The sequence below is a fragment of the Empedobacter falsenii genome, assembly GCF_013488205.1.
In the GTDB taxonomy this organism is placed as follows: Bacteria; Bacteroidota; Bacteroidia; order Flavobacteriales; family Weeksellaceae; genus Empedobacter; species Empedobacter falsenii_C.
Genome location: NZ_CP040908.1, coordinates 1,450,247 through 1,565,589, shown reverse-complemented (window position 1 = coordinate 1,565,589; position 115,343 = coordinate 1,450,247). Strand labels below are relative to the sequence as shown.

101 protein-coding genes, 1 tRNA gene, 1 pseudogene and 1 CRISPR repeat array (1 of these 104 cut by a window edge) are annotated in these 115,343 nt (G+C 29.2%); of the genes and pseudogenes, 43 read left to right on the top strand and 60 right to left on the bottom strand.

The features are described 5' to 3' along the window. A protein-coding gene (locus FH779_RS07295) for a DUF6520 family protein (protein ID WP_180906584.1) crosses the window boundary here: on the top strand, nucleotides 1-50 show its final stretch. Its footprint begins 217 nt before the window's first position; 50 of the gene's 267 nt are visible here — the last part of the coding sequence; the start codon falls outside the window, past its left edge; it ends in the stop codon at nucleotides 48-50. 33 nt (nucleotides 51-83) lie between these two features. On the opposite strand, the gene FH779_RS07290 is transcribed toward FH779_RS07295, so the two are convergent. Further along, nucleotides 84-2,594 (bottom strand): alpha/beta hydrolase family protein, encoded by a 2,511-nt coding sequence (locus FH779_RS07290; RefSeq protein ID WP_180906583.1) that lies wholly within the window; start codon nucleotides 2,592-2,594, stop codon nucleotides 84-86. Beyond that, complete coding sequence (locus FH779_RS07285; protein ID WP_180906582.1) at nucleotides 2,581-3,534, bottom strand: RagB/SusD family nutrient uptake outer membrane protein; 954 nt, start codon at nucleotides 3,532-3,534, stop codon at nucleotides 2,581-2,583. The genes FH779_RS07290 and FH779_RS07285 overlap by 14 nt, the downstream gene beginning before the upstream one ends. A 124-nt stretch (nucleotides 3,535-3,658) precedes the next feature. On the opposite strand from FH779_RS07285, the pseudogene FH779_RS07280 reads away from it, so the two are divergent. The 11 genes and pseudogenes from FH779_RS07280 (at nucleotide 3,659) to FH779_RS07230 (ending at nucleotide 11,618) form a co-directional block, all read left to right on the top strand. Further along, nucleotides 3,659-5,016: pseudogene (locus tag FH779_RS07280) on the top strand (IS3 family transposase). 227 nt (nucleotides 5,017-5,243) lie between these two features. Next, entirely contained in the window at nucleotides 5,244-5,780 is a 537-nt protein-coding gene (locus FH779_RS07275; RefSeq protein ID WP_180906581.1) for a sigma-70 family RNA polymerase sigma factor, read from the top strand. A gap of 10 nt (nucleotides 5,781-5,790) precedes the next feature. Further along, complete coding sequence (locus FH779_RS07270) at nucleotides 5,791-6,063, top strand: hypothetical protein (protein WP_180906580.1); 273 nt, start codon at nucleotides 5,791-5,793, stop codon at nucleotides 6,061-6,063. Nucleotides 6,064-6,417: 354 nt separating this feature from the next. Further along, nucleotides 6,418-6,906, top strand: a complete 489-nt coding sequence (locus FH779_RS07265; protein ID WP_115000182.1) for a DUF417 family protein — start codon at nucleotides 6,418-6,420, stop codon at nucleotides 6,904-6,906. Beyond that, nucleotides 6,903-7,982 (top strand): peptide-methionine (R)-S-oxide reductase MsrB, encoded by a 1,080-nt coding sequence (msrB, locus tag FH779_RS07260; RefSeq protein ID WP_038330688.1) that lies wholly within the window; start codon nucleotides 6,903-6,905, stop codon nucleotides 7,980-7,982. Before FH779_RS07265 ends, msrB begins: the two co-directional genes overlap by 4 nt. 155 nt (nucleotides 7,983-8,137) lie before the next feature. Further along, complete coding sequence (locus FH779_RS07255; protein WP_180906579.1) at nucleotides 8,138-8,563, top strand: MarR family winged helix-turn-helix transcriptional regulator; 426 nt, start codon at nucleotides 8,138-8,140, stop codon at nucleotides 8,561-8,563. Then, a complete protein-coding gene (locus FH779_RS07250; protein ID WP_180906578.1) occupies nucleotides 8,560-8,982 on the top strand; it encodes an organic hydroperoxide resistance protein in 423 nt (140 codons plus the stop codon). The genes FH779_RS07255 and FH779_RS07250 overlap by 4 nt, the downstream gene beginning before the upstream one ends. A gap of 10 nt (nucleotides 8,983-8,992) precedes the next feature. Then, complete coding sequence (locus FH779_RS07245) at nucleotides 8,993-9,358, top strand: DUF1304 domain-containing protein (RefSeq protein WP_180906577.1); 366 nt, start codon at nucleotides 8,993-8,995, stop codon at nucleotides 9,356-9,358. A gap of 8 nt (nucleotides 9,359-9,366) precedes the next feature. Next, nucleotides 9,367-10,002 (top strand): nitroreductase family protein, encoded by a 636-nt coding sequence (locus FH779_RS07240; protein WP_180906576.1) that lies wholly within the window; start codon nucleotides 9,367-9,369, stop codon nucleotides 10,000-10,002. Between the two features lie 8 nt (nucleotides 10,003-10,010). Further along, nucleotides 10,011-10,697, top strand: coding sequence for a type 1 glutamine amidotransferase domain-containing protein (locus FH779_RS07235; protein ID WP_180906575.1), 687 nt, complete (start codon nucleotides 10,011-10,013; stop codon nucleotides 10,695-10,697). Nucleotides 10,698-11,318: 621 nt separating this feature from the next. Next, a complete protein-coding gene (locus FH779_RS07230) occupies nucleotides 11,319-11,618 on the top strand; it encodes a hypothetical protein (RefSeq protein WP_180906574.1) in 300 nt (99 codons plus the stop codon). Between the two features lie 278 nt (nucleotides 11,619-11,896). Here the strand turns inward: FH779_RS07230 and FH779_RS07225 are convergent, their stop codons facing one another. Further along, nucleotides 11,897-12,994, bottom strand: coding sequence for a calcium:proton antiporter (locus tag FH779_RS07225; RefSeq protein ID WP_135837048.1), 1,098 nt, complete (start codon nucleotides 12,992-12,994; stop codon nucleotides 11,897-11,899). A 1,130-nt stretch (nucleotides 12,995-14,124) separates the two neighbouring features. On the opposite strand from FH779_RS07225, the gene FH779_RS07220 reads away from it, so the two are divergent. Then, the gene (locus tag FH779_RS07220; protein ID WP_135837047.1) at nucleotides 14,125-14,316 is read left to right on the top strand and encodes a cold-shock protein; all 192 of its coding nucleotides are present in this window, start codon (nucleotides 14,125-14,127) and stop codon (nucleotides 14,314-14,316) included. A gap of 350 nt (nucleotides 14,317-14,666) precedes the next feature. Here the strand turns inward: FH779_RS07220 and FH779_RS07215 are convergent, their stop codons facing one another. Further along, nucleotides 14,667-15,722 carry a hypothetical protein gene (locus FH779_RS07215; protein ID WP_180906573.1) on the bottom strand — a complete coding sequence of 352 codons (1,056 nt, stop codon included), beginning with the start codon at nucleotides 15,720-15,722 and terminating at the stop codon, nucleotides 14,667-14,669. A gap of 211 nt (nucleotides 15,723-15,933) precedes the next feature. Here FH779_RS07215 and FH779_RS07210 point away from each other — a divergent pair, with 211 nt between their 5' ends. Together FH779_RS07210 and FH779_RS07205 are read left to right on the top strand one after the other, a co-directional pair. Beyond that, nucleotides 15,934-16,152: a hypothetical protein gene (locus FH779_RS07210; RefSeq protein ID WP_180906572.1), complete on the top strand. Its 219-nt coding sequence runs from the start codon at nucleotides 15,934-15,936 to the stop codon at nucleotides 16,150-16,152. A 476-nt stretch (nucleotides 16,153-16,628) separates the two neighbouring features. Continuing rightward, complete coding sequence (locus FH779_RS07205; RefSeq protein ID WP_180906571.1) at nucleotides 16,629-16,751, top strand: DUF2196 domain-containing protein; 123 nt, start codon at nucleotides 16,629-16,631, stop codon at nucleotides 16,749-16,751. 51 nt (nucleotides 16,752-16,802) lie between these two features. On the opposite strand, the gene arsB is transcribed toward FH779_RS07205, so the two are convergent. The 4 genes from arsB to FH779_RS07185 form a co-directional block, all read right to left on the bottom strand. Continuing rightward, a complete protein-coding gene (gene arsB / locus FH779_RS07200) occupies nucleotides 16,803-17,828 on the bottom strand; it encodes an ACR3 family arsenite efflux transporter (protein WP_180906570.1) in 1,026 nt (341 codons plus the stop codon). A gap of 2 nt (nucleotides 17,829-17,830) precedes the next feature. Continuing rightward, a complete protein-coding gene (locus FH779_RS07195) occupies nucleotides 17,831-18,445 on the bottom strand; it encodes a low molecular weight phosphatase family protein (RefSeq protein WP_180906569.1) in 615 nt (204 codons plus the stop codon). 13 nt (nucleotides 18,446-18,458) lie between these two features. Next, nucleotides 18,459-18,923 carry a DUF6428 family protein gene (locus tag FH779_RS07190; RefSeq protein ID WP_180906568.1) on the bottom strand — a complete coding sequence of 155 codons (465 nt, stop codon included), beginning with the start codon at nucleotides 18,921-18,923 and terminating at the stop codon, nucleotides 18,459-18,461. Between the two features lie 79 nt (nucleotides 18,924-19,002). Further along, the gene (locus FH779_RS07185) at nucleotides 19,003-19,332 is read right to left on the bottom strand and encodes an ArsR/SmtB family transcription factor (protein ID WP_180906567.1); all 330 of its coding nucleotides are present in this window, start codon (nucleotides 19,330-19,332) and stop codon (nucleotides 19,003-19,005) included. 671 nt (nucleotides 19,333-20,003) lie between these two features. Here FH779_RS07185 and FH779_RS07180 point away from each other — a divergent pair. Next, nucleotides 20,004-20,645 (top strand): DUF6266 family protein, encoded by a 642-nt coding sequence (locus FH779_RS07180; protein ID WP_180906566.1) that lies wholly within the window; start codon nucleotides 20,004-20,006, stop codon nucleotides 20,643-20,645. A gap of 1,111 nt (nucleotides 20,646-21,756) precedes the next feature. Then, nucleotides 21,757-22,014, top strand: a complete 258-nt coding sequence (locus FH779_RS07175; protein WP_135836782.1) for a helix-turn-helix domain-containing protein — start codon at nucleotides 21,757-21,759, stop codon at nucleotides 22,012-22,014. 66 nt (nucleotides 22,015-22,080) lie between these two features. Beyond that, a CRISPR array of direct repeats spans nucleotides 22,081-24,736; the repeat unit is 49 nt; unit sequence GTTGTGAATTGATTTCAAATCTTGGTATATTTATCAAAGTATTTACAAC. A gap of 105 nt (nucleotides 24,737-24,841) precedes the next feature. Here FH779_RS07175 and cas2 read toward each other — a convergent pair. The 11 genes from cas2 to FH779_RS07120 form a co-directional block, all read right to left on the bottom strand. Then, the gene (gene cas2 / locus FH779_RS07170) at nucleotides 24,842-25,180 is read right to left on the bottom strand and encodes a CRISPR-associated endonuclease Cas2 (protein ID WP_019976220.1); all 339 of its coding nucleotides are present in this window, start codon (nucleotides 25,178-25,180) and stop codon (nucleotides 24,842-24,844) included. Beyond that, nucleotides 25,177-26,067: a type II CRISPR-associated endonuclease Cas1 gene (gene cas1 / locus FH779_RS07165; protein ID WP_180906565.1), complete on the bottom strand. Its 891-nt coding sequence runs from the start codon at nucleotides 26,065-26,067 to the stop codon at nucleotides 25,177-25,179. Before cas1 ends, cas2 begins: the two co-directional genes overlap by 4 nt. A gap of 1 nt (nucleotide 26,068) precedes the next feature. Further along, complete coding sequence (cas9, locus tag FH779_RS07160; RefSeq protein WP_180906564.1) at nucleotides 26,069-30,178, bottom strand: type II CRISPR RNA-guided endonuclease Cas9; 4,110 nt, start codon at nucleotides 30,176-30,178, stop codon at nucleotides 26,069-26,071. A gap of 438 nt (nucleotides 30,179-30,616) precedes the next feature. After that, nucleotides 30,617-31,645 (bottom strand): hypothetical protein, encoded by a 1,029-nt coding sequence (locus FH779_RS07155; protein WP_180906563.1) that lies wholly within the window; start codon nucleotides 31,643-31,645, stop codon nucleotides 30,617-30,619. Nucleotides 31,646-31,936: 291 nt separating this feature from the next. Continuing rightward, nucleotides 31,937-34,228, bottom strand: coding sequence for an nSTAND3 domain-containing NTPase (locus tag FH779_RS07150; RefSeq protein WP_180906562.1), 2,292 nt, complete (start codon nucleotides 34,226-34,228; stop codon nucleotides 31,937-31,939). 436 nt (nucleotides 34,229-34,664) lie between these two features. Further along, nucleotides 34,665-35,096 carry a nuclear transport factor 2-like protein gene (locus FH779_RS07145; protein WP_180906561.1) on the bottom strand — a complete coding sequence of 144 codons (432 nt, stop codon included), beginning with the start codon at nucleotides 35,094-35,096 and terminating at the stop codon, nucleotides 34,665-34,667. 1 nt (nucleotide 35,097) lies between these two features. Next, on the bottom strand, nucleotides 35,098-35,448 hold the full coding sequence (locus FH779_RS07140; protein ID WP_180906560.1) for a DoxX family protein: 351 nt from the start codon (nucleotides 35,446-35,448) through the stop codon (nucleotides 35,098-35,100). Between the two features lie 7 nt (nucleotides 35,449-35,455). Next, nucleotides 35,456-36,211, bottom strand: a complete 756-nt coding sequence (locus FH779_RS07135) for a type 1 glutamine amidotransferase domain-containing protein (protein WP_180906559.1) — start codon at nucleotides 36,209-36,211, stop codon at nucleotides 35,456-35,458. A gap of 68 nt (nucleotides 36,212-36,279) precedes the next feature. After that, nucleotides 36,280-37,035 (bottom strand): SDR family oxidoreductase, encoded by a 756-nt coding sequence (locus FH779_RS07130; protein ID WP_180906558.1) that lies wholly within the window; start codon nucleotides 37,033-37,035, stop codon nucleotides 36,280-36,282. 84 nt (nucleotides 37,036-37,119) lie between these two features. Next, nucleotides 37,120-37,497, bottom strand: a complete 378-nt coding sequence (locus tag FH779_RS07125; protein ID WP_180906557.1) for a helix-turn-helix domain-containing protein — start codon at nucleotides 37,495-37,497, stop codon at nucleotides 37,120-37,122. A 222-nt stretch (nucleotides 37,498-37,719) separates the two neighbouring features. Beyond that, on the bottom strand, nucleotides 37,720-37,941 hold the full coding sequence (locus tag FH779_RS07120; RefSeq protein WP_180906556.1) for a helix-turn-helix domain-containing protein: 222 nt from the start codon (nucleotides 37,939-37,941) through the stop codon (nucleotides 37,720-37,722). A 1,692-nt stretch (nucleotides 37,942-39,633) separates the two neighbouring features. On the opposite strand from FH779_RS07120, the gene FH779_RS07115 reads away from it, so the two are divergent. The 4 genes from FH779_RS07115 to FH779_RS07100 all read left to right on the top strand — a co-directional run bounded on the left by FH779_RS07115 (nucleotide 39,634) and on the right by FH779_RS07100 (nucleotide 47,004). Next, nucleotides 39,634-39,909, top strand: a complete 276-nt coding sequence (locus FH779_RS07115; protein ID WP_180906555.1) for a hypothetical protein — start codon at nucleotides 39,634-39,636, stop codon at nucleotides 39,907-39,909. A 116-nt stretch (nucleotides 39,910-40,025) separates the two neighbouring features. Continuing rightward, nucleotides 40,026-43,016: a SusC/RagA family TonB-linked outer membrane protein gene (locus tag FH779_RS07110; protein ID WP_244958041.1), complete on the top strand. Its 2,991-nt coding sequence runs from the start codon at nucleotides 40,026-40,028 to the stop codon at nucleotides 43,014-43,016. A gap of 10 nt (nucleotides 43,017-43,026) precedes the next feature. Next, nucleotides 43,027-44,415 carry a RagB/SusD family nutrient uptake outer membrane protein gene (locus FH779_RS07105; RefSeq protein ID WP_180906554.1) on the top strand — a complete coding sequence of 463 codons (1,389 nt, stop codon included), beginning with the start codon at nucleotides 43,027-43,029 and terminating at the stop codon, nucleotides 44,413-44,415. A 63-nt stretch (nucleotides 44,416-44,478) separates the two neighbouring features. Then, nucleotides 44,479-47,004 carry a S9 family peptidase gene (locus tag FH779_RS07100; RefSeq protein WP_180906553.1) on the top strand — a complete coding sequence of 842 codons (2,526 nt, stop codon included), beginning with the start codon at nucleotides 44,479-44,481 and terminating at the stop codon, nucleotides 47,002-47,004. 48 nt (nucleotides 47,005-47,052) lie between these two features. On the opposite strand, the gene FH779_RS07095 is transcribed toward FH779_RS07100, so the two are convergent. The 3 genes from FH779_RS07095 to FH779_RS07085 form a co-directional block, all read right to left on the bottom strand. Further along, entirely contained in the window at nucleotides 47,053-47,337 is a 285-nt protein-coding gene (locus FH779_RS07095) for a DUF6520 family protein (protein ID WP_180906552.1), read from the bottom strand. 72 nt (nucleotides 47,338-47,409) lie between these two features. Then, nucleotides 47,410-48,855, bottom strand: coding sequence for a MauE/DoxX family redox-associated membrane protein (locus tag FH779_RS07090; RefSeq protein ID WP_180906551.1), 1,446 nt, complete (start codon nucleotides 48,853-48,855; stop codon nucleotides 47,410-47,412). A 28-nt stretch (nucleotides 48,856-48,883) separates the two neighbouring features. After that, nucleotides 48,884-49,117: a hypothetical protein gene (locus FH779_RS07085; protein ID WP_180906550.1), complete on the bottom strand. Its 234-nt coding sequence runs from the start codon at nucleotides 49,115-49,117 to the stop codon at nucleotides 48,884-48,886. Nucleotides 49,118-49,473: 356 nt separating this feature from the next. Between FH779_RS07085 and FH779_RS07080 the strand changes: the two genes are divergently transcribed. Further along, entirely contained in the window at nucleotides 49,474-51,111 is a 1,638-nt protein-coding gene (locus tag FH779_RS07080) for a helix-turn-helix domain-containing protein (protein WP_180906549.1), read from the top strand. Between the two features lie 26 nt (nucleotides 51,112-51,137). Here the strand turns inward: FH779_RS07080 and FH779_RS07075 are convergent, their stop codons facing one another. From FH779_RS07075 to FH779_RS07045, 7 genes are all read right to left on the bottom strand, one after another. Further along, the gene (locus FH779_RS07075) at nucleotides 51,138-52,514 is read right to left on the bottom strand and encodes a DNA topoisomerase (protein WP_180906548.1); all 1,377 of its coding nucleotides are present in this window, start codon (nucleotides 52,512-52,514) and stop codon (nucleotides 51,138-51,140) included. 16 nt (nucleotides 52,515-52,530) lie between these two features. Further along, nucleotides 52,531-53,964: a DUF3945 domain-containing protein gene (locus tag FH779_RS07070; RefSeq protein WP_180906547.1), complete on the bottom strand. Its 1,434-nt coding sequence runs from the start codon at nucleotides 53,962-53,964 to the stop codon at nucleotides 52,531-52,533. 82 nt (nucleotides 53,965-54,046) lie between these two features. Beyond that, nucleotides 54,047-54,355 (bottom strand): helix-turn-helix domain-containing protein, encoded by a 309-nt coding sequence (locus tag FH779_RS07065; RefSeq protein ID WP_180906546.1) that lies wholly within the window; start codon nucleotides 54,353-54,355, stop codon nucleotides 54,047-54,049. A gap of 204 nt (nucleotides 54,356-54,559) precedes the next feature. Beyond that, entirely contained in the window at nucleotides 54,560-55,384 is an 825-nt protein-coding gene (locus tag FH779_RS07060) for an RteC domain-containing protein (protein ID WP_260442852.1), read from the bottom strand. Between the two features lie 292 nt (nucleotides 55,385-55,676). After that, a complete protein-coding gene (locus FH779_RS07055; protein ID WP_180906545.1) occupies nucleotides 55,677-56,429 on the bottom strand; it encodes a hypothetical protein in 753 nt (250 codons plus the stop codon). 13 nt (nucleotides 56,430-56,442) lie between these two features. Continuing rightward, nucleotides 56,443-57,279 carry a hypothetical protein gene (locus tag FH779_RS07050; protein ID WP_180906544.1) on the bottom strand — a complete coding sequence of 279 codons (837 nt, stop codon included), beginning with the start codon at nucleotides 57,277-57,279 and terminating at the stop codon, nucleotides 56,443-56,445. Between the two features lie 6 nt (nucleotides 57,280-57,285). Beyond that, nucleotides 57,286-58,065, bottom strand: coding sequence for a hypothetical protein (locus FH779_RS07045; protein ID WP_180906543.1), 780 nt, complete (start codon nucleotides 58,063-58,065; stop codon nucleotides 57,286-57,288). A gap of 634 nt (nucleotides 58,066-58,699) precedes the next feature. Between FH779_RS07045 and FH779_RS07040 the strand changes: the two genes are divergently transcribed. The 3 genes from FH779_RS07040 to FH779_RS07030 all read left to right on the top strand — a co-directional run bounded on the left by FH779_RS07040 (nucleotide 58,700) and on the right by FH779_RS07030 (nucleotide 60,956). After that, nucleotides 58,700-59,845, top strand: a complete 1,146-nt coding sequence (locus FH779_RS07040; protein ID WP_180906542.1) for an NAD(P)/FAD-dependent oxidoreductase — start codon at nucleotides 58,700-58,702, stop codon at nucleotides 59,843-59,845. Nucleotides 59,846-60,012: 167 nt separating this feature from the next. Continuing rightward, nucleotides 60,013-60,399, top strand: coding sequence for a DoxX family protein (locus FH779_RS07035; RefSeq protein WP_180906541.1), 387 nt, complete (start codon nucleotides 60,013-60,015; stop codon nucleotides 60,397-60,399). A 116-nt stretch (nucleotides 60,400-60,515) separates the two neighbouring features. Further along, the gene (locus FH779_RS07030; RefSeq protein ID WP_180906540.1) at nucleotides 60,516-60,956 is read left to right on the top strand and encodes a ferritin; all 441 of its coding nucleotides are present in this window, start codon (nucleotides 60,516-60,518) and stop codon (nucleotides 60,954-60,956) included. An 82-nt stretch (nucleotides 60,957-61,038) separates the two neighbouring features. On the opposite strand, the gene FH779_RS07025 is transcribed toward FH779_RS07030, so the two are convergent. The 5 genes from FH779_RS07025 to FH779_RS07005 all read right to left on the bottom strand — a co-directional run bounded on the left by FH779_RS07025 (nucleotide 61,039) and on the right by FH779_RS07005 (nucleotide 65,470). Beyond that, nucleotides 61,039-61,266, bottom strand: a complete 228-nt coding sequence (locus FH779_RS07025; RefSeq protein ID WP_180906539.1) for a hypothetical protein — start codon at nucleotides 61,264-61,266, stop codon at nucleotides 61,039-61,041. A 272-nt stretch (nucleotides 61,267-61,538) separates the two neighbouring features. Next, nucleotides 61,539-61,757: a hypothetical protein gene (locus tag FH779_RS07020; RefSeq protein WP_180906538.1), complete on the bottom strand. Its 219-nt coding sequence runs from the start codon at nucleotides 61,755-61,757 to the stop codon at nucleotides 61,539-61,541. A 129-nt stretch (nucleotides 61,758-61,886) separates the two neighbouring features. After that, nucleotides 61,887-62,390: a hypothetical protein gene (locus tag FH779_RS07015; RefSeq protein ID WP_115002034.1), complete on the bottom strand. Its 504-nt coding sequence runs from the start codon at nucleotides 62,388-62,390 to the stop codon at nucleotides 61,887-61,889. Between the two features lie 11 nt (nucleotides 62,391-62,401). Further along, nucleotides 62,402-64,777, bottom strand: a complete 2,376-nt coding sequence (locus FH779_RS07010; RefSeq protein WP_180906537.1) for a hypothetical protein — start codon at nucleotides 64,775-64,777, stop codon at nucleotides 62,402-62,404. A gap of 111 nt (nucleotides 64,778-64,888) precedes the next feature. Next, on the bottom strand, nucleotides 64,889-65,470 hold the full coding sequence (locus FH779_RS07005) for a hypothetical protein (RefSeq protein ID WP_180906536.1): 582 nt from the start codon (nucleotides 65,468-65,470) through the stop codon (nucleotides 64,889-64,891). 469 nt (nucleotides 65,471-65,939) lie between these two features. Between FH779_RS07005 and uraH the strand changes: the two genes are divergently transcribed. The 11 genes from uraH to FH779_RS06950 all read left to right on the top strand — a co-directional run bounded on the left by uraH (nucleotide 65,940) and on the right by FH779_RS06950 (nucleotide 73,602). Then, complete coding sequence (gene uraH / locus FH779_RS07000; protein WP_244958040.1) at nucleotides 65,940-66,269, top strand: hydroxyisourate hydrolase; 330 nt, start codon at nucleotides 65,940-65,942, stop codon at nucleotides 66,267-66,269. 9 nt (nucleotides 66,270-66,278) lie between these two features. Continuing rightward, nucleotides 66,279-67,751, top strand: coding sequence for a phytoene desaturase family protein (locus FH779_RS06995; RefSeq protein WP_180906534.1), 1,473 nt, complete (start codon nucleotides 66,279-66,281; stop codon nucleotides 67,749-67,751). Between the two features lie 6 nt (nucleotides 67,752-67,757). Then, nucleotides 67,758-68,594: a phytoene/squalene synthase family protein gene (locus tag FH779_RS06990; RefSeq protein WP_180906533.1), complete on the top strand. Its 837-nt coding sequence runs from the start codon at nucleotides 67,758-67,760 to the stop codon at nucleotides 68,592-68,594. After that, nucleotides 68,591-69,049: a hypothetical protein gene (locus tag FH779_RS06985; protein WP_180906532.1), complete on the top strand. Its 459-nt coding sequence runs from the start codon at nucleotides 68,591-68,593 to the stop codon at nucleotides 69,047-69,049. Before FH779_RS06990 ends, FH779_RS06985 begins: the two co-directional genes overlap by 4 nt. A gap of 3 nt (nucleotides 69,050-69,052) precedes the next feature. Then, nucleotides 69,053-69,511: an SRPBCC family protein gene (locus FH779_RS06980; RefSeq protein WP_180906531.1), complete on the top strand. Its 459-nt coding sequence runs from the start codon at nucleotides 69,053-69,055 to the stop codon at nucleotides 69,509-69,511. A gap of 4 nt (nucleotides 69,512-69,515) precedes the next feature. After that, the gene (locus FH779_RS06975) at nucleotides 69,516-69,974 is read left to right on the top strand and encodes a sterol desaturase family protein (RefSeq protein WP_180906530.1); all 459 of its coding nucleotides are present in this window, start codon (nucleotides 69,516-69,518) and stop codon (nucleotides 69,972-69,974) included. Then, nucleotides 69,971-70,672 (top strand): lycopene cyclase domain-containing protein, encoded by a 702-nt coding sequence (locus tag FH779_RS06970; protein ID WP_180906529.1) that lies wholly within the window; start codon nucleotides 69,971-69,973, stop codon nucleotides 70,670-70,672. Before FH779_RS06975 ends, FH779_RS06970 begins: the two co-directional genes overlap by 4 nt. Next, entirely contained in the window at nucleotides 70,662-71,219 is a 558-nt protein-coding gene (locus FH779_RS06965; RefSeq protein WP_180906528.1) for a lipocalin family protein, read from the top strand. Before FH779_RS06970 ends, FH779_RS06965 begins: the two co-directional genes overlap by 11 nt. After that, entirely contained in the window at nucleotides 71,209-72,513 is a 1,305-nt protein-coding gene (locus FH779_RS06960; RefSeq protein WP_180906527.1) for a cryptochrome/photolyase family protein, read from the top strand. Before FH779_RS06965 ends, FH779_RS06960 begins: the two co-directional genes overlap by 11 nt. Nucleotides 72,514-72,857: 344 nt before the next feature. Beyond that, nucleotides 72,858-73,277, top strand: coding sequence for a transposase (locus tag FH779_RS06955; protein ID WP_180906526.1), 420 nt, complete (start codon nucleotides 72,858-72,860; stop codon nucleotides 73,275-73,277). A gap of 7 nt (nucleotides 73,278-73,284) precedes the next feature. Continuing rightward, nucleotides 73,285-73,602, top strand: a complete 318-nt coding sequence (locus FH779_RS06950; RefSeq protein WP_180906525.1) for a helix-turn-helix domain-containing protein — start codon at nucleotides 73,285-73,287, stop codon at nucleotides 73,600-73,602. A gap of 590 nt (nucleotides 73,603-74,192) precedes the next feature. Here the strand turns inward: FH779_RS06950 and FH779_RS06945 are convergent. The 8 genes from FH779_RS06945 to FH779_RS06910 form a co-directional block, all read right to left on the bottom strand. Continuing rightward, complete coding sequence (locus FH779_RS06945) at nucleotides 74,193-74,858, bottom strand: MarR family winged helix-turn-helix transcriptional regulator (protein ID WP_180906524.1); 666 nt, start codon at nucleotides 74,856-74,858, stop codon at nucleotides 74,193-74,195. Nucleotides 74,859-75,502: 644 nt separating this feature from the next. Next, on the bottom strand, nucleotides 75,503-76,015 hold the full coding sequence (locus FH779_RS06940) for a hypothetical protein (RefSeq protein ID WP_180906523.1): 513 nt from the start codon (nucleotides 76,013-76,015) through the stop codon (nucleotides 75,503-75,505). 233 nt (nucleotides 76,016-76,248) lie between these two features. Continuing rightward, nucleotides 76,249-76,428 carry a hypothetical protein gene (locus FH779_RS06935; protein WP_135836459.1) on the bottom strand — a complete coding sequence of 60 codons (180 nt, stop codon included), beginning with the start codon at nucleotides 76,426-76,428 and terminating at the stop codon, nucleotides 76,249-76,251. 100 nt (nucleotides 76,429-76,528) lie between these two features. Next, a complete protein-coding gene (locus tag FH779_RS06930; protein WP_180906883.1) occupies nucleotides 76,529-76,735 on the bottom strand; it encodes a hypothetical protein in 207 nt (68 codons plus the stop codon). After that, the gene (locus FH779_RS06925) at nucleotides 76,704-76,892 is read right to left on the bottom strand and encodes a hypothetical protein (protein ID WP_244958039.1); all 189 of its coding nucleotides are present in this window, start codon (nucleotides 76,890-76,892) and stop codon (nucleotides 76,704-76,706) included. The genes FH779_RS06930 and FH779_RS06925 overlap by 32 nt, the downstream gene beginning before the upstream one ends. Nucleotides 76,893-76,917: 25 nt before the next feature. Continuing rightward, nucleotides 76,918-77,334 (bottom strand): DUF5675 family protein, encoded by a 417-nt coding sequence (locus FH779_RS06920; protein ID WP_180906521.1) that lies wholly within the window; start codon nucleotides 77,332-77,334, stop codon nucleotides 76,918-76,920. Further along, nucleotides 77,331-78,086 carry a hypothetical protein gene (locus tag FH779_RS06915; RefSeq protein ID WP_180906520.1) on the bottom strand — a complete coding sequence of 252 codons (756 nt, stop codon included), beginning with the start codon at nucleotides 78,084-78,086 and terminating at the stop codon, nucleotides 77,331-77,333. The genes FH779_RS06920 and FH779_RS06915 overlap by 4 nt, the downstream gene beginning before the upstream one ends. 133 nt (nucleotides 78,087-78,219) lie before the next feature. After that, the gene (locus FH779_RS06910) at nucleotides 78,220-79,848 is read right to left on the bottom strand and encodes a helix-turn-helix domain-containing protein (RefSeq protein WP_180906519.1); all 1,629 of its coding nucleotides are present in this window, start codon (nucleotides 79,846-79,848) and stop codon (nucleotides 78,220-78,222) included. A 1,923-nt stretch (nucleotides 79,849-81,771) separates the two neighbouring features. Here FH779_RS06910 and FH779_RS06905 point away from each other — a divergent pair. Genes FH779_RS06905 through FH779_RS06895 form a run of 3 tightly spaced genes read left to right on the top strand, consistent with a single transcriptional unit; the run spans nucleotide 81,772 to nucleotide 83,857 of the window. Next, entirely contained in the window at nucleotides 81,772-81,993 is a 222-nt protein-coding gene (locus tag FH779_RS06905; protein WP_180906518.1) for a hypothetical protein, read from the top strand. A 48-nt stretch (nucleotides 81,994-82,041) separates the two neighbouring features. Continuing rightward, nucleotides 82,042-83,550 carry a DoxX family protein gene (locus FH779_RS06900; protein WP_180906517.1) on the top strand — a complete coding sequence of 503 codons (1,509 nt, stop codon included), beginning with the start codon at nucleotides 82,042-82,044 and terminating at the stop codon, nucleotides 83,548-83,550. A gap of 31 nt (nucleotides 83,551-83,581) precedes the next feature. Then, nucleotides 83,582-83,857, top strand: coding sequence for a DUF6520 family protein (locus tag FH779_RS06895; protein ID WP_180906516.1), 276 nt, complete (start codon nucleotides 83,582-83,584; stop codon nucleotides 83,855-83,857). Between the two features lie 47 nt (nucleotides 83,858-83,904). On the opposite strand, the gene FH779_RS06890 is transcribed toward FH779_RS06895, so the two are convergent. From FH779_RS06890 to FH779_RS06880, 3 genes are all read right to left on the bottom strand, one after another. After that, nucleotides 83,905-86,241, bottom strand: coding sequence for an alpha/beta hydrolase family protein (locus FH779_RS06890; RefSeq protein WP_180906515.1), 2,337 nt, complete (start codon nucleotides 86,239-86,241; stop codon nucleotides 83,905-83,907). 70 nt (nucleotides 86,242-86,311) lie between these two features. Beyond that, entirely contained in the window at nucleotides 86,312-87,691 is a 1,380-nt protein-coding gene (locus FH779_RS06885) for a RagB/SusD family nutrient uptake outer membrane protein (protein ID WP_180906514.1), read from the bottom strand. A gap of 4 nt (nucleotides 87,692-87,695) precedes the next feature. Next, nucleotides 87,696-90,689 carry a SusC/RagA family TonB-linked outer membrane protein gene (locus FH779_RS06880; RefSeq protein WP_244958038.1) on the bottom strand — a complete coding sequence of 998 codons (2,994 nt, stop codon included), beginning with the start codon at nucleotides 90,687-90,689 and terminating at the stop codon, nucleotides 87,696-87,698. 2,858 nt (nucleotides 90,690-93,547) lie between these two features. Here FH779_RS06880 and FH779_RS06875 point away from each other — a divergent pair. The 3 genes from FH779_RS06875 to FH779_RS17710 all read left to right on the top strand — a co-directional run bounded on the left by FH779_RS06875 (nucleotide 93,548) and on the right by FH779_RS17710 (nucleotide 95,485). Beyond that, nucleotides 93,548-94,132 (top strand): helix-turn-helix domain-containing protein, encoded by a 585-nt coding sequence (locus tag FH779_RS06875; RefSeq protein ID WP_180906513.1) that lies wholly within the window; start codon nucleotides 93,548-93,550, stop codon nucleotides 94,130-94,132. Nucleotides 94,133-94,232: 100 nt separating this feature from the next. Beyond that, the gene (locus tag FH779_RS06870; protein WP_180906512.1) at nucleotides 94,233-95,198 is read left to right on the top strand and encodes a hypothetical protein; all 966 of its coding nucleotides are present in this window, start codon (nucleotides 94,233-94,235) and stop codon (nucleotides 95,196-95,198) included. A gap of 140 nt (nucleotides 95,199-95,338) precedes the next feature. Continuing rightward, a complete protein-coding gene (locus tag FH779_RS17710; RefSeq protein WP_180906811.1) occupies nucleotides 95,339-95,485 on the top strand; it encodes a helix-turn-helix domain-containing protein in 147 nt (48 codons plus the stop codon). Between the two features lie 249 nt (nucleotides 95,486-95,734). Here the strand turns inward: FH779_RS17710 and FH779_RS06860 are convergent, their stop codons facing one another. The 9 genes from FH779_RS06860 to FH779_RS17550 all read right to left on the bottom strand — a co-directional run bounded on the left by FH779_RS06860 (nucleotide 95,735) and on the right by FH779_RS17550 (nucleotide 110,046). Next, the gene (locus tag FH779_RS06860; protein WP_180906511.1) at nucleotides 95,735-96,883 is read right to left on the bottom strand and encodes a hypothetical protein; all 1,149 of its coding nucleotides are present in this window, start codon (nucleotides 96,881-96,883) and stop codon (nucleotides 95,735-95,737) included. Beyond that, on the bottom strand, nucleotides 96,880-98,667 hold the full coding sequence (locus tag FH779_RS06855; protein ID WP_180906510.1) for a restriction system-associated AAA family ATPase: 1,788 nt from the start codon (nucleotides 98,665-98,667) through the stop codon (nucleotides 96,880-96,882). The genes FH779_RS06860 and FH779_RS06855 overlap by 4 nt, the downstream gene beginning before the upstream one ends. Further along, nucleotides 98,664-100,514: a restriction endonuclease subunit S gene (locus tag FH779_RS06850; protein ID WP_180906509.1), complete on the bottom strand. Its 1,851-nt coding sequence runs from the start codon at nucleotides 100,512-100,514 to the stop codon at nucleotides 98,664-98,666. The genes FH779_RS06855 and FH779_RS06850 overlap by 4 nt, the downstream gene beginning before the upstream one ends. Then, complete coding sequence (locus FH779_RS06845; protein ID WP_180906508.1) at nucleotides 100,515-102,149, bottom strand: class I SAM-dependent DNA methyltransferase; 1,635 nt, start codon at nucleotides 102,147-102,149, stop codon at nucleotides 100,515-100,517. A 1-nt stretch (nucleotide 102,150) separates the two neighbouring features. After that, nucleotides 102,151-104,946, bottom strand: coding sequence for a type I restriction endonuclease subunit R (locus tag FH779_RS06840; RefSeq protein WP_180906507.1), 2,796 nt, complete (start codon nucleotides 104,944-104,946; stop codon nucleotides 102,151-102,153). Between the two features lie 123 nt (nucleotides 104,947-105,069). Continuing rightward, a complete protein-coding gene (locus FH779_RS06835) occupies nucleotides 105,070-105,546 on the bottom strand; it encodes a hypothetical protein (RefSeq protein WP_180906506.1) in 477 nt (158 codons plus the stop codon). A 7-nt stretch (nucleotides 105,547-105,553) separates the two neighbouring features. Next, complete coding sequence (locus FH779_RS06830) at nucleotides 105,554-107,755, bottom strand: DUF262 domain-containing protein (protein ID WP_180906505.1); 2,202 nt, start codon at nucleotides 107,753-107,755, stop codon at nucleotides 105,554-105,556. Next, nucleotides 107,742-109,370, bottom strand: a complete 1,629-nt coding sequence (locus tag FH779_RS06825) for a DUF262 domain-containing protein (RefSeq protein WP_180906504.1) — start codon at nucleotides 109,368-109,370, stop codon at nucleotides 107,742-107,744. The genes FH779_RS06830 and FH779_RS06825 overlap by 14 nt, the downstream gene beginning before the upstream one ends. A gap of 325 nt (nucleotides 109,371-109,695) precedes the next feature. Continuing rightward, a complete protein-coding gene (locus FH779_RS17550; RefSeq protein WP_221414076.1) occupies nucleotides 109,696-110,046 on the bottom strand; it encodes a GIY-YIG nuclease family protein in 351 nt (116 codons plus the stop codon). A 371-nt stretch (nucleotides 110,047-110,417) separates the two neighbouring features. Here FH779_RS17550 and FH779_RS06815 point away from each other — a divergent pair, with 371 nt between their 5' ends. Continuing rightward, complete coding sequence (locus tag FH779_RS06815) at nucleotides 110,418-111,911, top strand: hypothetical protein (RefSeq protein ID WP_180906503.1); 1,494 nt, start codon at nucleotides 110,418-110,420, stop codon at nucleotides 111,909-111,911. 153 nt (nucleotides 111,912-112,064) lie between these two features. Here the strand turns inward: FH779_RS06815 and FH779_RS06810 are convergent, their stop codons facing one another. From FH779_RS06810 to FH779_RS06785, 6 genes are all read right to left on the bottom strand, one after another. Further along, nucleotides 112,065-112,238, bottom strand: coding sequence for a hypothetical protein (locus FH779_RS06810; protein ID WP_180906502.1), 174 nt, complete (start codon nucleotides 112,236-112,238; stop codon nucleotides 112,065-112,067). A 435-nt stretch (nucleotides 112,239-112,673) separates the two neighbouring features. Continuing rightward, nucleotides 112,674-113,408 (bottom strand): YggS family pyridoxal phosphate-dependent enzyme, encoded by a 735-nt coding sequence (locus tag FH779_RS06805; RefSeq protein ID WP_180906501.1) that lies wholly within the window; start codon nucleotides 113,406-113,408, stop codon nucleotides 112,674-112,676. A 22-nt stretch (nucleotides 113,409-113,430) separates the two neighbouring features. Beyond that, entirely contained in the window at nucleotides 113,431-113,913 is a 483-nt protein-coding gene (locus FH779_RS06800) for a GNAT family N-acetyltransferase (protein WP_180906500.1), read from the bottom strand. A 35-nt stretch (nucleotides 113,914-113,948) separates the two neighbouring features. Then, nucleotides 113,949-114,689: an AAA family ATPase gene (locus FH779_RS06795; RefSeq protein ID WP_180906499.1), complete on the bottom strand. Its 741-nt coding sequence runs from the start codon at nucleotides 114,687-114,689 to the stop codon at nucleotides 113,949-113,951. 20 nt (nucleotides 114,690-114,709) lie between these two features. After that, a tRNA-Cys gene (locus tag FH779_RS06790) sits at nucleotides 114,710-114,780 on the bottom strand. 42 nt (nucleotides 114,781-114,822) lie between these two features. Beyond that, nucleotides 114,823-115,269 carry a GNAT family N-acetyltransferase gene (locus FH779_RS06785; RefSeq protein ID WP_180906498.1) on the bottom strand — a complete coding sequence of 149 codons (447 nt, stop codon included), beginning with the start codon at nucleotides 115,267-115,269 and terminating at the stop codon, nucleotides 114,823-114,825. Nucleotides 115,270-115,343 lie beyond the last annotated feature (74 nt).

The following is a 115,343-nucleotide window of genomic DNA, read 5'->3' as shown; positions in this document are numbered from 1 at the left end:
TTAAAAATGGTACTCAATGTAGTCAAAACTTGATGCATTGGCAACCATAATTTAAAGGAAAGGAGCGTAAGAGCTCCTTTCTCTTATTTTAAATACGTATTAAACCAATTTAAGATTGAATCATATAACATTTCTTGGTTCTCTTTACGCGTTAAATAATGACCATCGTTATTAAATAAAATCAATTTACCTTCTTTATTTAATTTTTTCATAGCCATATACATATATATACTTTGATACCAATTTATATTATAATCAGATTTACCAGCCCACAACAATAAAGGCGTTTTCATGTTTTCCACCTGATAGAAAGGTGAGTTTCTTATATAGTTATTTTTATCTGTATAATAACTTTCTTTCATTCGAAACTGCTGACTTTCTAACCTCCATGCTTGCTCTCTAAACCAACCTTCCCATTGTACATCATGCGACCAAGAAACCAAATCCATCACGCCAGAACCCGCTACAATTGCCTTAAACAAATTGGAATGTGTTGCTATAAATGCCGCTTCATAACCACCAAACGAATGCCCAATTAATCCAAATCTATTCTTATCAATATATGATCGACTTGCTAGTTCTTCTACACTATTTTCTATATTCACGACAATTGATTCACCTAAATTTCCTATTTGATAATCTAAATTGGGTAAAAAAACAAAATACCCATCCAATATATAATTAAGAATGTTAAAACCGTCTTCGGTATATTTTGTTGGACTTGCAAACTGATTTACTTTATACGTCATATTCTCGTATACATAGTAAATAACAGGATATTGTTTGTTAGGATTAAAATTAGTTGGGTAAAGTAAAATCCCTTTCGATTTGTTTCCTTTTATGTTCTTGTATTCTATACTTTCACTTTTACCTAAATCTAATTTTGCCAAATCGGGATTACTTTGATATACTATCTTTCTTTTTTTGGTAGTCAAATCTATGCGCTCAATAATTGGAGATAAGTTATACCTAAACTTCTTAAAAAAACATGTTTGCTTATTAATACATACAGCATTTTCAATTGTATAGGATTCGAAGACAATTGGTACAACTTTTCCTTTTTCAAGAAAAGCAAAACCATTTTTCTCATCTTTATTCGATAGATCTAACATCAACTTTTGACTGATATCAATGTAAGAAGTATTTTTTAGTTCTTTTTTATTAAATCTATAACTTATATCCCCTTTACTAACTGTTATTTTTTTAGCCGTTGCATTTTTAATATTGTACATCCAAATATCAAACTCATCATACACAAACACTTCATTTTCATCCATAGACCACCCTTCTATTCCATACGGTGTTGGATGTTTATAATACATATCGTTTGTTTTATAAAAAGAATAATTTGATGGTATGGTAATTTTAATGTGCTTATCATTTTCTGTATCATATCCCCACCATTTTTTATCTTTAAAATACATGATATATTTTCCGCTCGGCGAAAACGAAAGATAGTCGTAAGAAAAATAATGTGCTGGAACAATTAACTTCTCTTCTCCTTTTTCATATTTTTTAAGGTATAAATCGGCAACAGTATATTGTTCTGTAGAAGGTTCATTTTCTAGAAAGTCATACGCTAATGCATAATTAAAGTTAGGTTTAATGATTACTGCATTCAATTTATTTGAAGTAATGATAGAAGATTCATTTGTTTTTGTATCCCATCTTATGCTCTGTTTATTCAAAACATATTCTTCAGCAACAGCTTTTCTTGGTGCTATTAAAGCATCTTGGGTATCCCAAATACTGTAATTATCATTTTTACTCTTTACGATATCTACATTAAAAAAGACTATTCCGTTACGATCACTTGTACTATCAAAACCATTTATTTTACGAGCTACCTCATCAGAAAATAATGCTTTACAAGCCAAAGATTTCACCTCCTTATTTTGGGTATTAATCGTGTAAAGTATCCCTCCGTCAACCGTATCTTCTAATAGAAGTATACTTTTTTGATCGCTTTGCCACCCTAATATCTTTACTTCATTTTTTGGGGTTATAAAGAGAGACTGTTGATTTTCTGAACCCGATTCCCATTTTTTCAATGTTTTAGTGTTAGAATCCGTATTTGATGTTAGAAAAACTAACTCATCTTTGGCGGGATGCCACTGGTAGTTTTCTACATCGTGTATCGTATATGACTTGTTACTTTTCAAATCAAGTAACTGTAAATCTTTTTTCTCTTTTTCTCCCTTTCTTAGGTATGAAATTATCGTTTGATCATGATTTGTAAAATATCTTTTATGTAGTACTTCAACTTGGAAAATTGTTTTTAGTGTTTTTAAATCAATTAGATGTAAATTTGATTTCTCATCAACAAAAGATAGTATATCATTATTTTTCAAAAATTTCAAAAGAATGATTGACTCCAATTCTTTTCTAACACCAGAATCTGTCTGTACAAGTATAACATTATTTTTATCTTGCATATCATTTACAACAACCCACTTTCCATCGCTACTTACGTCTGTAAATAAAGTATGTTTTGTCCAATTCGAAGTTTTTTGATTCTCTTGCGCTTTTGAAAAGCATCCCGAACAGACAAACAGCATAACTAGTATTGAATTGACATATTTAATAGCCATCATTTTGAGGATTTAGATTAGGATTAATCAATAATTCGGTTTCTGGAATTGGTAAAATTAAATCTCTTGGTTTCCAATTTGATTTTATAGGTTTTAGGGTTTCCTCTGCTATTTTCCAACGTTTCAAATCAAACCATCTGTTTCCATGTTCTGTAAACAATTCTAGTTTTCTTTGAAGTATAAGTTCTTTTTGAATTTCATTTGGATTAGATGAATTAAACGGATTTAACCCTGCTTTCTCTCGAATGATATTAATTTCTTTCACTGCCAATGCCAATTCGTTTGTATGCAAATAAGCTTCTGCTCTTATCAAGACTATTTCTGACAAACCAAATACAATAGAAAACTCTTTGCTTGAACCTGTATTTGCATTTTCTTTATATTTATAAGGTATATACCAAGATTGTGTATTTGTTGTATTGCTTACTTTCTTTGTCCAAAATTGTAACCTTTTATCCAATGGATCAAACTGGCTTATAAAATCTTGTCGTAAAGCTACCCGAGTTGGAGGTCCGCTATTAATAATAAAATATGATCCTTCTAACGTATTTTCACCATTTATGGTCGATGAAAATTGAAATATTGTAGACTTGCTTTCCTTTTTATATTGATTTTCTATTGGTTGTTGAAATGAAAAGTTCTGATTTTGAACAATTCCTTGCGTTTCACTCACTACTTTGTCCCATTTTTCTTGGTATAAGTACACCTTACTTAATAGGGCTGATACTGCATATATAGTTACTCTGTTATTCGCAGTAGACGCCACATTATTTACCAATAAGTCTTTTGCTTGAAGCAAATCTTTTTCGATATTATCGTAAACAATCTTTATTTCATCACGGTAAACATATCGATTGATTTGATAATTGGATGTAGTGATATAGGGTATTTTACCATATACATTCATCAAATTAAAGTGCGTAAATGCTCTTATAAACAACACTTCTGCTATCAATTTATTTTTTAACTCAAGGGATAAATTAGTTGAATTTGTAAATCGTCAGCAAAAAGTGGACATCTAAGACCTAAAATTTAAGATAGTGTTTTTAAAAGCATTAATTTTAATTATGGCAAATTCAAAAAAGAAAACTCCTGAAAAATTTGTAAAAGATATTCGTCAAAACACAAGACGAATATTTACAGCGGAACAAAAGATTTTAATTGTGATGGAAGCCTTACGTGCTGAGATTTCAGTAGCTGAACTTTGTCGCAAATATGCTATTTCACAATCTCAATTTTATAAGTGGAACAAAGAGTTTTTAGAAGCTGGTAAAAAGCGATTATCTGGTGATATTACACGTGAAGCAACAAGTGATGAAGTTTCTGATCTCCGCAAAGAAAATTTACAATTAAAAGAGATTGTAGCCGATTTAGTTGTGCGTTATGATATCGTAAAAAAAACCTTGGATTCGTTGGATTAATCAATAAATTTAAGAAATATATGCGATTATCAGCAAGTGAAAAATATGAAATAATTCAGACTGTAACTCGTTCAGAAATTGGAGTTAAACGTACTTTAGAGGAATTTGGAATAGCACGAAGTACATTTTACAAATGGTATTCAAATTATCTAGAAAATGGATTTGAGGGTTTAGAATCTAAACGTTATTCAATGCATCGAAAATGGAATAGTATTCCTGAATCTCAGAAAGATTTAATTGTAGAATTAGCTTTGGATTATCCTGAATTATCTGCTAGAGAACTGGCTTTTAAAATGACCGATGAATTAGGGATTTATATATCGGAATCGAGTGTTTATCGGATATTGAAGCAACGAGATTTAATTCCAGCGCCCAATCACATTCTGATTTCAGCAGCGAATGAATTTAAAGATAAAACGAATTTTGTTCATCAAATGTGGCAAACAGATTTTACTTATTTTAAAATTATTGGATGGGGATGGTATTATTTGAGCACGATTTTAGACGATTACAGCCGATATATTATTCATTGGGAATTATGCAGTTCAATGAAAGCTGAAGATGTGAAAAGAACTGTAAAAACAGCTATTGAAAAAGCGAAATTAAAAACGAAACAGAAACCAAAATTATTATCTGATAATGGACCTTGTTATGTATCAAGTGAGTTAAAAGATTACTTGAAAAATACTCAAAAAATGAAACATGTTAGAGGAAAGCCTCTGCATCCTCAAACGCAAGGGAAAATCGAAAGGTACCACAGAACGATGAAAAATGTAGTAAAACTGGATCATTATTACCATCCTGATGAGCTGATTGAAGCCTTAAATAAGTTTGTAGAAAACTATAACAATTGCAGGTATCATGAGGCTTTGAACAACCTTACACCTTCAGATGTATATTTTGGTAGAGCAGATAAAATTTTAGAACAAAGAGCAATTATTAAACGGCAAACGATTGCCAAAAGAAGGCAATTGTATTTTCAAGAAAAAATAATAAATTTATAAACCAAACCCTCTCTTAATTTTTAGAAAGAGGTGTCCCATTTATTTTGACAACGTACAGTTTTATTATCATTATAAGAAGGATTAATATCTGATGTAGCTTTAGAATTTTCTATATTTATTACAACTTTAGAAGAAAGTACTTGAAATTTTGCAATAAGAAAAAGTAATCATTTTTTATAGTTTTTTTTCTATGATATAAAATATTACTTTTCTATAAAAATATACCTATGATAAATAAAGATAAAAATATTAATATCCAAAAATGGATTGATGATTATACATTGGACCTATTAAAAAAAACTAACTATTTAATATCTAGCAAAGAAGATGCAGAAGATTTAGTACAAGATGTTTTTATTTCAGCTTTTGAAAATTATGAAAAATTTCAATGGAATAGCTCTGTAAAAACTTGGTTAATTAGTATTTTGAAAAATAAAATTTCTGATTTTTACAGAAAAAAATATAATAATAAAAATGAGATCACTTTAGATTATTTTTTTGATGAAAATGGTAATTGGATTGATAAAAATATATTAAATGATTGGACAGAAAATGAAAATAATATTAGAGAAAACTATTTAGAAAATTGTTTAGAAAAATTACCTAATAAATGGTTAATTCCTATAAAACTTTACTATTTAAAACAAAAAAAAACAGAAATTGTTTGTCAGGAAATAGGAATTACTTCGACTAATTTATGGAAGATTCTTCAAAGAGCTAGATTACAATTAAGAGAGTGCATTGAATCAAATTTATCTAATTAAAAATTAACTTATGTGGAATAAAATTATTCATTGGGTTATTATGCCTTGTAATGAAATAACATTTGAAATAGAGAAAAAAAATGCAAAAAAAATCTCATTAATTCAAAATTTGAGATTGAATTTACATATTTATTGTTGTAAATGGTGCGCTTCTTACTACAAGAAAGTAAAGCTAATAGATAATCTTTTGAAGAAACAAAATTCAAAAGAAAAATTAATTAATGTAGATGATTTGAAATCTAAAATAAAGTCCAAAATAGAAACTCATTATAAACATGAGTAAATACATTACGAATATTTACCATCAAAAATTAAAATATATAGATAATTAATATTTTATTTTTAAACTGCCATTTGTAAGACTAAAATATTAATTAAATAATTTCCAAATTATAGTCTTAAGTTAATTTTTATTTTAATTATAATACATCACGTATTTAATGAAATTTTAGATGAATTCATAAAACAATAAAAAAAACACAAACCATTGTAAACAATACATTTACAATGGTTTTTTTATAAAAATTTATAGAAAGATTTATACCTAACAAAAAAAATATATTTTTTTTGTCAGGTTTTAATTATTTATCCGACTACTATTATAAAAGATCTTATTTATAATTAAAATTAATAAAAAATGGAAACAAAAAATTTAGTTCATACTCATAAAGATAATTTGAATATTAATTCACCCTTTATAAATCTTTACAAAATAGGATATTACTTACCTCTATTTGGAACAGTATTACTTTTAGTGTGGATAGGCATTTTTAAGTTTACACCAACAGAGGCTCAAGCTATAAAGTCTCTTGTAGAAAATCACCCATTATCGTTTTGGATTTATAAAATATTTAGTGATCAAACTGTATCTAATATAGTTGGAGTACTTGAATTACTTGTAGCATTATTAGTTGTTTTAACTTTAAAATATCAATCATTAAAAAAATATGCGGGAATAGCTATTCTTATTATTTTCGGAACAACTCTTAGTTATCTTTTTACAACTCCCGGGATTTGGAAATTTGTTGATGGAGTTCCTGTAACAGATTTTTTCATTTTAAAAGATATAGCTTACTTCGGCTTTGGTTTCACTCTTTTAGCTCAATCTTTAAATAAAAAATCATGAAAAAATTATTCATCATAAGCTCATTAATTATTACAGGAATAATACTAACAAGTATAAGTTGTAAAACTCATAAAAATAATTTAGTTAAATCGAATAAACATCAGAAAATGAATAACACATCAGAAAATGAAATATATTTTGCAGGAGGATGTTTTTGGGGAACAGAACATTTTTTTCAACAGGTCAGAGGGGTTACAAATACAGTTGTAGGTTATGCTAATGGAACTATAGAAAAGCCTTCTTATAAAGAAGTGATCACAGGTAAAACTGGTTTTGCTGAAACTGTCAAGGTAACTTATAATCCTGATATAGTTGATCTAGGATTATTAATTGATTTGTATTTTAAGACAATAGATCCTACGAGTCTAGACAAACAAGGAAATGACTTAGGGACACAATATAGAACAGGAATTTATTATACAAACCCAACTGACTCTAAATTAATCGATCAGAAGTTAAAAGATTTAGAAAAAAATTATAATCAAAAAATTGTAGTAGAAAATATGCCTTTACATAATTTTTATGATGCAGAAAATTATCATCAAGATTATTTAAATAAAAATCCAAAAGGATATTGCCATATATCACCAAGTTTATTTGATGATGCTCGTAAGGCAAATCCTATTCAAGAAAAAGAATATATCAAAGAAAGCCAAAGTGAACTTAAAAAACATTTAACTTCTTTGCAATACGATGTTACACAAAATGGTGCAACAGAAAAACCTTTTTCAAATGAATATAATTCTGAATTTAGAGAAGGAATTTATGTAGACATAACAACTGGTGAACCTCTTTTTGTGTCAACGGATAAATTTGAATCAGGTTGTGGCTGGCCAAGTTTCTCAAAACCAATCAGTAAAAATCTTATTGAAGAAATAAATGATAATTCTTTTGGAATGAAAAGAACTGAAGTAAGAAGTAAAACTGGTAATGCTCATTTAGGTCATGTTTTTGATGATGGTCCAAAAGATAAAGGAGGATTGAGATATTGTATTAATAGTGCATCATTAAAGTTTATATCAAAAGAAGAAATGAAAGCTAAAGGATATGAAAAATATTTATCCTTAATAAAATAAAAACTAATAAAATTCTATTTCTAAATATTATAAAAGGTATTACTTAATGTTTACAGATTGTAATTTTTAATAAAACATTTGTTAATGTTTTACAAAATTATATTGTGTACAATATAATTTTGTAACTTTGTTATGTAATTTAATATTGATGAACTATGAAAGATACGCTAGAACTAGATAATCAATTTTGTTTTCCCATATATGCGCTTTCAAAAAAGATAATCAACATGTACCGTTTATATTTAGATCCACTTGATATTACCTATCCACAGTATTTAGTGCTTATGGTTTTATGGAAAGAACAACAGCAAACAGTAGGGCAATTAGGTGAAAAACTTTTCTTAGACAGCGGTACACTAACACCCTTACTAAAAAGAATGGAGCAAAAAGAAATGGTTGTTAGAAGTAGAAATATTGAAGATGAGCGCATTGTAGTAATTTCTTTGACCAAAAAAGGAAGTGCTTTGAAAGAGAAAGTCAAAGATATTCCAGAAAAATTGTTAGAATCAATGGCGATATCTGTAGATGAGCTTAAACAATTAAAAAAAATAGCAAATAAAATTTTAAACAAACAACAATGAAAAAATTATATGAAACTCAGGCTACAGCTACGGGAGGTAGAAGTGGACAAGTAAAAAGTGAAAACGGTGTTTTAGATATGCAAGTACGTACTCCAAAAGCATTAGGAGGTGCAAATGATGACTTTTTAAACCCTGAAATGCTATTTGCAGCAGGATATTCTGCCTGTTTTGATAGCGCTTTGAATTTGGTGATCAAACAGCAAAAAATAAAAACAGGAGAAACGAGCGTTACAGCAAAAGTAGCTATCGGACAATTAGAAAGCGGAGGTTATGGTCTTGCAGCTGAGATACATGCTAATATACCAGGTGTTTCAATGGAAGAAGCTCAAAAGCTTATTGAAACAGCACATAAAGTATGTCCTTATTCTAATGCAACTCGTGGAAATATTGAAGTTAAATTAAATGTTTCTGTAGGTTAATACAATAGATATGGAAATTATAGCAAGTACTTTAACCGTAGTTGTTGCAATTGAACATTGTTACATTCTTTGGATGGAAATGTTTGCTTGGGAAACAGCAGGTAAAAAAACATTTAAATCTTTACCAAAAGATTTGTTTACTCCTACGAAAGGACTAGCTGCTAATCAAGGATTATATAACGGTTTTTTGATTGCAGGACTTATTTGGTCTTTTTTTATAGAAAATCATGAATGGAGTTGTAATATTCGTCTATTCTTTTTAGGATGTATTACTGTTGCAGGTATTTTTGGAGGTATAACCTCTGGTAAAAAAATATTTTTTTTACAAGGTATTCCTGCTTTAATTGCTATGTTGTTTGTGTTTTTAACTAAATAATTAAAAAAATGTCATTAATAGAAGATTTAAATTGGAGACATGCAGTAAAAGCATACAATCCATCGCAAAAAGTTAGTCAAGATAAAATTGATAAAATTTTAGAAGCTGCTAGACTAGCACCTACTTCATCTGGATTACAACCTTTTAAAGTATTAGTTGTAGAGAACCAAGATTTAAAAAATCAATTGGTAGAAGGAGCTCTTAATCCTGAATGTATGAGAGATTGTTCACATGTAATTATTTTTGCTGCTTGGGACAACTATACAGCAGAAAGAATTGATAAAGTATATGATTTTACTACAGATGAAAGAGGATTGCCAAGAGGTCGTTTCGGAAGTTATACAGATAAAATAAAAGGTATTTACTTGAATACATCAGCAGAGGAAAATTTTGCACATACTGCTCGTCAAACTTATATTGCGTTAGGGCTTGCATTAGCACAAGCTGCTGAATTAAAAGTTGATGCTACTCCTGTAGAAGGTTTTGATAACGCTATTGTAGATAAAGTTTTAAAATTAGACCAGCTAGGTCTTAAAAGTGTATCTTTAATGTATGTTGGTGTTGCCGATCCTGAATTAGACTGGATTGGATCTATGAAAAAAGTTAGACTACCAAATGAAGAATTTATTGTTGAATTTAAATAATTAAAACTATGAAAATATTATTTGTTGTTACTTCTCATGATGAATTGGGAAATACAGGACATAAAACAGGATTTTGGGTAGAAGAATTTGCTGCTCCTTTCTACAAATTTGTAGATGCTGGACACGAAGTTACTATTGCTACACCTAAAGGAGGACAAGCTCCTATAGATCCTAATAGCGAAACTGAAGCTGCACAAACAGAAGCTACAGAGCGTTACAATAAAGACGAAAATGTTAAAGCTTTAATTGCAAAAACACATGTATTAGCTAAAGAAAAAGCTGAGGATTATGATGCTATTTTCTATCCAGGAGGTCATGGACCACTATGGGATTTAGCAAATGATGCGCATTCTCAACAATTGATTTTAGATTTCTATAATGCTGGTAAACCAGTTGGTGCTGTTTGTCATGCTCCAGGAGTTTTCAAGAATATTACTTTAAGTAATGGAGAACCTTTTGTAAAAGGAAAAAATGTAACTGGTTTTTCTAATTCTGAAGAAGATGCTGTACAATTAACAGATGTTGTTCCATTCTTAGTTCAGGTTGAATTAGAAAAATTAGGAGGTCATTACTCTAAAACTGAAGACTGGGGAGTGCATGTTGTAGAAGACGGTTTATTAATTACAGGTCAAAATCCTGCATCTTCGGAAGAAGTTGCTGAGAAAATGATTGCTTACTTACAAAGTAATTTATAAAAATTGTTTATTTAATATAAATATTGATTCGTATTTGCGTTAGGGATTGTAGAGGAAATCCTTTTCTGATTAGAAAAGATTGCAACGGAAATCCCGACCAAAGGGAACGCCCAAAATTTATATTTTATATAAAAAAATTCAATCAACTGTGAAAGTAATGATGATGATGAATTGATTGAATTTCAAGAGCCTATTTTAATACTTATCAAATAATTTATTTCAACTTATTTTATACTTAATTTTAATTAGGCTCTTATTTATAACAATAAACTGTAAAAATAACTTCCGTTTCAAATAAAAATCTATTTATTTTCCTTCATTAATTCCTTATTTTGTTAAACAAAATACTTCTATTGTTTTTAATATAAAACTTAAGCTAAATAAGATTTTTAATTGAAAACAAAGAATAGCTTTTTGAAAAGAGTCTAATTAAACTTTCTGAATAATAAAATCCTTCATTTATGATGAATATTTGAAGAGAAAAAGTATAGAATGAGATGAGTTTCTTTCATTACTTTTTTGAATTTATTAAATATGTTTCCATTTATGTTATTTCTATGTTATAATTACACATAAAGTAGAGAGTTTAATTATTATTGTGTACCTTTTAAAAAAATAATTATGACAACTGGAAGAATTAATGATGAATTGGATAATTTAATATATTATATTAATGAATATCAAAAATCTCAATTTGCTTTAAGTAAAGCTATAAATAAAACTCAAATAGAAGATGCTAATTATACTGTAGAACTTAACTTATTAGCAATAGAAGCGGTTTTTAATTTGAATCATGAATTAAAAGAAATTGTATTGCTTAATGAGATAAATAAAAAAGAATGTATACAAGGTTCTTTTTTATCTACAAATTTTATAAACGATGTGAGAAATTATATTCAAAATGTAAAAAATTACGCTTAAAAGCTATTCAGAATTTTATATTATGATATTTCAAATGGGTTTGACTGTATTACAGTTGAACCTTTTTTCAAATATAATTAAGAGTTGATTTAAAAATAACCCCAAATTATCAATTGGGGGTGTCCATATAATAATGAACTTAAGAAAAATTATCTTTTTATATAAAAAATCACTCATTAACATTTCCAATCTTCTTCTATATATTTAAGAAATTTTAACATAAAACATCTAGCTAATAATTGTTTACCATCAGAAAAAACTAATAAATAATATGATTTCTAAGGTATTATTATAGTGAATAAATAAATTAGAAAAATTGATATTAATACAAATCCCTGCATAATATTGGTTTTCCCTGTTGCTAAAGAAATAGTAATAATAAATAATGACAATCCTAGTAAAATAGTTGATTTAGTATCAATACCTAAACTCATTCTTATCCCTGTAACTACAGATGTTATTGCAATTACAGGAATGCTAAGCCCAATGCTTGCTAAGGCAGAACCAAAAGCCAAATTTAAAGATGTTTGAATTTGATTATTTCTTGCTGCTCGAAAAGCTGCTAAACATTCCGGAAGAAGTACAATTCCTGCTATTATTACTCCTACTAGAGATTTTGGAGCACCTGCCCATTTTACAATATGTTCTACATCTTTTGACAGTAACTTTGCCAATAACACAACAATACCAAGACACAATATCAAAAATAAAATACTTATGTACATTTCCTTGCGTGATGGTTTTATTGGAAGTTTATGTAACGCATTATTTTTAGATAATTTATTCTCTGGAGATATAAAATAACTACGATGACGAATAGTCTGCATCATTGTAAAACCAAAGTATAAGCCTAAACTAATAATAGATACAAAAACTAATTGCATAGATGTATATTCACCTCCATTATGACTAATCGTATAATTGGGTAGAATAAGAACAAAAATAATAATAGAAGTAAGAGTAATTAATGCTGTACTTACACCCTGAAGCGTAAAATTCTGTACTTTAAATTTTATAGAGCCTATAATGATACATCCTCCTATAATTCCAGTAATAATAATCATTACAGCTGCATAAACTGTATCTCTAGCAAGCGTAATAGTTTCTAATCCTTTTGCTCCTAACATAATTGAAATAATCAAAGCGACTTCAATTATAGTAATAGCAAATGCTAAGAGAAGTGTACCAAATGGCTCTCCTACCCTATAAGCAATGACTTCTGAATGGTGTACAGCTGCAAGTACACTTCCTATGAGCAAGAAAGATAAAATAAAAGAATAAAATGCTCCAGAAAAATAGTTGTGTCCAAAATAAGTTAACCATCCAAATATTGGAATAAGGATAGTCCATACTAAAAGATATATTTTTTTCTTCATAGAAGATAATAGTGTTTTTTGTAGTAATTAGGAATTAAAAATGAGTGTCCTGTTCTATATTATATACATAGAGTATAAGAAACTTTCATTTAAAAATGATGAATCTAACTAAACTTCAATAGTTTTAGACATCTAAATTTGGACATTAAAATCAAAGTGGTAATTGAATAGAAGTCTAGAAAGACTAGAAAAAATACTGAATAATCTTTGAAAAAAAATTGAAAAATAAGAGTTCTTGAATTTTCTTATATGTAAATAAAATATTCTCAAATATAGTGATAATCTATAAAGCCATCATTAGAAATGAAAGATTATTTTATATGATACAATTTAAAATCAGGATTATTATAAATTATTTTTTACAATTAACTATGATATATTTTATACAAATAATTAGTGGGTATATTAAAAGCACCGATTTAAAATAGGAACACATCTTCATATAATTTCTACAGCTTTTTTAGTTGTTATAATTATTTACATCATTATCTTCATAAATAATAAGAGTAATAATAAATTTTCAACATCGAATTGAATAATTTTTGATTTCATAAATTATAATCATATTAATTTATTATTCCTAAAAATCTATAAAATGAAATATGTTCTGAAGTATATCAAGTCAGTCAATCTATTATTCTCGGTAAAGTTTCAAGCCATTATCAACTAACATCCTTAGCTAATTCATATCATATAAATGTATTCGAATGGATTTTTCCTATAAAATTAGTCTAACAAAAAAATGTAAAGCAGTAACAGACTTTTATTTTAAAAAATGTTTTTTTTGTCAAATTGTTATTTATCCAACTATTTACTTTACATTTGTAGCGATATCAGAGATAAGATATTAATTAGTTACAAACTAAATTTTTTAGACATACCATTTTTAATTTTTTGGCAGCAAGCCTTTTACTTCTTAAAATATTGTATTTTTTTACTTTTACTTTATACTTTTCAATATATTCAATTTCAAATTGATTTTTAATCTCAAGTATTTCACGTTAATTATCACGCGTTAAGTTGATTAATTTATTGAGAATAATAAACGATTTCTTTTTTTAGAATAGAAATAGTTCCTTTATGTATAATTATAGAAATTTTTTATTATTCTCTTTTTTAAAAAAAATATTATGCAAGAAGGTACAGTTAAGTTTTTTAACGATACAAAAGGTTTTGGTTTCATTACAATTAAAGAAACAGGAAATGAAATTTTCGTTCATACATCAAATTTAATTGATGATATTAGAGAAAATGATAAAGTTTCGTTTAAAGTAGAACAAGGGCAAAAAGGTCTTATGGCTACTAACGTTAGACGCATGTAATTAAACTTTAATAATAATATAGTAACGTAAACATATAATTGTTTTTAAACTAAAATATTATTTAAAACATTATACAAGGCTGATTCTATAAAGGAATTCAGCCTTTTTTTATTCAAAATATCAACTGTTTTTACATGCTGTACTAGAATTATAAAATGTATTATAAACTTTTAATTGTTTTTTTTAAATAGTTCATGTGACCATTGGAGAAACCTTAGTGCAAATTAAATTGTTGTAAAAAGGATTATAAAAATGTCATATAATTTAGAAACAAGTATCAAAAAAATTAAAGTCAAACATAAACGTTATTTGTCATGATGTTGTATCAAACATTTTTTAAAAATTTGTTTCTATTTCATTTTTGTAAGCGCCTGCGAATTTCTCAATACAAACACATATTGAAAATAATCTGTTGTAAATCTACCATTTTGAGGAACTATATTTTCTCCAAAAATTCTAGATTTTACATTGATTAAATACTTCGAATTGTTGTAAGGCGAATTTTGTGAATTTAACTTAAAAAGTGTTATTGTATTTGGCTTGCTTAATTCTTTTAGATCATTTATTCCTTTTACTAATTGTAAAGGACCGTCTGCATTTATCCAATCTATTTTTTCATTTTCTGGAGTAGGAAACTGAGGATTTTTTGGCATATACATTTCACTATCTATAGTATAACTAACAAAACTTGTTGTTTTAATATTTGATTTTTTTAATTCAGAAGCGAATGTTCCTCTCCCATTTTCAGTTGCATTTTGCAAAACGTGATAATAACCAAAAAGACCATAAAATTTTTCATTTTCAAGTTTCAATTTTTTGATTGTATTCTTAAAATTATTTGCCATTGCTAAATCTCTGGACTCTTTTGAGTTATCGTCAAAATTTTTGTCAATCCCAATTACTTTTATTTTTAATGAATCTGCTATTTTTTGATTATAGTCATATATTTCATTCCATTTATCAAATAATTCTTGACTAGACTGTTGTGGTATTCTTTTCTTTATTGCTAATACTACTTCTTTTAATGTTTCCCTATCTTTCAAACTATCCTCCAAAAAAATATTTATTTTTTTTGCTGTTATGCTATCCATTTCTGCTATATAGTATCTCACACCTAACTTTCTATTTAAGAAAAAAAGTAGCTCTTTATCTAATTTTTGATTATCTGCATATCCATGAATTTCGCCTAGCAGAAAAACCTTTGATTTATAAAAATCATTATCAAATAGTTTTTCATCAATTGAATTTGTAACGTCAGTTTTATTTTGAGCTAAATATGACAAATTACTCTCATTTTTTGATTCTAAAAACAATTTATTACTTATAAAAAAGTAAATAAATACAAGTATAAAAATGCTTAAAATTGATATGAATATAAACTTAATGATATTTAAAAATTTTTTCATTGTGATTTGATTATATGTTAATTATTTTGATTCAAAAATATTAGCGATCTTTATAATGTTCAAAAATAAAATGATGAGTTGATGTTTTTTTATGATGAACTGTAAATCAAGTATTAAAATTTATAATATCTCACAATTTTTAAAATTATAATGGGATTAACTTAAAAGATAAAAAATAATAAATTAAATAATTTTATAAAAGCTCTCTACCATGGATAAAATTAACTACGAATTTATTAAAGATATTATTGAAGTAGAAAAATGTTCTGATCACAATGAAAGTCCAAAGTTTATTGAAACAAAAGATGGCTTTAGAATTATCGCTTGTTGTGATGATTTTAGAACTAGAACGATAGAAAAGTCAACCATTTTAATTACTGAACAATCTCTCAAAAATGTATTGAGTATTATGAAAAAATATTTAAAATAAGAGTACTTGAAAGATATTAATTGTTGAATTATCATTTTAATTCTGAAGAAAATATTAACAAAAGTATATCTAGTTTAACGGAGATAGCACTTCAAGTTAAATGTAACTCCAAATCGCCTGAATAGTTTACTTAAAATAGTTATTTGAAAAAATACTCAAGAAAATATTCATAATATGTTGATTGAAAAACAAAAGTAAGGTTAACAACTACAAAACTATCAGTAAGCGAAATTGCTTATGAGTAGGGATTGGAATATACTACAAGATTTAAAAAAATAATTCTATAAAAAGGTTAATTTTTCTTCTTTAGAATTTCGAAATACATTTAATTAAAATAATATTATTGTTTTGGATACCGTAATTAACATTAAGGTATCCAAGATTTTATTAATAAAGCATTGACCAAAAAGCAAAAAACCGCTCTCAAAAAATCTAAATTTTTAATTTTTATTGAAAAAGGATTAACGAACTGAAGATTGACAGAGGGTATCGTGAAAGATTTATTGACTTCTACGTCTTATCATCATCATAGTATAAAAGTTCGTTTGATGGATGGACAAATTGGACGAGTGCAGAAAATTATTGAAGACGATTTTTAGAACGAATCAAATTATAAATTAAAAGCTCATATTAGTATTAATAAGAGTTTTTTAATACTTTTTCTTTAACCACAAACTTGCCCTAACTAAAAGTATCAACACAGGAACTTCCACTAACGGACCTATAACACCTACAAATGCTTGTGGAGAATTGATCCCAAATACAGCGATAGCAACAGCAATTGCTAATTCGAAGTTGTTTCCTGTTGCTGTAAATGCAATTGATGCATTTTTATTGTAAGGAACTTTTAGCCATTTATTGATAAAGAAGCTAATAAAAAACATTAGTACAAAATAGATGATTAAAGGGATTGCTATTTTTATGACATCTAATGGTAATTGTACTATTTTATTTCCTTTCAAACTGAACATTAATATAATAGTAAACAATAAAGCATATAAAGTTATAGGCGATATTTTAGGAATAAATTTTCTGTTGTACCATTTCAAACCTTTTGATTTAATCAATGCGTAACGACTAAAAAATCCTGCTAAAAAAGGAATTCCTAAGTAAATTAGTACACTTTCTGTGACATCTTTCATCGATACATTTACATTGAAATTGGCTAACCCTAATTGATTAGGTAAGACATTGATGAATAACCAAACCAAAAAACTGTAAGAAAGTATTTGAAAGATACTATTCAAGGCTACTAACATTGCTGTATACTCTCGGTTTGCTTTGGCTAAATCGCTCCAAACAATTACCATTGCAATACATCTTGCTAAGCCTATTAATATCAAACCTGTCATATAATCAGGTTCGCTTCTTAGAAACAAAATTGCTAAGCCAAACATTAACAGTGAGCCAACAAACCAATTAAGAAATAATGATATACCGATTACTTTTTTATCCTTAAAAGCTTGAGGTAATAAAGAATAATCTACTTTTGCCAAAGGTGGGTACATCATTAGGATCAATCCTATTGCTAACGGAATATTTGTAGTACCGACACTCAATGAGTTTGTAAGGATTGAAATTGATGGAAATAAATAACTCAATCCTATACCGATTGCCATTGCGAGGAATATCCAAAGAGTGAGGTATCTGTCTAAAAATTTTAGTTTCGGTTGCATACTTATTTTGTTATTTGAGAAAAAACATAAAACATTTCTGTTGCTATTTCAGTACTTCTTTGTGTATAAATAAGATTTTGTTGTGGTATACCATCTGAAGTTTTGGGATCTTCGAAGCTTAGGGATATTCTTTTTTCTGCACCCGCAATAAATGGACATTCGCCATCAGCCTGCGAACAAGTCATGATTGCTACAAATTCAGAAATAGGATTGAAAAAATCATCATATTTTTTAGAAAAACCTATGATAGGCAGAGCATTTTCGCTATATTTAATAGCGTAAATTGGATTGTTATTTTCTGCAATTTTGAAAATATGAAAGCCTTGGTTACTTAATGTTTCTACTACTTTTGGAAATAGCGCCGTTTGTTCTGTTCCACCTGAATAACAAAAAACATTTTCAATATGGTAATAAGAAGCTGCCATTTGTGCCCAAACTTGTGAAAAATGGCTTCGGCGTGAATTGTGTCTGCAAATAAAGTTAAGATTTACAGTTTGTCCATTGTCTAATTTTTGTTGAATGTATTCTACTAAAGTCTGTAAAACAGCCTTTCTACCTGTAGTTATTGCCTCAAAATTTTGAAAATTAGTTATGTTTTCTTTTAATATTGAATACATTTTTTTTGATTTTTTAACAACATCCTGAGTTTGGTGTGCAACAAGATGACTGAATTTCTGATAATTTTAACTTAGGTTTTTGATTTGAAATACCACACGCATCTTCTGCTAAACAGGCTGTATGTTTATTCTTTAAGACAAAATGTTTTCCATTGAATTCTAAATCATACTTTCCAATTGTTTCGGCTTGATATTCTACTTCTATTTCGCTGTTCTCAATCCCTAATTTACTTTCTGAAAGCTGGATGATGTGAAGCAATTTATTTGGTTTTAAACGATGTTCAAAATCGTCAGCATTCCATAGTTGGAAATTCACGACTTTTTCAGTTCTTATTGTTCCACCACAATCAATAAAGTTTTTGGTGATTTGTCCTACTTCTGTTACGTGGAAATATTCTGGTACAAATGTCCCATCTTCTAATTGAAATTCAACATTGTCTAAATTTGGCAATATCTCTTTGATTTGTTCAAGTGTCATATGAATTGAGTTTTTAAATTTATTTTCTTTATTTATTAATCGTAATATTACGATGGATCTAGATTAAAAAAAAATGCCTTTAACAGCATTGATTAACTTTCACTTCTTGATTAAAGAAAGTAACAAGTTCATTTTGTATCTCTTTCCATACTTTTTCTTCAATACAATAACAAACAGATTTACCTTCTATAGAACCTTGTATAATTCCTATATTTTTTAATTCTTTTAAATGTTGAGAAATCGTTGCTTGCGCTAATCCCAATTCTTCTACCAAATCATTGCAAATACAAGCTTTTTGATTGATAATATGTTGCAAAATAGCAATACGAGCTGGATGTCCTAAAACCTTAAACATTACAGCTAATCTATTTTGTTCTTTTGTAAACATCTCTGTTTTAGTAATTCCCATTTTACATTTTATTACATCGCAATATTACGATATAAATTTTAAATTTAAAACTATTTTTTTATTCAAAAAGATTATTTAAACCCGTTGTGTATTTTGATAATTTTAGCAATTAAACCGTCAATTGGAGTAAAATTCTGTAAGAATTTTGTATCGAGAATAAGGTTTTAGAAGATAAAATTCTATTCTCGATACAATTTTTATTCATTTCATTTCTAAAAATCACTCGAATTGACGAATTTTTATTCAAAATGCACAACTGGTTATTTAAAAATTTTATAGTCAAACATTTATAGCAATAAATTGTAAAAACAACTTCCGTTTCAAATAAAAACCTATTTATTTTCCCTTCACTTCACCCCTATTTTGTTCGACAATCCTTCGACACTTGTTCGACCGTTGTTCGACAAAACACCCCTTTTTCCGAACCGTTGTCGAAGGACACTCGAACAACACTCGAACAAACCCTATTTCTAGTTTTATCATTTTTGCTTCAAACCCTTTCTAATAAAGGAAAGTTGTGTTTTCTGTCTTTTTTTATCTCTCCTCCATACCAGACAAAAATGGACAATAGCGGTCATTAATGGTCTATACTAGACATGGTGTCTTGCAAACTTCAAAACCAATGCATTATTCCACTAACTTGCTGCTACATAACATAAAAAATTAAGATTATGGCCGAAATTAAAAAAGGAATCCTTGGCGGATTCTCAGGAAAAGTAGGAACAGTGATTGGTGTCAACTGGCGTGGAAAGGATATTATCCGAAGTCTACCGAAAGCATCAAAAAAAGCACCTACAGAGGAGCAGTTAATCCAACGGGTAAAGTTTAGGAAAACTATTGATTTTTTACAACCATTGCGTTCTATCCAAAACAGGTATTTTGGAAATAAAGCAGGTAAACAATCACGTTTTAACAATGCTACTTCCTATACCCTAACCAATGCTGTAGAAATGGTGCTAGACTTACCTGTTATTATCGTAGCACGTGTTCTTATTACCAAAGGCGAGTTATTAGATTTTCAGCTTCCGGAGCTTGATGCTACAACTGCTGGTACATTTAGTTTTAGTTGGGAAGACAACTCAGGGCAAGGGAATGCAAAAGAAACGGATCTTGTAAACGTGGTTTGCTATTGCGAGGAACTGAATAGCTTCTACATCTCCGAAGAAATTGCGACACGTGACACGCTTTTAGCAAGTGTTAATTTACCTACGCCTTACCAAAACAAAGAAGTTGATGTGTGGATTTACCTCAACACAGAAAAAAGAACACAAGCTAGTACCAGTACCTATTTAGGGAAACACGAGGTGTTATAACAAGCGTATGATCTCAGTTCTATCTACTGTTTGTTTAGTTATTACCGAGAATAAGGTTTTAGAAATAGAATTTTATTCTTGGTATTTTTTGTTTTAATGGCATAGGAGATGTGAGATTTGAGATAATAGATGTGAGATGTAATTTATCAAACTGAATTTATCTCAGCTTCTTTTTATCGTCAGTCAGAGTGACGTTTGTAAAACGTTGTATCGAAGACTTAGACGATAAATAACAACTACTCGTTAATTACTTTATTTATTCATTGTTAAAAGTGAATTTGAATATTGAAAAAGAATTAAGAAAACGGCATTAAAACTCACGCGTTAAGAAAATGGTTGAATGCAACGTAAAAAAGATTTTAGCCCGTAGGGTTTTTAAAATCTTTAGTGGAATGAGAACATTTTTAGTCGTGAGGTTTACAGCCAAGAGTTTTTTGATTACTTTTTTGCTCTCAAAAAAGTGATAGAAAGATTATTCTCGTTTTTCAAAACTATATTTCATTCATTTTTTATTCATGAGTTATTATTGTTTCAAATGAATTCATATGCCCTACGGGGAACCTTGATGAAAAAACATTTGAAATTAAAAATTTGAGATTAAGAGGAGAAGCTCCACTGGAGCTTAGGTATAGTGCCTACAAATCGGTCAATAACGACTAATCGCTAAATGCTTTAAATCATTCACATATAAAATGTGAACAGTAAATCATTTTTAACGCTCATTACGTCGAATTGACACTCGACTTTTCAGCAATGACGGTTTTAAAATTCGTTATTATAAGTGAATTTGAATATTGAAAAAGAATTAAAAAACGGCATTAAAACTCACACGTTAAGAAAATGTTTGAATGAAACGTAAAAAAGGTTTTAGCCCGTAGGGTTTTTTAAATCTTTAGTGGAATGAGAACATTTTTAGTAGTGAGGTTTACAGCCTTGACTTTTTGGTTACTTTTTAGTCAAGTAAAAAGTGACATTAAAAAAAGAAATTCGAATATTTAAAACAGAAAATCAATAAAAAAAGTAACATTCCCTCCCTATCCCTACTTCCTCTTATGATTTGTTTTATTTAAATGAAATACGTATCTTACTGAAATTAAGTAAATTAAAACGTATGCAAAACACTTACTTTTTTACACAAAAAGAGAAGGATAGCAACGAGTTAAAACTTCTTTTAGTAGAATTAATTACGAATATACAACCCACGGACAAAGATCACGGATTCTACGACAGTGCAGATGTAAAAAGGCTGCTTAACGTTAGTGACAAAACGTTGTATCGCATGAGGAGAAACAAGACGATTCCTTGTTTTAAGCTCGGTAAAAAGTACTTTTACCCAAAACATTTCTTTAACAAAAAAGCTCTTGGATAAGAGCTTTTTTAGTAATTTTACGTAAGTATTTACAACAGAAGTACACCAATCACGCTCTGAAATTGGGTTGTGAATTGATTTCAAATCTTGGTATATTTATCAAAGTATTTACAACTAAAAACTATGCGATTTAAAACAAATTCAAGTTGTGAATTGATTTCAAATCTTGGTATATTTATCAAAGTATTTACAACCAAGGGGTTTCATTAGTTCGTTTTCTGTTAGTTGTGAATTGATTTCAAATCTTGGTATATTTATCAAAGTATTTACAACGATAACATCTCCTTTCAAAACCGCTTTAGAGTTGTGAATTGATTTCAAATCTTGGTATATTTATCAAAGTATTTACAACTTTCTCCTCCAACTTTTGAGTTATGACTTGGTTGTGAATTGATTTCAAATCTTGGTATATTTATCAAAGTATTTACAACCAAGGGGTTTCATTAGTTCGTTTTCTGTTAGTTGTGAATTGATTTCAAATCTTGGTATATTTATCAAAGTATTTACAACGATAACATCTCCTTTCAAAACCGCTTTAGAGTTGTGAATTGATTTCAAATCTTGGTATATTTATCAAAGTATTTACAACTTTCTCCTCCAACTTTTGAGTTATGACTTGGTTGTGAATTGATTTCAAATCTTGGTATATTTATCAAAGTATTTACAACTTCTTGTTCATTTAATATGTCATTGAAAGAGTTGTGAATTGATTTCAAATCTTGGTATATTTATCAAAGTATTTACAACTTCGACTGATTCCTGCCAACCAATTAAAGGGTTGTGAATTGATTTCAAATCTTGGTATATTTATCAAAGTATTTACAACTCGTTTCCAAAAGGTGTAGAACGCTCCCACGTTGTGAATTGATTTCAAATCTTGGTATATTTATCAAAGTATTTACAACCTGCTTCAACGTCAGTTGATGTAATACGAGGTTGTGAATTGATTTCAAATCTTGGTATATTTATCAAAGTATTTACAACAACCCAACTCCCATTACCAGAGTTAATAACGTTGTGAATTGATTTCAAATCTTGGTATATTTATCAAAGTATTTACAACCTCCTATTGGATTAATTTTAACTTCAACCAGTTGTGAATTGATTTCAAATCTTGGTATATTTATCAAAGTATTTACAACTACTTTTTTAAACGAATGCAAAGAAAATAAGTTGTGAATTGATTTCAAATCTTGGTATATTTATCAAAGTATTTACAACGATCTGCTTATTCGGGCATCTTCAAAAGGAGTTGTGAATTGATTTCAAATCTTGGTATATTTATCAAAGTATTTACAACTGAACTAATTCAATACTTTTAGTATCTTCTGTTGTGAATTGATTTCAAATCTTGGTATATTTATCAAAGTATTTACAACCATCTGCTTATTAAACCACTCCAACCAAAGGTTGTGAATTGATTTCAAATCTTGGTATATTTATCAAAGTATTTACAACTAAAAATCCACACGTAGAGATTGTTTCAGAGTTGTGAATTGATTTCAAATCTTGGTATATTTATCAAAGTATTTACAACAAAACGAATAACCATTACGTCAATAGGTTGGTTGTGAATTGATTTCAAATCTTGGTATATTTATCAAAGTATTTACAACAAATGATTTTTCGAAACGATTTAGTTTTTAGTTGTGAATTGATTTCAAATCTTGGTATATTTATCAAAGTATTTACAACTTACCATAAAGCAAAGGTGAGTAATATCTGGTTGTGAATTGATTTCAAATCTTGGTATATTTATCAAAGTATTTACAACTTTAGAATTTTTAAACGGAATAAAATAGCAGTTGTGAATTGATTTCAAATCTTGGTATATTTATCAAAGTATTTACAACAAAAAAACAAAAACGGATCGAGAATTTTTAGTTGTGAATTGATTTCAAATCTTGGTATATTTATCAAAGTATTTACAACAACGGAGACGGCGCAACGTTAACACCAGACGTTGTGAATTGATTTCAAATCTTGGTATATTTATCAAAGTATTTACAACAACTTAGTGTGTTCACTTAACGGTGTAACAGTTGTGAATTGATTTCAAATCTTGGTATATTTATCAAAGTATTTACAACTTCTGCTAATCTTTCATAAGCAGTTTGTTGGTTGTGAATTGATTTCAAATCTTGGTATATTTATCAAAGTATTTACAACCAAAGAAGCTGTAAAACGATTTATTGAAGAGTTGTGAATTGATTTCAAATCTTGGTATATTTATCAAAGTATTTACAACAATCTCCGTAAGTCCAAATGATCCATTAGTGTTGTGAATTGATTTCAAATCTTGGTATATTTATCAAAGTATTTACAACCTCTCGCTTTGATACAATCCCCTCCACTCAGTTGTGAATTGATTTCAAATCTTGGTATATTTATCAAAGTATTTACAACCGCTCTATTCGTGTTTCGCTTAATATGCCAGTTGTGAATTGATTTCAAATCTTGGTATATTTATCAAAGTATTTACAACTAAGTCAAATTCAGCCTCTGCTGTTAATTGGTTGTGAATTGATTTCAAATCTTGGTATATTTATCAAAGTATTTACAACAATTTCTTGTGATACGTTGAACTCTTTTTCGTTGTGAATTGATTTCAAATCTTGGTATATTTATCAAAGTATTTACAACGAGAGGTAGCGAATGGAGTTGGTGTGCGTGGTTGTGAATTGATTTCAAATCTTGGTATATTTATCAAAGTATTTACAACCTCATTTAACAAACCATTATCATAAAGGGTTTGAGAAGAAATTTAGAAATGAGAAAAAAAGTAAAATCCGATAGAAGTTGAGTTTTCTATCGGATTTTTTTATTCCTAAAATAATTCTAATTGTTGTGGACCTGTTGGTAAATCGGTTTCTTTTTTGGAGAAAAATATTTCCATTTGTCCAAATTGTTTATCTGTAATACAAATAATTCCTACTTTCCCAAATTCAGGTAATTTAGATTTGGTTCGTTTTATATGTACCTCAGCATTTTCTCTACTTGGACAATGTCTCAAATAAATAGAAAACTGAAACATAGTAAATCCATCGTCAATCAACTCTTTTCTAAAGCGAGTTGCCTGACTTCTTTGCTTTTTTGTTTCTGTTGGCAAATCAAACAAAACTAAAACCCACATAATACGATAAGCATTATAACGACTAAAACTCATGTCATTTCAGGAAAACGAATCACACGCTGCTCCCCTGTCATACACTTATACAAAGAACTTGTTGTAGAGCTTATCGCTACCAACAAAGGTCTTTTCAAACCATCTATTTTCACATCTTTTGTTGCTATTTGTAATAAATGTGCTTTAGCATCTTTACTCATTTCAGTCGGTCGAAAAGGCTTATTCATCCATTCTAATACCAATTCATCAACATAAGGTCGATATGGTTCCATTATATCATCAGCCAAGCAATACGGATTGTATTTATTACGATGAAAAATACCAATGGTAGGATTTAATCCAGAACTCACTAAAGCTCTTGCAACCATACTTCGAAGAATAGCATATCCAAAATTCAGAAAATTATTAGGAGCATCACCATCTCGTTCTCTCGTAAAATTGTCAAATAATTGTTTCCAATAATATTGCGCAGCAATTCCTTCCATATTCGTAGAGTCTCCCGATTTTACATTCGTTAAATAATTCTGCATTGGCTCCTCTACAAAACCAAACTTACTTAACAATGCTTTCTGTTGATAAATTTTAGCTTCAATCGTTTGTTTCCACAACTGTTTGCGCAATGGTTCCGAAACATTAATCTGATGTTTCAATCGCTCACTATGCTCTACATGTCCATTCATTGGCAACATCAATCCCAAAGGCATATGACTATCGTCGCAACTAATAATTGCCACATTATTTTGTTGTAATGTCACTATAAGTTGATGACTAATGGTTATTTGATAATGATCCAATACCAAAAAACCCAAATCTTCAATAGGTACAGAGCCTTTGATTTCTTTGGTTATCACATCTTCTATTTTTAATTGATTGTCTTTCAATTTCAAATAAGATGGATTGCCAATGTAAATGGTACGTTTTAGCATATTATTTAAATTTTAATGAGCCATCCATTTTCATTTCAAAATCAACTCCGTCAATTGCAAAATTCCATTCACCTTGTCTAATTCTTAAAAAGATACTTGGATTCTCAAAGTTAAAAGATGCCCCTTCCTTATTTTCTTTCTTTAAATCAGTGTCTATTCCTGCTGCCATATGATTTCTAAACTTCATACGACCATCACTTTCAAATTGATATACTTTATATAAACGTTTTGTTAAATCAGAATTATCTAATTCTTTTAGTTCTTCAATACTATCTTTATAAAACAATACTTTTTGCCCAGAACGTAAAACAGCATAAAGCGGTATTTCTTTTGATTTTTTTCCTTTTCCTATTGATTTTGTATTGTATTCTGGTTCTAAAAAATAAGAACGATCGTTCTTAAATTTTAATTGAGCAACATCAGAAATACTTAATATCTCCATTGCTTTTCCATCTTCGTTTTTATAAAATAAACAAAGTGCGTTTTCTCCACTTTTTGCTAATGTTGTTTTTTTATAATCGAATTTTGAAGTAAAAGCATGCGTATGCACTTTCAATGCTGTATTATATTTCATTAAACCTTTACAGCGTATTCTTCTTATTTTATTTACTTTGTTTCCTTGCTTATCAAACATCCAAACACCTTTTGTTAAAGCTTCTTTAAATCCGACAGCATCTTCCACTTGCATTTTTATCATTTCAAAAAGAGCTTTATCGACTATTACCTTTTCAACTTCTTCAAGCGTTTTAAATCCTGGAGAATCTGCATTTTGTTTATAAACTAAATCTTTTCGAATAACCAAAATTGGCTCTTCAGTAAGTTTCATTTTACCATTATCATCAAACAAAATTTTATTTTCTTCGTTTCTTAATGGTAATTTTATTGCTCCATACAAAGATTCATCATGTAATTGCCCCCTTATAGTATCTCCTTGAGCAATTCGTTTTTTATCAAGTGATTTATCTTCCCAAACGATTTTTCCTTTTTTGCGTACCACTTTATAAGTTGGAACAGTAGTTCTATTTTCAACTATATTGTTAATTAATATAACATTCTCGATTTCTTTAATATAACTTGGGGAGAAATCTTTCCAATCTTTAGGTTGTTCGTGATAAATTTTACCCGTATGATTGTCTTTTTCTTCGTTATAAAGTTTAAGAATTCTTTCGCGATCAAATGCTGATGGTATTAATGTCAAAATACTTGCATCACCAGCGTGATGACTATGAGTTGAACGATTTTTTTTATCACTTAATAATTTTACATTATATACTTCTTTAAAAACATTTACAACACTTGCTTTTTCTACTGACACTCTTTTAAATAAGGTTTTTAAATATGGCAGAGCATATTTTGTAATAATTTGAGTATCTCGCAACTGGCTATTTTTCCAACCTGACTTATATTCTTCCAAAATAAATGTATTGTATTTGTAACTCCAATAATCTAAATCCATTTTTATGAAATGATAACGCTGAATACAATTATCCTTTATTTCCTTAGTAGATGCATACGAAGCTTTATTTTTCCATTCTTTATATAAATCTTCCAAATGCTCTATCTTTTCTTTCATAAACTGGATATTATTCAAAATATCTACATGATTATAAAGTTGTGACGGATATTGTTTCTTTTTTATATTTCTATTAAATTCCGTATCAGTTAAAGTCAAATTTCGTAACTCATTATCAAAACTTATACTTGCAGGAATAGTATGCTCTAAATCGTATTTATTTCCATCTAAAACATCACAAAGTTTAATCAATTTACCTGTGTAAAGACAAGTTTTATTTTGTTCTTCCCATAATCTTATTTTACGAAGAAGCGTTTTATCACTTGGATTAAAAGTGGTGTTGCATTCTTTATTTATTTCAATAATAGTTTCACTGAACTTTAGATTTTCCTTTTCTCGCTCGTTATTCCATTTTTCAATAGCTTTTCTTCTATTGGCATCGTTAAGTTCTCTTGCTATCTCAATCACAATTCGAGTGTCCTCATCTATTTTACCTTCTTGCAAAAGGAAATTGATAAGCTGCTTCATTTTGTGCATTGTTTTTAGAGCCATTGGGTTTTTTAATCCTTTGGTAACAGGTTCTGGACTACCTAATAACTTTAAACTTCTTCCTTGAAATTCAGCATCTTTATTATTTTTAATAAAATTCTCTCTATCAATTTGTTTAATATAAACAGGTTTACCATTTAGCGTAAAATAATCATATTCTTCGGCTTGGGTATAATTTTCTTGTTCTGATGGATGCCATAAAAATTTCTTCTTATCCTCTGGTATGTCATATTTTTCAGCAATTACATTGAAAATTTGATCATGAATTCTCTCATTCTCCATGAATAAATTAGTCTTTGACAGGACTGATTTTCTCAAAAACTCTTTGTAATATTTGGCTACATAATCATAAGATGCTGTTTTTTCATCATCAGATAATAAAAGCCAAGTTTTCTCTCCAAATATTTCAATTAGTTTAGCATTAATATTTTTCTTTTCAGAATCGTCTAAATCTCTGTCATTTTCAATTGAATAACGATATTTACTGTTTAACTCATCTAAAACCAAACTATTGACAACTGTATTTAACAATCTTGTTTGTTCGTTACTTTTTTCAACTTCTCTAAATTCCTCAATGAAATAATCGATCATCTTATCAGAAATAGTTTCCATTCCCAAAACTTTATAAAGATTTGCCAAGAAAACGGCATAATGATAAGGAATACCTTTTCGCAAAAAAGGAAGTATTTTCTTAATTGCAGACAAACTCATTGTTGCATAACCTTGATTTAGTTTGATTTTAGAAAACTTCTCAGCTTTCTCATCATCAAGATTTAATTTGTTCAAAGCAAAATCTTTTAAATTTTCTTGGCTATCAAAAGTTTTAAGAACGTGCCAAATTTCATCATAATTAAAAGATGAATTCTGTTTTTTAGATGGCTGACTATCTCTTTCATTAATATTATCCCAATGCAAAAGCTCTTTCCAATTATCTCCAAAAATATCTTGAAACGACTTTAATAGCTTAGCAGAAATTACTTTTGTTTTTTCTTTAAACTTTGAATCTATTTTACCGCCGTCTTTTTTAAGTTGATTAAGAATAGTTTTTAGTTCAAAATCATTTGATGACTTAAAAAATAAACGATAAATTTTTTCTTGAATATAAGTCTGTTTATCAACTCCAATAGGAGGAATAATTTTTAAATTATTGATAAAAGCCCATGTTCTATACTCCTCGTACAATGGATGGCTTACCTGTACACGTTTTTTGTTTTTTTCATAAATACAATAACCAACTAAGCCTTTTTGCGTACGAAGAGGTCGTTGCCATATAATGGCTTTCCATAGTTTTTGATAATCCTCATCATTAATATCATATAGCTGACATAAAAGCTTTAATTCTGCTTCATAATCCTTTCTAAGATTGTATCGTTGTCTAATTCTTTCACCTGTTTCTTTTTGATAATAATATAAAGCAGCTCCTAACGTTTTATGATTTTCGATAAATTCGGCAATATCATCTCTTCCTTTAGTACCATTTTTATCACTACCTTGCAACATCGTCTTTGCTTCTTCTTCATCTCTTCCTTTAAAACCACGTCTTTGTACAAGTTGATAGAAAATTCTTCCAAGTAAATATGGATTAGTTTTATAAACAGAATGAAAATTAGGATCAACAGCTAAAGCTCTAAAAGCAAATAAACTATCATGTTTATTTTTTCCTATCAAATGAAAATCAGGTTTCCCATCGCCGTCAAAATCAAATCGTAACCAATTTAAAAATAAATCATTTTGTGGATATTTACGTTTTGTTCCCTTTTTATAATTTTTCCATTTATTAAGCTCTTCATGTGAAAGTGGGCACATATTATTTTCAATTAAAAAATATAATAAATCCCATTTCCTATACTTTTCAGCTCGATAATTATTTCTTTTTCCTCTACTCTCTGTTCTTTTTTTAACTTTAGGAAATTCATTTCCTTTTTCAGAAGCAACTCCTTTTTCAAAAGTAAGAACCCCAAAATCTATGATTTGATTATTTATAACTTCTGTATCTCTAATGGACCAGCCAAGGCTATTCGTACCAGCGTCAATTCCTAATATTCTCATAGTAATTTATATTTCTTGGTTTTTGATATCTCAAAATTTTTTATTTTATTCTTAATTATATTGTAATTTAATAAAAATCCTTATATTTGACTTTGAAATCAATTCACAATAAGGCTTTAAGCCGAAGTAAAAACTTATATCCTGCGTACTCCGTGGGATTTTTATTTAACTCCTAATTACATCAAATATAAATAGTAAAGTATAAGATTAATTACGGAAAACCGTAAATTGATTTAAATTTTTTATCTTAATTATTTATAATGAAAGATATTTTTAGAAAATTTTCGCCTCGACTATCTTCGGTTTTTTTTTATTCTTCTTAAGTAAAAACAAAAAACCTCCTTAAAATCGCTTTTAAAGAGGTTATTATTTATACTATTTTGTGTTTTTATCTAAAATTAAAGTTGTGCAAGATTTACCCATATTAGTGGCTGGACTTTAAAGTTCTCTGGCAATTTTTATAAACTCAGAAAGACTTTTTCCTATTATTGCCATTCCAGCATCATGTGGATTTTCTAACTTATACCTTCCTTTTGCAGAGCCATTTAATGAATAGTCATAACCATCAATTGTTATTATGCACCAATGTTTGTGTCGGCATTCTACGGTAACCTCATTACTATAAAATGGCCAATCTTCTTTGAAATCTTCTTTTTTGATAACTTTAGATTTGTAATTTGGATTTACACGTCTTTCTAAGTCGTCTAAAATAGTTCTTTTATGTACTCTTTTTGGCGTTTCAGAGTATTTGGTAGTTATTTTTCTATAATCTGTGTTGCCAAAATCTTTATCATATAATAAACCAAAATCAAAAATATTGCTTGTGGTCAATTGTTTTCCAATTTGACCTAATTTTCCAAAAATTATTTGTCTCGAAAGAGCGGAAACAAATCTTTCAAAGATTATAATAATGTGTCTTGAAATTTCATAATACACTTCGTTATTTACATTAATATCAAGACTTAGAATTTTTTCAGGAGAAATTTCTAGTTTTTTTATTAATTCATTTTCATAATTCTGCCATTCTTCAATCGTATTGATACTTGGCTTGTTACTATCTGTTATGACATCGAAATTGTAATAGCGTGCGTGTTTACCAAATTCAGAGATTATGTGCAATAAATGTAGAAAATCCTTATTATTTGTCAAAAACTCTTTATCACATTTATATTGTATTCTACTATAGTCATAATAGTAATTTTCAATTATTTCAGTCAAAAGTTTATCTAAATCGTGACCTAGTTTTATAATGTATTTAAAATCAGGTAAAGTGTCGTTTCTTTCATAGAAAGCAATACAAATATAAGCTTTCATTAATCTTTCAAATCCTTGTGATAATAGTTGAAATGGTAAAAAATAAAAGCTATTAGAAATATTAAGGTTTTGTAATTCGCCAAAACCAAGTCGTATTAACTTATTCGATGTTTCTAATTCTTCAAGAAGTGCAAAATGTTTTGAAATATCCATTTAGGTTACGATTATTTAAACAGTTTGTATATCTAATATAGTAATTTACGAAGTAAATAATATAAAAGTTTTGTAAAAAAAAAAACTATATCTGCATTTCGTAAAGTTAATTTTAAATATACAACAACCTTTTAATAATAAATTACGGTTTCACGTAAAACAAACCCTCACTAAAAACACTTACCGAGGCTGTATATTTATTCTTTTTGTCTTCAATCGTTTTGCAATATATCTCATGCCCTCCGGGCAAGACGAAAGCTTAGTTATTAGCGACAGTTTTTTTTTATCTTATTAACGTTCAAATATTGCGTCAATATCATCTTCTCCTGAACTTCCATAATAATAACCTCCGTGAGCATCTCTATCGTATTCAGGTTCATAACTTTCTAAAAATCTCGTAACTTTTGAGTCTACATCTATTTCTGAGACTATACTTGACGTAGAGAATGAAATTTTTTCTAGTACATTTTCATTAAATCCATCTAAAAAGGAATCAAGATTTTCCCTTATTTCATCTTCAACACCATTTATATCAATATCTATTTCAGGATAACTTTCATAATAGTTGTAAGATTGATTAATGTACTTTGCATAATCAATATCTAAATCATTATTATCAACAATGCTTCTTAGGTATCGATCAAGTAAAATATCAATTTGCATTAAAATATGTTCATCTTCAATATTGTTTAAATCTACAAAATCGAATAGTTTTTTTAATGAGTCTTCATCATATATATCACTTATGAAATTATATAGGAATCTAAAATTATTGAATTTAATTTGGGGTTCAAAATCTGATAAAATCATTAATAATTCCCATAATTTCTCACCTTTCGGGTTATTTGCATTTACTAATGTGTTCAAAAAGGTTTCTATTCTTTTATTAACTTTATCATTAAGAAAGTCAATGTAAGAAAGAGAAATTAAAAAATCCCAATCTTCATCTTTCAATTTACTTTCGAAGAAGAAATCAAACAAATTTTCTAAAATTTTAGACTTATATTTATTGGCAATTTTTTTTGATATTAATAAGGTATGTAAATAATCAATAGAAACCTGGTTATCTAAAGACTTAAGAATATTACAAATTAAATCAATTTCTTTTGCATACGCACTTAGAACGAAATCTGCTATAGAAGGATTAAATAGAACATACTCATAGTTCTCATCGTTTACTTGATTCCTATTCAATAATGATTTTGTTGCTAACTTTCTAACTGACTCAAAACTTTTATCAGAATTATCACCAAAATTTACTGGGTGAATATTTAGATATTTATTGTAAGAATCTCGCAAATTATCTTCATTTATTTTTCCATTATTAAAAACAGTTAAGAATGTAAGAGCTCTTACAAAGTCGTCAGTTTGATTTTGAAAATAGCCTTCCCAAATAATTTCAGGTTTATCTAGACTTTTAATAATATGTTCCCAATAATTATCGGGCATAATATTGCCAATAACTGAAGAGTCAGTAATAAATTCTATTATTCGTGGATTAAAATTTCTATGTTTTATTATATCCTTATATCTTTTGTTTTTATATATAACATCAATAAATTGTTCTGATAATTTTGAATGATAGATATGATTATAAAGAATTTTTGCTTTGTCAATATTATTCAAATTTTCAATAGTTAGTAAAAATTCATTATCACGAATTTTTAAATTTTGAAAAATATGACTTAAGCTATAAGCTTTATTCAAAATGTTCGTTCTAGATGTAAGAATAAATTTTTTGTTATTATCCTTTCTAATTCTATTAATAAATTTTACAATATGGGAATCTTTTTTATTGTTGACAGCATCATACATATTACTTCCTAAAAAATCATCGCAATAATAAAGTATTTTCTTTTCTTCATTTTCACGAAATAAACTTTCTGCTTCACTGATATTTTCTTCAATATCACAAAATTCATATCCCTTAGCAATGTAATTAATTACCAAATTGTTAGCGAGTGTTGTTTTTCCAATTCCTGGTTCACCAGTCAAAATGACAACATTATTTTCTTCTAATATTGTTAATCCTTTATTGTGATTTTCTGTTACTATATATCTATGTGATTTTTCTTCAATTTCTCGTATCGTACTTTGGCTTCTACCTTTTATAGCGCTGTTATAGAGGATTTCTAATACTGTCGTACTTGTAATCCATAGTTTGTAATTTCTTTCGACGATATCTTGATTTTCTCTTTTAGATAAAAAAGTATTTAAATCTTCTTTTCCCCAAATATCGCTTTCTGTTATAATGTAAGGTTGAAAAATGTTTTTGATTTCCTGTTTGTTAATTCTTGAAAGTTTTTGAGAAGTAACAAAAATATATTTACTTGGATTTAGCTTTTTTACTTTAGCTAATTCGTCAGTCTTTAATTTTAAAATTAATTGAGTGTAGGGAGTTTCTAAATAATGTTTACATTGTATAATTCCTTCTTTTCCATTTCCAATCCAAAATCTACCATCAACACCACCATCTCTTCCAGATTTAAAAATTTCCACTTTAGTAGTAAGTGTTTTCTCAATAACAGAAGCCGCTAAAATTTCAAATTCTCGATCATTTAATTTAGAGAAGTCATATTCCATTTCCTTAGTTAGTTTTGTTCAAATTTAAGGAAAATAAATTCGATATTTTAGAACGGCTTTTGGTATAAAATTGTGGCTAACGTTTTGTGGCTTAGTGCACATTTAGTAAATTAAACTCAAATATACAATAAATTACGGTTTCACGTAAAAACAAAAACCTCCCTAAAATCGCTTCTAAAGAGGTTATTATTTATACTTTTTTGCATTTTTTATACCTAAAAACTAAGGTTTTTCTAATTCGCATTCCAAGTAAACACAAAAAAAGCAGTAATCCTAAAATTACTGCTTGTATATCTTAAAGCCACATTTCGAAAACCCCATAATACATAAAGCTACTCCGGTTCCGTTCAACGGGCTTTCATCTCTAGCCCTCCGGGCAAGACGAAAGCTTAGTTATTATCAGCAGTCCATTTTAATCGACAATAAACTTTCGTACTTAATATCTCATTCTCCAACTTGTTATCAATCCGTTTTCAACAGTGAACAAAAAATCTGCTTTGTTTGTATAACCGATACTTGAATATTGTCCTGTAACAACAACCTGATTTTCACTAATCACAGTATATTGAGGATTCGCAACTTTACCTTGACGACTGATTATATCGCTTTCAAACCATTTTTTGGTTTCTTCGGCTGTTTTCATCACTCCATCCGCACCATAGGCTTGAGTGGCTGTTTCCGAAAATTGAGCTCTGATAAGTTCAGCATTTTCTGATTGCATTGCTTCAATCAATGTTTTTACGGGTTTTAATACGGTTTCGTCCTGCATTTTTTTTGTATTTTGATTTTCTGTTTGATTGGTATTTTGTGTTTGTCCACAAGAAGTAAGTACAAATGAACAAAACAAAATGATAAATAATTTTTTCATTTTAATTGTTTTTTAAAGGATGTTGCAAGTAGATGATAACCAAATTAAGCAATAAAAAGGGGATTTCTATAGCAACGCCTTTTAGGTCTTTGTTTAGTAATTGCAAACAGATTATCATCAGAATTCCAGCTGCCATCAGAAAATTTCCCCAAATAAAAGTTTTCGGAAACAAGATTAAAACCGAAGCTAACAAAGTTACTATTCCGTTTATCATCACAGCATTTTTACTGAAATTCCATTTACCGAACATTTCCAGCATTTCGGGTTTTGCAGTGAGCATATTCCAACCGTGCTTTATTCCCATAAACACAGCAAAAAGAATTAAAATTGAGTTTAGAATTTTTATAACCATTGGAGGACTATTCAGATAATGATTCGATAACCAATTGAGAAGCTAAAAAGCTACTGTGTTGTTGTTGAGCTGTAATCAGTCTTCCATCTCTTACTGCAAAAGGTTCTAATGCTCCTGCAACTTCAAAATTAGTGTTGGGATTTTTACGAGCTTCAGTTTCAATGGTATAATCATTGACAGTCATTCCGAACATTTGATTGACCATTTCTTCTTCACTATCTGCAAAACCTGTCCAGGTTTTTCCATCAGCAAGTAAAGTGCCATTGCTTAATTTTGTCCATAAAAGCAAACTTGTTCCGTGGCAAATCAGACAAACGATTTTTTCTGCTTCATAAAAATTTGCAATTAGTTGATGTAATTTATCATCATCTTTAAAAGTGATTAGTGGTGCTCCACCACCTGCCACGCAAATAGCGTCATATTCTGCAATATCAATTTCAGCAATTGATTTTGTGTTTTGCATCCATTTCCCAAATTCTTTATGATATACAAACCCAATACTAATTAAATCATTTTGATAACCACTTTCAGGGTTTTCAGGATTGCTGTGTGCATCAAATTGCACAGATCCTCCTCTTGGAGAACAAACATCTACGTCATATCCTGCTTGGATAAAATCAAAGAAAGGTCTTGTCATTTCTTCTGCAAAAAATCCAACTTTTATACCGTGCAAGTCTGCTGTGTTAGAAACCAAACAAAGTATTTTTTTCTTTGGATAAGTGTGTGTTGCTGTTCTTCTGATTACATTATTTGTATTACTCATTGGATAAAATTTTTTGATTTAAATAAAAATGGACGATTTAAAAAACTTAAATCGTCCGTTGTTCATAGTTATCTTGTGGTATAACCTCCGTTTGCAAAAATCGTCTGACCTGTAATCCACCAACCATCAGTTACCAAAAATTCAACTAAAGGTGCGATGTCTTTGATGTCTGTAAGTCCCCCCAAATCAGAAGCTTGTTTGTGATAAGCTACTGCATCATCGCTTTCTTGTCCATAGAAAAACGGAGTGTCCATTGGTCCGGGTGCAACTGCTGTTACCGAAATTCCTCTTGAACCAAATTCTTTGGAAGCAGCTCTGGTAAAATGTTCTACTGGTGCTTTAGCTCCTGCATAAGTTGAATAATATCCTGTAAATGCAGCCAATAACGAAGTTACAATTGTGTTAATTTTTCCGTTATCGTTCAGTTTTTTTCCTGCTTCCTGAATAAAGAAATAAGCAACTTTTGCATTAATATCACTCATACTGTCATATTCTGCTTCGGTTGTGTCTGCAAAAGGTTTTTTCAGTACTTTTCCAACTGTATTTATAGCAATATCAATTCCTCCGAATTTTTCGATTGTTGCATCAAAAAGTTTGGTGATGTTTTTTACATCCGTCAAATCAGCCTGAAATAAAAACGCTTCTCCACCTGTATTCTGAATATCAGCTAATGTTTTTTCTGCTTCTGCTTTTGTACTATCACTATTATAATGAATAGCAACTTTTGCTCCTTTAGCCGCAAAATCACGACTTAATAAACCTCCTAAATTTTTTGCACCTCCTGCAATTAGAACTACTTTTCCGTTTAAATCATTTCTTGCCATTTTGTTTGATTTTAAATGTTTTACGATTAAAAAACAAAGTTGACAATTTATAAAATCTAAATTATGGTGAACTTTTCGGAAGTTTTATTTTTTATTTTCCTTTCGGAATTGTCCTGGGGTTTTTCCGACAAATTTTTTAAAGAATTTTGAAAAATTAGACGGGTCATACGTCAAAATTCTCGCTATTTCAGATATGGATTTATCTGATTGAGAAAGCATTTTTTTGGCTTCATCAATAATTTTCAAATCATAAAAATGACAGGGATGATTTCCTGTTTCTTTTTGAACAGTATCTGTCAAATGCTTATGAGAAATGAATAATTCACTGGATATTTGGTTGATTTCCATAAATTTATCAATTTTTCCCGAAACCACATCTGCAATGTGTTTGTCCAAAAACTGAAAATAGTTTTCGGTAATTTCTTTGCTTCGGATTAATATGTTTTGTTCGGTATTTTTCATTCACTTTCATTCAAAAAATATTGTAAAGATGCGATATCCCAAAAAACTATTTATGGTGAACTTTTCGGTTTTTCTTTTAGGGACAAGTTTCGGTCGGATTGCTGATAACATAATTTTTTACGAAACTACTATAGCATTTGTTTCGTAAAAAATCAGCTATATCCGCATTTCGTATAAATAGAAAAGAGCTTTTTACCTTTTCTATTACTTTTTTAAGAAGTACTAATCTATTAATTCTTTAAGACTAATATCTAAAGCGTCACAGATTTTTAATAGAGTAGAAAATAAAAAATCTTCTTTACCATTTTCTATATCGCTGATTTTTGATCTATCAAATTTTGGAATTTTTTCAGCTACTTGTTTTTGAGTTAGTCCCTTTTCTTTTCTTTTTTTCTTTATTTTTTCACCGATTAGCTTGTAATAAGTTGTATAATTTTCTTTCATTGTAAAAAAATAATTGTGGTTTTATTGCCACATTAAAAAATATTGTTATATTTGTATAAGCGAATTGATAATTAGACTTTTAATAGTCATTATTAAACGATGTAATCTCGAACCGAAATGACCAATTTTACCTCGAGAGTATCGTGGAATCGCTCCATGTCTCAAAAGTTTTGTACTTTCGCATACGGCATGGGCGGTTTTCACATATGCTTTAGGGGTAACTTTTAAACTTTCGAGTTTTTAAGCTGGGTTTGGTCGCCCACGGTACTAAAGTGTGAAGCCGCCTTGCTTTTTTTGCAAGTATTTCTTCATACACGAGCAACATCGTTCCATAAAAACCAAAACACATGAGAACGAAACAATTTCCATTCATCCGTAAAAAACCGCCAGACAAAGTCTGTTAGTTTTTCCCATTCTTTTAAAGAACAATACTCCGTATTTATAACATTTTTAAAACACGGATCGTAAAGCAAAGGGGTACCCTTTCTTTACACGCTCTCTATCAGAGCCTCGGTAATGAGACTTTGACGGCATTCGTTTTATCTTTTTTAATCGCACACTAAATGTAAAACGTTTAATATCATTTTCCAAATTTATTGGGGTTCTGCTACCTTTTTGTTTGTTGTATTATGTAAAATGTACTATGTATTTGAAAAAGGATCATAAAAATGTCATATGATTTGTAGGCGAGTGTCAAAAAGTTGAAAGTCATGTTTAAAATGTTTTACTGTTTGCGTAGCAAATGATTTAAAATATTGAATGACTGAAACTAATTTTGACCGTCGAAAATCAAAGACAAGAGTTTTTTCGTTAGTTTTTTTGACGAAAAAAAGTGACATTAAATAAAGTGACATTTCGATACTATTTTCTTTTTCTATGAAACGAAAATCACTCAATGTGACAGCAAGAAAGAATAAAACGTTAAGCGTAGAACGCAAAACTTAATAAAAAACCCTTTCCCAAAACAAAGTTGGCGCGATGTACTGGAAAAAGAGTGGTTTTTAAAACTAATGTTGAATTAAAAAACTATTGTGAAATTATGAAAGAGTAAACAGATTCACACTCTATCCCCCGAAGACAACCTAAGAAGAAAGTAAATGATCTTCATAAAGTAATTAGTGTTAATTTTTATTTCATTTATTAATGTATTTTTTAAAACTTGTCTATATCGGGGGATTTATAAAGGATGCGATTCTGAGACAAGCTCAGAATGACAAAATCCATTTTTAAAAATGACAACGAATTTGAATTAGAAAAAAGGATTAGAAAAATGTCATATGATTTGGAGGCGAGTGTCAAAAAGTTGAAGTAAATGGTTAAAATGTTTTACTGTTTGCGTAGCAAATGATTTAAAACATTGAATGGCTGAAACTTATTTTGACCGTCGAAAATCAAAGACAAGTCTTTTTTCGTTAGTTTTTTTGACTGTTCCCCGAAGGGCATATGAATACCAATAATTAAAATAGATGTTCAATGAATAAAAAAAGTGACAAAAGATTTCTCGATACCTCGAAATGACATATGGGATGCGATTCTGAGACAAGCCCAGAATGACAAAATTTGTTATTAAAAAGTGAATTTGAATATTGAAAAAGGATGAAAAACCGGCATTAAAACTCTCAAGTTAAGAAAATGGTTGAGTGGAGCGTTAAAAAGGTTTTAGCCCGTAGGGTTTGTAAAACGTTTAGTGGAATGAGAACATTTTTAGTAAAGAGGTTTACGGCCTTGACTTTTTGGTTACTTTTTAGTCAAGTAAAAAGTAACATTAAAGAAATGGAATACCTAAGCCATACTATGGCTTCTCCTTTTAATTTCAAATGTTTTTTGCGCTCAAAAAATGAAAAAGAAGAGATTCTTCGACAGGCTCAGAATGACAAAATCCGTAAAACGTTAAGTGTAAAACTTAATAAAACCTATGTTTCTATTGTGGTTAAAGATAGAATTGATAAAAAACACGTAAAACGTTAAGCGTATCACGTAAAACGTAAAAAAACCCCTTTCCCAAAAACAAAGTTGGCGCGATGTACTGGAAAAGGAGTGGCTTTTAAAACTAATGTTGAATTTTAAAAAACTTATGTAAAATTATGAAAATATTTTACTTTAAACTCAATAGGCATACAATAAGTGTGCTATTGGGATTGGTTTGTGCTACACCCCTATTTGCACAAACAGGAAAAACCGTGACTGGAACGGTGAAAGATCATAACCATTTGCTCTCTGGCGTGGTAGTAACAGAAGAAGGTACACAGAATAGTGTGCAAACTGATGCGAATGGATACTATTCGCTAATCTTAGAGCATGATGATGCAAAGCTAATTTTCGAGCAATTGGACTTCCCTATTCGTGAAGAAGAGGTATTGAATAGAAGCGTGATAAATGTGAGTTTCATAAAAGAAGATGACGGGATTCAGCTAAAAGACGTGGTGATAAATGCGGGATACTATGCTGTAAAGGACAAAGAACGTACGGGGTCTATTGCTCGTGTAACGGCTAAGGAAATAGAGAATCAACCCGTGAATTCTGTTTTAGATGCTTTGCAAGGTCGTGTTCCTGGTTTAGAGATTACATCAACTTCTGGAACTCCTGGAGGCGGTTATACCATTCGGATAAGAGGCCAAAATAGTATTGCTGCGGGGAATAACCCTCTATTTATAGTAGATGGTGTTCCATTTGATACCAATTCGATGGGAGATACTTCAACCTCAGCACAAATCTTTTATGGGTCAACTATAAATCCTTTAAATTATATCGATCCACAATCTATAGAATCTATCGAAGTTTTGAAAGATGCAGATGCTACTGCTATTTATGGATCTCGGGGAGCCAATGGTGTACTATTGATTACCACTAAGAAAGGAAAAGCGACTAAAACAAGTATTTCTATAGATGCTTCTACCACAGTTATTAACCCTACTAAGTTTCCTAAACTACTTAATACAGAACAATATCTAGAAATAAGGAAAAAAGCCTTTGCAAACGATGGTATAACGACGTATCCTACTATAGCCTACGACATAAATGGAACATGGGATCAGACCAGATATACGGATTGGCAAAAACTACTTATTGGGAATACAGCTTTCAATCACAACATTCGTACGTCTATAAATGGTGGAAATGAGCAAACTAATTTTATGATAGGTGCCAATGTAATGAAAGAGTCTTCTGTTTTCTATGGGAATTATGCGTACAATAAATTCAGCTTTTTTTCGACACTAAACCATAAAACAGCGAATAACAAACTAAAATTGCAATGGACAACTAATTATGGACAGGATAAAAACTATTTACCTGTACAAGATTTGACAAGGATTGCAAGAACACTTGTTCCAAATGCTCCGCGGTTGTTTAATGAAGATGGTAGCTTAAATTGGGAAAACAATACTTGGACAAATCCACTTGCGGCACTCAATGCTAGTTACCGCAATAATACACGTAATCTAAATACAAATCTAAATACAAGTTATCTGTTGATGGATAATATTGTTTTACGATCTAATGTAGGGTACAATCGATCAGATTTAGATGATAGTCAACTTAATCCACATACCATTCGCAATCCTTCTTTTGGTGCTACAAGTCAACAATCTAACATGACTAAAAATTCTGGTCAACATGAAGGGTGGTTAATAGAACCCCAATTGGATGCTAATTTTAATTTAACTGCTTCGAGTAAACTAAGTGTATTAATTGGTGGGACTTTGAATAGCCAAACAACAACTAAGTTGGTGATTATGGCAAGTGGTTTTACAGACAACCAGTTAATGAATGTATTAAGCGCTGCTAAAAATGTGACAATATACAAGGATACTGAAGAGCAATATAAATATGCTGCTCTGTATGGAAGAGTAAATTATAATCTACACGAAAAATACTTTTTCAACCTAACAGGACGAAGAGATGGATCGAGCCGATTTGGTCCTAATCATCGGTTTGCAAATTTTGGTGCAGTTGGTGCCGCTTGGCTTTTTTCGAAAGAAAGTTTTCTACGTGAAGTATCATGGTTAAGTTTTGGGAAATTACGAGGAAGCTATGGGGTAACAGGCAATGATCAGATTGGAGATTATCAATACCTAAACACCTATAACATCAGTCAAAATGGATATGATGGGAATATACTATTGACAACAGCACGCTTGTATAATCCTGATTTTTCGTGGGAGAAAAATAAAAAGTTGGAATTTGCTTTAGAAACAGCTTTCCTAAAAAATAGAATTAACCTAACGCTAAATTATTATCAAAACCGATCAAATAACCAATTGGTTGGCTATAGTTTACCCGCTATAACAGGTTTTACCTCTATACAAGCAAATTTGAATGCTGTTGTAGAAAATAAAGGTTGGGAAATGGATTTGCAAGTTGTTCCTATAAAATCTGCTAAATTTAACTGGTCAACTTCTTTTAATCTTACTATTCCTAAAAATAGATTAGTGGCATTTGATGGTTTAGAAAACACCTCCTATGCAAATATGTATGTGATTGGAAAATCATTGAACAGCAAGAAAATGTATCATCTGCAAAGGATAAATCCAACAACTGGTTTGTATGAGTTTACAGATTATAATGGTGATGGAAAGATAACCGCAATAGAAGATAAACAACAAGTTGTTTCATTAGATCCTTCTTTTTATGGAGGGTTCTCCAATTCTGTTTCTTATGAAAACTTTAATATCGAGCTCTTTTTTCAATTTGTCAAGAAAAAAGGATTTAATGAATTCTATGGGACTACTATGCCGGGCACAATGAATAATCAGCCTGCTTCTGTATTAAATCAGTTTCCAAATGGGGTAATTCAGAATTATTCAAGTGGCTCTAATTCCGCAGCGACAGTTGCTTATTCTAACTTTAATAACAGTGATGCAATGGTAACCGATACGTCTTTTATTCGATTGAAAAACGTGTCATTGTCTTATAAACTTCCTCTAAGTAAAAATCAGTCCAATCAATATGTGATTTATGTGCAAGGTCAGAACGTATGGACATTGAGTAAGTATAAATACGGTGATCCAGAGCAAACAACTGGTTTTCTTCCTCCTTTGAGAAGAATTTCAATAGGATTTAAAGCTAATTTTTAATCACACAATTATGAAAAAATATCAAAACATAGTAAGCTATTCTTTATTCGTTTTCCTAATAGGAAATACGATAATAAGTTGTGAGAATTTTGTGGAATTGGATTCTCCAAAAGGACAATTGAACCAAAAAGATGTATTTGAAAATAACCAAACAGCACAAGCCGCCGTTAGCACTTTATATGCATTATTACGTGATAATAGCTTAATAGCTGGGAATTTCTCTAGTGCTGGTTTTTACATGGGAATTTATTCAGACGAATTAGACAACTATACTACTGCTAACAGCGTGACGGATTTATTTTACAAACATCAAATTATCCCTACAAATAGTGGTGTGAAAGAGGTTTGGACAAGTTCCTATAAAGTAATATACGAATGCAATGCGGTAATAGAAGGAGTTGAAAAATCAAAAGGATTGACTTATGAGCAAAAGAAACAATACAAAGCTGAGGCACTATTTATCCGCTCGTTAACTTATTTCTATTTAACCAATTTATTTGGAGATATTCCATTTATTACGACAACAGATTATACGATTAATCAGAAGAGTTCAAAAACAAATCATCAAAATATACTTCTTAAAATCGAAGAAGATCTTATTGAATCTAAACAACAATTAGGTGAGCTTACATCGGTTACAAGTAACCTTAGGGCGAACAAATATAATGTTACAGCATTATTAGCACGTCTATACATCTACCAAGAGAAATGGGAAAAAGCTGAAAGCGAATCAACTGAATTGATCAATTCTGGAAAATTCCAGTTAGAGAGTGATTTGAATAAAGAGTTTTTGAAAGAAAGTAGTTCTACACTATTTCAATTAAAAGCTAAAGTAGAAGGTGGAAATTCTAATGAAGGTGGTATTTACATTTTTGAAGCTGGTCCTCCTCCTAATGCATCTTTATCCCCTCACCTATTTGAATCTTTTGAGCCAACTGATTTGAGAAAACAACAATGGACAAAACAAATTACTACTAATGGGAAAAATTGGGTAATGCCCTTCAAATACAAAGAGAAGTATGCGACAACAACAAGTAAAGAATATACCATAGTTTTTAGACTTGCTGAACAGATTTTAATTCGAGCTGAAGCACGATTGAGATTAGGCAACTTGAATGGATCAAAAGAGGATATAAATAGTATTCGAAAAAGAGCTGGATTAACGCCTATCACAACTTCATCTTCTCAAGATATTTTTGAAGCTATTGTAACGGAACGTCAACATGAATTATTTACAGAACATGGCCATCGTTGGTTTGATTTGAAACGATGGAAATTGGCAGATCAAGTCTTAAGTCCGATAAAAGCAAATTGGAAAGCAACTGATGTATTATTACCAATTCCGGAAGCTGAACTCTTAATTAATCCAAATTTGTTACCACAAAACCAAGGCTATTAAGAAGTTGTAGTATACAATACAACATCATAAAAGCCATTCATACAAACATCGCAATTAGTACCAATGGAAAAAATAAGTAAAATAATATTCCTCATCCTGTTGGGATTTATTCTCTCGACCTACAACGTCTTTGGTCAAGAGATAAATAAGAAAAAATATACACATGATTTAGACAGTATATGGTCTACTAATACAACAATTCGTAATATAAGTGCTAACGGAAATTGGATTGAAACCTCTGAATCATTTTTAGGTAAGAATATCATTCGATTATTTCATCCTTCAACCTCAAATGTAATAGAAAGAGAAAATACAAAAAAGAGTTTATTTTCTAATAACGAACATTTTGCAATACTTTTAAGTGAAAACAAACTTGAAATAATCAATTTAAGAAATTCGAAAAGCGTTCTTGTGTTGAATAAACCAATTCGAAAAGTAGAATTTGACGCAACAAATCAACAGCTTGCCTATTTAACAACTGATGATGTTTTGATGTTATTCGATACCAAAACAGAAAATTACGTTACAAAGCATAATGTTTCCAGCTTTAGTTGGAGCCCTACTTCATCTACCTTGGCAATTCTTTCTAAGGATGGAAAAACAGTCAGTTTTTATACCTCAAAATTAGAGGCTATTGATCAGCTATCAAGTGACACAGGTACATACATTTTTAATGATCGATCTCCTCTAAATAATTGGAGTAAAAATGGACAGTATTTTTCATTTCTTGAAAAAGAAAATGAAAAGAGAAAAATAGTTCGTTATGCATTCCAAACAAAAAGGGTGAATTTGATCAATGTAGAAAATTGGTTGAAAATAAATCCTTCTTATCATTTTATGGATGAATCTATTCGTGTATTAGCGGATGGAAAGTATATTGAATTTCAACTAAATGAAAAAAGTACCGAAGATTCTTTAAAAGGAATTGAGAAGTGGTCTACCAACGATACGTGGGATTATCTTAAAGATAAAAGAATAAAAATACAGGATGCGTATAAACGATTAATTTGGTCTGTAGGTGAGCACAATACTGTTATGGAAATAAAAGGAAAACAATTTTCTCTTGATAATCATGTCCCTTTTGCTTTGACATTTGATAGAAAACAGTATGAACCACAATATAGATATTTTGAGATTGCAGATGTTTATTTAAATGATTATCAATCAAAAAAATCATATAAAATAATTGATAGTCTCTATACCAATCCTAATTTTATTTCTGTTTCACCAAATGGGGAGTACATTGCTTATTTTAAAATGAACCATTGGAATTTGTATGATGTAAAAAAGCAAACGTATAAGAAACTAACAACAGTTCTTTCTCAAGATTTTTATGATAGAACTAAAGCAGATACTGACAAACCACCTTTTGATCAGCCCTATTGGTCAGAGGATGGTAAATCTATTCTACTAACCTCAACCTATGATTTGTGGCAATTTAGTATAGATAAAAATGAAGTAAAGCAAATCACCTTTGGAGAACAAAAAGAAGAGTATAATCGTTTGGCATCTATTAATTTAACGAACTCATCAAATCGTAGTATTGACATGAATAAACCACTGATTATTAAACTCCATAAAGATGATCAGTCACATGGAATAGCGATTTTAAAAAAGGGAAAAGTGATACATTCTTTTAGTACGGATGCCGAAATCAATCAAATTTACAGTGATAGCAACAAAAATAAATTGTATTATAGAAAAGCAAAATACAATGAATCACCTTCAATTCATGAACTTTCCACTAATCATACAACGCGTCTTGTTTACCAAAGTAACTCTAAGATAAGTGAATACGACTTAGGTTTTTCTAAAAATATAAACTATACATCTATAAATGGAAACGTGATGAATGGGGCTCTTTTATACCCTTCTCAGTACGATTCAACCAAAACATATCCTATGGTTGTATACATCTACGAAAATATATCGAAAAAAGTAAATGATTTTGTTATTCCTACATTATACTCCAAAGATGGATTTAATATTCTTAATTACATTACAAAAGGGTACTTTGTTTTGTTACCTGATATAGAATATAAAATTGGTAACCCAGGTAGTTCTGCTTTGGTAAGTGTAGAAAATGCAGTAAAAAAAGCAGTTGAACTGTCGACAATTGATCAAAAAAGAATTGGTTTAATAGGACATTCATTTGGTGGATATGAAACAGCCTTTATTGCTACACAGTCAAAATTGTTTAGAACCGCTATTGCTGGGGCTGCTGTGACTGATTTAGTTAGTTTTTACCATGATATTAGTGTTTCATTTTCCACTAATCAATTGTGGAGATTAGAAAGTTTTCAGTTCCGTATGGGAGATAGTTTCTATAATTTAAAAGATCAATATTACAAAAACTCGCCTCTGTATCATGTCGAAAAACTAAAAATACCTTTATTACTTTGGACAGGAAAAAAAGACACCAATATTAATGCTAATCAAAGTACTTATTTATTTATGGCTATGAATCGATTAAGAAAAGAAGGAGAAATGTTATTGTTTGATGATGAAGAACATACTTTAACAAAAAAACAAAATCAAGTTTTTCTATCGAACTCAATTTTAAATTGGTTTGATACGTATTTAAAATAAAAGAACGGAGCATAATGCTCCGTTCCTATTTAAATTAAACTTAAATATTTATTGACGATATAAAGGAATCGTACAAGATGTTTCTGATGAATCTCTCAATTCAAAAACATCTTGTTCATTTCCAATTTCACCAATAGTACATGGTATGCTCCCCGTTAAATTACAATCTACCTTTACTTCATCACAATGATTCGTTGCAGAATTGTAAATATATCCTGTCATAGCTTCTTCTTCACTATTTTGAGAAGTTTTACTTTCAGTGGCAAATGCAAAAGCAACAGCCATCATTCCTACCCCAATAGGTAGCGCTTTTTTTAGAAAATTTGTTTTCATCTTGTATAATTTTAATGTGGTGACTTACTCTTTTGTACAGGTTTTCAGTCTTCCCCTGCGTTGCGCAACGATTTATTTTCTTTTGTTATAGATATAAAGTTCATGATCTACAATTGCAAATATTTTGTTTTTGTAAATGGTAAAATTTCTTAGTTGCTTTTTGGGTGAATGGTAGAGGTAAAAGCTATGGGTATAGGTTTTATTCACCAAATCATATTGATCTATGACACTTGTACCTTCTATTTTTTGTTCGAAATTGCCTAGTCGATCAGTCGATATATAGAGTTGGTTACCATAAATAGAGGCTAATTTGTTTACAAGTAAGGTTTGTGGACCTAGCTTATATTGCTTTGTTTTTTTATAATAGCCTACATCGATCTGAACTTTAGAAATAGTATCAATGGTATTTCCTGTTTTCATTTCAGATAATTCAGCATCAAATTCGAGGTACTGATTTTTGTAGTAATAGACGTAGATAAACTTTTTTAATTGGGAATTCCATAGTAATGTACCATCTGACTCAAATGTACCGTCAAGTTTTTTTTCTAGACTGTTATAGTTAAGTTGAAGTTGATGCTCTGATAACAATCCCAATACATTAGCTTTTACTTTTGTACTATAAGTTGCTATTCCAAACTTAGAAGAATCTGCTACCACAAATTGATTATAATATACATCTCCTTTAGAAATGGTCTTTGCTTTCCAATCATCAATTTTACCTCGAAATAAAATACCAACCGAACCGTCTCCTAAATAAAAATAAGATGTTTGTACTTCAGTAATCACTCTTTTATAAGGCAGGTTATATTGATCAATTTCTAGTTTTATATCCTTTATTTGATTAGCCAGATAATCATACCTTTTAAGAAATAAAGGTGTTTCTGTATTGGCTAAATAGAGATAACAACTATCAATACCTGCTATATAATATCCTGTGGATTCTAAATTGAGAGTAGTTTGTTTTTCTGCTAAATGCGGAATGTATTTACGCGTAAACGCATTGTTATACTGAGATTTCTTTTCTGATAAACCATATAAAATGGTTACACTAACAATTCCAATTAAAATAAGAAAGAATTGTTGAATGATATAGCGTTTCCATATTTGAGAATTGTTTGCTATTCTAATGCCAATTAAAGCTAATCCTACAAAGACACCATTAAAAAACAAATGTTCCGTCCATCCCATCTTTTCTAAAACTCCACCACAAGAACAAGGTGTAAATGCCGTGAAATGTAGAATAATCACAATATAGGTGGTAAACATCACCATCAATAAAAGCGAAAGTTGTAAGGCTAGTTTTCTAAATCGGTCAAACATCAAAAGAAGTGCAACCACCAGTTCTATTATTATAACTCCATACGAAATAGGAATCGCATAACTGGCTAATAAGGGCGATTGTCCTAATTGCGTTTGAAAAGTTTCAAAATCAATCAGTTTGCTTACTGCAGCATAGACAAATAAAACAATAAAAAGGTAGCAGATGAGTGATTGGATAAAAGGAAAATATCTTCTCATCTTGATGTGTTTTTGGGTTTAAAGAATACTACTCCCCTCCTTCTTCAGTACGTTTGATATATGGATCTTTTTCCTTTGGAGGATCAGCTTCATTTACTTCTGTTTCTGAATAAATTGATATACTATCATTTGTTGAAATCGTATCTCTTCTCTGTAAAAGCAAAGTATTTATAGATTCAATTTGTTGTTCCTCTTCTTCAATACAGTTATAGAATAAACAGCTAACAACTACTATAATTAAAAAATAGATTTTTGTTTTCATATGATAAGTTTTAATGTTTGGAGTTTTAAAATTATGTCTTGTAGAAGAGAATTAATGCAAACAAGTACTACAAATACATAAATGGAATAACGGATTTATAAATCCGTTGTTTTTGTAAAATAATTAACTGAATTACAGTATTTTGTAAAATGAATTTTTTTATTTATTTTAAAAAAATTGAATAAAAAATATACTTTTGATAATGACGAATTTATAAATACTTCATTTTGAGCATTTGTTTTACAAAATTTCTTTGTGTAAAAAAGCTATTTTCCGTTATACTCTATTTGTTTAATTTACTAATTTGAAGTATCTTACCAATTATTCTGCTACTGTTTTCATTAAATTTTAAGCTTATGAAAACATATCTACAACTAATAATAGGATTAATATTGTTCAGTTTAAGCATAGAAAATGTTTTCGCAACTGATATTTTGAGTGCTCAAACCAATGAATATCTTGTTCAAAAAATTGATTCCTTTCAATATGATAAAAATAATCCCCAGGTATGGAAGTATCTCAATGCGTATATCTTAAAAGCTAAAATTAGAAAGGATAACGAGACGTTATTTTATGGCTATAAAGAAGGTATTTTTTATTCAAATGATTATTCTAATAAGCTAAAATATGCAGATAGTACGATTGTTACTGCTCAGAAAACACAAAATAATGATTTTGTTATTCAAAGCTACCTTTCGAAGGGATTAATTCATTTTCAATTCAAAAAATTTCAACCAGCTTTAGAAAATTATTTAATTGCTGAAAGGAAATTAAATAACAAATCCTCCGAATATATCTCATATAAAGTAATTTTCAATCTTGCTTTAATAAAATTTCATTTAAAACAATTCAGTGAATCGGATGTATTGTTTCAAAAATGCACCTCCTATTTTGAGAAGAATAGTTCCGATGAAAATCATCATGCTTATTTTTTGAATTCAATTTATTACAGAACTCAAGTTCTTCAATTTCAACAAAAATATAAATTAGCAAGTCAACTTAATCGACAAGGCTTGAGATTGAGTCAACAAAAAGAAAATACATATTTCATTCATTACTTTTGGATTTCTACAGCAATTGATTACTATTTCAATAAAAATTATGAAAAAGCAATCTACATATTAACTAAAGAAATTCATTATGTAAATAAACAAGAGGATTTTTATACATTAAGCAAAGCATATTTCTATCTTGGAAAATCATATGAGAAATTAAATCAATTTGAAAAATCCATTGAATATTTTGAAAAAATAGATCAACTTTTTAATCAATATGAATTTTTGGACAGTGAAGTTCGCCCTGCATATAAGGGTTTAATAGATAATTCTGCAAATAAAAATGATTTTCAAAATGAGCTTTATTATATCAATCAATTGCTTAAATTAGATAGTCTTACTCAACGAAATATCGTAAAAATAACTCCAATAATTCAAAAAGAATATGATGAAAAAGAATTATTGAAATTAAAGAAAAATGTAGAATACAAACTTCTTTTATATCCAGTTTTAAATGGAGTAATGATTTTAGTAAGTTCAATTATGGCTTTTTGGATTTATAAACGCCTTATTAAGAAAACTTCTATAAAGAAAAAGATATCTGTTCCGCAACCAATAATAGATATTCCACCAGAAGTTGTACTGGATATTACAAGACAATTAGACGAATTTGAAGCCAATCAACTTTTTCTAGAACCTACTTTAACATTAGCACAATTATGCAGATCATTCAAAACTAATTCGGCTTATCTATCAAGGATTATTAATTCACAAAAAGGAACAAATTTTTCAAATTATATCAATCAACTTAAAGTGAATTATATTCTGAACCTTCTTAATAATTCAAAGAAATTTCATCAACATTCTCTTAGAGATTTGGCTGAATTAGGAGGATTTTCTTCTGCTAGGCATTTTTCTGATGCTTTTTTTCAAGTAACTTCGTTACGTCCTTATGAATACATTAAACAATTGAAAAATCAATTGAACAACAATAATTAGAATTATAGTAGGAATTAAAATAATTGTTATTTCTTCTGTTCTATTACAAAAGAACTTTCACCTTGTTTGTTGAGTTTGATTATTGCATTAAACTTTTTACCTGATTTGAGTTGAAATCCTTTTATTAAGGTTGTAGCTCCATTATTGATTAAGTTTTCGGTATCTTTTATTGAAAGTTGCACACCGCAAATATTTCTATATTGCATCCAATTACATACTGGTTCTGTACATTTAATCATATTATCATCGATTGCCAATTGAGCTTTTTTACATTTAGGACAGATCAATATTGATAATAAGTTAGATTGTTCAATTTGAATAGGTAAATTATGATGATAAACTGAACCAAATAATTTTAATCCTTTTTCTGTAGGTATTAAGAATCTATTCTCTAATCTAACATAATTATTGATCACTAATTCTTCAATAACTTTTTCGTTTTGCTCATCTTTTCCTAAAGCTTTCATCTCTAATAATAAACTTATGAAATCTAATAATTTTGGAGGTTTTGTTTTCTTTTCGTTTATCGAAAACTGTTTTATTTTTAGTTCATCTCCCAATTTTAATGAGGGTAATTCTGGTAAAATAATTAAATCTCTAGAAAAGTTTCCCTGTATTGATCGCCAGCCACTACCTACAATTCTACAATATTCGGCCTTGAATTCATAGTGTAATATTTCCAAGTTAACTATTACAATTTCTTTTATAGATTCTTGAGATACTGCTTCCAAAAATCGAAATACAATCATATTATAAATGATTTTTTCTTTTACAGATAATGCAGATGGTATTTTATCTGTAATTAATATTCCATGCTGATCTTTTGCCTTTTCATCATTTACAATCCTTTTATTTAGGCTACCTTTCCTAAGTTCATTTGTAATATTTTTATAGTTTTCTCTTTCATTTAAAGCATGGATGAGTTTTGGAACAATAGTCCAAAATTGATTGTTAATAAACGCACTCTCTGTTTGAGGATTTGTAATAAATTGGTTTTCGTAAAGTTTCTCGGTAATTCTTGACGTTTCCTCAAAAGATATATTATATTTTGAATATACTTCATATTGTAAATCAATACGATTAAATAATAAAGGTGGTTCTTCTATACAATTTCCTATCTTAATATCAATCACTTCAGCTTTTCCTATTCGATGGATTGTTTTTAATACAGGTTTTATTTGCTTTTCATCTTCAAGGTTTAATTGGCTTTTAAATTCAATAAAAGATTTGGTATGCAACAACTCTAACACATAAATATTTTTTTCTTTACAATTAACCTGTTCCAAGTATCGTTGACAAATAAGCGTCAAAGCTGAAATGAAAACTTCTCTCTCTACTCTAACGCTATTTACAGAGTTAATTTCATCTTTTACAATAGTTTGATTTTTCAACTCTTTTTTCATAATAAATTTCTTTATATTATACTTTTCGACTCTTCGATTTAGTAGTCTTTGGAAGGCTTTCTGTAAAATTTTTTGCCTGTTTCTCTTTAGGCGATTGTTGTTTAGATTCCAAAGGTTTATTAATTTGTTTTGTTGATTCATTCGTTTTTCCTTCAGAATTTACAGCAACTTGCGTTTTATGTTCTTCATTTGGTTGTGCAGCCTCTTTTAATTGATTTGGAAATATAAATTGAGTTTTTCCTAATTCTTTGTTGAAAGAAATGTAGCCTTGATAAGTCTGTCCTTTTTTATCTATTAAACCATCTATAAAGACTGTTTTTCCATCTTTAAGTTCATTATATTGTTGTTCTGAAAGTTCTTTATTTCTAAAAATTTTAGGCGCTTCAAAATTCTTAAATTCTTCTCGATTTGATTTTATATTTTGTACCTTATTAATCTTATTATCAAATTGAAACTCTACATAGCGCTTATCTGCATTAAATTGAACATTTGCTGAAAATTCTGTTCCTTTAATAGAAGTCATACCTTCTAAATACAACGATTTCCCTTCTTTTAAGGTTTGTTTTTGTTCTTCATTTAATAGAACTCCTTTTATTTCATCTGGAATTTTAATGAATTCAGTTTTTAAGGCAATCAATTCATTTGTTAATTGATCTACACTGATAATGGAAGGAATTTTCTCTCCTGTTTTGGTGTTCGTTAAATCGACAACTCTTCCCATATTTCCAGTACTCAAAAGGTTTTTCTTATCTTCATCTGTAAATTGATGTCCAAAAAATTCATAGTTTAAATTGGGTTCTTTTCGGATACCATGTAAAGCGGGTACAACTTTATCATCTACTTGTTGTAACGACAATCTAACATCTGTTCTGAGTATTGCTGAACCAAAATTGATGCTGATTGGGATAAGCTGATTGGTTTTATATCCTTTCAATAATGGATCTAATTGATTTAATTTTTCTAATCGTTCTTGACTTAATCCTAAATTTTTCATTGTATCCCAATCAATTTGGACTGGATCAAAACGATAGTCTGTTTTTTCTGTTTCCATTTTATCTTCGTTTTTTGATTTTTTTTGTTGATGTGTGTCTGGGTTAATTTTATATTGTTCGAGACTTTGCTCATTTTCAGGTTGTGGAGATTTATAGTGATTTTGAATCTCTTTTGCCTTATCAACTGCTAATGAATCTGGTACTTTGAAAAAAAGGAAATTAGTTGGATCCTTTAGTTGGCTATAAAAGTTTGAAAAGAAGTTCGATAAAAAATTACCATGTTTATCAATTCTTAGAAATTGATTTTCATTCTTTTTCGTTGGATCTACAGTTTCCATTTCTCCTTTCTCATTAAGACTTTTTACTGCTTGAATTTTCATTTTATCCTTATCCAAAACCAATAGGATATCTGAGATTTGTGCTGATTGCTCTACGTTTTCTGTTGAATTATCACTCATTTTATCTGATTTTTAAATTTATAATCGAAAATAAAAGATTGATAAAAACAAGTTTTGATCTGACAGCTATTGGTAATGATTGTCATTCATTGGCTTTTCTTTTTGAAGCAGAAGAATTAAAACTATTTCGAATAAATGCATGTACATCTGATAATTTGTAATATAATTTTCCACTGATGGTATAATAAGGAAGCCGCCCATCTGAGCGATATCGCTGTAAGGAACGATTACTAATCTTCAACATTTGTAAAACGTCCTGATTATCCAATAATTCTTCGCCATCTACTGAAGTTTTATTTTTGTGAAAATCATTCATATTTTCTCCCAATAAATCAAGACGATTCATTAGACGTTCCATCCACGCTAAAAATTCCATTCGGTCAATATTCATATCAAAAAACTTTAAGATTAATAAATTTTGATACAAAAATTCAATATAATAAAAGCTTTGAAAGCCAAGTAATGCCAATTGGCAAGAGAGTTTATTTTAGATAGAAGAGCAAAATATGCTGATTGATAGTAGAAAACTTTATTTAAATTGAGTTATAAATCAATTATTAAAAGGTTTACCAATTGGCATAAATGGGTATTGAATTTATATTTCTCTATCCATGTATTCTTCTAATGAGAGTTTGAGATAATCTAAGAAAATAGTACGCGAACCGCTTCTTGATTTCATGCGATGAAAGGAATGGTGAACATCACCCACTGGAATTTTAAATAAAATTTGAAAAACTAGACTTAATTTTCTAATTCCAATTTTACCATGAGAAATTGCTCCAGATGCATAAAGAGCATAAATTAATTCAATCAGTGCGTTTTTACTATCTGTCCAGGATAAATCTTTTTGCGAATTTTCAGATTTTAATATTCCATTTTCGGAATCTTCGTCTGGATTGATTTTGGTTATGAGGTAAGAATATAAGAGTTCGGAGGAAATAATTCTTGCAATTTTATAATCGTAAAAGGTTGAGAATTCAGGATCAATTTCAAATACTACGCTATTGAGCCCTTCATGAAAATTAATATTTCCTCTCTTAAAATAGGTTTCATCTCGATCTTTTCTACCTGAACGATAGTACCTGTAAAAATCAGAGCTACATATATGTTCCATAAATTCGCGTTTGAGATTTACCAATTGCTTAGAAAAAAAATTGTAATACATTTTACCTTCTTGAAAAGGACAGTTCGTTTCAATTCGATAAATTTTATTGTAATAAATTAATTTACCCAGAATTTGAGGTTTAATTTTCTTGAAAAAGTATATTTCTTCTTCTTGATTGTTAAATCCTTTTTTTGATGAAGTGCTCCTAACTTCATACAATAAATTCTGTAAAAACGTAATCATTTGATATAAAGCATCAATTATATTTCTAGTTAATAAATCTACTTTTTTTTCTTCATTCTGTATTTGTTCCAATACTTTAAAGTAAAAATTTATGTTCCATAAAAACAATACTTTAGTGTTAAGTATACAATTTATATCATGTTTATCAGTAAACTATTATTGTTATAATTAATACTTTTTAGTATTTTATAAGAAATATTTATGGTCTTTTTAAAGAATCAACATGGTTTGGATTAATCTTATTAGCTAAATTTATTTATTATATTAAGATTGATGCATATTTATATAAAAAACACTTCTAAAAAATCTAGAAGTGTTTAAAATAATAGCTGAATAAAAATAAAATTTCATTAAATATTTTAAATTATGGCTTTTCTAAAACTAAAATAACCGAAGAAGTCTTCGCCATTTCGTCATTTAGATTAGTAGTAGTGATAATAGGCTTTCCTATATTTAAAGTTGTACCTGTTGGTATATTTCTTTCAGCACATGCAAATTTTATTGTATGCTCACCAAGTGCCATATTTAAAAGTGTCGCATTCAAATTTAATGTTCTATAGTTACCTGCACCCGAATTTACAGTACCTAACCGAACAAAATCTAATTTATCATCTAAATATATGCCACAAGCAAAACTACTATTCTGATTACTTGTTTGTACCAATGTTTGCACAGAAACCGTCACCAAATTAACTGATTTTACAATTTTAATTTTCTGATTTAAATCCGAAAGTTCTTTCCAATCTGAAGGGAAATTCATTGCTTGTCCTTTTGTATAGGCTACAGCAAACTCAGTTGCCTTACCTTGTCCAGGAAAACTTACTCCATTAAAGGTTGAATTTACAAATGATCCTGTTAAAACCATTCCTTCTAAAAATCCTTCAGGTAAGTCAAAATTCTTCCAGAAATTATTATTTAATGCATTTCCTGAAATTAAATCGCCTTGTTTACCAGCTGTTCCAATTTTTGCATCTGTTCCGTTGAATCTGATTTCTTTGGAAACATTTGTCGTACCATTTATATCCAACGTGGTATGAGGTTTCTCAGTTCCTATTCCTACCTGAGAAAATAAATTTGGACTGATTGCGACTAAACAGATAAATATCTTATTTTTCATAATGGGTTAATTGTTAGTTATAAACAGGTTCATTATTATTAGGATCTGGTATTTCCAATACTTCTACTCTTAAAGTTGACTGCGCCATAAAATCGTTAATATTTGAACGAACGGCTTTTCCAACTCCAAAAGTACTTGTTGTAGTATTTGTGAATCCACCTATAGAGGCTCTTCTTCTACAAGCAACTTTTGCCGTATATTCCTTTTTAGGAAGATTCTCAGCTGAACCAAGTAAAGTAAATGTATAAAAAGGTCCTACAGAAGCAGTCGGTTGATTTAATGTAAATGTCCTTACTCCTTTTAATTGATCGTCCACAAATACCCCGCACGCAAAATCAACACCTTGATTTGTTGCTGATGAATTGATATGAACCACCGTTTCAAAAACCAACCCGATTTTATTCACAGAATTGTTTACTTTAAATGTTTTTGTTAATCCATCAATTACTCCACTACTATTCGCAGAATTTCCTAAAAAATTAGACAAAGTCATATTTTTTGTATACTGTGTTCTACTCTCTGTACTATTATAATTAAATATCAAACCAACATCTGTACTAGATGCCTCATAGTTTATAAGATAATATGTTTCAGGTTTAAATTCAGGTCGTCTCAAAACTTTCCACGCCGGAGATTGGTTCGTTCCTTGAGATACTAAAACCGATCCTACTTCTCCTAATTTTCCAATAGTAGTTTCATCTCCTCCTAAATAGATTTTACTTCTAATCCCTAAATCTCCCTGAACATCTAAAGTCGTTCTTGGTGTATTGGTATTGACACCTACTTGAGCAAATAAAGAAGAACTAATAAATACTAAATTTATTAGTAGTATTGAATTGAATATTTTCATACTTAATTATCTTGTAACTTTTACTAATTCATTAACATCAAATTTCAATACAGATTGTAACATAAAATTATTTGTTACAGTTGAGGCATTCAATGCGCGTCCTATTACTAAATCTACGTTAGTACCTGTTGTAGAAATTCTTCTACAACCTACTTTCAATGTATGTTCACCAGTAGTTACATCATTTACCGTATAATTTAATGTATAAATAGACTGATTGCTGGCTCCTTTATCAGGAATTCCGTCAATTTGGTCCGCTCTTAATGCAACCAAAACATTATCAATAAAAATACCACACATAAATTTTATGTTTTGATTTGCAGAAGTCCCAGTGTTTCCTGATTCAACTCCTGTTTGAAACATAATATTAATTTTGTTTTTTGGATCGCTTACAGTAAATTTTGCACTTAAATCAGTTGACAACTCTTTCCACTTAGATGATGTTGTGACTAATAGTTCTCCTAAAGAACTTGTCAAGATACCATCGTTACTATTGATATCAAATAACAACCCATTCTCACTTGTGTTAATAAAGCTACTTGTGGTTCTATATTCTCCATCTTCATAAAATCCAACTTTGGCATTTTTCCATAATGGAGCACCCCCATCCCCTTGAGAAACAAGAATATCATTGTAATTCCCGGTATTACCATCGGTAGTTTTAGATCCTCCTACCTTAAGTTCTTTTCTAAGCATCATATTTCCATTAACATCAAGAGATGACTGTGGTACCGTTGTACCAATTCCTATTTGAGCAGAAACAAATTTGGAGAGAAATAAAAGCAAAGAAAAAGCTTTTGTTTTTTTCATATTTAAATTTTAATTGGTTGATAAATACCTTAATAAAAGGTTTTCAAAAGTAAAAATGTATATTTATACATAAAATGATAACCATCATATTAGAATATATTTAACATTTTAATGAATACAAAAACATATAGTTGGGCAATAATATATATACTTTTTGCGCATTTATTAAATATTGAGTTATAATTACTCTATTTGAGAAATATGAAGATTTTTTTATATTTAACTATAAATCAACACTTAAACTTTACTTAGTGTTTATATAATCTTATTATAATTAAATATCACTTTAATAAACTTATACTCTATTCAAGATTGTAATTTATCCAAAATCTGTTAATTGATACATTATATCAAAAAGATTTACAAAACTAGAACTTGGTATTTACAATATTTATAACTACATACACAATCATATAGTGAAATAATGGATAATACATTTTAATATCAATAATTTATGTTATATAACTTTCCAATTCAAATATAATAATTATTTTCTATCATTAAAGAAATTTTTAAACTTAATATTACTCTCTATTCGAATAAACAATTGATAACTAAAATTATTGGCTCGGTTTTAGTGTGTGTTTTTTAAACCACACAACTAAATAATATGGATTTACATTCTGGATTACCTTTTTGGATTGTTAAAAACGAATTTTTCGACTTATATCATCCTCTTCGCAAAAATTATAAAATAGATGTTGCCATCATAGGATCTGGAATTACAGGGGCTTTAGTTGCGCACGAATTATGTGAAGCAGGTATAGAATGCGCTCTTATCGATAAACGAACAATTTCTACAGGAAGTTCTGTAGCAAGTACTGCTCAATTGCAATACGAAATTGATACCCCATTAAGTAAATTAATAAATATTGTTCCCGAAAAAATTGCTATTGATGCTTATTTCAATTGCTTGGAATCTATTACAGATATAGAAAATATATTCAAAAAAACTAATATTGATGCTGATTTTACACGTGTTCCTACAGTTTTATTAGCGAGTAATCAGCAAGGTGTAAAATTGTTAGACGAAGAATATGCAATAAGAACAGAAGTCGGTTTGCCTGTGAAGTATTTAGATGCTAAGCAATTGAAAACTTACCAAAATATTGATGGAATTGCTGCATTGCAAAATGATACTTCTGCCCAGATGGATGCTTATAAAGGCGCTATCAATTTATTAAAGTATCATCAAGAAAAACATCAATTACAGATTTTTACCCATACAAAAGTGGAAAAAATAGACGAAAATAAGAACAATTGCGAACTATTGACGGAGCATGGACATACTATTTCTTGCAAGTATGTAATTGTTGCAACTGGTTTTGAAGCTGGTCAATTTCTACCTAAAAAAGTAATGAATTTATTATCTACTTACGCGATTTGTTCGGCTCCCATTGATGAAAAAATGGTTTGGCCAAATCGTAGCTTAATATGGGAGACAGCAGAACCTTATCTTTATATGCGAACAACAAAAGATAATCGATTGATAGTTGGTGGTGAAGATGAAGATTTTCAAAATCCTGATAAAAGAGATGATTTACTTCGAACAAAAATCAAAACTCTTGAACGTAAATTTAGTCGATTATATCCAGAAATTGAATTCAATACCGAAATGGCTTGGTGCGGAACTTTTAGCTCCACAAATGATGGTTTACCTTATATGGGACCATGGAAAAAAGGTGATCGAACATTATTTGCATTAGGTTATGGAGGAAATGGAATTACATTTTCGATGGTTATAGCTCAAGTTTAAAAAAATATCATTCTTAACCAAAAAGATAGTCGCTTAGAAACCTTTGGTTTTGATCGACCAACTAAATAATAAAAAAATAAATTTCTATTCATATTTTATAACTACAATCATAAAATCGGAAAGAATATTTGATTTAATTGGATGGCAAATATTAAATAAATATAATTATGAAAAAGAAAACAAAACAAAATATAGCTCGTTATACCCTAGGTGCTTTTTTAGTGGTAGCAGGTATTACTCATTTAACAATTGCGAGAAAAGAGTTCAAAGCTCAAGTTCCTAACTGGGTACCCTTAGAGAAAGATGATACTGTTGTATATTCGGGAGTTGTAGAAATAGCACTTGGTAGTTCAATTATATTAGTATCGGAAAAAAAGAAAGAACTTGTAGGTAAAGTTACTGCGGGATTTTTTGCTGCTGTATTCCCTGGAAATTGGGCACAATATAAAAATCATAGAAATGGATTTGGTCTAAATACGGATCAAAAGCGTTTAGCAAGATTATTTTTACAACCATTACTTATGCTTTGGGCAATCAAATCAACTCAAAAATAACCATCACTCAATAGAGATCAATATATGAATACATCAATATTTTAGAAAATATTAATATGTAGATGATGTATTTGATTCAAAAATTCAACTTTTAATTTATAAATAAAATCATCAAAATGAATACAACTAGAATTTCTAACACATTACAAAAAGCTCTAAATGATCAAATCACTTTAGAAGCCTTTTCCGCGCAAATGTATTTGATGCTTGCTTGCTGGGCAGACGAAAATCAATTGGATGGAATCAAAAATTTTATGATGAAACACTCACAGGAAGAGCGCGTACATATGGTTAAAGTTATGGAATACGTACAAGAAAGAGGAGGAATTGTAAAAATGAGCAAGGATGAAGAAGATTGGGCTACATGGAATTTCTTACAATGGTTGGTTGCTGAACAAAGAGAAGAAGAGAAATTAGCACTTGATTTATTAGACAAAGCTGAATTGGAAGGAGGAGCTACAATGTCGGATGTAGCAAAATTTGAACTGAATAAAACAATTGGGACTACTGGACAAGATTTTCCTACTGCAGACCAAATCAACCCATTAGCAGAATAAATTAATTCTTGTAAAATCAAAAACCCCTTAAGTTTTATTAAACTTAAGGGATTTTTGATTGCTAGAAAATAAAGAGAAAATATTAGAGATTATTCTTAATCTCTTGATCTAAATGATATTGAACAACTTCTATTGCATTAGTTACCACATCACTTAAAGCAACTACAAAATCACCTTTTTTAGCCATAGCTATACTATGTGCTATTGCTTCGGTTTCTTTTGAAATAATTTCATAAGGAAAACTTGAATTAACTTCATGAATTCCTTTTACAAGCAAATCTATAATTTCTTCTTCTGTTCTACCTCTCAAATTTATATATCGAATATTGTTATAGGATTTAATTTATTAAAATTTTGTAGATTTTAAAAAAAACATTGTCTGGAATTCAATGAGAACATTGAATATAACATTTTGAATTTCTTAATTTTAGTTGGATGCCTCAAGTTTACAAAAGAATTAAAAAAATAAATGATAGATTTTATAATAAATCGCAACTCATAGATATCAATAAAATTATGTAAAATTCAAAATATAAAGAATACGTTTTAATGATTCTTAGTAATTAAGGAAAAAACAAATTATTATTTTAATGCTTTTTTTAAAATTTCGTCTAGATTTTTAAGAGTTTGTTCATTAACTAAAATAGTAGATTTTTCAATCATTTTAGTTTTAAAATTTTCACAACAAGCTATAATACTATAACCATTAGCACTTTCAATAAATTTGGGATTTTCATTATGTTCAGGACAAACTTCAAATTCTATTTTATATTTAAGGAATTTATAATCGAAGCGATTCATAGTTATTGTTTTAATAAATATAGTGATAAAACATTATTGTAATTAAATGAACATTCATTAAAAAATAAAACCCAATGAATATAAAAAATATCATTAGGTTTTATTCTTTAATTTTGAAACTTCAAATTTTTATTTCCAATAGTTCCAATTTGTTCCATCAAATACAGCGAGCGTTTTACTCACTGTATCATAACACATCATTCCTGCATAGGGACTTTTGACGGTCAAATGAGGATTCGAAATTTTTGGTAATACCATGGCTTTATCCGTAGCCTCTAATACTAAAATACCTGTTGCTGCAGAAGTTTCAGCACCCATAATGACCCCATTTCCTATATCATTGGATGTATTTGAAATAAGGTTTGATGTATTTCCTATATCGCTGAGATCTTTCCATACATTATTTTCAACCATACGTACCTTTTTTGTATTAATGTCAAAGACAAATGTTCCATTAGTAGGTGATACATTTGTAGTATTGGTTACAGCAGGTAAAATAATGCCTTTTGAATTTGTAGGACTCTGATCAAAATCTAATAAAGTATTTGAACCTACAACGTTTGTTTTTCCTATTGCAACTTGAGCATAAGAAAAACCACTTAAAATTAATATAAAATAAACAAGATTTTTCATAATTAAAACCATTATTCGTTACAAGATTTTGATATACATTTCCAAGTCGCTCCATTGTACAATTTGATACAACTCGCACTGGTATCATAAATTAACATTCCTTCCTGTGGTTGTAGTACATTTGCTGGATTAGATACTCTCGAAATGACAAAACCTTTATCCTTAGATTCTAATACAACAAAGCCATTTGGCACATCAGCAGGCCATGTTGATCTTGGAGAAGCTAAAGACGATATTCCTATACCTGTAGATGGTATACCTGCAGTTGAAAAATCACCTTGTTTAACACATACATTATTTTGACAAATTAGATTTCCATCATTCGCAGTTGGATTACTTACATCTATTTTTAGATTATATATATTGATAGTATTAATTACACTTGCTAAAGAAGATATTTCAAATTTTACTTCATTAAACGGTTTGGTTGTTTTAAAGCCATAATTTGTTTGACCCGTACCTACATTTATTATTCCCAGTAAAGATAAATCTAATAAATCAGTTCCTGCTATTGTTTCTTGCAAATTGCCATTTAAATAAGTTTTAATAAAAAATGTTTCTAAAAGATCTAATTTTACAATACCGACTACATCTGCAATTGTAAATCCTACATTAGTACCAGTTGGATAAATATTTGTTAAATCTAACACGCTTATTCCTGCCTTTCCTGCAACACCAATACCTAAACTTAATGTTGCATAATCTGTAGTAGAAGGACTAATCAAATTTTGAGAATTACTTACACTACATAAAGCACAAACAATACCTTCTAACCCTGTTTTAAACTGATTAATAACAACTGGATGAGTAGGTGTGTTTTCAATAGGATGATTAGTACTACAATCAATTGGATTTTGACATGGATTCAGGAGATATAGATCGTATATCTTAATAGTTCCTAACGAAATTCCTACAGGTTGTTCATAAATTAATTGTATTTCATCAAATGCGGCAGGCGCTTTAAATCCTAATGTCTTTCGGATGTTGGTCGCGACATTTGCTCCCAAAAGGAAATTGCTTCCTTCTATAATCCCTACTTGTGCATTATTTCTTAATAATCGAAGTTTTAGTTTAGGCAGAACAGCTACATTAATCAAACTTGTAAATTCAACATCAAAAGAAACATATGCTCCTACACTAAATGGTGTCAATTGTTTGTGAATAGCTATTGTCGCTGTACTAAGTGCTCCCACCGGAATATTAATGCTAGCATATGTTAAAGGATCATTATCTAATATATGATCAATATCTACAATATTACCGACTGTTGCAATGCCTGTAACTCCTGTATTATTACCAATACTAACAGGATATTGATTCTTCCCTATTAATGTATTCGTATTACACGCAAATGCTGGTCCTTCACAAAATTGTTTGACAATCATATTATAAATCCTTGTCTCACCTAACAAATCAACACTCAATAATGTTGACATTCTAAATTGAACCTCATCAAATGGTTTTGTTGTAACAAAACCGACAACACTGCGAGGCGCACTACCTAAAACGCCTACATTTAATAATAACGAATTTGAAGTTGAAGTTTCTTGCTCTACTCCATTTAAATAAGTTCTGATTGAAATTCCTCCTAATAGATTAACATTTAACAAATTTGCATTCGAAATTTCAAATCCTGCAAAATAGCCTGCATTGAATTGCTGACCACTTGCCACAGATAGAGTAGCTGTACCTGCTACTGCTGCAGTTATATTAATTGAAGCATAATCATTTATGTCACTATTCACAACATTATTTGAATTACTTATTGAAGCAACAGTCACTCCTCCCGTTCCGGTACGAATTTGTTGAACAACCGCTGGATATGTAGGAGCTACAATTCTAGTATCTACATTACAAGAGGGCGCTGATCCTAAACATAATTTTTTCACTATCATATTATGAATTCGTGTGCTACCTAATAAATTAAGATTCAATAAAGTTGATATTCTAAATTGAACCTCATCAAATGGTTTTGTTGTAATAAAACCCATAACACCTCGGGACGTACCACCTAAAGCACCTACATTTAATAATAAATTATTTGCATTGGATGTTTCTTGTTCTACACCATTTAAATAAGTTCTGATTGAAATCCCTCCCAATAAATCAACATTTAACAAATTTGTACTTGAAATCTCAAATCCTGCTAGATGTCCTGCATCAAATTGCTGACCACTTGCCACAGATAGAGTAGCTGTACCTGCTACTGCTAGAGTTATATTAATTGAAGCGTAATCATCTGTATCATTATTCACAACATTGCCTGCATTAGCTATAGAGCCTACTGCTAATCCAATAAGGCCCGTTCTTTGCGAAACAATAGATGATGAAAAACTTGGAGCTACAATTTTAGTTTCCACATTACAATTAAGTTGGGCAAATGTCAAATTAGGTGATATAGTTATAAAAAATAGAAAAAAAATCTGTATAATATTTTTCATGTTTATAGTAGTTGTTTAATTAATAAATCTTTGATTGGCAGTAGAAATATTAATTAATTAACTAAATAATGAAGGAGAGCGTATTTCTAAGTGAGACAAGCAAATTGCATAATCACAAAAAATATAATTATAAGTTGAAAGTTTTAATTTAATCTTAGGTTCGTAATTCTTATTAAAAGAATTTGAATAAAAAATAATTATATTAAAAGAATTGATAGTATAGAGTGCTAAAAGAATTGATTTACTACTAATGAAAAATGTTGATTCTTTATATGGTAAATAACATATTTTTTTATTTATTAGTGTAGATAAATCATACGAATTATTTCTGCTTTTTTTAAGATTTGAGTTATTTGTATTTTTTCTTTTGATTTTTTCTTTTGATTTTCTTTTTTTTATATTTTTTTCATGGTTAATAGAATCTTTAATTTCACAATTAGATATAATTGTATTTTTAGAAATGTAAAAAGTCGTATTTTCTTTTATTGTTACTAAACCTTTAGAAATTGTTGGAATAGAATCATCTCTTTCTTTTATTTCAACATTATAAGCATTAACATAAATTGAACAAAAAAAGCAAAACAATAAAAGGTAAGTAGATGAGAAATGATCGAGAAATAGAAATAAAACTCGTCTCATAGTCATATTAAATTAGTTAATTTAACTAAATTTAGTTATTATTAAATAAATAACGAAATTTTTTATAGAATTTATCAAATAATATAAACATTACCTAACAAATCAATAAAATATTTATAAAAACATAAATTATTATTTTTTGAATAAATCTTTTATTAACTCTTAAAAATAATAATTTAACTAGATAGCTATAATTTTTTAATTCAATGTAAACTACATTTAAATAATACCTTTTTAAAATCTCACCGTAATCATCATTTCAATTCTTTTAAAATTATATATAAATAGATTTGGCTACAACAAATAGTGTGTTTTAAAATTTATTTTATATTTATTAGTATTTTATTATACTATTATTTATTACATTTGCTAAAATTATTAAATAAGAAAAAATATGAAAAGAAGAATTTTAATATTACTCATAGTAGTATTTTCTACTTTTTGTAGTGCTCAAGTAGAAATCTATCAATTGTCCAGTCATATTTTAGATAACTCTACAGGAGAGCCTGCACCATCTGTTTCGGTTACATTAGAGAAAATGAATGTAGACAATTCGTGGACTAAGGTAAGTACTCAAATAACAGATAAAGATGGTAGAATAGGGAATTTTTTACCTTATGGCCAAAATAATGACGGTGTTTATAAACTCGTATTTCATATTCAATCTTATTTTGATAGTAAAAAATTGCAAACACTTTATCCTTTTATCGAGATTGTTTTTCGCATTAAAGGGAATAAGCATTTCCATGTACCATTGACTGTATCTCCTTATGGTTATTCTACATATAAAGGAAGTTAAAAACGAGATATGAAAAAAAGAATAGCCATTATTGGGTCTGGATTTTCTGGTTTATCAGCTGCTGCTTATACAGCGAAACAAGGACATGAAGTACATGTATTTGAGAAACATAATCAGCCAGGCGGAAGAGCAAGACAATTAAAAACAGAAGAAGGTTATGTATTTGATATGGGACCTAGCTGGTATTGGATGCCAGATGTTATACAAGATTTCTTTGAGGATTTTGGTTATGCCACTTCTTCTTTTTTTGAATTGATATCGTTAAATCCTCAATTTGAGATGATTTTTTCGGATGAAAAATTAGATGTACCTGAAAATTTTGAAGTATTAAAAGAAACCTTCGAAAAAATAGAGAAAGGAGCTAGTTTTCAATTAGAAAAATTTATGAAATCTGCCAAATTTAAATATGAAGTAGGAATGAAGGATTTTGTACATAAACCTTGTACTAATTGGACTGAATTTGTATCTCTTAAAATTGCTAAAAATGCATTGAAATTGGATTTACTTTCTAATTTCAGAACATATGTTGCACGATATTTTAAAGATAAGAAATTGAGAGCTTTGATGGAGTTCCCAGTTATATTTTTGGGCGCATCTCCTGAAAAGATTCCTGCATTGTATAGTTTGATGAATTATGGCGGTTACGTATTAGGTACTTATTATCCTAAAGGAGGTTTTTATCAGCTGGTATTAGCAATGAAAAAAGTAGCAGAAGAACAAGGGGCGCACTTTCATTTTAATTGTAATGTTGATAAAATAAATGTAATAGATAAAAGAGTAAGTTCCATTGTTATAAATGATGAAATCTATGAATTTGATGAAGTGATTGCTTCTTCTGATTATCATCATACAGAAACACTTTTGAACGCAGAATATAGAAATTATACGGCTGACTATTGGGAAGAAAGAACATTTGCTCCATCTAGTTTGATTTTTTATCTTGGTTTTAATGAAACTATTCCGCATTTAAAACATCATACATTATTCTTTGAACATGAATTAGATCTACATATAGATAGCATATACGAAAAGAAAAGATGGCCTGAAAAACCTTTGTTTTATGCTTGTTGTCCATCAAAAACTGATCATTCTGTTGCACCAGAAGGGAAAGAAAATTTGTTTTTACTAATGCCGATTGCAACAGGAATAGATGACAATGAATTTGTGCGTCAGAAGTATTTAATGGAAATGCTTTCACGATTAGAAAAGCATACAGGTATTGTAGATTTGCAATCTAAAATTGAATTTAAAAGAAGTTATTGTGTCAAAGATTTTGTGTCCGATTATAATGCTTATGGTGGTAATGCTTATGGATTGGCTAATACACTTGATCAAACAGCAGTATTAAAACCTAAAATAAGAAATAAAAAGCTAAAAAATTTATTTTATACCGGTCAGTTAACTGTTCCTGGACCAGGAGTTCCTCCCTCTATTATATCTGGTAAAATAGTGGCCAATGAGATCAACAAAATAAAAAAATAATTCTATATGAAACAATTATTTGATGAGCTTTCTTATTCGGTGAGTAAGATGACAACTCAAAAATATAGCACAAGTTTTTCTTTGGGGATTCTCGCTTTAAAACCTTGTATTCGATCGGCTATTTATGCGATATATGGTTATGTAAGGTTGGCAGATGAAATCGTAGATAGTTTTCATGCATATAACAAAGAGAAGCTTTTAAAAAGATTACGAAAAGAAACTTTACATGCATTAAATGAGAGGATATCGCTTAATCCCATCTTACAATCATTTCAAGAGACTGTAAATTATTATAAGATTGATAAAGAACTTATCGATCAATTTTTGAGTAGTATGGAAATGGACTTGCAACAAATAGAATATGACTCGGACTTATACAAAACCTATATTTTAGGTTCTGCTGAGGTAGTAGGACTCATGTGTTTACAGGTTTTTACAGATGGTAATAAAGATAAGTATGCAGAATTAAAACCTTATGCAATGAAATTGGGTTCTGCTTTTCAGAAAATTAATTTTCTTCGAGATTTGAAAGAGGATTATCATATTTTGGGAAGGACTTATTTTCCGAATGTGGATATAAGTGGTTTTGATAATAAGATAAAATACGCAATTGAAAAAGAAATAGAAGAAGAATTTGATGAAGCGTTGATTGGGATTAAAAAACTTCCAGCTTCTTCAATTTTTGGTGTTTATCTTGCTTACAAATATTATCTTTCTTTGTTTAAGAAGATCAAAAAAAAATCATCCAAAGAAATTTTAAATGGAAGAATTAGAATAGCTAATTCTGAAAAAGCTTTTGTTGCGTTTAAAAGTTACATAAGATATAAAGCTGCTTGGTTATGATTAAAATGTTAGGGTTTCTCATTGTGGGATTTTTAGGTTTTATAAATGACACTGAGGTAGTTCTTGAAGAGGTAAGGGCTAATTATTCTAAGTTATCTAATGACAAAGAATTATGTGTAAATGTAATAGCTGAATTAGAACGTATAAAAAATAAATCCGCTATTTATTTGGGTTATCTAGGAGCTGTACAAACGATCAATGCTAAACATGTGTCTCATCCTTTAAATAAACTTAAAACTTTTAATAAAGGTAAAAAGAATATAGAGGAGGCGATACGTATAGAACCTGAAAATTTGGAATTGCGATTCATTCGGCTATCGGTACAAAAAAACGCACCCTCATTTTTGAACTACTATTCAAAGGTTGAAGAAGATACGCAAATCTTATCAGAAAACTGGCATAAAATAACGTCTATAAATTTGCGTAGAAATATTGAAAAAATTTTAAACAAATAAGTGATGAAGTACCGTTTGTATAGAGAACAACAGCTGTATTGTGATATTGATACAGCTTGGCGATTTTTTTCTTCTCCAATGAATCTTTCGGAAATCACACCTAAAGATATGGCTTTTACAGTTTTGTCAGAAGATCAGGATCAGCCAATTTTTGAAGGTATGCTTATCGATTATAGTGTGTCACCGCTATTGGGTATTCCTTTGAAATGGCAGACAAAAATTATTCAAGTAGAGCCGCAGCAAAGTTTTACAGATTTTCAACAAAAAGGTCCATATAAATATTGGAAACATTTTCATGAATTTATTCCCAATGAAAAGGGGATTTTAATGAAAGATACAGTAGAATATGAGCTTCCTTTTGGAGTTTTGGGAAATGTTGTTCATTCTCTTTTGGTGAAAAAAAAGTTGAATAGAATATTTGATTATCGTCATCAAGTATTAAAGCAATTATTTAATACTTAGGTGTATGAATTTATTTTTAGTATTGCTAGTATTTGTACTTATGGAGCCTGTCACATGGTTTATTCATAAATATGTGATGCATGGATTTTTATGGTTTCTCCACAAAGATCATCATGATCATAGCCATAAAGGATCAGTTGAAAAAAACGATTATTTTTTTGTGATATTTGCGATTCCGACTATTGCTTTGATGTATTTTGGTTCGCTCAATAATTATAGTTACTTGTTTTTTGTAGGGGTAGGAATTATGCTTTATGGCATGGCGTATTTTTTTGTGCATGATGTTTTTATTCATCAACGACTAAATTATTTTAAACGAATAAAGAATCCGTATTTTCTTGCTCTTCGTAGGGCTCATAAACAACATCATAAGCATCTAAATAAAGATGATGGAGAATGTTTTGGGTTTCTATATGTTCCTTTCAAGTATTTTAAAATGTACTTTAATTCTGCGCAAAAATGATGTCCTATACTTATATTTTGATTTTATTTTTTACAATAATTATTTGTTTCTTATCATCTTTTGATTCTCGTATTCTTTTTCACCGTCATTTTGGAGCTTTTTTTAAGGCAGCACTTGTTGTAGCTGTTCCATTTATTGCATGGGATATTTATTTTACAGCTAAAGAAGTATGGTGGTTTAATACAGATTATACACTTGGTTTTTTTATAGGAGGTCTACCTTTAGAAGAATGGTTGTTTTTTATTTGTATACCATTTTCCTGCATATTTACCTATTTCTGCTTTGATAAATTTTTTAAATTAGATTGGCTTTCCTGTTTTAATAACCTGATTGTTTTTTTTAGTGTGATTGTTTGTTCAATCGTTGCTTTACTTTATTATGATAGAATTTATACCCTATTAACAGCTGTTATAACATTGGTTGTTTTACTATACTTACACTTTGTTCGTTGTGTAGATTGGATAGGAAAAGCTTCGTTTGTTTTCACTATTCTTATGCTTGGTTTCTTTCCTGTAAATGGTATTCTAACAGGTACAGGATTAGAGTCGCCAATTGTAAATTATAATAATGATGATTTTTTGGGAATCAGAATGGGAACTATACCAATAGAAGATGCTGTGTATGGATATACGCAATTTCTTTTAGTTCTCTATTTTTTTAAACTATTTAAATCAAAATCTCATGAAAATGAAAAATAAAATACTATTGAAAACAGCTTGTATAGGATTGTTAATACTTTCCAATTCATGTTCCTCTATTCCTAAAAAGGCAGAAGCTGTTCGAAATTTTGAAGTTGATCGGTATTTAGGTACTTGGTTTGAAATCGCTCGTTTAGATTTTCGTTTTGAAAAAAACTTGGATAATGTCTCCGCTAACTACACTTTTGATAAAAAAGGAAATCTGATGGTTTCAAATAGCGGATTTAATAAGGATAAACAAGTATGGAAGCAAGCTATAGGTAAAGCAAAATTTAGAGACGGTAAGCAAATAGGAAAGCTAAAAGTAAGCTTTTTTGGACCTTTCTATGCTGGTTATAACGTAATTGCTTTGGATAAAAACTATCAATATGCATTGGTTATAGGTAAAAATCTAAATTACTTATGGATTTTATCTAGAACAAAAGATATTCCAGATAATATTAAAACAAACTTTCTTGCATTAGCTTCAGAAATTGGTTTTGATATATCGAATTTGGTTTGGGTAGAACATAATCGAAATGATAATCCATTTTTAAATGAAAAATAAAATTTCCATTTTTTGGTTTCGAAGAGATCTTCGTTTAGAAGATAATGTTGGACTGTACCACGCTCTTTCATCTGGAGTTCATGTGTTACCTATTTTTATTTTTGATGAAGGTATTCTACGACAACTGGATGACAAGAAAGATAAGAGGGTGGATTATATTCATCAAGCGCTTCAAAAGATTAATGATCAATTAAAATCCTTTGGGACAAGTCTCCATGTATATTATGGTGATCCTTTCAAAATTTTTAAGCAACTTTCTACAGAGTTTGCTATTCATTCTATATTTTGTAATCGTGACTATGAACCTTTAGCAATTAAAAGAGATACTTCAATTTACAATTATTTTAAGTTATATAACATTTCGTTTAAAGCATTTAAAGATCAAGTAATTTTTGACAAGAAAGATATTTTAAAGAAAGATGGTTCTCCTTATACAGTATATACTCCGTATGCAAAAAAATGGAAACAGATTTTGAAAACTGAAGATTATAAATGTCATAAGCCTGATTATAGTAAATTTTTGAAAACAGAATTCAAAACGATTCTTTCACTGAAAGAAATTGGTTTTTTGAAAACTTCTATTTTATTTGAACAACCTATATTAGATATTCAAATCATTGATAATTATCATTCTTATAGAGATTATCCCGCTAAACAAGGTACAACACAATTAGGTATAGCTCTTAGATTCGGGACTATTAGTATACGAAAATGTGTCGCATTTGCGATAAAGCACAATGAAACGTGGTTAAATGAATTAATTTGGAGAGAATTTTTTATGCAAATACTCTATTATTTTCCGTATGTTGTTCAACAACCTTTTAAAGCCAAGTATAGTGCTATTAAATGGAAGAATAATGAGAAAGAATTTAAATTATGGTGCGATGGAAAAACAGGCTATCCTATTGTAGATGCAGGAATGAGAGAACTTAATCAAACTGGGTTTATGCATAATAGAGTAAGGATGATAACAGCAAGTTTTTTATGCAAGCAGCTACTCATTGATTGGCGTTGGGGCGAAGCTTATTTTGCATCAAAACTAAACGATTATGATTTGTCTGCAAATAATGGTAATTGGCAATGGGTTGCTGGATCAGGATGCGATGCAGCACCTTATTTCAGAATCTTTAATCCAATTCTTCAAGCAGAGAAATTTGATCGAGAATCACTTTACATTAAAAAGTGGGTGATGGAATTTGGAACTAATGATTATCCTTCTCCTATAATTCCTCATAATTTTGCTCGAGACAGGGCTATAAGTATTTTTAAGGAATCTATTAAAGACAACTATTAATTTATGAATAAATTATTATTCTTTTTATTTTAATATTTTGTAAATTAACAATACATTTAAGAAAAGAAAAATACAAATGATTAACTTATTGATTTGTAAAAAAAATAAATTTCTTAATTATACAATGACTAAAAGATTTAAAAATTTTAAGACTTCTAATAAACAAATATCTTATACAGATATTATTGTTATTATAATTACAATAATTATTTTAACTTACATATCATTAACATAAATCTTTATTAATTAATAATCAATTCTATTAATAAATATTACTATAGTATTGATTTAATTTAAATTGTACTCTCTTTACTACCTTATTATTTAATCTTAAATACGACAAAATGAGTTTATTTTATAAAATCCATTTAGGTAGTATGATTCATAAAAGAGTTGATGAATTAGATTACAGTACTGAAAAACTATGTAAATTCTTAAAATTAACTAACGCAGAATTATTAGAAATTTATAAAAAAGAGTCTTTAGAAAGTAATCTAATCCTTAAATTTTCTAAATTGTTAGATTACGATTTCTTTAGAATTTATTCACAACATTTAATATTATATTCTGCAAAAGAAAATAAATCAGAAAACAATATTAAAAGTAAACTACCTAACTTTAAAAAAAATGTATATACCCATGAAATAATAGATTATATTCTTTCAAAAATAAATTCAAATGAAATGACTCCTTCTGAAGTTATAAAGAGATATAATATACCTAAGAATACTCTATATAAGTGGTTAAAAAAATATAGTAATTAATTTCGTTATGAGTAGCCCAAATTATAAACTAATTTTTGAGGATATTTTGAGTGATTTGTATCCTGAAAAAAAAGACTTATGCACTAAAATTTTATCAAAAGATAATCTTAACATTTTTGATATTCTTACTTTAAATAAATTAATTTTTGGAAATAGTTTAAATAATCGAAATAATAAATTTAAAACTTATTCAGAAGAAGAAATTCTATATATTTTAAAATTTAAAAAAAATAACAAATTAAAAAATATAGAAATTGCTGAGCATTTCAATTTAAGTAGAAATACAATAACAAAATGGCTGAAAAAATACAACGATAATTATTAAAAAAGAAGAATTTATTATAGAAAATAAAAATCAAATACTATTAACTACAAAAGGTAATAGTATTTTATATAAAGATTTAAAAATTATCTTCAATTTATAATTGAAAATAAATAATCATTAAATAAATAATTTCTATATTCATCAAAATCAATAATTTATATAAACCTAATTAATGTAAAAACTTTTGTAAAGATTCATAATCTTAATAAAAAACGTATTATTTAAATTTATACAAAATATTAAGTATCAAATAATACTATTTTAAACAATTATAATTATTTTTGTTAATATTAATCTAGTAGGTTTTGGATTAAAAGTAATTTATCAAGAAAGTAAGTTATTCATTTAACTTACTTTCTTTTATTTATATTAACTTCAATTTAAATTACTTTTATTCAAAATTTTGTTTACCGTTAAATATTTTTCATTTGCTACATCTAACAAATTTTCTATTTTCGCATTTTTATCAAAAATTTGCTTATGAAAAAAGTTTAATTTCTTTAAGCTGAATTACAATTATTTATTTTTAGAACTGGAGATGTTTTTAAGAAAATAATTCAACATCATAAAATAAAAAAATATTATTAAGATTATTTATTTACTCTAAGATACTCTTCATTGGCTTTATCAAGCAATTCTGAAACATATATATTTTCTTCAAAAATCTGTTTATGAAAGAAATCCAATTTGCTCAATAAGTTTATAAGCTGTATTTTTTCACTATATAATAGATTACCACTAACAATATTTGTAGCCATTCTTATTTTATCCATATACTCTTCTAATATTTGGACACCAGATTCAGTTAAATGAATGACCTTTTTTCTTTTATCTAAATCAGAATCATGCTGCTCAACCCAACCTTGTTTTATAAGTCGATTAATAATTTGGATTCCTGCAGGTTTATCTTGTATATTCTTCTTAATCAACTCCATTTTAGTCATAGGACCAAATGCTTTTAAATTAATTAAAAATATAAAATCATCTTGACTCGAAAAAGGAGAATCATACATTAATGATCTTGAATAACTTTTGCCATATCTATTAAGATGAACGAAAAGCGTAGATATAACACTTTCAGGGGATCTACCATTTTCTTTGCCCTCCCAATCAGGTTCTTCCCTATCTAACTTTTTAATATGTTCGTCTGAAATCCATTTTTTGAACCCATTAATATCTTTTGGATAGTATTCATTTGAATTAATTTCAAAATCCTCCATCAAATCAATGATATCATATAGCAATTTATAGTTCATAGGTAATAAATAAAAAGATATTTCTATATATTTAAAGGCTACAAATATATAGAAATATTTCAAATATTTAAAAATTAGTTATAAACTACACTAATATTTAAGTCATTAAACAAATAGTCATTGTGAAAGTTCACAATGACTATGAATGTAACAATTAACTGAAGCTACTACCTATAGACTTCTTTTAATTTAATAAATCATAGGTTTAAGTTCACTCTGTTATTGATATAGTTAAACTCTTTGGGTTATATTAATTGGTTTTTAATTAGTTTATAGAAACACACAATATGATTTAATAATAAACAAATTTAAGTTTATATAAACACAATATTACACTAATATTTTATAAGGAAAATTCATTTGAATAATATCTTTATAAATAAGTTTATAGTTGGTTTGATCACTCAATCTTTAGCTTGTATTTTCAATACCGATTAATTAAAACAGTTTTGGGATATTATACCTTTCTATAATTTTTGGAATAGTTTTTTGTTTTGATTTTATTAATTCCATTATAAACTCTATCAATTCAGATGTATAAACATTATTTCGAAACTTTGGTTAGCTTTTAAATACTTTTTCTTTTTTTGAGGCATAATGAGAATACAAAATCAAATGATCTGAATAAATTATTGACGTTATATTTATGTTTTACATTTATTATAAGCTTCGGTAATTTTTATAATATCGTAATCTGGAAACTTATCTGTTCCCGTCCATTCTTTCAATAGAATAGGACAATCACTAATTAATTTAGCAATTCTTTTTTTTGAATTTGATGCATTAACGTATACTATTTCATCATTTTTTACAAGTAGTGAAAAGATTAATTTTTCACCATCATATGGATTAAATGTTCGCAAATAATAATGAGATAATTCACCAACAACAGCTTCTTCAAAAAAATGAGTCCTATCATTTTTTAAGGTTACATATTTTACTAATTTATCATATTCATCATTTACAACAAATGATTTAATATCTTTTGATTTGAGTTTTATTTTTTCATCATTCACTAAGAAGTAAACAACTTTAGAATTATATCCCATTACTTGCCCTTTTAAAGTATCATTCGAGTGATTGATATAATATTCTGATTCGAATTGTGCCTCAATTACAGTTGTGAAAAGTAGAAAAATTATAATTATATATTTCATTTCTAGTATTTAATTAGTAGATCTAATTATATTTATAAAATTAGCATGGATATTTTACTTTTAAATGTTAAAATTTTGATAAAACTCAATACACCAATACTACACCTCACCCCTCTACAGACCTTACAAATAAGGAGTTCATCACTTTCTGTATCGGGAAATAGTCTTAAAAATTATGTTACATAGAAAAAGGTTTTCAATTAAAAAATTGAGAACCTTTTTCATTTTTGGTTTTACGATTTCATCTTAAAAACGATCAAAAATTCGTCAAATGTTAGGAAGTCTTTTTTTTCTTTTCCGATTAATTGCTTGGCTCTATTGAGTAAGCGAAGACTTTGCCTATATCCTTTTCCTGTAATGATTGATACATCTTTCGGATAAATCACCATTCTTTGTAATTCGTTATTTTTCATTTCTGTAATAATTAAAATTACTTCAATGAAACTTAAATGAATGATTTTAAAATTTACATCAATAAAATAAGATTTCCAAATCTTATTTATAATCAAACACTTAATCTTCGTCGTAAGGGTTGTTTTTCTTATGCAGTAAGTATGATGTTCCATAACTGCATATTGCTCCAACTATTCCCATACAAATCGTATAAACAAGTTGCTCCCATTGAATAGTCGCTACCAAACTTGTCATTGTACCTCCTATCGTTCCAACAATTAACGATGTATTACTATTATTCATCATCATTACTTTGGTTTTTGTCATTTACAGTCAATTGACATACAGCTGATATTACTCCTCCTGCAACTGTTAGGTAACCTCCTATGGTCACCAATGTTGTTGGTAATGCTACAGGAGCAGCGATCAATATTCCTCCAATTGCAGCTAGGGTTAATCCTATGTTTCGTAATTGTTGGAACAATTTAGGAGTAGGTGCTGTAAAACGATTAATAATTGTCATGTTGTTTACTTTTAATCATTAAAATCACTTTTTGATCACGATCAAGTTTATCATTTACTAATGCTTTAAAATTTGTAAATGCTTTTCTTGATAACTCTCCTCTCCCTTCACCTGTTAATTTGGTTACTGGAGCTATACATCCTTGTAATTCAGTTTTTGCATGATTGGCAGGATGAATTAAAATCATTGAACGATTGGGCACGTTTGTAATCAGAAAATGTTCTCCAAATTTTGGTGAACTTCTCTTTTTGATTGTGTAACATCCTTCTGGTATACATGAATTACGTGGTTTGTTCTCTTTCCATGGCAATTCGATGGTATAGCATACAAACTTATCATTTATGAATAGGCTTCCATTTGTGCCATTTGGATAATACATGCGTTCTACTACAATTGTCGTCATGGTAAATTAATTTCGATTAAATGTGCAGCGTTAAAACTTCCATTCTTTAATGGATATAAAACAGAATTCACCTCTTGATAGAATTCAATTCCAATTGCTAAGGCGATTGTATGCTCTGAATTTGGAGAAAGATTGTTCAACAACTCTACATCATTCACTTCAACCTCATCATATGGATAATAATCTGTATACGATGTTTTGGTAATGTATTCGTTTTTCTCAAAATCTATCTCTGTAGAAGCTGCTACAAATCGGTAATTCGTAGCCCCTTGCGGTGCTATTATCACATCTAAGGGTTTGTATGCATCTAATGTAAACTTTGTTTCACCAGAGATACGATCTATTGTTACTTGCACTGGAATTAATACCGTTTTTAACCATGATGCCCCTGCATTAAAATCAACCCCTTTCATCAATAATTGATTTCCTTTGTGTACATTTCTTTGACCACGAACATTTATTGTATCTTCTTTTAGTATACCATGCATTACTTTTGTAAGACGGCTAGATAGCCTACTGTCTTTTGCATTTTTTACAATTGCATTGAATGCATTACGTAATGTTTTTCCTGCAGTACCAGCATTTTTAAATTCTTGCATATTTTCCCTGGTACGCTGAAATCGCGGATCACTCATTATGGTATTACGGTCTATAGAGCTTTTTTCTCTCACCATATAACCATCTTTTGATTTGTAGAAGTTTAAATCTCCGATTGAACCTCTAAGTTTTAAAAAGCCTTTTTGCTTCGCCATTTTTTTATAATTTTAAATTAAACATTGATCTCCATTGCGCAATGGTTTTGTAAAGTTGCAATAGCGATGTGTTTAAAACAATAGCCAAGTCTTTTTTAGCACCTGTATGTCAATATATTACACTAATGTACCATTATATGCTTTCTTTATTTTTTTGTTTTTGAATTTTAATAAAATCTAAGGGACGCAAGCCCGTTTCACTGTAAAAAACATTTGAAAATTGTCTTGGATTCATATAACCTGCTATTTCTCCTAATGCTCCTACACTATAATTAAGGTATTGTGGCTGTTCTTGTAATAAATCAGTAATAAATTTTATTCTCAACCGATTGATGTAAGAAGGAAAATTAATTCCTTTGTACTGATTGACACATTTTGATAAATAAGTGGTGTTTGTTGAAAATGATTTTGCCAAACTTACTACTGTTATATTAGGGTTTAAAAATTCTCTGTCCCGCTCAAATTTTTCAAATTTTAATAATAAACTTTCAAATGCTTCTTTGTTCAAATCCTCTTCATCTTTAATCGATAGTCTCCGTTCTGTGTAACTTGATTGAGCAGATTCTTCAATAAACAGATTGTACTTTTCGATTAAATGTTTATTTTTATTTCTAGTTTTTACAATTCCTACTGTCAATATTATTATTCCAGTAAAACACGCTGCCAATACGTAATATAATTTTTGAGATTTATTCAATATTTTTTCCTTTAATTTGAGCAATTGCACTGTATCGTATTCTTTGTACACAACTTGTATCATTTCTGCATCTAGCTTATAATTTAACTCATCCATTTTTAGTAATTGATTGATTACATATAGTTGCCTGTTCGTATCAGAAGCTTCTAATGCCTCATCTAAAATGTTTTCGTATATCGGTCTGTATTTAATTTCTAAGAAGTTGTATTCATTGAAAATACTGTCTATTTTATTAAAATATATTATTTTATGTTGTTGATTATTCAATTTATCAAATGCCTTTGCTTTGTAGTAATAGATTTTGGTTAGTGTATTAAAATCATTCGTTTTTATTAAAATATCTTCTTTAGTCGATAATAATTGAATTGCTGTCTCAAATTGATCATTTAAAAACTCATCAATTGCTTTATTAATCGTAAAGTATCTTTGATAAAATTCGTTATTTTCAAGTTTGCTTTTATTTAATCCTAATTGATTAAATTCTTTCGCTTTTGCTTTGTTACCAACTTCTTGATGGAGACATGCTAATTGATATATTGTATTTAATAGATACGCTTGGTAGTCTTTGTTTTCTGGTTTTGTTTGGAAAAAGGCTTTACATTTAAGCAACAATTCTTCTGCTTGGTTATATTGATGTAATTTTATTTTAATCATCGCCATATTAAACGTTACTTTATGCATTAGGTACTGATCTTTTGAATGGCTTAACTCCTGATCTGCATATAAGTAATTTTGTAACGCCTCTCTATAATATTTTGCTTTGTAATAGGCTAACCCTTTTGATAATAAAGCTGTTGCTATTAAATCTTTATTTTTTAATTTCCTGGCAGTAATTATCGCACTATCTGCATATTCTACTTGCGTGTTTAAATGACTTGAAAAAAAGACTCCTTCTTTATAGGCGTAAAACAAATTTAGCTTATCGTTTTGTTTTTTAGCATTTCTAATATAGGCTTGCACATATAGCATCGCATTTGGATGAGTCTTTTCATGTATTAATTCATCCAATTTTTCTATTAAATAGGCATTATCTTTTGAGGCTAAGGAATCAACTTGATTAGCCATTGTTATAAGCGGAAGTAGAAAGAGTATGTATGTGTACACTACAACTCTTTTCATGGTATAGATTTATTGATTACTACTAAAATACTTTATTTTATATCGTAAATCGTTTATTAAGTACTTAATCGTTTAAAAGTGTATAATTTATAAATTATACATCCTTTTTATATAATATACTTGTTGTATTCTTTGTTGATCTATAAATTTCTCTAGTTTTGAATGTCTTTGAGCATATAAGTCTAATCGATTATTTCAAAGAAACTTAAATGATGAATAAAAAAGAGAGGTCATACTTCTCTTTTTTATTGCCTACACTTTACTGCCACTCTACTGCCACTATGTTGCCTTCATCTTGCCTTGATGTTGGGAGTAAGTGGTAAGCGATAAGTGGTAAGCAAAATTTTGAAGTAAAGTTTGTTTGTTTTTTCTTACGGTTTACGGTCTATGCTTAACGTTTTACGCTTTTTTTATTAATAATCAAATCTGTTTGGACAACGGATTTTGTCATTCTGAGCTTGTCTCAGAATCGCATCATATATTTTTGATTTCGACTACGCTCAATCAGTACAGCTCCACTCAATCAACTAACCTCATTTCTACACTCCCCTAACCCCTCTCAAGAGGGAAATTATTTCAATCATTATCCCCTTGAGGGGACTATAGGGGTGTTTTTTTATTACGTTATATGGTCTATGCTGAACGTTTTACGTGTTTTGTCATTCTGAGCGTGTCGAAGAATCTTTCTGTCACTTTGAGACTGTATAGTTGTTAACTGAAACATAGTGATCTACTAACTCTGTTTAATAGGTTTATCTTCTCGATTGCTCTTTTATTTTCCACACCCAGTTCTATGTATCTATGTGGTGAATATTCTTTTCTGTCATTCTTGCTTGTCGAAGAATCTCTTCTTTTCATTTTTATTCATGAGTTACTAATTGTTTTTAAATGAATTCATATACCCTTCGGGGAAGTCTTGACACAAAAACGAAACAAAAAAGTCAAGTCTTTGATTTTCGACGGTCAAAATAAGTTTCAGCCATTGAATGTTTTAAATCATTTGCTACGCAAACAGTAAAACATTTTAATCATGCCTCTCAACTTTTTGACACTCGCCTCCAAATCATATGACGTTTTTTTTAATTCGTTTTCTAATTCAAACTCAGTTTTGGAAACGGATTTTGTCATTCTGAGCTTGTCTCAGAATCGCATTCAATTTGCTGTTCTTAAGCTAGCAGATTCCTCATCAGTTCACACTACTTCGGAATGACAACTGGGTTTTGTCATTCGTTATTTATCGTCTAAGTCTTCGATACAACGTTTTGCAAACGTCACTCTGACTGACGATAATAAGAAGCTGAACTGAATTCAGCTTGACAATTTGGTTTTTTATTTAAAAACAATTTGATTGATGTCATTCTAAGCCTGCCAAAGAATCTCTTCTTTTCATTTTTTAAGCGCAAAAAACATTTGAAATTAAAAGGAGAAGCCATAGTATGGCTTAGGTATTCCTTTTCTTTAATGTCACTTTTTTATGAGCAAAAAAGTAATCAAAAAACTCTTGGCTGTAAATCTCTCTACTAAAAATGATCTCATTTCACTAAAGATTTTAAAAACCCTACGGGCTAAAACCTTTTTAACGTTACATTCAACCATTTTTTTAACGTGAGAGTTTTAATGCCGGATTTATAATTCGTTGTCTAATTCAAATTCGTTGTCATTTCGATTCTAAATCGTCGGACTTTTAGTTCCTTTTTCAATATTCAAATTCATTTTTTAACCACAAATAATTTACCATTTGGAATGTATGAATTTATAAATGTGACAGAGGTTTTATGTTTTTGACGTGTTAGTATACCTCCTATTTTTTGAGGCACAAGTAATTTCGTTTCAAACTTTTAAAAACGACACACTATGAAATTTATTTATTTGATTACACTTGTATGTTTTGCATACATTGGATGTGTAGAGGATGAAAATCTTCCACTAATTGATTCTTCGACGGATACTCATTCTTCTCTTATGAAAAACTCAACGGATAGTATTCCAACTAACTCTACTATTTCTTCTAAAAATGATCCTCCTCGTGATAAGGATCCTTATGTGAAACGACAAGATGATGAAGAAAATGATGAAGTTGACGAAAACTAATGTTAGATGTTAGAAAGTTATTTTTTTATGAATTAAAACTACTAAAAGATGAGAAAAATTGCACCGTTTCTAAGAACTCTCATCTGCTACCTGTTTATTGTTTTGTTTATTTATGCAGCTGTGAGTAAACTGATGGATTTTGAGAATTTTCAAATTCAATTGGCACAATCACCATTACTAAGTGCATACGCAGGATTTATTTCTTACGCCGTAATTATTGTGGAAATTCTAATTGTATTATTGCTTTGTATCAAGCGAACACAACAAATTGGGTTGTATGCTTCTTATGGTTTAATGCTTGCGTTCACTGTTTATATCTATCTGATTATTAATTACAGTGATTTTGTCCCATGTTCTTGTGGCGGAATTCTAGAAAAACTTGGATGGACAGAACATTTGATTTTCAATCTAGTATTTGTTGGATTAGCTGTAATTGCCATTTACATGGGTAGAACAGCTATTTATCAAAAAACTAAACGAAAACTATTTGTTACTTTCTTTGCTATTTCGATTGTTTCAATTGGAAGTGTCATTCTTTTATTTCTTACATCTGAACACATTATCAAACAAGAAAATAATTTTACCAGAAGGTATTTACAACATCCAATTATCGAAGAAAAAGCGATTGATCTAGGCGCTAATTCCTATTATTTTACAGGATATGAAAATAATACGTTGTATTTAGGAAATTATACTGCTCCACTTGTTTTAACGAGTGTTGATACCAATACAGATCAAATCGTTTCCAAAAAGATTGATTTGGACTATAAAGATCATCCTTTTAAATCCATTATGATGCGTGTCAAAAATGGTAGCTTTTATTTGTACGACGGAACAGTTCCTGTTATTTACAAAGGAAAATTAACCAATTTACATGCAGAAACCATCAGTTTAAATGATGCTTTTTTCAATCAATTGGTTGTGATTGATTCTATCAAATTTGCTATTCGTACTCAAAGTAGCACAACTAATACGCAGATTTTAGGAAAGCTGAATTTAAACAAACAGCCAAAAATAGAATTGATTTCAACTATACTCGAAAAACAAATTGATGGTGTTTTTGATACAGATGGTTTATTAGTTTCTGATTCATATACAAATGATTTGGTTTATACTTATTACTACCGCAATCAATTTATTGTTATGGATCAAGCGTTACACATCAAACACAAATTAAATACGATTGATACTACTTATCAAGCAAAGATTGAAGTAAGCCATCTATCGGATGGAAAAAATAAAATGAGCGCTCCTCCACTTTTAGTGAATAAAAAAATGGTTGCACATCGACATCTCTTGTTTAATATCTCTAAGCTAATGGGGAAATTTGAATCCCAAAAACAGTGGAAACAAGTGGATGTAATTGATGTGTACCGAACAGATCGCAGACATTATATCGGAAGTTTTACTGTACAACATCGCGAAGAAAACAAACTTTCTGATTTTTTAGTGACTGATTCTCATTTTTATGCACTAATTGGAAATGAATTGATTGTTTATAAACTAAAGCCGGCTATAACCGATCAATTTAAAACAGGAAAAGCCGAAAACCTGTAAAAAAGTAGGCAAAACCAAAATTTACATTAAAATGAAAAATTTAAAGCAAATTATTTTACCAGCTGTCATTGTATTAATGGGGACTGGTGCTGCTTTCGCTACAAATCAGGCGAAGAAAGCTGGATGGAATCCTGGAGATCCGATTTATCGTATCGATCAAGAACAGCCATGTACATTGGTTGAAGATTTTGAATGTAGCAATGTTATAGGTAATTTATGTACTTACCAGCCAGGTGTACATCTTTACGGAATGGATGAAATTTCGGGAACAGCTTGTAATGTTCAATTATTTGAAAAAACAAATTAATAATTTATAAAAGGAGACAGCTTTTACAGCTGTCTCTTATTTTTAATTCATTCTATTTCAGTGTTTTTTAAATAAAAATCAAACCACTTTATAATTCTCTGATTTAAATCTTTTGCCTTTGATGGATTCATAATCACATGCTTTTCATTCGGGTACAATAACAACTTTCCTTCTTTTTTTAAAAGTCTCATTGCCAAATACATGCTAACACTTTGTTCCCAATTTACATGATAATCTTCTTTTCCAGTCCATATTAATACAGGTGTATGTAGGTTTTCTAATTGAAGTAAAGGAGACTGTTTTAAATAATTTTCTTTAGAATCATAAAACATTGAACTCATTTTAAAAAACTCATCCTCAAATCTCCAAAATTGTGTTTTTGATTTATTCCAATCCATCGAAAAGTACCAATTTACAATATCAGAAACACCTGAGCCACTAACAGCGGCTTTAAACATATTCGTACGATTTACGATATAATTTACCTCAAAACCACCATAAGAATGGCCTATTAATCCTATTTTATCTCTATCAATATTCGCTTCTTTTAATGCTTGATTGGTTGCCTCAACTGTACATTGTAGTGCTGATTCGCCTGGTTGATCTAAATCGACTATTATATCTGGTAGTAAAACAAAATAGCCTTGTGATGTATAAAAATCAGTATTAAAACCATTAGCTGAGCTTACTTCTGGCAATTGAAAATCATTCACTAAATGTGATTGTTTTTGGTAGATATGGACAATCATCGGATAATATTTGGTTGTATCATAATCAAACGGATAATACAATATTGCTTTTACTGATTTCCCATTTATAATAGATTTTATTTCTTGAAAACGACGTTTTTGAACAATTGAATTAACTGCTTCAACCCGAATGGTTGCTTTATTCTTCTCATCTATTTGAACAATACGAGGAGATTTTAAATAACCTTGCTCTATTACATACAAATTCTTATTTTTTAACGAAACTTTCTTAACATCTTGCGATGTGTTATAAATTTCATTAAATCGATCACAACATTTATAAATTTTGTACTGATTATTTTCGTTTAAAGATTGTAAATAAATGATTTCATCTACTTGATTTTTAGCTTTATTTCTAGTTATTAAAAACGTAAAAGTACCCGTTTGTTTTGTAGATTCAATTAATTGTTTCAGCTTTTTTGTATGAAGATTATATTCCCATATCCCTTCTTTAGCTGTTAAAAAAACACGTGAATTATCATAAAATTTAGCTGGCTGAAAAGCTTCATTTTTAAAATAATCATCAACGGAGAAACCAGCTTTTATTGAAGTGGTCAAACTTTTCTTTTTGTCTTCTAATACATCATATATCCACCAATTATTTTCTTTGAAATAGATAAATTTATTATGATCAGAAAGTATTAATTTATTTCTGTTGTAATCGTCAAAATCTTCAACTATTAACTTTTGATTCATTGTTTCTAGATCCATTAACTTAACATCAACATGATCCCGTAAATGGCGATAACTTCTGTATCTATTCTTGTCGAATAAAAGTAGATATTGCGTTCCTAAAAATTCGTAATTGACATCTGATAGAGCTATTTTATGATTAATATGACCATCATTCAATCTCACAAAGATCAATTCTTTTTGACTCTTCGGTTTTTGAATAATAATTTGATCATCAGAGGTATCCCAAATTTCTACTTCTTCTGATTTTTTTAGGGTATAATCAGATTGAAATGTATTTTCTAAAATGAGTAAATTATTGTCTTCATTAATAATCTTAAGATTTATACTCTTATTTAAGTCATGAAGTAATTTAACCTTTGTCCCATTACTTTTTACATAAAATAAATCTTCTCCTTCTTGTTTAATGTAGTCATATTGATTGAATTCATTCCATCTTAATGACTGGTACTTAACACCATCTATTTGAAAAAGAAGATTAATATTTTTATTCAATTCATACACATCAATGGTATGATTCGTTTTTTCAATTACTAATTTATCATTTTCCCATTTGTAATCTATTACATCAATAAACTTTATTTCATTTTCTAATTCTCCATTATTTATTGTATTAATGTAAAGCGTATTAGCTTCTTTTTTCGCTACAAAAAATTGCTTATTAGAAGTTTCAATCATTTTCTTATAATGCGGAATTGTTTTTTTATTTTGACTTTGGATGTTATATAGTACAAGACCTTCATTTTTTTCATCATATAAAAAATACTTATCACTCAACCAATGATAGTTCATTATTCTTCCAAGTCGTATTTCATCTGTTTTTTTATTATTTTTCAAGTAATAGACAGGCAATTCATGGTTTTTATTTTTAGTAAATAATATATTTTCATTGTTTGCATCTACAAATTCAACGGTATAAAATTGATTAAAATAAGTTTCCAATGAATCTAATTTCTGTTGTTGACCAGAAATATAAATTGAAATTAAACAGATATAAAAGCTTAATATAAATCTAATAGCCATCATTTTGGGGTTTTAAATTATTATTCAATAAAATCTCCTTTTCTGGTAAAGGCAATTTTTCCATAAATGGTTTCCAAGTTGGTATACTATTTTGTAATTCATTTAATCGATTCCATCGTTTCAAATCAAAAAAACGATGTCCATATTCTGTAAATAGTTCATGTTTATATTCATCTAAAATAGCTTGCTCTAATTCATGTTGAGATAAATTGGAAAGCATAGGTAAATTGGCTCTTTTACGAATGAGGTTTAAATCATTTTCAGTTTCTCTAAAATTGGAAAGCTGAAAATTAGCTTCTGCACGTATCAAATACAATTCAGCCAAACGAAGCACAACACTATTCTCTACATTCATTGTTGACGAAGCATTGGGCGCTTTGTATTTGTATGGTTGATACCAAGTACCCTGATTGTTATTTAATTTCTTTATCCAAATTTCTTTTCTTTGATCTCCCTTCTCGAAAGAGTTGACGAAAGTGGGTTTTAAACTTACAAAAGCTGGTGGTAGAGCATTTAACATAAAAACATCTGCTTCTAATGAATTTCCAGTTGCTAAATGAGGCGAAAAATGCCAAATAACAGACGAACTTATTTTTAAAAACTCTTTATTAAGGTCTTGTTCTAGTGTAATTCCATTAGTCTGAATAACATCATTTGCATGCTGTTTGGCTTTTTCCCATTGTTTGGTTTGTGCATAGTATTTAGCTTTTAAAGTTTTTAACGATGTAAGATTTAACCGTGTTTTAGATGTGTTTTTCGTTCCTTTCAAAAACAATTCTTCTGCTGTTAAATAATCTCGCTCTATTCTTTCATAGATTTCCTTTTCTGGTGTTTTATGAACAAGTTTATTTTGCAAATAATCTGTCGTTGTGATGTATGGGATTTCGCCAAACAATTGAGTCAAATACATGTGCAACATTCCACGCATTGTATAGGCTTCTGCTAATACTGTTTGTTTGTATTGATTTTCTAATAATGTACTTTTTTCTACCCCCTCTATCAATGCATTTAATCGATATATTTGATTATAACTTGTGTTCCAGCTAGTCAACACCAATTCATTTCGAGTGGATAGCGTGTGTTCATAAAACTCTTTTTGACCAAGTAAATTGATGGAATATAAGTCGAGTTCATCTGTGTATAACCCCAATAAATACGTCATACCAGAATTATTACCAGTTAATAATCCGTTATCTCTTAAGCTTGCATAGATATTTAACAATGCAGCATCTGTCGTTTTTTTATCTTCAAATACTTCTGTGCTTACAAGTTGTGTATTTGGTGTATCAAGATCTAAGAAGTTATCGCAACTTGTCAAAAGAATTAAAGCGATTAATCCTTGTTTTAAGTGTATAAAAATTGATTTCATAATGTTAAAAGTTTAATTGTAATCCAAGTGTATATTCTTTCAGAGGTGGCAAATACCCTGATAAAACAAATTCGGGATCAGCACCAAAATAATTGGTTAGCGTCCATAAATTTTGTCCGTTGAGAAACAATTTTAGAGAAGAAGTGTTTGCAATTTTAAATTGATAGGAAATGGAAATATTCTTTAAACGGATATAAGAACCATCACTTACCGATTGATCACTTTGTTTAAAATTATTATAGGCTTGCGAAGCGAGCGTTTGGCTTCCAGTACTGTATCTTTGATACTTGGCTGATGGATTATTCGGTGAATAAGTATCTAGAAATTCAATCGGTTGATTGGTTAAACTTCCTGGAATGAAACTCTGAGCGATATAATTGATACTATTTTGTTTCACGAATTGAAACAGTACATCAAGTCCAACTTTTTTATATTGCACTTGATTTGACCATCCTCCAAACCATTTTACACCCACATTTTTAATAACCTGCTTATCTTCAGTATTTATTTTTCCGTCTTGATTAAAATCTTTGAATGTATGTAATCCAGTTATTGGATCTATACCTGTCCATTCGTATAATTTTTTAATTGTAATGGGTTCACCAATAACATAAGTATTGGCATAAGTAGAACCTTCTAAATCGGGAAATGACACTAATTTATTTTGTGGAAATGATAGATTCAAGGCTGTTTTCCATTGAATAGCGTTTTGCAATGGTTTTGCTGAAAGTTCAATTTCAATTCCTTTGTTCTCTACTTTTGCAGGTAAATTAGATTGAATGGATGAAAAACCTGTTGTTCCTGGTAAAGGGATTCCGACCAATTGATTTCCAGATACATTTCTATACCATGCAAGCGAAAATCCTATTCTATCCCTAAAAAAAGATAAGTCAAGAGCGAATTCTAATTTCTTATTTTTTTCCCAACTAAAATTAGGATTGTACAAACTATTTGGTTCTAAACCTGTAACCTGATCGTACGTTCTTGCCTTTGTAATATAGGTATCCAAGTATTGATAATCACCAATCAAATCATTACCTGTAATCCCATAACTACCTCTTATTTTTCCGAAACTTAACCAAGATGATTCGTTGAGAAAGTTTTCTTTTGAAAAAATCCATGCTGCTCCAATTGCACCAAAATTCCCATATTTAAAATTTTGTCCAAAACGACTTGATCCATCACGACGACCAGTTAAGTTTATAAAGTATTTGGATTGGTAGTTATATCCAAATCTACCGTAAACAGATTGATAGGTGTAATCTATGATAGGTTGTGCACTAATTGTTTTTACACTAGCAGAAGATAAATCGTTTAACAATGAGTTACTCAAAAAATTAGAAGCCGAAATTCCTAATCCATTTGTTTGTCTGTGTTGAAATGTTAATCCAACAAGATTTGTAAAGTGGTGTTGATTTATACTTTTATTGTACTCTAATCGTGGTTCTATGTTATACGACATAACTTTCTGATCGTATCGTAATACGTTAGATCGTTCACTCCCATAATTATAATTTGGGTTGTATATCGTAGATGGACTTACCCGATTTTCTATTGATTGACTATAATAAATCCCTATATTATTCACTAAACTTAATCCTTCAATTAATTGAATTGAATTCAAAATAGCATGATTCATCATATCACCATTACTAGTATAATAACCTCTGAGTGAAGCTAATGGATTTACAAACGTATTGTTTTGCCAATTCAGTTCACCTTGTTCATTGTATAAATTTGGAGCATTCGGGGCTAGGCTTATAACACTTGAAAACAAATCGGTAGAAGGTAATTTATTGACAGATCGACTTAAATTACCTTTATATCCAATAGAAAATCGTTGATTAGGAGAAGTGTAATTTAAACTTATTAAAGCAGTAGTCTTTTTTAATCGAAATGGTTCTGGATAAACAGTAGTTGCTTCAAAATGTCCCATACTCATTAAAAATTGAAATTGATCTGAGGCTGCGTTTATACTTAATTGGTTATTGTTTTTAGAAGAAATATACCCTACTAATTCGTTGAACCAATTGGTTGACGAATTTTCATCCCAACTTCCATTTATATCATAGGCATTGGCTGGATAAGTTTTAATTCCATCGTTTTCAAATGCTTTTCTTCTCATTGCTAAATAATCAGACGTATTCATTAATCTTAATCGATTCATTACTTTACCAACTGTGTAATCTGAATTATACGCAATATTTAGTTTTCCACTTTTTCCTTTTTTAGTTGTTATCAGTACTACTCCATTGGCTCCACGCGAGCCATAAATAGCAGTAGCATCGGCATCTTTTAAGATTTCTATACTTTCTATTTCTTTTGGATTCAGAAAATTAAGAGGATTAGATTCCCCATAAGGTAGAATACCAGACGACAGCCCTACACTTGTTATATTTCCACTTCCAAAAGGTACACCATCTACAATATAAAGTGGTTCGTTCCCTTCTCGTCTTAGACTATTTCGTCCACGTATTTGAATGTCATAACCTCCACCTGCATTTCCAGAGTTTTGTACAATACTCACTCCAGCCATACGTCCTTGTATGGCAGAAAGTACATTATTCACAGGCTGATTCTCTATTTCTTTTGCTGTAACACGTGCTATAGAACCCGTTCGTTCTTTGTCTTTTACGGAGTAATACCCTGCATTTATCACCACATCTTTCAGCTGAATCCCCTCCTCGTCTTTTGTGAAACGTACATTTATCACGCTTCTATTCAATACTTCTTCTTCTCGAATAGGGAAATCCAATTGCTCAAAAATTAGTTTAGCATCATCATGTTGTAAAGTCAACGAGTAGTTTCCATTACTATCGGTAAAAGTGGAATTATCGGTTCCCTCCTCTTTTACCATTACGCCCACCAGCGGGACTTGAAGTTCTTTTACCGTTCCAGTCACGGTTTTTCCTGTTTGTGCCAGCAATGGTGCTGCACAAAACAATCCCAATAATACAGCAAATGACTGCCTACTGAGTTTGAAGTAAAATTTTTTCATAATTTTACATAAGTTTTTTAATTCAACATTAGTTTTAAAAGCCTCTCCTTTTCCTGTACATCGCGCCAACTTTGTTTTAGGGAAAGGGGTTTTTTGTTATGTTTTACGTTCTACGCATAACGTTTTACATTTTTATTTTTATTATATTCAAATTCACTTTAATACGGTCACTGAGCACTCGAAGTGCAGAATCTTTCTATCACTTTTTTGAGAGCAAAAAAGTAATCAAAAAACTCTTGTCTTTGATTCTCGACGGTCAAAATAAGTTTCAGCCATTGAATGTTTTAAATCATTTGCTACGCAAACAGTAAAACATTTTAACCATTCTCTTCAACTTTTTGACACTCGCCTCCAAATCATATGACATTTTTCTAATCCTTTTTTTTAATTCAAATTCATTGTCATTTTTAAAAACGGATTTTGTCATTCTGAACTCGTTTCAGAACCGCATCCTTTACTTTTTTAACCACAATAGAAGCATAGGTTTTTGTTATGTTTTACGTTCTACATTTTACAGATTTTGTCATTCTGAGCCTGTCGAAGAATCTCTTCTTTTTCACTTTTTTAGAGATTGTATAGTTCAGTAAACCGAAACATAGCGATCTCCTTACTCTGTTTAATAGATTTATCTTCTCTACAGCTCTTTATTTTTCTACATCCAGTTCTATGTATCTATGTGGTGAATATTCTTTTCTGCCATTCTAAACATGGGCACTGAGGCACTCGAAGTGCAGAAACTTTCTATCTCTTTTTCTTCTAACTTTTACCTTAATGCAAAAGTTACAAAACATCAAGTCTTTGATTTTCGACGGTCAAAATAAGTTTCAGCCATTCAATGTTTTAAATCATTTGCTCCGCAAACAGTAAAACATTTTAATCATGACTTTCAACTTTTTGACACTCGCCTCCAAATCATATGACGTTTTATTAATCCTTTTTCAATATTCAAATTCGTTATCACTTTTAATACGGTCACTGAACCTCGGTTGCTGAACCTGTCGAAGCATCGAAGTATACAATCTATTTTCGCGCGCACGCGCCTGTTTATCCTATATTCCTCCTAAAAATATCCCCCTCCGACAGTTTTAAAAATTACATTAATAAATGAAAAAAATTAACACTAATTACTTTATGAAGATCATTTATACTCTTTGTGTTGTCTTCGGGGGATAGAGTGTGAATCTGTTTACTCTTTCATAATTTTACATTAGTTTTAAAAGCCACTCCTTTTCCTGTACATCGCGCCAACTTTGATTTTGGGAAAGGGTTTTTTGTTTTTACGGTTTATGTGATACGCTTAACGTTTTACGTGTTTTTCTTTCTTGCTGTCACATTGAGTGATTTTCGTTTCATAGAAAAAGAAAATAGTATCGAAATGTCTTTTCTTTATTTATCATTTTTTTCTTCAAACTTTTACCTTAATGCAAAAGTTACAAAACATCAAGTCTTTGATTTTCGACGGTCAAAATTAGTTTCAGTCATTCAATATTTTAAATCATTTGCTACGCAAACAGTAAAATATTTTAACCATTTACTTCAACTTTTTGACACTCGCCTCCAAATCATATGACGTTTTCTTCATCCTTTTTTCTAATTCAAATTCGTTCTCATTTTAAAACGGATTTTGTCATTCTGGGCTCGTCTCAGAATCGCATCTTATATATTTGATTTCGAATCAGCTCAATCAGCTCCTTTCTAACATCTAATTAGTACATTTTACTTAATACATACTACATCTTAACAACCCCTTCCGATACACGAACCTCGAACAAACCATACGGAACGCATATAAAATGGATACAGAATGGATACAGCGCGGATACACAACCGATACAGAAAAGTGTCATTTTTGATATACACCGATACAGGATTTTAACACTTTTTAACATGTTGTTTCTCTAATATTCTGTCATTTCGAGAAATCTTCTTTTCATTTTTTGCCCATCCAAAAAACGAAACAAAAAAAGATGCCGACAGTAGTCTCTCAATGATTCAACGAAATAAATTATTTCCATAAAGTTGATAACTCACTTCGTTCAGACACTTCAACTTTTTTATTCCAATAATTTAGAGTTGAATTACATTTCGATTCTAAATCGTCGGATTTTTTTCATCCTTTTTCAATATTCACATTCACTTTCTACAATGAGTTTTGTCATTCTGAGCCCGTCGAAGAATCTCATTCTTGATCTTAATCTTAAATACATAATACATTCTACTTTTTACATAATACAACAAACAAAAAGGTAGCAGAACCCCAATAAATTTGGAAAATGACAATAATCGTTATACATTTAGTGTGCGAAAAAAAGAGTATAACCTAGCTGTCAAAGTCTCATTACCGAGGCTCTGATAGAGAGCGTGTAAAGAAAGGATACCCCCTTGCTTTACCTTCCGTGTTTTAAAAATGTTATTATTAAAACGGAGTATTGTTCTTTAAAAGAATGGTTAAAACAAACAGACTTTGTCTGGCGGTTTTTTACGGATGAATGGAAATTGTTTCGTTCTCATTTTGTGTTGGGTTTTATGGAACGATGTACTTACAAAGTAGAGGAATTATATGGTAAAATACCAGATAGAGCACCCTCAACTTTTACTCGTGGTTCCGCCAGAAACCGTCTCTGAACAAGTCAGAGTTGCCTAAAAGTTAACGAGGAGTGCCCTACTGGAATATTTAGCAAAGTTACAAAATTCCAGCAATAGGCAAACTCTCGGTCAACTCGTGGCAATCTGGCGGATTTCGAACGAGTGACATCGTCTAAAGTAACTTATAATTTACTTTTTTCTGTCGCTATTGTTTTCATAAACAAATATATGAATAAAAATAGATAAAACAAAATAAACTAATCTATTTTAATATGAATAAAGAATATTATCAAAAAGAATATGGAAAAAGAGTTTCTAAATTCTTAATCTATTATAATCTTACAGAAGGTGATTTAGCTAAATTAATTGATTCAAACTCTACCAATATTAGAAGTATCATTAATGGTGAAGTTGGCTTAAATATTAACAAGATGATTAATATAGCATCTGTATTCGGTCTTACATATTACGATTTTGCAAATCCAAAATTTAAATTACCTTCAAAAAGTAGTCTTCCTGAATTAACTATTAAAATAATTAAAGAACGACAGAAAAAAGGTTCTATTATCCGTGATAAATCTAATATTCTTGCAATAGAACTTGATCGTTTAATAAATGAAGGTATTTTAAATAAACCTATTACTTCAAAAAATCTTCTATCCTTAATGAATTCTGATGCTCAGAAAAAAAGCTCAACTAGTATTACAAATCTTTTAAGAAAAGAACCTAGAAATGCATTAATAATACAGCTTAAACAAAAATATGGGAATGAAAGTATTTTTATTGAAAAAAAATATGCTGAAAAATATACAAATATGAGCACCGAAAAACTAAAATTATTATTGGACTCTAAATAGATTATTAAAGGATTTAATAACCTTTAATAAAATTATTTCTCTCTTTACAAATTTAATTTTAAGAAAATAGGAATTATAAGAAACACTTGAATAAATTATTATGATTATTAATAACACTACTGAAAATAAGAAAACTAAATTAGAAATTCATTATTATTTTTCGGATGGATCACATAGTATTGATGCTGAAGTATATCTCTCTAACTTAAAAAATGTATTAGATATTATTAAGACAATATCAAGTACTTTTAAAATAATACATAAAATTGAAATAGAACCTGCAAAAGAAGGAGGGTTTGAAACTTATATCACTGTTATTGAAGAATCTGTTAAAGCATTTCCATATTTATCTGAAACTTTAACAGGATGTGCAAGTTTTTTATTAGCTAATCCTGCAAAAAAATTATTTGATAATTTTTTCAAAACTAAAATTGAGAAAGAGAGTGATCAAATTGATTTTGAAATAAAAAAATTAGAATTAGAAGAGAAAAATATTGACGTAGAAAATAAAAAACTAGAATTAGAAAAAAGAAAAGAAGATTTACTATTAAACACAAAAAAGATTAAAGAAAAGTCAAATAATTTACAAGATAATTTAAAAATTATTACCTCAAGATCAAACTTTTACAAGGAAGTAAACAAAATCAAAAAAGTTAAAAAAATAGGTTTTAATAATTTTATTAATAATGAATCAAACAATGAAGAACAAATAGTTAAAAAAGAGTTATTCAAAAACTTTATTGTAGATACACCGGAATTAAATTCTATAATAGATAAACAAGCTGAGATCGAAATTATTTCTCCTGTGTTAGATAAGGATAAACCTTATAAATGGAAAGGAAAGCTTAATGGAAAAGATATTACAATTAATATGAAATCAAATATTTTTAAATCAGAAGTTCAGTCTGGAAGAATCAAATTTAAGAAAGGGTCAAAATTCATATGTAATTTAGAAATTAAACGTAAGTACGATGCTAATGGTAATATCAAAGTTACTTCATATGACTTATTAAATGTATGGAAATATATTTCTGGAAAAAAGGAAGTGATAATAGAAGATTTATAAATTATAAACTATTATAATTTGCTTTGAAATACTGTAGAAATGGATATAACATATGAGATTTTAATTGAAATAGGAAATCAAATTTCATATCTTAGAGAAAAAAAAATCAAACTTTAGATTATTTAGAATATTTAAGCGGAATTGATTCAAGCGATATTAATAAGTATGAAAAAGGAAAAACGAACTTAACTATACGCAATTTAATTAGAATAGCTAAAGCTTTAAATGTTCATCCAAAAATTCTGTTAGATTTCGATTTTGATTTAAATAAATATAATAATGAATAAAGGCTCCTTATTAGAGCCTATATTCATTCAAGTTCCGTCAATTTCCTTGCGATTTCTAATTTTTCTTGAAGCAAGTCTATCTCTTCTTGCATTTTCAATAATTCTTTAACTTAAACAGCTAACAACATAATTTTTTTGAAGATTATTATGATTTATCGAGTTTTCAATATTGAACTTAAACTTTTAAAACTTGCTCTTTCCATATACACTGAAATGTTTTACAAATAGGCGTATTAATATGAATGATTATCAATTACTACTTGATTTAATACTTTGGGGTTGAGATACATTAAACAAACCTTTCAATTTACATTCTTTTAGAAATTCTCGTTTGATAGTATTTTCAATTAATCGATTATTTCTAGTAGTTGCACGAATTACCTTATCATAATATTTTTCAGCGTCAATTGTATCTTCTATACAAGTAGCATTTTCATAATAATCATAAATATCTTCATACCATTCTTTAGCCTTATGTTTTGTACAAATTAATTCATCATATCTTCCATAGTAGTCAATACTCCCATCATCTTTAAATTTTGTTTGAATTTTAAATATTCTTTTCCAAGAATCAATTTGTTCTGAATGAGACGGACTATTAATAGATATGCTAAAATCTGATGGTTTTAATGATTTTACATTATTATTCAAAAGTGTAAATTGAAACTCAATTTCTGGATGATTATCGCTAAATGGATAAAATGCCAGTTTTCGGCCTTTTATATGTTCTATAGGGTCAGTAGTACTTTTATTTCCAGAATTACATTTATTACACATTGGTGCTAAATTCTTAAAATTTATAGAACTAAAAGGATATATAGCTTTTGGTAAAAAGTGATCATACGCTTCTCTTGTTGACACATATATACCATCTATTGGATAGACTCCGCAAAATGGACAAATATTATCATCATTAACTTTAACAAATTCTTGGTAATGAGAAGGGATTATATTTTTATTTAATTGACCAAATATTTCCAAATTAAAAGGAGATTTATTACCATATAACCTTGAGTAAAAACTATTTAAAGCTTTTTCTAAATCAGGATACTTTTCTTTTAATTCTGAATAAGTTACAGGGTTAACATTTTTATCCTTACATAAGGATTCAATATCATTGTTATTATGATAAAAATCTATTAAATCAAGCTTAAAATTATCATCGTCAATTTTTGCGAATTCATCATAAATCCAAGCTATTCTACTATTAAAAAAATTACCCCATTCAGAATCTTGTATTTCTAGCCTTTCACAAATATCTTTCAATTCTGGATTTTTATCTAGTTTTGAAAAATTGAAAGTTCCTTCAGCAAATATCCAAACATCATTAAATAGGAAGTCCAAATAAGCTTGAAGCTTTTCAATTTCATGAGTAATATACTTATAGGTAAAAATCATTTTTTCTCAATTTCATCAATTATTTCATTTATAAATAATATACTTTCGACAGAATCACCAATTTCGGCTCTAACTTTGCTTAGAAATTGAATTTTATCTTCAGAATACTCAAGTTCAAGTCTAAGTTTATTGATTTTATTATCTGCGTACATTCCAATTGTATAATGTTTATCAAAAATTCTTAAAGTAATTTTATTTACCGATGTGCCCAATGTTTGAAATTCTGGGCGCGTACATTTAACTTCTAAATTATTATCGTCTTTTGAAAAAATATTTACATATTTAGCTTCGCTATCAGAAATTAGGTATGGTGAATGGGTCGTAATTAACATATCACGGATAACTTTGGAATCCTCCGAATTTAAACAATTACGGACGCTAGAAATAAATTTAGCTTTCCAATCCGGATTGAAATGTGTTTCCGGTTCGTCTAATAGAAATAATGCATTTTCATTTTTAAATAATAAACATAAGCCTAGCACATGCAAAAATTGATGCTCCCCATCTGAAAATTCTTTCGTAAATAAAGGTTTATTTATTCCTTTTTTCTTAACCCAAAGGTTTTTAAAACGTAAGATTCTATCATTCTCTAACGGATTTGGATAAATATCGTGGTTGATAAAGATATTTTTTGATTGATATACTCTACTTTTATCTTTTTCTAAAACTACAAAAGCATTTAACTCTAAAAGAATTTGAAATAACTGAAATAATTGAAGTGGTTGATTAAACGCTTCGTTAGCAAAATGAAAACGGAATGCTTCTTTCGTTACTTCAGTAACTTTGTAATCCAGAATAAGATATTCTCTACCTGCATCTTCAGAAATTAAATCTTCCATATTTTCCGACTCATAATTATATGTGGTCGCGCAATATTTTAATTTTTCAATGCTTTCTTTTAGGTTATAAACTAAATTAACATGATCGTATTTAGTTTTATCCCACGCATGCTTTTTAGATTCGGTTAAATCTCTTAAGATATCTTCATGAAATAATAAATCTTTATCTAAGCGGATGATTAAACGAAACTCCTCGATATCTTCTAGTCCTACTTCTTTTTTAAAATGTGATAAGGTCTTATCATCTAACATTAAAAAATTAGCCAATAAAATGGCTTGACTGTAATCTTTATCTAAAAAGACTAATCTCCCTTCAGATTTAGGTGGAAAACCAAATTGTTCTTGTCGGATTAATTTATCTTTATACTCATCGTAATGCAAGAATCTCGTTTTAAAGAAAGGCAAACTTAGTAATTCATTCTCTCCAGAAGAATACCCTATGACATAGCTGGGTAAAAGACGTTGAATTTGCTTTTTACCTAAGACATCTTTTTCATCTGTAAACTCTTCTCGATTAACCCATTCAAATACAGGCGTAGCATCAACCTCTTTGGTTATTTTTATTCTCGCTAAGGACTCATGTTTACCATCTTTTAGTAAATTTAAATCCCACTTTTGATACCATTCAAAAGGTATTTTTATAAAATACTCTAATTCGAAAGCATCTACAACACATTTGGTATTGTCGAATCCTTTTTCATTGTCCTCATCCATTAAAAAGCCATCGGGTAGATAGTCATTGTACATGCAATCTAAATGATAGAATATGTTGGCTAATGCTTCAAGAATATTCGATTTTCCACTTCCATTTCTACCTGCTAAAATATTTGGATTAAAATCTTTAGCCCATCTGTAATCGAAATCTCTTAAAAAATAGATTTCAAATCCGTTTTGCAACGAACGAAATCCACTTGGTGTATTTATTTGTAGTCTTAAAAGTCTCATTCAATTAACTTGAGCTTAATTAGTTTTTTAGGTATTTCTTTATTGTCTGGATCAATTTGCTCTTCAAATACTTGCGTAATAAATGCATCATCTCCTTTCATAGCCTCGAATATGAATTTTTTCATCGGTTTGTATTTAAACCAATCTCCATCATCATAAACGATTCTGTTGTATAACTCTTCAACTTCATCAATGGTAAAAGATTTATCTGAGAAATATTTTTTGAAAAAGAAATGCATATCCATTGTATCATTTCCGACACTACCGTATTTTGCCACTACATCATCAGGGACACCTAAATATTCTTCAAGAGTCATAGTTGAATAATCAAATTCTCTTCTTGAAAATAAGTTTATATTAGGGTATTTATCGGTTAATTCTTGTGGTATATGTTTTACATATCTTTCAACATAACTGTGTTGATATACTTGCCAAGGTGTTAAAGTATTAATATGCTCTTCTACCAATGAACCTGCAAAATTTACTAATTTAAGATCTGATTCTAACGAATTAAATTCTTCAGAACCAGCTTTAATTATAGTATTTACTTTTTCGAGTACTCTTTTTGATTGCTCTATGTATTCTTGTAAAGCAGGTATTAGGTAAGAACCGTCATTCTGTACCTCTTTACTACTTTCAATTATTTTATTTCTATCCTCAGCGAGTTTTTCTTCTGATGTTGTAGTATCATCTGTTACTTCTGAAGAGGGCTTTTTTTTTTCGTCATCCATTGCTGAAATATCTACTTTACTTAAATCTAATTTTCCTTTAAATGCTCTTTGGCTTAAACTTTCAAATAGGTTTTTTAATTCATTAAGGCATTTAACTTTTAAATCTCTAGAAACATTAATTGTACTAACTATTTCTCCAAACGAGTTCTGATTTGCAATTGGAACATCCATAACATCGACATTTGAAAATAAATTCCTATTTAAAGTAGGTACCCCAGCTCCATTGGAGAATCTTTCTAATTTAAAATTTTGCAAGAAATACTTTAAATACAAAGGATTACCAACATAATTCTCAGAATATAAAGTAGTGTTAAGAGGCCAGTAATTATCATTAACTAAAGATACCTTACCTATAGTACCTGAACGACCTGTAATTAGTCCGGGTCCAATAGCCTTGAATTCATTAACATAATCTATAATACCATTTGAAGCGCATAATGGAAAATCTCCAGCTATCCTATTACTAGTAGGTAAATCGTAGCCCCTTTTTAATTTAATTATGTCACTAAACTTTTTCGTTGGATATTTTTTCGAATTTGTTAATACATTTCCAAACATATCTAAAAAAGTAGCTTGGATTAATTCATCTAATAAATCAATACTTTGCTTACGTTTTTGGATTATAGCTTCACAATCAGATAGTACTTTAGCGATGCGTTTTTGGTCATCGATTGTAGGAGGCAAAGGAATTTGTAAATTAGAAAGACTTTGTTTATTTAAGGTTTTACCCATAACCGCTTGGTTACCACCTACTAAAGGGATAAATTTTAGTACGTAATATAAATAATCTTTATCTAAAATGGATTCATCTATTATTGGTAATGCAGCAATAGCTTCATTGGTAAATAAATCAATTTCTGTAAACGCTAGTTTACCAATACTAAGCTTAAAGCTCATTAACAAAGTACCTTTTTTAACTATTTTACAATTGGCACCAGTAATAGCTTCCTCTGTAATTTGTTCTTTGGTATTAGAAATATATTTGTCTTTTAGGTCTGAAATACTAACCCAATTAACTCCTTCACCCCAATATTCAGGTTTATTTCGGCTTGGTGTTTTTCCTAAATTAATCTGACAAAGCTCTGCTAAAGACTTATAAGTAAATTTATATCCCATCTATAAAAAGCTTTTCAATTCACGTAACCCATCCATAATCTCTTTTTCCAAACCACCCTTACCATCTTCACCAATTAATTTTGCTAAGATGATTTTAGGATCTTCGTAAGCTATTTCGTCAAAGACTTCTTCTTTGTATTTAGAAAAACTTAAATCGTATTTAGCCTCTACAATTTCGGCTTTTGGAACTGAAAAGAATTTTGCTTTACGGTCTTGTGCAGCTGAAGGATTTCTCCCTTTGTATTGTTGAATGATATCTTGCAGATCTCCATTACCAGGTAGTTTGTTACGTTTATCATCTAATGAGTAACCATCCGATTCCATATCGTAAAACCACACATTTTCGGTTGTACCGCCTTTTGTAAAGATTAATAAGGCCGTACTAACGCCGGCATATGGTTTAAACACACCACTAGGTGCTGTAACCACTGCTTTTAACTCCGAATTTTCGATCATTAATTTACGCGCTTCGATAAAGGCATTTCCTGTACCGAATAAAACCCCTTGTGGGATAATAATACCAGCAGTACCACCCATTTTAAGCATATTATAAATACGCTCTATGAATAATAATTCTGTTTTCGTTGTTTTTAATGTTAAGTCTTCATTGATGTCACCTTTGTCTATATTCCCTGTAAATGGAGGGTTAGCTAAAATAATATCGTATTGTGCGTCTTCACTATATGCCTTACTTAACGTATCCTTGTAATCGATTTGAGGAGTCGTAATTCCGTGCATCATTAAGTTCATTAACCCTAAACGCACCATGGTTTGATCGATATCAAAACCATACAAACTTTTACCTAAAATCTCTTTTACTTCTTCTGTTAGCAATGCACTGCGACTGCTTCTTATGAACCCATCTTCATCTGGTGACTTCGCTTCTTTATCTTTATCTAGTTGCGTAATCATGTATTGATATGCTCCCAGTAAAAAACCACCAGTACCACAAGCTGGATCGGCAATTTTTTGCCCTAATTGAGGATCTACCAATTCTACTAACAATTTGATGATATGTCTTGGTGTACGGAACTGCCCATTTTTACCTGCTGATGCTATTTCGCTTAATAACATCTCATAAATATCTCCTTGGATATCTTGAAAATCTTGACCATTCTCTGTAGCATCTTTCTCCATCTCCTCATAAATGGCATCGATAGATTCGATTGCCTCTACAAGTAAAGAAGGCTTAGGAATAATGAAAACTGCATTTGCCATGTGTTTGGTAAACGAAGCCTCTTCATTATCTAATTCTTTGATAAAAGGAAAAACATATTGTTGTACATGAGTAAGCATTTCTTCAGCTGGTCGTCTTTTAAACTGACTCCATCTTAAAGATTCCTTATCAATACCTTTAGTACTTGTTATTTGTGCAATTTCCTCAGCCGTAGCATCTTGTCTTGGTCTATCTTGTGGAAGAATATATATTCCTTCAAAAATAGAAGTATATTGTTCTTCAGTAAATTCTGCATTCGCAATATTCTCTAAATCATTTTCATCTATCTTCTTCATAAAAAGCAAATATGTAATTTGCTCTATTGCTGTTAATGGGTTTGATATACCACCACTCCAGAATTTATTCCATAGGTCATTAATTTTGGATGCAATTAGTGGGTTACTGTTAATTAAACTCATGTTATGCTGCGAATTTTTCTGTTATTTTTAATATTTCTTGGATTTCTGTGGGTGAAAAAATCCCACGAATCCCTTTGGGGTGTATAATAGTAAATGGAGCTTGTACTAAATCTCTTTTCTCTATATTGCCTCTTTCTATGATATAATCTTTTAATAAATTTAAAAACTCGATTTGTCGAGTCGTTAAATAAGTATGCTCTGAAATGAATTGTTGAACTGCCGTACTTACTTCTTCTTCTATACTTTTTAAGATTTCAATTCCTAAAATGTGTTTAATAAATTGAATAAAGTTTGCCTTTTGATGATTATAAACTTTACGCAATAAATTAATTGTAATATGGGGATCGTCTTCGTGAAGTTCAGCTGCTAATTTTTCAGCTTCACTTTCAGAAATTGTATCACCTGCTTTTAATTTTTGAAGAATAGGGTTACTCGCTGTTAATTCAGCAATTCTGCTTTCAACTAATTCACGGTATTTTGTAATACTCACGGCTTCGTTCTGTGGACCAAATTCCACCATTTCTTTTGTTTTAAGAACATCCTGCAAATTTAACTGAACCTGACTGTTGATTGCACTTTTTTTCTCTTTAAATTTCATTAAAGGTGCTATTATTTCAGCAAGTTTGTCCATTGCATCGTCATTTATCAAAGACCAGTAATGATTGGATTGAATTTGCTTGATAAAAAATGAATGCTTTGCAACAGTATTAATAGAAAGGGGCAGTTCGCTTACCATGTTGATAATGTTCTCTTTTAAAGTATCAAACTTCTCCGTTTCTTCTGCTAAATGCGCTAATGAAATTTCTAAAATATCCTTCTTGAAACGCATTTCTTTAAAATCTGTTTGAGAAAGTGTTTTGAATAATGGTTTTATCGTATGCGTTAGATATTCTATTTTATCGTTGGATAAATCTTTCCAAAAATCATCCTCTTTGACCGTATTTATTTCTTTGATTGCCTCTTGCACAGTAACTGATTGTAATGGTAACAAATCTATTTGTTTACGTAGTTCTACAATCTCTTTCTCTGCGATTTGATTTTCTTCTTTTTCGAACGCTTTTTTAATTTTCTCTATACGCAAACCAACATAGCGAACTGGTAATGGGATTTGAGCTTTTAACTCTTTTCCTTTTGGGTTTAGTTTAAAATATTCAAAATTATCCCAACAATCCATAATTAAGAAAGTATCTTTTTCTGGACACCATGGTTGCAGTTTAGATTGTTCTAATGTACGCGTACCTCTACCAATCATCTGCCAAAATTTAGTATAGGAGAAAACAGGTTTAGCAAACACTAAGTTCACTAACTCTCTAATGTCTATCCCTGTATCTAACATATCCACACTAATGGCAATACGAGGCATATCTTTTTTCTTGAATTGTGCTAATAAACCGTCATCCCCGTACACTCTTGGATCATCTGAGACTAATACTTTTGCTAACTCGCCATGGTATTCGGGATACAGTGCATCAAAGATTTCTTCGATTCTTCTTGCATGATTTTTTGTAGAACAGAAAAAGATGGTTTTACCAGGAAGAACTCCGTTAGGATCTTTGATAGCTTCTTCCATGAATTCTTTGACAATAGTAACATTGGTTCCTTTGTTTATTACTGTTTTCTCTAGTTCAGTCCCTTCAAAATTAATTTCAGCGACTTCTTTTCCTTCTAAAATTAATTTCTTTTGATCTTCTAAACTTATTGTCCTTTTACTGATTCCATCTTCTTGAAATTTTGTTTGAATTTTCATCACCTGGAAATCACAAAGGTATGGAGGGTCATTGTTTACAGCTTCTTCATACGTATAAGCATAGGTAGGAACACCATCTTCACAATCAAATAATTTAAATGTATTGTGATCAATTACATTGGTTGGTGTAGCCGTTAAACCCACAGTAATTGTATTGAAATAGTCTAATACCTCTTGATACGTATTATAAATAGATCGATGACTCTCATCTACAACAATTAAATCAAAAAAGTGTGGTGACAACGAATTTTCATCATCACGAATAATATTTAACATTGTTGGATAAGTAGCTGTATAAACTCTTCTATCTTTTGCTATTGATTTTTCACCTTTTTTAGGCCATGCAGGTTCATTGGGTAAAAATTCTTTAAAGGCATCTAAAGCTTGATTTCTTAAGGCGTTACGATCTACTAAAAATAATACTCTTTGTACCCAACCGGCTCTCATTAAAGCATCAACTAATGCAATCGTAGTTCTCGTTTTACCCGTACCTGTAGCCATAACTAAAAGAAACTTGGATTTCTTTTTTTCAATTCCTTCCAAAATAGAACGAATGGCATGAATTTGATAATCTCTACCTGCTATGTTCGAGTTAATAAGTTCTGAAGCTAAAGGCTTTCTATTTTTTCTTAGATATAAATATCTTTCTAAATCGTCTCTCGTAGGAAAACCCACAACCTTTTTAGGTGGATAATTCTCTAAGTCCCAAAAATATATTTCATCACCATTTGTATAGAAACAAAATGGTAAGTCTCCATTGGTTTCTTTTTTAATATTATAGCAATATTGTTTTGCTTGTTCTCTTCCTAACTTTGGATCAATAGCTGTTTTTTTAGCCTCAATAACTGCTAGAGGTTTTCCATTTTTACCTAACAGAACATAATCAGAAAATTGATGTTTATTGTAAATCATTTCAGGCTCATGAACTTCAGCCGTTGCTTTTATCTTAATATCATATTCTTTGACTACTTGCGTAAGATCATTGATATTCCATCCCGCATCTTGCAGTTTTAAATCGATAATATCTTTCCTTGTATTTGCTTCGTTCATGAGCTTAAATTATGAATAATTGATAGGAATTGGTTTATATACCTTTAATCGGTATTATAAAGGCTAATATAAGAATTAATCTATTTTCCCTTAACCTTAGTTTGATAAAAGAATTTAGTAATCTTAAACCAAATGTTTATTTGTAAGTTTATGTATTAAATCAATTTTATTCTTAATTGGTTGATTTAATAAATCTTCAATATGTATCGAATTATAATTAATTCCATCATTTTTGAACAGATTATCTTTGATGAACTTAAAATTATTTATAGATCTATTGGGATTATATTTGCTTTTACTTAATGAAGTACCGTAACAATGGATAACCACAAAAATTAACTCTTTATCCTTTACTAACTCAGCCGATTTATTTAATGGGTTATCTTTTAACAAATTAAGTAATGTATATTGACCTGAAACTAATTTTGCTTGATTGCTAGCATCAATTTCTATTAAAATTACATGATTATCTAGAACAATTGAATTATCAACAGATACTTGAACATTATTCTTGTGTTTATCTTTAAATATGATTTTACCAGAAAGTAAATTTTCATCTATTTTATTACAAAAATCTATAAATTGCTGCTCTCTTTTCATTTAGATTTTAGGCATTTATTAAAGTGTTAATAATAAATTCAATTGTATTTTTATTTTTATGTAATTGCTCTACTGTTCTATTTTCTTTTATAAAAGCAATATCTGAAAAAGGAGTATCAATGATATCTGATTTACACCATAAACCTTCATTGGTATAATGTACATAATTACCACCTCCAAAACCGCTTCTTACTGCAAAACCACAGATTGAATTTTCTATTAAAAAATCTTGATCATCTAATAGTCGATTATCATTTTGTTTGACATAAGCAGATACACCTGTTTCGTTCCCATCATAAAAATTAAGTAAAACGTCTTTATGATTTGCATAGAACACTTTTAATGTTAACCAAGCATTTATTAGTTTTTCTGCAGAAAATTGTTGAAGATTAAAAATATCATTTTCTTTAATTTTATTTTTAATAAAATTAGTCGCATAACTTAATAAATCATCTGACTTTAACAACTTCATATATTCTAATTTGAATAAATGTTCGCGGTTTAATGTAGAAAATAGTACACCTTCGAAATCCCATGACGCTCTGTAAATATGACCAACACTATTACAGCCAATATATAGTCTAAACAATCTAAACATATTTGAAAGTTTTATATTATTGACTGCACTATTAGTTGAACTTATAAGATCTATCGTGGCTTTATAATTATTGAATACCATTTTTAATTTATCAAAATCAACAGATGAATCCAAATCTAAATTTGGGATTATATTTTCATCATTTTTAATATTTTGGACTTTAAATAAAAATGACAAATCGCCCATAAAATCCTCATGGTCTTCCCATTCTTCAATTTTTAAACTATGCTCCGTTAACCTTACTTTTAACTGTTCCTCAATATTAAACCATTGATTTAATTTAACATTTTGAATTGGAGTAAGTGTAATTTTGTTCTCATTAAAGTTAAAAACCTGTTGTGTGGTATTAGATTTCTCAATAATTTGTAAAACATATCGCCAGTCCACATAATTACTGTTACGATCCAGCCACTTTAAATCAAAATAATTTTTACGTAATCGTCTCAAAAATTTCAATGAATTTATTTTATCATCTTCAAATTTTGTAATAAAAGCTAGTAATGGTAATATCACATTATGAAGTTTCTCGTACGAGAGATTTCTTATATCACTTAAGTTACTTATATCTTTATTATCATTAATTTGATTAAATAATCTTTTAAAATCATCTTCTTGACAATATTCTACTAATTTTTCAAGGGAATTAAATATTTTTTGAATTTGCTTTAAATAATATTCAGTATTAAAATCAATTGATTTGCTTTTATAAAGGACCTTAGCTTTTCTTATAATATCAATATCATCCTGTTTATCAATAATTTTAAAACACCAACTTAAAAAATCATTAACACCATCATCGGCAATTATTTCTTTTATGTTTCTATTCTTCCAAAAAAATGTTTCACGTATTTCCCATTGTTCAGCAAATAATTTATTTTGATTACTCGCTAATAAAATTGGCTTTAAGTTTTCTGATGTAGTAAGGCTTTTTCCTGTTGTATTTATAATTACAAAACGCTCTTCTCCATGTTTTTTTTCTTGAACATCGTAATATTGAATTTTAATATGATTGATCAAAAAATTTGAAAAACCTTTAACAGTAAGTTGCTTCTTTCTTTTTTCAATTGTTTGCAGTGCTGATAACATACTTTGAATAGAAGGATCTAAATTATATTCAGAGAAATACCAAGGCTGGTTGATAATATCTACTGCGGTTAAATTTTCACCATTAAAAAAGAATTCATTTACTAAATCATTTAAAAAAAAGATCGTACTTTCTCTCACTGCATATTGTAAATAAGGTTCATTTACTTCAGAGCATAAACAATTTTTAATTAAGTTTTTTGTATCAGATTTATTTTCAAATTTATACAGCATACCTAATAATAAATATAATGTAGTTATTCGCTGTTGACCATCGGTTAGATTTATAAAGTTATTTGGATATTCATACACATCTATTTTTCCTAAGATTACATCTACATTATTATTCTCATTAAACTCATCAATTAATGTATCAATGAAACTACTTACAATATCTATATTATGTTTTTCTCCATGCGTTTGATCTCCCCAACAATAATCTCTTTGAAAATCAGGAATAACAATCTTACGATTTTTAGTAGTAAAAAGTTGAGAAAGAGAATATTCTTGCGTGTTAATTAATTCCATAATAATGATTTAGTTGCGTAATTGTTTTTTCTCTGTTTTGTACTATTTCAATTTCTTGCCATTTCGAATTTGCAAAAACAGAAATAGTATGTAATAAATTTCTACTTTTAAAATCTTCAGAAGTATTAAAATATGTGTTTTTTTTATCTTGATAATCTTTCGCTCCAAATGAAGAATTATCTCTACCATATAATAAAACTAAGTTTCCTATAGAATGTATACTCGCTTCTTTATAAGCATCATTATCAAAGTTTAAATTGTTTGCTTTCGATTTTGGGTATATATGTTCCAAGGATCTGTTATCCCAAATAGAATAATCAAATTTCCTTTTCAACTTATTATCTTCAAGTAGATTAAGTAATAGTAAAAATCTAAATGCAAATTCTTTTCTTCTATCATTAAAATCCTCACCATCCATCTTTGAATACACATATTTCTCAGAAATAAGGCTTATACTATCAGTAGCTTTTTTTAATCTTATTAAAATAGAATTATCATTGTCTCTTTCATTATTAATTATTTCTAGATGTGTTGTACCCACTAGTGACCATTTAGCATATTCTTCTAAAGATATTTTTTTATCACTTTTAGAATTTAAAAAATAATGTAATGCAGCTTCTCTAGAATTGCTTGTTTTTAGAATTATGCCTAAAAAATTATGAGAATATGTATCATTATAAAGATCCTCAAAAGTTTTTTGTAATTTTCTTAAACCTTCAAAGTGAAATTTTGCTTCCTTAGCATTATTAATAAATTGGTTTTTGAATTTATCAAAAGAAAAATCTTTCACATTATTAGAATCATCTAAATTAATCTTCCAGTAAGTAACTAATAAATAATACAATGGGTGATTATCTCCAACGTTAAAGTATTTTTTAACTTTTTCAGTATTCCACCAATACAACCATTTATCCCAATTTCGAGCTAATCTTCCTCTATCTTCGTTAATTCTCCATTCAGATGATACTTTATGAATCTCATTGGTATAAGGTATATTTTCTTGTCTTGATGATTTTATTAATAGATCTGATTTAATCAGTTCTTCATCTTTCATTATTGCTTTTAATCCATTTAAAGAAATAAATGTAGTTATAGCTTTTTCCTTAGGGATTGGATTAAATAAGAGAAAAACTTTTTCATTGATGAAATTAAAAAAATCATCTTTATTAATTTTTTCAAGTTTTAAAATAATCTCCTTTATTGCTTTTTTAAAATAATGAATATCTTGATCATCATTCAAATTTTCATCTAAACAAACATCTAGATTATTATTTATTAGATTACTCAACCAAATATGCGAATCTACTCTTACATCGTATATTAATTTATTTTTAATAAAATCAAATTTTTCTAAAACGGCAAATAATAAAAATAAAGATGTTGTTCTTTGTTGACCATCAACTAATATGATTGTATTAGCTTCTTCAACAACAGTTACTGCCTCTATAAAATATTCATTTACATTCGTATTATACGCTTCAATTAAACTATCCATAAAGAAATCTAAAGAACTCATTTCTTTATCTTTTACTGACCATTTATAACCTCTTTGATAATCAGGTATAACAAATGTTCCTTTATTAAAATATATTGATATATTTATTTTATCACTCATTATTATCTAAGCTTAATTTTTTATACTTGTTACAGTTTTTAAACCATAATATATTATTGTAAAATAAGTCGAAATATTTAAACCTCGCAATTAATAATATTAATATTTTATATTCAAAAGTAACCTAAGTAACCAAATTTAGGCAAAAACAATTTTTTGAAATTGTTATGAAAGTTAAAGACAAAAAAAACATTATACTTTATTGTTATTATTACATATTTTATTTAATGATGGTGGTTAGTAAAATTTAGTAAATCAATAATAATTTTTTAAAAAACTCGTATACAAAAGCTTTCTTTCATCTGCATCCATTGGCCAGTGATGATTACATTAAACTCGTTGGAAATTCTTCTTCAATCATTTCAATCGGTTCTAAAGTTGATTGTTCTTTTAGTAGTAATGATTCTCTATATTCCATAGCTTCCGCATCTGTTATAAATTCAGCTTCAAAACCTAACTCTACTATCTTTTCTTTAATTTCTTGAAGAGTTACATTAAAAAACTCTCTTCTATTATTAAACAAATTGACTGCTTTATCTGCAAAAGCTTTATGCAATTCATATTCTAAGGTTCTGGCTTCATCACTATAAATCATGGCATGAACATCAAATCGAAATGGAACTGAGGCATCTCCTAATTCTCGTACCCTATCCAAAGGTTCTAACCTTCTTGTCATTCCTATTTTAAATACATTTTATCCAAAAGAACCAATATTTGAAATAATATACACATGTCCTCTCTTGGTTTGTTGAGCCATAGATAAAGCTCTTTCCTTTTTTAACCTTGCTTCTTCTAATTCTTTTTCGAGTTGCTCTATTTGTAATTTTAATTCTTCGGAATTATTAGTCCCTTGCTCCTTTCTTACTTTTTCTAAAGCTTTTTGAAAATAGGCTTCTTCTTTTTCTGCTTCTTTTTGAGCTTTCTCAAATTCTCTTTTTGCTTTTTCTTCTTCTGAATGATACTCGATGCAAAAAATAATTTTGTTAATTATTTAATTTTATCCTTTATTTGCTATTGTAAAAGTGTTTTTTCACTTAATTTATAAGAATGCAGTATATTAAAATATTTCTTTTTTTTTCAATTGGCTTTTTGTTTTCTTGTACAAATGAAGACGATAAATTAGATATAAAAGATGATGTAACAAAAGTAAATCAAGCTCCAAAAAACTTTGAGATAACAATTAAAGATGTGTCACATTCTAGTGCTAAAATAATTTGGAATGCTGCAATTGACCCAGATAACGATCCTGTCAAATATGATATTTATCTAGAAAATGTAAAAATTTTCTCAGATCTAATTGATTTAGAAGCTAATTTTCAAAATCTTGAAGAATTAAAAAACTACTCTGGTTATATAATAGCAAAAGACAGTCATGGTAATGAAACAAGAGAATATTTTAAATTTATAACTTTCAAATATTACTTGAAATTTATGAAGGATTATGATTATGGTCCAAATAAATATCATGGTGAATTATCATCAATTACTTTAACAGAGGATAATCATTATTTGGTTTCTGGTATATTCTCTCGTTCAGTATTTGTGTTTAAAATTAATGCTGAAGGCGATTTAATTTGGAATAAATATTATACTTTTTCAGATCCAGATTTTTATCAAACATTAAATAAACCTGTTGAAATTATTAATTCTAATAATGGATCTATTTTCACGTACCAACACTATGTAGTTCAATTAGATAAAAATGGCAATAAAATATGGCAAAAAGATTTTAGAGAAATATATGGATACGATCAGTATATTTTATTAGAGTCTTTAAAGTATGATCAACAAAATAATTTGGTTGTTGTTGGAAATCATATGCATTCAGAATTTATGGATGATATAAAAGGTGTTGCTGTAAAGTTTTCTCCAAATAAAAACATATTATGGCATAAGTCATACGAATTAGATTATTATAATAATATTTTAGATTTAGCATTTGATAAGAATAATAACATGATTATGTTTGGAGATACTCGTCTTGAAGACCAAAATGGTACATATTCTAATGCTAAATTTTGGTTGTTTAAAATTGATATGAATGGTAATAAAATTTTCGAAAAAAAATTTGGCGATGGTTATTGTTTTCCAATAAAAATAATTAATACAAAGGATGAAAATTTCATTATTCAGGGACATTGGATGGGAGCTTATGATAAAAGATTTGATATTATAAAGAAAATTGATCAAAGTGGTAATTTTATATGGGAACACTCTTTCCTATCAGATGAAATTGCACAATTTTCGGTTACTGAATTATCAAATTCAGATATATTGGTTACAGGTAAAGATAATAATAGATCTATGGGGTTCTCAGATATAAGATACATTAATTTATCTCCAGAAGGTAAAAAGCTATGGCAAAAAACAATTGCTTTTGATTATTCATACACTGCAGGAGTTGATGTGTTAGCGACAGATGACGGTGGTTTTACTATGATTTCAGATTTCGTGAAGATAGATTATAATTATTACTCAATGTATCCTAATGCCAAAATTCTTTTATTAAAATCTGATCCTTATGGAAACATAACAATGTAAGTTTATTTTAATAACGAATTAACACATCTATATTGTTTAAAAGTAAAATGTAAATTCGGCATATAAAACGTTTTTTTTCTAACGTTAAGTAGTCTTTATATTAGAATTACATTAAACTCGTTGGGAATTCTTCTTCAATCATTTCAATTGATTCTATAGTTGATTTTCTTTTTCTGTTTTTATATAGAATTCTACATCTAGTATTCCGTTATATCTAGTTAGATTAGAGTTCAATTCAGAATTAGTATTTTCTAAACTAATAATCTTTTTTTCGAGTTCAGAAATTTTATCAAATTCTTTCTTCTTTAAAAAATCAAATATTCCCATCACAATTAATTTTCTTGATACAACAAAACTACATAGAGCGTTACAATCTGATTTACGTGAAACCGTAGTTTATAAAAAATGTAATCAGGATATTTTGGCTAACTATACAATAAAGTATTTTTTTAAGGTTTTGTATATTAGTCTTTGTATAGAATAATGTTAGCGGTTAGGCTACAAATGAAAGTTCCTATGATAAAGAAATGGTTACAATACTACACTACTTTTCTTTTGGCTAAAAAATTCAGAGCTAGCTAAATAACTTGTCAAAAATCGCGTAAAAGAAGGCGGTCAAAATATTCCAACAGATGGAATTGGAAGAAGATAAATTAATGGAATTAAAAATGTGACTTCGAGAACCTCGGCCACCAAGAAAACCGTTTCCTGAGACTCTCGGACGGAAAAGGTATTCAAGAAATATAATGTATATAACCAAATTTATTTTATAGTCTCATTCCAATAATAACTGTCGGGATAAATTCTTTTTCCAAATATTGCTGTGCCCACTCTTATAATCGTTGCTCCCTCCTCAATGGCTATTTCCATATCTCCACTCATTCCCATTGACAATTCCTGCATTTCTACGTTAGGTAGGTTTAAAGCCACAATTTTCTGTTGAACATCTTTGAGCAATCGAAAACACTTACGCACCTTTTCGGTTTCGGCACTAAATAAACCTATGGTCATCAAACCTTTTATTTTTAGAGTTTCCAACTTTGCTACCTGCTTTACTAGTTCTATTGCATTATCGGGACCAACACCAAATTTGCTTTCTTCAAAAGAAGTATTTACTTGTATTAACACTTCTATGGTTTTGTTTTCAAATTCTAATCGTTGATGGATTTTTTTTGCTAGATCCCAACGATCAAGCGATTGAATACAGGATACATTATATTTCAAAAGATCTTTAATTTTGTTTGTTTGCAAATGCCCAATGAAATGATTAGTGTGCAGAATTTCTTTTAATGATTCGTTTTTCTCTTTAAGTTCCTGTACCTTGTTTTCGGCTATTAATGTATATCCTGCTTGTAATGCAATTTTTATACGTTCGGCAGGTACAGTTTTGGTTGCCAATAACAGTTTTATCTCATTAGAATTTCTGTTACTATTTATACAGGCATTATTTATTCGCTTCCGAATATCGGTAATATTGTTTAAAATTTCTTCGTTCATACTTCCTAGTATTAAAAGGTTATTACTTTGCTAATGCTTCCATTTTTTCGGGAGTAATAGTCCACCGTATCCATTTATCATCTGGCTTTGACCCCAAACTTTTATAAAATTTCTGAGCGTTAATATTATTGGCAAGAACTAACCAATTAAATTTTTTATATCCATTATTGAGGGCATATTGAGCAAGACCTTTCAGTAATCTTTTACCAATATTTTTGCCTCTTTGGTTAGTATCGACATATAACCATTTAAGCATTAAAGAAGGTTTTAGATTGTGCATAAAAGGAATGGTATAATAAACAGCAATACCTACAAGTTTACTGTTCCCTGTCTCTGCAACGATAGCACCGAATTGAGGGTTTGTTCCAAATCCACGACTTAACAAGTCGTTTTCTGAAAGGCTAAAATCTGTATCGCCCTCATATACAACAATCGCTTCCATTAACCGCAAAAGTTCTGGAATATCCTGCTCTTTCATTTCTCTGATTTGTATTTCATTTTCCATTTGTCCGTTTTAAATTCTTACTATTTTGTTTCTCTTTATTGCAGATGGGATATCGTTTCGGTTTGACAGATTGATTTTTCTTCCAATTCATTTATCAGTATCGTTTTTACAGCCGTAAACGTATGGTCTTTGGCTTCTGCAAATGAAACGTTGTATTTACGTTCTATGTTCTGTAACGCTACTGGAAATCGGGATAATAGCTTGTTATAATACTCGTCTAAAACTTCGGGTATTGGTATTTCAAAATTTATCCGTAGCTGAAACCGCCTTAACAAAGCTGTATCAATAATTTCTGGGTGGTTGGTTGCACATAGTAATAATGCCTTTTCGGGATAGTAGTCTATCAACTGTATTAAGGTATTTACCAATCTTCGCATTTCGCCTACGTCTTTATCATCGTTACCTCTTGCTTTTGCGATTTGGTCAAATTCATCTAAAAACAAAACGGCTTTTTCCCGACCTGCTTTGTCAAATACCTGTTTGATGTTCTGCGATGTTTCGCCTATACGTGAACATACTACATTACTCAAATTGAGTATGAGAATATTTTTGCCTAACGTATTTGCAATAGCTTTGGCGGTCATTGTTTTGCCACAACCCGAATTACCGTGAAGCAATATTTTATTATTTACAGGCAGTCCGTATTGGCTTAATTCTTCATTGTATTTATGTTCCTTTATCAGCTGTTCAAACTTTTGTCTGTTGGCTTCATCCAGAAATATATCGTTTAATGATACCTGCTCTTTGTCGTTTATGATAAGGTTAAATACATTCATTGAAATATAAAATAATATTGAGGTCGGGAATGGATTCGAACCACTGCAAAAGATATTGCGTACCCTTGTCTGACCACTCGACTACCCGACCATTTTTTTGAAAAGGGCGAACCGATTAAGTCTGCCCATTGTGTTACTTCCACCAATAGTAATAATTGTGCTTACCGTCATATTCAAAACCGCAACGTGGATATAATTGATTGCCAATGTCGTTTGTTTTTTCAGTTTCAAGCATTAGCCCGCAAGCACCAGTTTCATCGCACCATTGTTTTGCTCTGTCTATCAATGCTACCGAAAGCCCTTTGCCTCTGTAATCGGGGTGTACAAACAAATCGCTCAATAACCATTGCTTTGCTAATTTGATGTAATGATACAATTTGTACAACTGCACAAAACCAACAGCTTTGCCGTCTGCATACACGACAAAAATGTTTGATTGGTCGTTGTCCATTCGTTCCTTAATGAATTGCTTACACTTTTCGTAATCGTCCGCTTGACGATAGAAAATCCGATAAAGGTTAAATAATTTTGCTGTGGTGTCTAAATCGTTTAGACCTACTTTTTTGATGTTGAACTCCATTGTTTTAAAATTATTTTAATTGATAAGTCAAAAGTATTTACAAACAGGACTATATTTGTAGTCCAATTTACAAA

Excerpts from the sequence above, each read along its gene's own strand:
- FH779_RS06885 (WP_180906514.1), bottom strand. The coding sequence starts at position 87,691 with ATGAAATCAATTTTTATACACTTAAAACAAGGATTAATCGCTTTAATT.
- FH779_RS06945 (WP_180906524.1), bottom strand. The coding sequence starts at position 74,858 with ATGAACTATAAATTGCTATATGATATCATTGATTTGATGGAGGATTTT.
- FH779_RS06960 (WP_180906527.1), top strand. The coding sequence starts at position 71,209 with ATGAAAAATAAAATTTCCATTTTTTGGTTTCGAAGAGATCTTCGTTTA.
- FH779_RS07255 (WP_180906579.1), top strand. The coding sequence starts at position 8,138 with ATGAAAGATACGCTAGAACTAGATAATCAATTTTGTTTTCCCATATAT.
- FH779_RS06795 (WP_180906499.1), bottom strand. The coding sequence starts at position 114,689 with ATGAATGTATTTAACCTTATCATAAACGACAAAGAGCAGGTATCATTA.
- FH779_RS07225 (WP_135837048.1), bottom strand. The coding sequence starts at position 12,994 with ATGAAGAAAAAAATATATCTTTTAGTATGGACTATCCTTATTCCAATA.
- FH779_RS07210 (WP_180906572.1), top strand. The coding sequence starts at position 15,934 with ATGGATAAAATTAACTACGAATTTATTAAAGATATTATTGAAGTAGAA.
- FH779_RS06985 (WP_180906532.1), top strand. The coding sequence starts at position 68,591 with ATGATTAAAATGTTAGGGTTTCTCATTGTGGGATTTTTAGGTTTTATA.
- FH779_RS06915 (WP_180906520.1), bottom strand. The coding sequence starts at position 78,086 with ATGGCGAAGCAAAAAGGCTTTTTAAAACTTAGAGGTTCAATCGGAGAT.
- FH779_RS06870 (WP_180906512.1), top strand. The coding sequence starts at position 94,233 with ATGATTATTAATAACACTACTGAAAATAAGAAAACTAAATTAGAAATT.
- FH779_RS07110 (WP_244958041.1), top strand. The coding sequence starts at position 40,026 with ATGAAAATATTTTACTTTAAACTCAATAGGCATACAATAAGTGTGCTA.
- FH779_RS07250 (WP_180906578.1), top strand. The coding sequence starts at position 8,560 with ATGAAAAAATTATATGAAACTCAGGCTACAGCTACGGGAGGTAGAAGT.
- FH779_RS06900 (WP_180906517.1), top strand. The coding sequence starts at position 82,042 with ATGAGAAAAATTGCACCGTTTCTAAGAACTCTCATCTGCTACCTGTTT.
- FH779_RS06810 (WP_180906502.1), bottom strand. The coding sequence starts at position 112,238 with ATGGGAATATTTGATTTTTTAAAGAAGAAAGAATTTGATAAAATTTCT.
- FH779_RS07215 (WP_180906573.1), bottom strand. The coding sequence starts at position 15,722 with ATGAAAAAATTTTTAAATATCATTAAGTTTATATTCATATCAATTTTA.
- FH779_RS07190 (WP_180906568.1), bottom strand. The coding sequence starts at position 18,923 with ATGACACTTGAACAAATCAAAGAGATATTGCCAAATTTAGACAATGTT.
- FH779_RS06845 (WP_180906508.1), bottom strand. The coding sequence starts at position 102,149 with ATGAGTTTAATTAACAGTAACCCACTAATTGCATCCAAAATTAATGAC.
- FH779_RS06980 (WP_180906531.1), top strand. The coding sequence starts at position 69,053 with ATGAAGTACCGTTTGTATAGAGAACAACAGCTGTATTGTGATATTGAT.
- FH779_RS06860 (WP_180906511.1), bottom strand. The coding sequence starts at position 96,883 with ATGATTTTTACCTATAAGTATATTACTCATGAAATTGAAAAGCTTCAA.
- FH779_RS07085 (WP_180906550.1), bottom strand. The coding sequence starts at position 49,117 with ATGAAAACAAAAATCTATTTTTTAATTATAGTAGTTGTTAGCTGTTTA.
- FH779_RS07185 (WP_180906567.1), bottom strand. The coding sequence starts at position 19,332 with ATGGGAATTACTAAAACAGAGATGTTTACAAAAGAACAAAATAGATTA.
- arsB (WP_180906570.1), bottom strand. The coding sequence starts at position 17,828 with ATGCAACCGAAACTAAAATTTTTAGACAGATACCTCACTCTTTGGATA.
- FH779_RS07035 (WP_180906541.1), top strand. The coding sequence starts at position 60,013 with ATGAAAAAGAAAACAAAACAAAATATAGCTCGTTATACCCTAGGTGCT.
- FH779_RS06990 (WP_180906533.1), top strand. The coding sequence starts at position 67,758 with ATGAAACAATTATTTGATGAGCTTTCTTATTCGGTGAGTAAGATGACA.
- FH779_RS07290 (WP_180906583.1), bottom strand. The coding sequence starts at position 2,594 with ATGATGGCTATTAAATATGTCAATTCAATACTAGTTATGCTGTTTGTC.
- FH779_RS07220 (WP_135837047.1), top strand. The coding sequence starts at position 14,125 with ATGCAAGAAGGTACAGTTAAGTTTTTTAACGATACAAAAGGTTTTGGT.
- FH779_RS07265 (WP_115000182.1), top strand. The coding sequence starts at position 6,418 with ATGGAAACAAAAAATTTAGTTCATACTCATAAAGATAATTTGAATATT.
- FH779_RS07115 (WP_180906555.1), top strand. The coding sequence starts at position 39,634 with ATGAGAACATTTTTAGTAAAGAGGTTTACGGCCTTGACTTTTTGGTTA.
- FH779_RS06955 (WP_180906526.1), top strand. The coding sequence starts at position 72,858 with ATGAGTTTATTTTATAAAATCCATTTAGGTAGTATGATTCATAAAAGA.
- FH779_RS07005 (WP_180906536.1), bottom strand. The coding sequence starts at position 65,470 with ATGAGACGAGTTTTATTTCTATTTCTCGATCATTTCTCATCTACTTAC.
- FH779_RS07140 (WP_180906560.1), bottom strand. The coding sequence starts at position 35,448 with ATGGTTATAAAAATTCTAAACTCAATTTTAATTCTTTTTGCTGTGTTT.
- FH779_RS07075 (WP_180906548.1), bottom strand. The coding sequence starts at position 52,514 with ATGAAAAAAGAGTTGAAAAATCAAACTATTGTAAAAGATGAAATTAAC.
- FH779_RS07235 (WP_180906575.1), top strand. The coding sequence starts at position 10,011 with ATGAAAATATTATTTGTTGTTACTTCTCATGATGAATTGGGAAATACA.
- FH779_RS06880 (WP_244958038.1), bottom strand. The coding sequence starts at position 90,689 with ATGAAAAAATTTTACTTCAAACTCAGTAGGCAGTCATTTGCTGTATTA.
- FH779_RS07175 (WP_135836782.1), top strand. The coding sequence starts at position 21,757 with ATGCAAAACACTTACTTTTTTACACAAAAAGAGAAGGATAGCAACGAG.
- FH779_RS07245 (WP_180906577.1), top strand. The coding sequence starts at position 8,993 with ATGGAAATTATAGCAAGTACTTTAACCGTAGTTGTTGCAATTGAACAT.
- FH779_RS07055 (WP_180906545.1), bottom strand. The coding sequence starts at position 56,429 with ATGAAAAATAAGATATTTATCTGTTTAGTCGCAATCAGTCCAAATTTA.
- FH779_RS07030 (WP_180906540.1), top strand. The coding sequence starts at position 60,516 with ATGAATACAACTAGAATTTCTAACACATTACAAAAAGCTCTAAATGAT.
- FH779_RS07125 (WP_180906557.1), bottom strand. The coding sequence starts at position 37,497 with ATGAAAAATACCGAACAAAACATATTAATCCGAAGCAAAGAAATTACC.
- msrB (WP_038330688.1), top strand. The coding sequence starts at position 6,903 with ATGAAAAAATTATTCATCATAAGCTCATTAATTATTACAGGAATAATA.
- FH779_RS07050 (WP_180906544.1), bottom strand. The coding sequence starts at position 57,279 with ATGAAAATATTCAATTCAATACTACTAATAAATTTAGTATTTATTAGT.
- FH779_RS07180 (WP_180906566.1), top strand. The coding sequence starts at position 20,004 with ATGGCCGAAATTAAAAAAGGAATCCTTGGCGGATTCTCAGGAAAAGTA.
- FH779_RS07040 (WP_180906542.1), top strand. The coding sequence starts at position 58,700 with ATGGATTTACATTCTGGATTACCTTTTTGGATTGTTAAAAACGAATTT.
- FH779_RS07240 (WP_180906576.1), top strand. The coding sequence starts at position 9,367 with ATGTCATTAATAGAAGATTTAAATTGGAGACATGCAGTAAAAGCATAC.
- FH779_RS07015 (WP_115002034.1), bottom strand. The coding sequence starts at position 62,390 with ATGAAAAATCTTGTTTATTTTATATTAATTTTAAGTGGTTTTTCTTAT.
- FH779_RS07095 (WP_180906552.1), bottom strand. The coding sequence starts at position 47,337 with ATGAAAACAAATTTTCTAAAAAAAGCGCTACCTATTGGGGTAGGAATG.
- FH779_RS07150 (WP_180906562.1), bottom strand. The coding sequence starts at position 34,228 with ATGGAATATGACTTCTCTAAATTAAATGATCGAGAATTTGAAATTTTA.
- FH779_RS06920 (WP_180906521.1), bottom strand. The coding sequence starts at position 77,334 with ATGACGACAATTGTAGTAGAACGCATGTATTATCCAAATGGCACAAAT.
- FH779_RS07100 (WP_180906553.1), top strand. The coding sequence starts at position 44,479 with ATGGAAAAAATAAGTAAAATAATATTCCTCATCCTGTTGGGATTTATT.
- FH779_RS07270 (WP_180906580.1), top strand. The coding sequence starts at position 5,791 with ATGTGGAATAAAATTATTCATTGGGTTATTATGCCTTGTAATGAAATA.
- FH779_RS06950 (WP_180906525.1), top strand. The coding sequence starts at position 73,285 with ATGAGTAGCCCAAATTATAAACTAATTTTTGAGGATATTTTGAGTGAT.
- FH779_RS06830 (WP_180906505.1), bottom strand. The coding sequence starts at position 107,755 with ATGGAATTAATTAACACGCAAGAATATTCTCTTTCTCAACTTTTTACT.
- FH779_RS07105 (WP_180906554.1), top strand. The coding sequence starts at position 43,027 with ATGAAAAAATATCAAAACATAGTAAGCTATTCTTTATTCGTTTTCCTA.
- FH779_RS07120 (WP_180906556.1), bottom strand. The coding sequence starts at position 37,941 with ATGAAAGAAAATTATACAACTTATTACAAGCTAATCGGTGAAAAAATA.
- FH779_RS07275 (WP_180906581.1), top strand. The coding sequence starts at position 5,244 with ATGATAAATAAAGATAAAAATATTAATATCCAAAAATGGATTGATGAT.
- FH779_RS07090 (WP_180906551.1), bottom strand. The coding sequence starts at position 48,855 with ATGAGAAGATATTTTCCTTTTATCCAATCACTCATCTGCTACCTTTTT.
- FH779_RS07070 (WP_180906547.1), bottom strand. The coding sequence starts at position 53,964 with ATGAGTGATAATTCAACAGAAAACGTAGAGCAATCAGCACAAATCTCA.
- FH779_RS06875 (WP_180906513.1), top strand. The coding sequence starts at position 93,548 with ATGAATAAAGAATATTATCAAAAAGAATATGGAAAAAGAGTTTCTAAA.
- FH779_RS06850 (WP_180906509.1), bottom strand. The coding sequence starts at position 100,514 with ATGGGATATAAATTTACTTATAAGTCTTTAGCAGAGCTTTGTCAGATT.
- FH779_RS07065 (WP_180906546.1), bottom strand. The coding sequence starts at position 54,355 with ATGAATATTGACCGAATGGAATTTTTAGCGTGGATGGAACGTCTAATG.
- FH779_RS06800 (WP_180906500.1), bottom strand. The coding sequence starts at position 113,913 with ATGGAAAATGAAATACAAATCAGAGAAATGAAAGAGCAGGATATTCCA.
- FH779_RS06970 (WP_180906529.1), top strand. The coding sequence starts at position 69,971 with ATGATGTCCTATACTTATATTTTGATTTTATTTTTTACAATAATTATT.
- FH779_RS07195 (WP_180906569.1), bottom strand. The coding sequence starts at position 18,445 with ATGTATTCAATATTAAAAGAAAACATAACTAATTTTCAAAATTTTGAG.
- FH779_RS06910 (WP_180906519.1), bottom strand. The coding sequence starts at position 79,848 with ATGGCTAATCAAGTTGATTCCTTAGCCTCAAAAGATAATGCCTATTTA.
- FH779_RS06785 (WP_180906498.1), bottom strand. The coding sequence starts at position 115,269 with ATGGAGTTCAACATCAAAAAAGTAGGTCTAAACGATTTAGACACCACA.
- cas1 (WP_180906565.1), bottom strand. The coding sequence starts at position 26,067 with ATGCTAAAACGTACCATTTACATTGGCAATCCATCTTATTTGAAATTG.
- FH779_RS06965 (WP_180906528.1), top strand. The coding sequence starts at position 70,662 with ATGAAAAATAAAATACTATTGAAAACAGCTTGTATAGGATTGTTAATA.
- FH779_RS06835 (WP_180906506.1), bottom strand. The coding sequence starts at position 105,546 with ATGAAAAGAGAGCAGCAATTTATAGATTTTTGTAATAAAATAGATGAA.
- FH779_RS07130 (WP_180906558.1), bottom strand. The coding sequence starts at position 37,035 with ATGGCAAGAAATGATTTAAACGGAAAAGTAGTTCTAATTGCAGGAGGT.
- FH779_RS06855 (WP_180906510.1), bottom strand. The coding sequence starts at position 98,667 with ATGAGACTTTTAAGACTACAAATAAATACACCAAGTGGATTTCGTTCG.
- FH779_RS07155 (WP_180906563.1), bottom strand. The coding sequence starts at position 31,645 with ATGGATATTTCAAAACATTTTGCACTTCTTGAAGAATTAGAAACATCG.
- cas9 (WP_180906564.1), bottom strand. The coding sequence starts at position 30,178 with ATGAGAATATTAGGAATTGACGCTGGTACGAATAGCCTTGGCTGGTCC.
- FH779_RS06975 (WP_180906530.1), top strand. The coding sequence starts at position 69,516 with ATGAATTTATTTTTAGTATTGCTAGTATTTGTACTTATGGAGCCTGTC.
- FH779_RS06815 (WP_180906503.1), top strand. The coding sequence starts at position 110,418 with ATGCAGTATATTAAAATATTTCTTTTTTTTTCAATTGGCTTTTTGTTT.
- FH779_RS07145 (WP_180906561.1), bottom strand. The coding sequence starts at position 35,096 with ATGAAAAAATTATTTATCATTTTGTTTTGTTCATTTGTACTTACTTCT.
- FH779_RS17550 (WP_221414076.1), bottom strand. The coding sequence starts at position 110,046 with ATGACAAGAAGGTTAGAACCTTTGGATAGGGTACGAGAATTAGGAGAT.
- FH779_RS06930 (WP_180906883.1), bottom strand. The coding sequence starts at position 76,735 with ATGACAAAAACCAAAGTAATGATGATGAATAATAGTAATACATCGTTA.
- cas2 (WP_019976220.1), bottom strand. The coding sequence starts at position 25,180 with ATGAGTTTTAGTCGTTATAATGCTTATCGTATTATGTGGGTTTTAGTT.
- FH779_RS06840 (WP_180906507.1), bottom strand. The coding sequence starts at position 104,946 with ATGAACGAAGCAAATACAAGGAAAGATATTATCGATTTAAAACTGCAA.
- FH779_RS06805 (WP_180906501.1), bottom strand. The coding sequence starts at position 113,408 with ATGAACGAAGAAATTTTAAACAATATTACCGATATTCGGAAGCGAATA.
- FH779_RS07230 (WP_180906574.1), top strand. The coding sequence starts at position 11,319 with ATGACAACTGGAAGAATTAATGATGAATTGGATAATTTAATATATTAT.
- FH779_RS07020 (WP_180906538.1), bottom strand. The coding sequence starts at position 61,757 with ATGAATCGCTTCGATTATAAATTCCTTAAATATAAAATAGAATTTGAA.
- FH779_RS06935 (WP_135836459.1), bottom strand. The coding sequence starts at position 76,428 with ATGAAAAATAACGAATTACAAAGAATGGTGATTTATCCGAAAGATGTA.
- FH779_RS06995 (WP_180906534.1), top strand. The coding sequence starts at position 66,279 with ATGAAAAAAAGAATAGCCATTATTGGGTCTGGATTTTCTGGTTTATCA.
- FH779_RS06825 (WP_180906504.1), bottom strand. The coding sequence starts at position 109,370 with ATGAGTGATAAAATAAATATATCAATATATTTTAATAAAGGAACATTT.
- FH779_RS07135 (WP_180906559.1), bottom strand. The coding sequence starts at position 36,211 with ATGAGTAATACAAATAATGTAATCAGAAGAACAGCAACACACACTTAT.
- FH779_RS06940 (WP_180906523.1), bottom strand. The coding sequence starts at position 76,015 with ATGAAATATATAATTATAATTTTTCTACTTTTCACAACTGTAATTGAG.
- FH779_RS07080 (WP_180906549.1), top strand. The coding sequence starts at position 49,474 with ATGAAAACATATCTACAACTAATAATAGGATTAATATTGTTCAGTTTA.
- FH779_RS06895 (WP_180906516.1), top strand. The coding sequence starts at position 83,582 with ATGAAAAATTTAAAGCAAATTATTTTACCAGCTGTCATTGTATTAATG.